We start from the raw sequence: 113794 nt of genomic DNA, 5'->3' as shown, positions 1-113794 counted from the left end.
CCAGCCGAAGATGCCGCCCAAGGGCTCCTCGGCGGGCTGCACCCAGGTCGCGGGCATCGACCTGAGCACCGGCCGCAAGCTGTGGACGCAGCAGATCAAGTCCGGTGACATTCCGGTCAACTTCAACAACGTGACGGTCTCCGACAACACCGTCGCGGTCGGCGGCACCAGCGGCGGCGCGGCCTTCGACCTCGCCTCCGGCAAGGTCCGCTGGCAGCCGAAGTCCGGTGACAGCTGCTACGACGCCGGTTACGGCGGCGGCAGCAAGCTGGTCGCGGTCCGCAAGTGCGGCAGCGGCGACTCCGGTCAGCTGCACATCCAGACCCTCGACCCGGTCTCCGGGAAGGTCGAGTCCGACTACACGATGACCACGGGCATCGACTACGCCAGCGTCGTCTCGACCGACCCGCTGGTGGTGGCCGCCGACGTCAACGACAGCGCGGGCGACGGCAGCGGCTTCTCGGACGTCTTCTCGGTCGACGGCTCGACCGGCAAGCTGCGCACGCGCATCAGCACGCCGGGCGCCTCGTACGCGGCCCGCTGCGACAACATCTACGAGCTGGAGAACTGCAAGGGGGTCACGGTCGGCAACGGCCGGATGTACCTGGCCACCGAGGAGCACGACGGCAGCGGGGAGTACTCCCGGACCAACGAGATCGTCGCCTTCGACCTGGCCACCGGCAAGCAGACCGGCCAGCGCGCCGACGCCGGGAACGACTACACGATCACCCCGCTGCGCATGGACGGTCCCGACGTGATCGCGTACAAGAGGGGTCCGTACAACAAGGGCGGCCAGGTCGTCAGCATCGACGGCGGTTCGTTCAAGGAGACCAAGCTGCTGGAGAACCCGGCGACCACGGCGGTCAAGGCGGTGGAGACGAGCATGTCGCCCGACTACTCGGAGTTCCTCTACTCCCAGGGCCGCCTGTACATGTCGGCCGTGTACGCCCGCACCGCGAGCACGTCGACCGGCAAGGAGTACCTGGTCGCGGCGTTCGGCGCGCAGGGCTGACGTCCGCGAGCACCCGGTCCCGTCCGGTCCCGTCCCTGCTCAGGGGCGGGGCCGGACGCGTACCGCACCACACCCGCTCTTCACCCTCGAATGAGAGAAAAGCAAGAGATTCGTCCGATCCGGGGCAGTTCTCATGAGTAGGGGCAGCGCGACGTCGAACAAGCGTGTAGCTTCCGGGGGCATGAAGGACGAGGTGCCGGGGGGCCCTCTGTCCATGTGGACCAGTGGGCATCCATAGTGGGGCATCCATTGGGGGGACTGGGGGGTTGCTCTATGGGAGTGCGGCTCATGGTGGTCGACGACCACCGGCTGCTCGCCGAGGCGCTGGCCTCGGCGCTGAAACTGCGGGGCCACCGGGTGCTCGCGGCGGCGGCACCGGCGGCGGGCGCGGCCGAGCTGGTCATCACACGGGCGCCCGAGGTGTGCCTGCTCGGTACGGCGGCACCGGCCGAGCCGGGGATCTTCGACCCGGTGGTGCGGATCAAGAAGGAGCGGCCCCAGGTCGCGGTGCTGGTGCTCGGCCCGGTGCCGTCCCCGCGGGGCATCGCGGCGGCCTTCGCCGCGGGCGCGTCCGGGTACGTACGGCACGACGAGCGGATCGAGGGCGTGGAGCGGGCGATCATGAAGGCGCGGGCCGGGGAGGCCGCCGTGGCGCCCGCCCTCCTCCAGGGCGCCTTCAGCGAACTCCTCAACCCGGCCGCCCAGCCCGACGACGAGGGCCAGCGCCTCCTGCAGATGCTCACCCCGAGGGAGGTCGAGGTCCTGGTGCGGGTCGCCGACGGCGAGGACACGAGACTCATCGCCGCCGGCATGGGCATCGCCCCGAGCACGGCCCGCACCCATGTGCAGAGGGTCCTGATGAAGCTGGGCGTGGGGTCGCGGCTGGAGGCGGCGGCACTGGCCGCGCGTACCGGGCTGCTGGACCGGGCGGGGCCCCTCAACGGCGGTACCGAGACGCCCCGCTAGGGACGCGGGGCCGCGCCGGTGTCCGGCCGCTCCTCCGTCCCGGACGCCGGGGGCGGCGGGGGCGGTGTCGGCCGCAGCTTCAGCCACACCAGGAAGAACACCCCGAGCAGCAGCATCCCGATGCCCGTCCACAGGTTGATGTTGATCCCCTGCGCCTTGTCGATCTCGGCCTGCGAGTCGGTGATCCCGGCGATCGTGACGATGACGCCGTACACGACGAACAGGCCGCCGATGATCCGCCGCAGGTCGAAGATCCGCGCGGCGGTCGCGGACCTGCTCTCCAGCTCGGTGACCTCGCGCTGGACGTCCTGCTCGGAGTAGTGGAATCCGGGGTGCCCGGAGTCGTCGGTCATGGTTCCTCCATCCTCCCGCGGCCGGGACTAGAACGAGAACGGGATGTAGCAGAGGGCGGCCAGGATCACCGCGCCCCAGCCCAGCAGCGCCGGCCTGCGGTACCAGGCCTCGTCGCCGGGCGCGGGCGGCTCGGCCATGCCGGGGGACCGGGTGCCGTAGACCAGGCCCTCCAGCTCGGCGGCCGGCCTGGGCGCGGTGAACAGGGACACGATGACCATCACCACCGCGCCGGCGACGAAGCCGGCGATCGCGGAGACGAAGTTGGCGCCCTGGTCGGAGGGGATGGCGATGATGTCCCTCTTGTAGAGGACGAAGTAGTTGACCATCGCGGTCACCGTTCCCGCGAGCAGCCCCCAGAAGCCGGACTTCGCCGAGGCGCGCTTCCAGAACATGCCGACGATGAAGACGACGAACATCGGCACGTTGAAGAAGGAGAACAGCGTCTGGAGGTAGCTCATGATGTTCGAGAACGACGAGGCGAGGAACGCCGTGCCGACCGAGGCGCAGACGCCGATCACCGTGATCAGGCGTCCGAAGCGCACGTAGTACGCGTCCTCCCGGCCCCTGACCACGTACTTCGCCCAGATGTCCGTGGTGAAGACGGTGTTGAAGGACGACACGTTGGCGGCCATGCCGGCCATGAAGGCCGCCAGCAGGCCGGTCACCGCGATGCCGAGCACGCCGTTGGGCAGCAGCTGGGACATCAGGTACGGGATCGCGTCGTTGTACTGGAGGTCGGAGCCGGCGGTGCCGATGCCGGGCACGACGGCGGCGGCGACCAGGCCCGGGATCATCACCAGGAAGACGATGAAGATCTTCGGGTACGCGGCGATCAGCGGGGTGCGCTGGGCGGCGGAGAGGTTCCTCGCCGACAGGGCGCGCTGGACCTCGGCGAAGTTCGTCGTCCAGTAGCCGAAGGAGAGCACGAAGCCGAGGCCGAGGACGATGGTCAGCCAGTTCGCGCCGAGCGGGTTGGGGGAGCCGATGCCGGTGCCGCCCCAGGCGGTGGTGAAGTGGTGGCCGTGGGTGACGGTGAGCTTGTCGACCAGGCCGTTCCAGCCGCCGACCTTCTTCAGACCGAGCACGGACAGCGGGATGAGGGCGGCCAGGATCACGAAGAACTGGAGCACCTCGTTGTAGATGGCCGAGGAGAGACCGCCCAGGGTGATGTACGCGAGCACGAACGCGCCGGCGACGACGATCGCCACCCACTGCGGCCAGCCCAGCAGCGCCTCGACGACGATCGCGAGGGCGTACAGGTTGACGCCCGCGATCAGGATGGCCGCGAAGGCGAACAGGATCGAACTCAGCAGGTGTGCGGCTCTGTCGAAGCGGAGCAGCAGCATCTCGGGGACCGAGCGGACCTTGCTGCCGTAGTAGAAGGGCATCATCACCAGGCCCAGGAAGACCATGGCCGGGATGGCGCCGATCCAGTACCAGTGCACGGTGTACGCGCCGTACTGCGCGCTGTTGGCGGCCATGCCGAGGATCTCGGTGGCGGCCAGGTTCGCCGAGATGAACGCGAGGCCGGTGATCCAGGCGGGCAGCGAACGCCCGGAGAGGAAGAAGTCGAGGGTGGTCTTCACCGAGCGGCGGGCCGCGAAGCCGATGCCCAGGACGACGACGAAGTAGATCGCGAGGATGACGTAGTCGAGGCCGTTGGTGGGGAGCCGCAGCTCCGCCGCGAGCGTTGTGGGGGTTACGGGGGCATTCATGGGGTTCTGCACCCGGTAATTCAACACTTTCGTTGTCTCACCTTGATTGATTGCAATGTTGACTGGCGTGGTGAGTTGTGTTTTGGTGTGTTCGGTTCTGTTTGATGGTTGGCTGACTCGAACAACGCTCGAAATTCGGGAGTCCGCAGTGAAGAAGACCTCGACCCGGCTGGCCGACGGTCGCGAGCTCATCTACTACGACCTGCGGGACGACACCGTGCGGGACGCGGTGGACCACCGGCCGCTGGAGCGGACGCACACCACCTCCGAGGTCCGCCGCGACCCGCTGCTCGGCGACCGGGTCGCGATCGCCTCGCACCGGCAGGGCCGCACCTACCACCCGCCGGCCGACCAGTGCCCGCTGTGCCCGACCCGGGGCGAGCGGCTGAGCGAGATCCCGGACTCGTCGTACGACGTCGTGGTCTTCGAGAACCGTTTCCCCTCGCTGGCCGGCGACTCCGGGCGCTGCGAGGTCGTCTGCTTCACCTCGGACCACGACGCGTCCTTCGCCTCCCTCTCCGAGGAGCAGGCGCGGCTCGTGCTGGAGGCCTGGACGGACCGGACGTCGGAGCTGTCGCATCTCCCCTCCGTCGAGCAGGTGTTCTGCTTCGAGAACCGCGGCGAGGAGATCGGCGTGACGCTCGGTCACCCGCACGGCCAGATCTACGCCTACCCCTTCACCACCCCGCGCACCGCCCTGATGCTGCGTTCGCTCGCGGCCCACAAGGAGGCCACCGGCGGCGAGAACCTCTTCGACGCCGTCCTGGAGCGTGAACTCGCCGGCGAGCGGGTCGTCCTTGAGGGTGAACACTGGGTCGCCTTCGTGCCCTACGCGGCGCACTGGCCCTACGAGGTCCACCTGTACCCCAGGCGCCGGGTCCCGGACCTGCTCGGGCTGGACGAGGCGGCGCGCTCAGAGTTTCCCCAGGTTTATCTGGAACTCTTGAGGCGCTTCGACCGTATCTTCGGTGAGGGTGAGCCCCCCACGCCCTACATCGCCGCCTGGCACCAGGCGCCGTTCGGGACGCTGGAGGAGTTCGAGGGTGTCACGCGCGACGACTTCGCACTTCACCTCGAGCTTTTCACCATTCGCCGAACGACCGGCAAGCTGAAGTTTCTCGCGGGTTCCGAATCCGGCATGAGCGTGTTCATCAACGACGTGCCGCCGGAGCGCGCGGCCGAGCGACTGCGAGAGGTAGCGAGTTGATGAAGTACCTGGTGACGGGCGGGGCGGGGTACGTCGGCAGCGTGGTCGCCCAGCACCTGCTGGAGGCGGGCCACGAGGTCACCGTCCTCGACAACCTCTCCACCGGCTTCCGGGCGGGCGTCCCGGCGGGCGCCGCCTTCGTCGAGGGCGACATCCGCGACGCCGCCAAGTGGCTCGACTCCTCCTACGAGGCGGTGCTGCACTTCGCCGCGTTCTCCCAGGTCGGCGAGTCGGTCGTGAAGCCCGAGAAGTACTGGGACAACAACGTCGGCGGCACCATGGCGCTGCTCGCCGCGATGCGCGAGGCCGGCGTGCGCAAGCTCGTCTTCTCCTCCACCGCGGCCACCTACGGCGAGCCGGAGCAGGTCCCGATCGTCGAGACCGCCCCGACCTCCCCGACCAACCCCTACGGCGCCACCAAGCTCGCCGTCGACCACATGATCACCGGCGAGGCCGCCGCCCACGGCCTGGGCGCGGTGTCGCTCCGCTACTTCAACGTGGCCGGCGCCTACGGCGCGCAGGGCGAGCGCCACGACCCCGAGTCGCACCTGATCCCCCTGGTCCTCCAGGTCGCGCAGGGCCGCCGGGACGCCATCTCCGTCTTCGGCGACGACTACCCGACGCCGGACGGCACCTGCGTCCGCGACTACATCCACGTCGCCGACCTGGCCGACGCCCACCTGCTGGCCGTCGCGGCCGCGCGGCCCGGCGAGCACCTGATCTGCAACCTCGGCAACGGCGAGGGCTTCTCGGTCCGCCAGGTCATCGAGACGGTCCGGCAGGTCACCGGCCACCCGATCCCCGAGGTCGTGGCCCCCCGCCGGGGCGGCGACCCGGCCGTCCTGGTCGCCTCGGCGGCCGCCGCCCGCGAACAGCTGGGCTGGAACCCGACCCGCGCGGACCTCGCGGGGATCGTCGCGGACGCCTGGGAGTTCGCGCAGCACATCGCAAGGGAGCAGTAAGTGGGGGCAGTTTTGGGCGCCGCACAGCAGGTCGCAGACGCCTTCGAGGAGCTGTACGGCACGGCTCCCGACGGTGTGTGGGCGGCCCCGGGCCGGGTCAACCTGATCGGCGAGCACACCGACTACAACGACGGCTTCGTGATGCCGTTCGCGCTGCCGCACGTGACGACGGCCGCGGTCGCGCGCCGCGCCGACGGCGTGCTGCGGCTGCACTCCTCGGACATCGAGGGCGGCGTCGCCGAACTCTCCCTGGACGCGCTCGAACCCGGCACCGACCACGACTGGACGGCCTACCCGGCGGGTGTGTTCTGGGTGCTGCGCGAGGCCGGCCACCCGGTCACCGGAGCCGACGTCCACCTGTCCTCCACGGTGCCGACCGGTGCGGGCCTGTCCTCCTCCGCGGCCCTGGAGGTGGTGATCGCCCTCGCCCTCAACGACCTCTACGGACTGGGCCTGCAGCGCTGGCAGCTGGCCCGCCTGTGTCAGCGCGCGGAGAACGTCTACGTGGGCGCCCCGACCGGCATCATGGACCAGACGGCGTCGGCGTGCTGCGAGCAGGGCCACGCCCTGTTCCTGGACACCCGCGACCTCTCGCAGAAGCAGATCCCCTTCGACCTCGCGGCCGAGGGCATGCGCCTGCTGGTCGTCGACACCCAGGTCAAGCACGCCCACAGCGGCGGCGAGTACGGCAAGCGCCGCGCGGGCTGCGAGAAGGGCGCCGCCCTGCTGGGCGTGGACGCCCTGCGGGACATTCCCTACGGCGAACTGGACGCGGCGCTGGACCGCCTGGGCGACGAGGAGGAGGTACGGCGCCTGGTCCGCCACGTCGTCACCGAGGACCAGCGCGTCGAACGCGTCGTGGCGCTCCTGGAGGCCGGCGACACCCGCGCCATCGGGCCGCTCCTCACCGCGGGCCACGCCTCCCTGCGCGACGACTTCCGGGTCTCCTGCCCGGAGCTGGACCTGGTCGTCGAGACCGCCCTCTCCTCCGGCGCCCTGGGCGCCCGGATGACCGGCGGCGGCTTCGGCGGCTCGGCGATCGTCCTCGCCGAGGCGGCCGACGTCGACACCGTCACCAAGGCGGTCGAGGAGGCCTTCGCGGCGGCCGGCTTCACGCCCCCGCGGGTCTTCGAGGCGGTGCCCTCGGCGGGGGCGCTCAGGGCGGTCTGAGCCTCAGCCCAACCGTTTCACCAGCGTGTACTCGGTGATCCCCGGCGGGTAGTCGGGGATCACGCACACCACGTCGTAGCCCTGCTTGCGGTAGAAGTCCGGGGCCTGGAAGTCCCAGGTCTCCAGCCGGGCGCCGGTGCAGCCGCGGTCGTTCCCGGCGATGCGCTCCGCCTCGGCCAGCAGCCGCCCGCCCAGGCCGGCGCCGCGGTGCCGGCCGTCCACCCACAGATAGGTGACGTGCAGCCAGGACGCCCAGGTGTGGCCGACCAGTCCGCCCGCCAGCCGGTCCGAACTCCCGTCCGTCGCCCACAGGTGCAACGGCACTTCGCGTTCGGCCGGGGTGCCGCGCAGGGCCGCGAGCACGGGGGACGCCGCGGTGTTCGTCTCCAGCAGCCGCGCGCGGAGCAGATCTCGCCGTTCCTTGTCGACTTCCGCCTCAATACGAAACATGCGGCACACCATAAACGCGTCGGCCGGGCAGTTCTGCAAATCGGCTTCCGCTCCGGGCCCCCTTCCGTACCCTGAAGAGCAGTACCGGTGGGGGCCGGTGCAGATCAGGGGGCGAGACAAGTCGGGTACGACGCCCGCGGTGGGGGTAGCTGTTCAGGCACGGCGGCGGTCGTGCGGATCCGTCCTCCCGCGGGTGTCGTGTCCGCGCTGTTCGTCGTTCTGAGGACCTTGGGGTATCCCCTGCTCGTGAAGAGCCTGGGGAAGGGGGTTTCGTGGTTCGCATCCGAGTTCTGGTCGTCGACGACCACCGTATCTTCGCCGAGTCGCTCGCCGCGGCACTGGCCGCAGAGCCCGACGTCGACGTGTCCGCGGCCGGCAGCGGTCCGGCGGCGCTGCGCTGCCTGGAGCGCGCGGTCGCCGAGGGCCGCCGCTACGACGTGCTGCTGGTCGACGCCGACCTGGGCGGTCAACTGCCCGGCGGCCGGCCGGCCGTGCCGGTCCAGGCGGGCAACGAGGACGGCCTGGTCGACGGGATATCACTGGTCGCGGGCGTGCGCTCGGCCCAGCCCGCCGTCCGTGTCGTCGTCCTCGCCGAGAAGGACGACCCCCGGCGCGCGGCGCTGGCCCTGCAGGCCGGCGCCTCCGGCTGGGTCGCCAAGGACTGCTCGCTGTCCCGGCTGCTGAGCGTCATCCGGGGCGTGCTGCGCGACGAGACGCATCTGCCGCCCGCCCTGCTCACGGGCGTCCTGCGGGAGTTGACGGCCGCCCGCAAGCACCGCACCGAGAGCGAGCGGCTCGTGGAGTCCCTCACGCCGAGGGAGCGGGAAGTGCTCCGGTGCATGGTGGCGGGGCTGGGGCGCAAGGCCGTCGCCGAGCGCCTGTTCCTGTCCCCGCACACCGTCCGCACCCATATGCAGAACGTCCTGGGCAAGCTGGGCGTCCACTCCACCCTCGCCGCCGTGGCCCTCGCCCGCCGCGCGGGCGTCGGGCCCGTGGACCTAACCGGGGATGTTGTCGAACGGGGCGGTCAGCTGGCGTAGCAGGCCGGCGAGTTCGGCTCGTTGGGTGCGGGAGAGTTCGGCCAGGATCGCCCGTTCCTGAGCGAGGAGTCCGGCCAGGGCCTGGTCCGCCCGGTCCTGGCCCTCCTCGGTCAGCCGCACCAGCACGCCCCGCCGGTCGCTCGGGTCCGGCAGCCGTTCCACCAGGCCCTTCTTGGTCAGCCGGTCGATGCGGTTGGTCATCGTGCCCGAGGTGACCAGGGTCTGGGTCAGCAGCTGCCCGGGGGAGAGCTGGTAGGGCGTGCCCGCGCGCCGCAGCGCGGTCAGCACGTCGAACTCCCAGGGCTCCAGGCTGTGCTCCGCGAAGGCCAGCCGACGTGCCCGGTCCAGGTGCCGGGCCAGTCGGCTCACCCGGCTGAGCACCTCAAGCGGTTCCACGTCGAGGTCCGGGCGCTCCCGGCGCCACGCAGCCACCAGCCGATCGACCTCGTCCTCCATGGCGATCAGTGTAGTGGTTGTGTCGACATGAAGTCTCTTGATGTCGAGTCTCTTGACATCAAGAGATGTGAGGCGGGAACGTGGTCCGTATGACCTCTCCCACCTGGGACCCCGCCCAGTACCTCCGCCACGCCGGCCACCGCGCCCGCCCCTTCGCCGACCTCCTCGCCCGCGTCCCCGACCTGCCCGCCCCGTTCGCTGCGGGCCGTCCCCGCATCGCCGACCTCGGCTGCGGCCCCGGCAACATGACCGCCCTGCTCGCCGAGCGCTGGCCCACCGCGCACATCGTCGGCTACGACAACTCGCCCGAGATGCTCGACAAGGCGACGGCGGAGCACGAGGGGCCCACGGCGGGCGGCGGCCGCCTCGACTTCTCCTACGCCGACGTCGGCGCCTGGGCGCCCGAGGGGCCGTACGACCTGATCATCAGCAATGCCACGCTCCAGTGGGTCCCCGGGCACGCCGAGCGCCTCGCCGACTGGACCGCCGCCCTCGCCCCCGGCGGCACCCTCGCCTTCCAGGTCCCCGGCAACTTCACCGCCCCCAGCCACCGGCTGATGCGCGCCCTCGCGGACTCCGCGCGCTGGCGGGACCGCCTCGCGGGGGTCCTCCGCCACGACGAGGCCGTGCTCGCGCCCGAGGCCTACCTGGAGCGGCTGGCCGGCCCCGGCCGCACCGCCGACGTCTGGGAGACCACCTACATCCACCTGCTCACCGGCCAGGACCCCGTCCTCGACTGGGTCAGGGGCACCGGACTGCGGCCCGTCCTCACCGCCCTCGCCGACGACCCCGCGGCCCGGGACGCGTTCGTCGCCGAGTACCGCGCGGCCCTGCGCGAGGCCTACCCGGCCGGACCGCACGGGACCCCGTTCCCGTTCCGCCGCGTCTTCGCCGTCGTCCACCTGCGGGAGGTCTGATGCTCGTCGCCGTCGACCACGTCCAGCTCGCCGTGCCACCGGGCTGCGAGGACCTGCTGCGCGCCTACTACGCCGGCCTGCTGGGGATGACCGAGATCCCCAGGCCGCCCGCGCTCGCGGCCCGCGGCGGCTGCTGGTTCCGGGCCGGGGCGGTGCAGCTGCACCTCGGCGTCGAGGCCGCCTTCCGGCCGGCGCTGAAGGCCCGTCCCGGACTGCGGGTCGCGGACCTCGACGCCTGCGCCGGACGGCTGGAGGCCGGCGGCGCCGCCGTCTGGAACGACGGCCTCCCCGGCCGCCGCCGTTTCCACTCCCACGACCCCGTCGGCAACCGCCTGGAGTTCCTGGAGCCCACGGCCGCCGGCTAGGCCTTGCGGTGTCCTATCAGGCGGGGCTTCTGCTCCAGACCGTCCAGGCCGTGCCAGGACAGGTTGACCAGGTGGGCGGCGACCTCCGACTTCTTCGGGCGGCGCACGTCCAGCCACCACTGGCCGGTCAGCGCGACCATCCCCACCAGCGCCTGCGCGTACAGCGGGGCCAGCTTGGGGTCGAAGCCGCGGGACTTGAACTCGCGGCCCAGGATGTCCTCCACCTGGGTGGCGATGTCCGAGATGAGGGACGCGAAGGAGCCCGTCGACTGCGGGATGGGGGAGTCCCGGACCAGGATCCGGAAGCCGTCCGTGTACTCCTCGATGTAGTCGAGGAGCGCGAACGCGGCCTGCTCAAGGAGCTCCCGCGGATGGCCGGCCGTGAGGGAGCCGGTCACCATGTCCAGCAGCCGCCGCATCTCACGGTCGACCACCACCGCGTACAGCCCCTCCTTGCCGCCGAAGTGCTCGTACACCACCGGCTTGGAGACCCCGGCCTTCGCCGCGATCTCCTCCACCGACGTGCCCTCGAAGCCCTTCGCGGCGAAGAGGGTGCGACCGATCTCCAGCAGCTGCTGGCGGCGCTCCGCCCCGGTCATACGGGTGCGTCGAACCCGCCGCTGCTTGTCGGGACTGGGGGTGCTGGAGTCGGTGGCCACGCTGTCAATCATGCCGCCTTGACGGCGTCCGTCCCCCGCCGGGAGTCCTCTTCCCCGGTGTTCCGGCGTGAATCGATACGTGAGCGTGACGGCCAGCGCACGTCGTAGGCCCATCCCAGCCGCTCGCACCAGCGGATGATCCGCGCGGAGGAGTCCAGCTGGCCCCGCTCCACACCGTGCCGCGCGGAGGTCGGGTCGGCATGGTGCAGGTTGTGCCAGGACTCGCCGCACGACAGCACGGCCAGCCACCACACGTTCCCCGAACGGTCGCGCGACCTGAACGGCCGCTTGCCCACCGCGTGGCAGATCGAGTTGATCGACCACGTCACATGGTGCAGCAGCGCCACCCGCACGAGTGAACCCCAGAAGAACGCGGTGAACGCGCCCCACCAGGACATCGTCACCAGACCGCCGACCAGCGGCGGCAGCGCCAGCGACAGCATCGTCCAGTAGACGAACTGGCGGGAGATCGTCCGGATCGCCGGGTCCTTGACCAGGTCCGGCGCGTACTTCTCCTGCGGGGTCTGCTCCTCGTCGAACATCCAGGCGATGTGTGCCCACCACAGGCCCTTGAGCAGCGCCGGCACGGTCTCCCCGTACCGCCACGGCGAATGCGGGTCGCCCTCGGCGTCGGAGAACTTGTGGTGCTTGCGGTGGTCGGCGACCCACCGCACCAGCGGGCCCTCCACCGCCATCGAGCCCGCGACCGCCAGCGCGATCCTGAGCGGCCGCTTCGCCTTGAACGAGCCGTGCGTGAAATAGCGGTGGTAGCCGATCGTCACACCGTGACAACCCAGGTAGTAGAAGAACACCAGCAGGCCCAGGTCGAGCCAGCTCACGCCCCAGCCCCACGCCAGCGGCACCGTCGCCAGCAGCGCGAGGAACGGCACGACGATGAACAGCAGCAGGGTGATCTGCTCGATCGAGCCCTTCCGCTCGCCGCCCAGGGTGGCGGACGAGAGCGGGGTGTCGGCCGGATTCCGGGCGTCTTCGATCACATCGGAACTAGACGAGGTCATGCGCGTCCCCTGTGGGGTCGAGGGTTGAGACAGGTGCCGATCCGCGGCGACCGGAGAGGACGATAGACGTACTTCCCTACGGTTCCGTAACCTACGGCAACGTAAGTATGGCAGTGAGGCGTCTCGCAGCAAGAGCCCCAGAACCTGCGCGTCCTCATGGACACCTATCCTTGGAATCGGTCGGACAGCGCGGTCCGCTCTGTTTTCTTCCCGGATGTCCGGCCGCTATGCGGACAGGCCCCGCCTGCCGCCCGGCCGACGGACGGGTCCCCTCCAGACGAGCTTCAACACTGCAAGGAGCCGCACCTGTGAGCAGTGCCGACGACCTGACTACCACCGCCACGACGACCGGCAGCGAGCTGCGCGCCGACATCCGGCGGCTGGGCGACCTCCTCGGCGAGACCCTCGTCCGGCAGGAGGGCCCCGAGCTGCTGGACCTCGTGGAGAAGGTCCGCCGCCTCACCCGCGAGGACGGCGAGGCCGCCGCCGAGCTGCTGCGCGGTACGGAACTGGAGACCGCCGCCAAGCTGGTCCGCGCCTTCTCCACCTACTTCCACCTCGCCAACGTCACCGAGCAGGTGCACCGCGGCCGCGAGCTGCGCGCCCGCCGCGCCGCCGAGGGCGGCCTGCTGGCCCGCACCGCCGACCGCCTCAAGGACGCCGACCCCGAGCACCTGCGGCAGACCGTCCAGAACCTCAACGTCCGCCCGGTGTTCACGGCGCACCCCACCGAGGCCGCGCGCCGCTCGGTCCTCAACAAGCTCCGGCGCATCGCCGCGCTCCTGGACGCGCCGGTCATCGAGTCCGACCGCCGCCGCACCGACATCCGCCTCGCCGAGAACATCGACCTGGTCTGGCAGACCGACGAGCTGCGCGTCGTACGCCCGGAGCCGGCGGACGAGGCCCGCAACGCCATCTACTACCTGGACGAGCTGCACGCCGACGCGGTCGGCGACGTCCTGGAGGACCTGACGGCGGAACTGGAGCGGGTCGGCGTCAAGCTCCCCGACGACACCCGCCCGCTGACCTTCGGCACCTGGATCGGCGGCGACCGCGACGGCAACCCCAACGTCACCCCCCAGGTGACCTGGGACGTCCTGATCCTCCAGCACGAGCACGGCATCAACGACGCCCTGGAGATGATCGACGAGCTCCGCGGCTTCCTCTCCAACTCCATCCGCTACGCCGGCGCGACCGAGGAACTCCTCGAATCGCTCCGGACGGACCTGGACCTGCTCCCGGAGATCAGCCCCCGCTACAAGCGGCTCAACGCCGAGGAGCCGTACCGCCTCAAGGCCACCTGCATCCGGCAGAAGCTGGAGAACACCAAGCGGCGCCTGGCCACCGGCACCCCGCACGAGTCCGGCCGCGACTACCTCGGCACCGCCGAGCTCCTCGGCGACCTGCGGCTGATCCAGACCTCGCTGCGCGCCCACCGCGGCGGCCTGTTCGCCGACGGCCGCCTGGCCCGGACGATCCGCACCCTCGCCGCGTTCGGCCTCCAGCTCGCCACCATGGACGTCCGCGAGCACGCCGACGCCCACCACCACGCCCTCGGCCAGCTCTTCGACCGCCTCGGCGAGGAGTCCTGGCGCTACACCGACATGCCCCGCGAGTACCGCTCCCGGCTCCTCGCCAAGGAGCTGCGGTCGCGCCGGCCGCTGGCCCCCACCCCGGCGCCCGTCGACGCGGCCGGCGAGAAGACCCTCGGCGTCTTCCAGACCGTGAAGCGGGCCCTGGCGGTCTTCGGGCCCGAGGTCGTCGAGTCGTACATCATCTCCATGTGCCAGGGCGCCGACGACGTCTTCGCCGCCGCCGTCCTCGCCCGCGAGGCCGGCCTGATCGACCTGCACGGCGGCTGGGCGAAGATCGGCATCGTGCCGCTCCTGGAGACCACCGACGAGCTCAAGGCGGCCGACACCATCCTGGAGGACATGCTCTCCGACCCGTCGTACCGCCGTCTGGTGGCGCTGCGCGGGGACGTCCAGGAGGTCATGCTCGGCTACTCCGACTCCTCGAAGTTCGGCGGCATCACCACCTCGCAGTGGGAGATCCACCGCGCCCAGCGCCGGCTGCGCGACGTCGCCCACCGCTACGGCGTCCGGCTGCGCCTCTTCCACGGCCGCGGCGGCACCGTCGGCCGCGGCGGCGGCCCCTCCCACGACGCGATCCTCGCCCAGCCCTGGGGCACCCTGGAGGGCGAGATCAAGGTCACCGAGCAGGGCGAGGTCATCTCCGACAAGTACCTCATCCCGTCCCTGGCTAGGGAGAACCTGGAACTGACGGTCGCGGCCACCCTCCAGGCCTCCGCCCTGCACACGGCCCCGCGCCAGTCGGTGGAGGCGCTGGCCCGCTGGGACGCGGCGATGGACGTGGTCAGCGACGCCGCCCACGCGGCCTACCGCCGTCTGGTCGAGGACCCGCACCTGCCGACGTACTTCCTCGCGTCGACCCCGGTGGACCAGCTCGCCGACCTGCACCTGGGCTCCCGGCCCTCCCGCCGCCCCGGCTCCGGCGTCTCGCTCGACGGACTGCGGGCCATCCCCTGGGTGTTCGGCTGGACCCAGTCCCGGCAGATCGTCCCCGGCTGGTTCGGCGTCGGCTCCGGCCTGAAGGCGCTGCGCGAGGCCGGCCTGGACACCGTCCTGGACGAGATGCACGAGCAGTGGCACTTCTTCCGCAACTTCGTCTCCAACGTCGAGATGACCCTCGCCAAGACGGACCTGCGGATCGCCCAGCACTACGTCGACACCCTCGTCCCCGACGAGCTCAAGCACGTCTTCGACACCATCCGGGCCGAGCACGAGCTGACCGTCGCCGAGGTCCTGAAGATCACCGGCGAGACCGAACTGCTCGACGCCACCCCGGTGCTCAAGCAGACCGTCGCCATCCGGGACGCCTACCTGGACCCGATCTCCTACCTCCAGGTGACGCTGCTCAAGCGGCAGCGCGACGAGGCCGCGGCGGGCGCCGAGCCCGACCCGCTGCTCGCCCGCGCCCTGCTGCTCACCGTCAACGGCGTCGCGGCCGGCCTGCGCAACACCGGCTGACCCTCCCGTGACACGGCGGTGCCCCCGGGGATCCGGCCCCGGGGGCACCGCCGTGTGTGCTCACTGGAGCGCGAGGAAGGCCACCGTGAGCAGCGCGAACCCCGAACCGCCCAGGATCCACGCCACCCGCCGCAGCCGCAGCCCCCCGGCGACCACCACCGACGCCAGCAGCAGCGCGCCGCCCAGCGGCACCCACGCGTACAGGATTCCGGCCGGCCCCGAACGGACCACGTCGTCGGTGCCGGGCTTCACGATCACGTCGTAGGTCTGCCCCTTGCGCACCGCGACGGACTTCCCGATGACGACGCTCCCGCGCGCGGACGCTCCGGAGGAGCCGGGGGTGAAGGGTCCCGTGCAGGTGTCCGCGCCGCACGCGGTCACCTCGACCGTGCCCCGCTCCTTGCCCTTGGTCAGCATCACGTCCTGGGCCGTCCCCCAGGACCCCCACACCCCGGCGACCAGGATCAGCACGGCGACCGCGCCCATCGCGGCGATCCGGCCGAAGCGCAGGGCGGCGACCGGGGCCGTGCGCGAGGAGGTGGCTGAGGCAGCAGGCATGGCCGGGATCATTGGCCATATTCCTACGGTCGGTCAACTGCCGTGGGGGACAAGTCAGGAGTTGTACGAGCTTTGCGCCCGCTCCAGCCCCTCGGTCACCAGCGCCTCCACGGCGTCCGCCGCCCGGTCCACGAAGTAGTCCAGTTCCTTGCGTTCCGTGGCCGCGAAGTCCTTCAGCACGAAGTCGGCGACCTGCATACGGCCCGGCGGGCGCCCGATCCCGAACCGCACCCGGTGGTAGTCCGGGCCCATCGCCTTGGTCATCGACTTCAGCCCGTTGTGGCCGTTGTCTCCGCCGCCGAGCTTGAGGCGCAGGACGCCGTAGTCGATGTCCAGTTCGTCATGGACCGCGACGACGTTGGCGAGCGGCACCTTGTAGAAGTCGCGCAGCGCGTTCACCGGCCCGCCGGACAGGTTCATGTACGACATCGGCTTGGCCAGGACCACCCGCCGCCCCGTCGGTCCCGGCGCCCCGATCCGTCCCTCCACGACCTGCGCCTGTGCCTTGCCGGCCCGCTTGAACTTCCCCCCGATCCGCCCGGCGATCAGGTCCGCGACCATGAAGCCGACGTTGTGCCGGTTCATCGCGTACTCGGGACCGGGGTTGCCGAGGCCGACGATCAGCCAGGGGGCGTTGGCGGAGGAGCCGCCTGCGGGGGTGGTCACGTCCATGTCTCCTTACACATGCCGCAGCCGCCGCCCCGGACGGGGACGGCGGCTGCGAGCCTAGCCTCTGCGGGCGGCCGTCCCGCGGGGCGGAACGGATGGCGGGACGGGCGCCGGGCCCGTCCCGCCGGCTCCGGTCGCCCGTGCGGCGGCCGGCGCTCCGGCTCAGGCCTCGGCGGCCTCTTCGCCCTCGGCGCCCTCGGTGGCCTCCTCGGCCTGCGCGGCCAGGACCTGGAGGACGACCGCGTCCTCCTCGACGGCCAGGGTCACGCCGGAGGGCAGGACGATGTCCTTGGCGAGGACGGAGGCGCCGGCCTCCAGGCCCTCGACGGAGACCGTGACGGCCTCGGGGATGTGGGTGGCCTCGGCCTCGACGGGCAGCGCGTTCAGGACGTGCTCCAGCAGGTTGCCGCCGGGGGCCAGCTCGCCCTCGGTCTGCACCGGGACCTCGACCGTGACCTTCTCGCCGCGCTTGACCAGCAGCAGGTCGACGTGCTCCAGGTAGCCCTTCAGCGGGTCGCGCTGCACGGCCTTCGGGATCGCCAGCTCGTTGGCCTTGCCGTCGATGTCCAGGGAGATCAGGACGTTCGGCGTGCGCAGCGCGAGCAGCAGCTCGTGGCCCGGGAGGGTCAGGTGCAGCGGGTCCGAACCGTGGCCGTACAGGACGACGGGGACCTTGGAGTCGCGGCGGATACGACGCGCGGCACCCTTGCCGAACTCGGTGCGCGTCTCGGCGGCGAGCTTCACCTCGGACATGTAGATCACTCCTCGTAGAGATAGAGACGGACGTGGTCACCCGGCCACGAACGGCCTGCTACGAAGAGCGCGTCGATAACGGAGGCGTGGCCTCCCTCGCCGAGCAACTGGGGAAGTCTACTCGGCGTGGGAGGCCACAGGAAAGTCGATCATCAGCGCCCTCCGGGCGCGGGCGATCACGCAGAAGCGTTCTTACGGCTCACTGCTCGTCGAACAGGCTGGTCACCGAGCCGTCCACGAACACCTCGCGCACCGCGCTGGCGATCGTCGGGGCGATCGACAGCACCGTGATCTTGTCCAGGTCGCGGCTCAGCTCGCCCGGCGTCGGCAGCGTGTTCGTGAACACGAACTCGCTCACCCGGGAGTTCTTCAGCCGGTCCGCCGCCGGACCCGACAGCACACCGTGCGTCGCGGTCACGATGACGTCCTCCGCGCCGTGCGCGAACAGCGCGTCCGCCGCGGCGCAGATGGTGCCGCCGGTGTCGATCATGTCGTCGACCAGGACGCACACCCGGCCCTTGACCTCACCCACGACCTCGTGGACGGTCACCTGGTTCGCCACGTCCTTGTCGCGCCGCTTGTGCACGATGGCCAGCGGCGCGCCGAGCCGGTCGCACCAGCGGTCGGCGACCCGGACCCGGCCGGCGTCCGGGGACACGACCGTCAGCTTGTTCCGGTCCATCTTCCCGCCCACGTAGTCCGCGAGCAGCGGCAGCGCGAACAGGTGGTCCACCGGACCGTCGAAGAAGCCCTGGATCTGGTCCGTGTGCAGGTCCACGGTCAGGATCCGGTCCGCGCCGGCCGTCTTCATCAGATCGGCGACCAGGCGCGCCGAGATCGGCTCGCGGCCCCGGTGCTTCTTGTCCTGGCGGGCGTAGCCGTAGAACGGCACGATCACCGTGATGGAGCGGGCCGACGCGCGCTTCAGCGCGTCGATCATGATCAGCTGCTCCATGATCCACTGGTTGATCGGGGCCGTGTGGCTCTGGATCACGAAGCAGTCCGCGCCGCGCGCGGACTCCTGATACCGGACGTAGATCTCGCCGTTCGCGAAGTCGAAGGCCTTCGTCGGGACGACCCCGACACCCAACTGCTGGGCGACCTCCTCGGCAAGCTCGGGGTGGGCGCGGCCGGAGAAGAACATCAGTTTCTTCTCACGGGTCGACTTGATCCCGGTCACAGCACTGTCTCCTCAGAGGTGTCTCAGCCGTACAGCTGGATGTCGAGCGACCTCTGCGCTGGGCGCGGGAGGCCGAATCAGCTGGTTAGGTGCGGGTGTGCACTTATCACGGTACGACGTCTTTGGCGCACCTGTTTCCGGTCAGTCTTCGCTCGTGCCCTGCCCGGAGGCCGTCTCGGCGGCCTTCGCGGCCGCGCTCCCGGGGCGCTTGCGGGCCACCCAACCCTCGATATTCCGCTGCTGACCGCGGGCCACGGCCAGCGAACCGGGCGGCACATCCTTCGTGATCACGGACCCGGCGGCGGTGTACGCGCCGTCCCCGATGGTGACAGGAGCCACAAACATGTTGTCCGAACCCGTCTTGCAGTGCGAGCCGACGGTCGTGTGGTGCTTGTTCTCCCCGTCGTAGTTCACGAACACACTCGCCGCGCCGATGTTCGTGAACGCGCCGATCGTCGCGTCACCCACGTAGGAGAGGTGCGGAACCTTCGTGCCCTCGCCGATGGAGGCGTTCTTCGTCTCCACGTAGGTGCCGATCTTGCCCTTGGCCCCGAGCCGGGTCCCCGGCCGCAGATAGGCGTACGGTCCCACGGTCGCGCCGGCCCCGACGTGCGCGGAGTCGGCCACCGTGGTGTCCACCCGCGCGCCCTCGTCGACCCGGGTGTCCCTGAGCCGGCTGTTCGGCCCGACCTCGGCGCCCTCGCCCAGGTGCGTCGAACCGTGCAGCTGCGTCCCGGGGTGCACGACGACGTCCTGCCCGAAGGTCACCGCCACGTCGATCCAGGTCGTCGCCGGGTCCACCACCGTCACACCGGCGAGCATCGCCCGCTCCAGCAGCCGGTCGTTCAGGGTCCGCCGCGCCTCGGCCAGCTGCACCCGGTTGTTGATGCCCGCGATCTCCCGGTGGTCCTCCGCCACCGAGGCGCCGACCCGGTGCCCGGCCTCGCGCAGGATGCCCAGCACGTCCGTCAGGTACTCCTCGCCCTGGCTGTTGTCCGTGCGCACCTTGCCGAGCGCGTCGGCGAGCAACTGCCCGTCGAAGGCGAACACCCCGGAGTTGATCTCCCGGATCGCCCGCTGGGCCTCGGAGGCGTCCTTGTGCTCGACGATCGCCGTCACGGTCCCGGACGCCTCGTCGCGCACGATGCGGCCGTACCCGGTCGCGTCCGGCACCTCCGCCGTCAGCACGGTCACCGCGTTGCCGTCGGCGTGATGGGTCCCGGCGAGCCGCTGCAGGGTCCGGCCGGTCAGCAGCGGGGTGTCCCCGCAGACCACGACCACGGTCCCGTCGACGCTCCCGCCCAGCTCCTCCAGCGCCATCCGTACGGCGTGCCCGGTGCCGTTCTGCTGCTCCTGCACGGCGGTGCGGACGGTGCTGTCGACCCCGCCGAGGTGCGCCGCGACCTGCTCGCGCGCGTGCCCGACGACGACGACCAGGTTCTCGGGGTCCAACTCACGGGAGGCGGCGAGCACATGACCCACCAGGGAACGGCCACAGATCTCATGCAGGACCTTGGGTGTGGCCGACTTCATACGGGTGCCCTCACCCGCTGCGAGAACGACGACGGCTGCCGGGCGAATGGCGCTCACGGAGTTGCCCTTCGGCTTTTTGGATGAGTGGGGGTGACATCCGCAGGATACCGGGGCGTTTCGTGGGGGACATGAGAGTGGGCCCTGACGGAGCTGTCAGGGCCTGAACGGTACGGCTCCCCCGCCAGGACTCGAACCCGGACAAATGGCACCAAAAGCCACGGTGCTGCCAATTACACCACGGGGGAAAATCTCGACCTGGCCGGACATGTGGCCAGTCCGTCGAGTGGCGCTCCCTACTATGCCGTACCGAGTGCCCTCGACGCGACGGAACAGAATCGCGCTCCGCGGGACACCGCTTCCGGGGCAATCCCGGTGCCCTCCTCAGGTGTTCCGGCGTACCCCCGGGCCCGGGCGGAATGTGATGTTCCGGGTTTGAACGGGAGTGGTTCGGAAGTTCGAGGGATACCAGTGGGTTTCGGTGCTGTTCGGTTACGGAGTGTGGTGTAGGGCAGTAGACGAAACTCACCGGAAAAGCCCAGCCTCGCGCCCGTAGGCTGGGAGCCATGACCACGACGGGGGCAGACCACGCGACGGCCTTGACCGGGCCGTGGTGGTGGTCGAGGTGGCGCGGCGCCGTACTGGACGTGGGCCTCGCGCTGGTCTCGGCGCTGGAGTGCGGGGCGGAGGGCGTCCCGTTCGCGCGGGACGCGGGGATCCCCACTTCGGCGGGGATCGTGTTCGGCCTGCTGGCCGGTTCCGTGCTGCTGCTCCGCCGCAAGTGGCCGATGGCCGTCGTCCTCGTCTCGATCGCGATCACACCCGCCCAGATGGGCTTCCTGATGGGCATCGTCGGCCTCTACACCCTCGCCGCCGCTGAGCTGCCGCGCCGGATCATCGTGGCGCTGGCGGGGATGTCCCTGGTGGGCACGATGATCGTGACGTTCGTACGGGTCAGACAGGACATGGCGCGGGGCGACCTGACGCTGGGGGACTGGTTCGTCCCGTTCGCCGCGGTCACCACCTCGCTGGGCCTGACCGCACCGCCGTTGCTGCTCGGCCTCTACGTGGGCGCGCGCCGGCGGCTGATGGAGAGCCTGCGGGAACGGGCGGACAGCCTGGAGCGGGAGCTGCAACTACTCGCCGAACGGGCGGAGGAACGCGCGGAGTGGGCCCGGGGCGAGGAGCGGACGCGCATCGCGCGCGACATGCACGACGTGGTCGCCCACCGGGTGAGCCTGATGGTGGTGCACGCGGCGGCCATCCAGGCGGTGGCCCGCAAGGACCCGGAGAAGGCCGTGCGGAACGCGGCGCTGGTGGGGGACATGGGGCGCCAGGCGCTGACCGAGCTGCGGGAGATGCTGGGGGTGCTGCGCTCGGGCGACACCACGCAGCGCCGTACGGCGTCGCCGGGGTTGTCCGGTCCCGCCGGTTCCTTCGGTTCTGTTGATTCTGCGGGTTCTGCGGGTTCTTCCGGGCCGGCCGGGGCTTCCGGGGTGTCGGGGGCCGTCGGGGTGCCGGGGGCGGCAGGGCCTTCCGTGCCCTCGGGGTCCGCCTCGTCCTTCGTGCCGTCCGGGCCGGTGTCCTCCGCGGCCGCGGCGGTGCCGTTGGCCGCGGTGGGGGCGGCGGCCGCGGCGGCGGCTTCGCGGGCGGCGGAGGAGGAGGGGCCGCACCTGTCGGAGCTGGAGGAGCTGATCGGCCAGTCGGCCGCGGCGGGCATGGTGGTGGACCTGTCGGTCGAGGGGGACATCCGGTCCTACGCCGCGCGGATCGAGCAGACGGCGTACCGGGTGGTGCAGGAGGCCCTGACCAACGTCCACAAGCACGCGGCCGGCGCGAAGACCCATGTGCGGCTCGCGCACCGGGTGGCCGAGATCGCGATGCAGGTGGAGAACGAGCCGCCGCCGGAGCCCGGGGCGGCCTCGGCCGGTCTGCCGTCGGGCGGCAACGGCCTGGTCGGGATGCGGGAGCGGGTGCTGGGCCTGGGCGGGGTGTTCGTGTCGGGACCGACGGACGCCGGGGGCTTCCGGGTGTCGGCGGTGATCCCGGCGGCGGTCCCGGCGGCCTGAGAGCCGGTCACGCGGGACCGGCGACGGCCTGGAGGCCGGTTGCGGCGGGCGCGGCGACGGTCTGGAGGCCGGTTGTTGCGGGAGCGGGGCAGGACTTCAGGCGCCGGTTGCGCGGGAGCCGCGTCGGCCTGGAGGCTGGCTGCTGCGGGAGCGGGGCCGGGTGGTGCCGGGTGGTGCCGCCGCGTACCGCGCCGCGTGTGCGTGTGGGCCTGCTCGTGCCGGCTGCCGCGCCCGCTGTCACGCGTGGGTGGTGAGCCGCCGGGGTTCGACGCCCGCGATCAGCGTGGCGAGGGCGCGGTCGATGTCCGGGCCGACGTACCAGTCACCGGTGTGGTCGAGCGTGTAGACGCGGCCCTCGGAGTCGATGGCGAGCAGGGAGCGGGTGTCGGTCTCCTCGCCGAGCGGGCAGATCTCGGTGTCGAGGGCCCGGCCCAGGTCGCCGAGGGTGCGGGCGAGGTGGAGACCGTGCAGGGGGTCGAGATGGAGCGCGGCCGGGGCGACCTGACGGCCGTTCCCGGTGGGGCTGACGCGCAGGCCGCCGAACTCGGCCCAGGCCTCCACGGCGGCGGGGAAGACGGCGTGCTGGTGTCCCGCGGGCGAGACGTGGTCGCGCAGGGTGTCGGCCCAGATCTCGGCCTGCTTTATGTCCCATCGCCCGGGCTGCCAGCCGGCGGCGCGCAGGGCGGCGTCGACGGGTACGGCGAAGCGGGTGGTGGAGGTGCGGTCGGGGTGCATCTGCCCTTCGATCGTGCTGTTGCTGTTGCTGTTGCTGTTGCTGTTGCTGTTGCTGTTGCTGTTGCTGTTGCTGTTGCTGTTGCGGGTGCGGGTGCGGGTGCGGGTGCGGGTGCGGGTGCGGGTGCGGGTGTGGTGCGCTCTGTGCCTGCGGCGCCTTCGGCGTCGTCCTCTGTACGTCCCGTGGCGGGCGACGACTCAGTCGTCGTCGCCCGTGGGGTCGACGACGCGGACGCCGAAGTGGGCGGTCAGAGCGGTGCAGGCCCGGCAGGGGGCGGCGAAGCTGCCGTGCAGGGGGTCGCCGTCCTCGCGTATGCGGCGGGCGGTGAGCTTGGCCTGCTTGAGGGCTCTGCGGGCTTCGCCGTTGGTCATGGGTTTGCGCAGCGCGCGTTTGCTGCGGGCCGCGTCGGCGGCGCTGATGTGCCGTGAGATGAGGATCGCCTCGGCGCAGCGGCCGGTGGAACGGTCGCGCTGTCCGCTGGGCAGTGTGTCGAGGAACTCCTGGACCAACGCGTGCAGCGCGGGCGGCTGGTCGCCCCGGGCGGCGGTGCCGGTGAGGGTCGCGCCGCGGACGGAGAGGGCCGCGGCGACCGTCGGCAGGATGCCGTCACGGCGGTGCTGGAGCGTGGGCGCGGGGGGTGCTTCGGTGCTGCTCCAGCCGACGCGGGGGTCGCCGCCCGCGCCGCTCCGGGCGGCGCCGGGCACGGCCGTGTGCGGTCCCGTCTGCGTGGCGTTCATGATCGTCTTCCCCTCCCGGGCATCCCCCCGAAAGTCACAGACTGCCAAATCCCGTGGCGGGTGCGGAAGCTGGGGCCGTGCGACACGCCCGGGTTTGGGCAGGCTGTCACGGCGGGGTGACGGCTGGTCACCGAAGCGGAGGGCCGGTGACCGGGGTCCCTCTACCGCATAGGCTGTCGGCACCGCGATGGGAGCGGTCGACGCGTCTGGGACGTGGGAGAGACAGCCGGATACGGGCCGTGGCGCGCATTGGGGCGCGGTTTCGGTTCGTACAGAGTGCCGCAGGGGGCAACCGTCATGACGACAGGTCGGCTCGGGCAGGCCGCGCCGCCGAACGTGGCCTACGCCGGGCAGGTCGTGCATTTCCCGGATCCGGTCCGGGCGGCACGTCACCCGAGAGGGGTACGCATGGACGAGCACGGCTACCCCGACTTCTCGCCCTACGCGCGCGCGGCGGCGGAGATCGCCGACCCGCCGGAGGGTTTCGGCGTCGACGAACTGCGGCTGACGGACTTCGTCTCCGCGAACGCGGTGCTGTCCGCCTCCGGCCACGAACTGTGGGACACGGTGCCCGCGGTGGCGACCCCGCACGGCTGGGCATGGCACCACGTGGTCGGTTCGCGGCGGCTGGAGCTGGTCCCGGTCGAGGTGAAGGCGCTGCTGCGGCACCACGGCGGTGTGGCGACGGCGCGGGTCGACCAGGCCAAGCGCGGCACCCGCCCGCTCCAGGAGACCCGGCCCGCGCACTTCGGGCTGCCGAAGTCGGGCGTGGCGGTCTCGGAGCAGCAGGTGCAGGGCGTCGAGGAGGACCTGGGGTACCGGCTGCCGGGCGCCTACCGCTCCTTCCTGAAGGCGGCGGGCGGCTGCGCCCCGGTCGGCACGGCCCTGGACGCGGAGCTCGGACTCCTGCTCGACCAGCCGTTCTTCACGGTCCGCGACGAGGCCGCGGTCAACGACCTCGTGTACGTCAACAAGTGCCTGCGCGACCATCTCACCAAGGACTACCTGGGCGTGACGTTCGTGCAGGGCGGTCTGCTCGCGGTGAAGGTGAGGGGCGACCGGCTGGGCTCGGTGTGGTTCTGCGCGTACGACGACGTACGCGACGTCGACCCCTCCCTGCCCCCGGCCGAGCGCGTCGAACGGCTGTTGCTGCCGTGCGGTGATGACTTTGACGTGTTCCTGTCGCGGCTGGCGGGCTCCCCGCCCGAGCTGGAGACGGTGGCGAACCTCATGGTGGACGGCGGCTTCGCCCGCGCCGCCTCTGTTGGCTCGGGGGAGTGAGCTCAGGCATGGTGACGTTCGCGCAGGCGCAGGAGCGCGCGGAAGAGTGGATCAACGGGGACGTGCCCGCCTACCAGCACCGCGAGGTGCGGGTGCGGGAGTTCGGCCTCGGGTTCGTGGTGTGGGGCGAGGACCGCGCGGAGGGCCCGCGTTCGGACGCGGGCGGACAGCGGCTCGTCATCGCCCGCGACAGCGGCGAGGCCACACTCTGGCCCGCCCTGCCGGTCGGCGAGGTGATCCGCCGCTACGAGGAGGAGTACGGCCGTGAGCCGGAGGTCGCCGACGAGGTGCCGGCGCCCGCGGCCCGCGTCGACCTCAACCAGACGTCCTTCCTGTTGAGCCCGCCCGAGTGGCTCCAGGAGGCGGCGGACAGAATGGGCATCCCGGATCGGCGCTCGGAGTCGGGTTCCGGTTCGGGGGCGGCGGACGGGGAGACCGCGGCCGGGAGGCCCGGTGCGGGCGTCGGTGCGGGTCCGGGTCCGGGTGCGGGTGTCGGCGGAGGCGTCGGCGGACGTGCCGCTGAGCTTGCCGAGACGCAGGCCGGGGTTCCGGCGGGGGGCAGCGGGGCTTCCTGGCCGGCGGCCGGTGGTGGTCCGGGAACGGGCGCGGGCGTGGGAGCGGGAGCCGGGGCAGGGGCGCCGGGTGTGACCAACGCGCCCGCCGGTGCCACCCCCTGGGCCGGTACCGACACGAACGCCGATGCCGGCGAGGACCGTTCCGTTCCCCTCCCCGCGACGGTGTTCGCGCCGCCGCTGAACGAATCCGGCGACGGTTCCCTGGGCGACGCCAGGACGGAGCTGATGGCGGGCGGCAGCCAACTGCCGCCGACGACGGTCTCCCCGGCGCTCGGCGACACGGGTGCGCCGGGGGCGCCTGGTGTGCCCGGCGCGCGGGCCGCGCAGGGTGGTGCGCCGAGTGGACCCGGGGCGCCTGGGACGGCCGGTGCGCCGGTGGTGCCGGGTGCACCCGGGGCGCACGGTCCGGCCGGCGCGCCCAGCGTGCCTGGCGTGCCGCAGGGCAGCACGCCCCCGCCGCCCCCTCCGGGCGCCCAGTCGTACGGCTACCCGCCGCCGTCTCCGGGCACGGCGGTTCCCGGCACGCCCCCGCCGGGCGTACCCACCCCTCCGCAGGGACCCGCGACCCCGCCTTCCTACGGCTACCCGCAGGGCCCGCCCGCCCCGCAGAGCTACGGCTACCCGCAGCCACCGGCCGGCGCACCCGACGCGCCGCGCCCCCCGGCGGGTCCGGCCGCTCCGGGGCGCCCTCTCGCGCCGAACGCGAGCGACATAGCGGACGTCGCGACGAGCAAGGCCGCTCCGCCGCCGCGCAGGTCGCGCGGTGGGGCCGGTGCGCCGCCTCCGCCGCCGGGCGCCCCGGGAACGCCGGGCGCGCGCCCCGGGAACGCACCACAGCCGCCCGCCCCGCCCGCCCCCGGCGTACCGGCGGGCGGGTACGTGCCGACCCAGATGGTCTCGGCGCTGGGCCCCGACGGACCGGAAGGCCCGGGCCGCCCCGGCGCCGGCGCGGCGCAGGCGCCGGGCGCGCAGACTCCGCCGGGCGCCCCCAACCCGCCCGGTGCGCCGGGCACCCCTGGCGGCACGCCCCCGGGTGACGTTCATCGCGCGGCCACGATGCTGGCCGACCCGAACGGGACGGGAGGGGGCGCACCACATGCCCCGGGCGCCCCGGGCGTACCCCCCGCGCCGGGCGCACCGCAGCCTCCGGGCGCCCCGGGCGCACCCTTCGCCCCCGGAGCACCGCCTGCTCCTGGCGCCCCCGGCGCCCCGCAGCCGCCAGGCGCCCCGGGCATGCCGCCCGCGCCGGGCGCGCAGGGCTCTGCGGGTGGTGCGCACGGTGCTGTCCACCACGCGGAGACCGTGCTGGCCGCGCCTCCGGTGGTCGGCCCGGGCGCACCCGGCATGCCGCCGGGCGCTCCGCAGATGCCGCCTCCGGCGCCGGTCGGCGCGATGCCGCCGCCCGGGCAGCCCGTGCCGGGGCAGCCCCCGGCGTACGGCTACCCGCAGCAGGGGCAGCCGACGGTGGGCCCCGGCTACCAGGCCGTGCTGCGCTACCGCGCGCAGGACGGTTCGGAGCAGCAGCTGATCCGGCGTTCGGCTCCGGGTACACCGCACCCGGAGTGGCAGATCTTCCACGAGCTGCGCGCGATGAACGTGCCGCCGGACCAGGTGCTGGAGCTGCACACGGAGCTGGAGTCGTGCGAGCTGCCGGGCGCCTACTGCGCGCGGATGATCCGGGAGCAGTGGCCGCAGGCGCGGCTCGCGAGCATCGCGCCGTACGGGACGGACCACGCGAGCCGTCAGCAGGGCATGCGGCAGCTGCTGGCGCACCAGGGCGAGCTGCACCAGGTGGCGGCCGGTCCCGCGCGGCCCGCGCCGGTGCGGGCGCCGTTGCCGCAGGTGCAGGTGGCGCCGCCGATCCCGCCGGAGGCGATCGCGCAGGAACTGGCGGCGGCGTTCGGGCCTGGCGTGTTCCGGTTCGAGCAGGCGGCGGTGTCGCGGCAGGGTGTGCCGCCGATCGTGGCGCACATGCTGGTGGCGGCGGGGCTGCCGCTGGACATGGGGCCGTTCTTCTGGGCGCAGGCCCAGCCGGGCCGTCCGGTGCCGACGCTGGCGGAGCTGGCGCAGGAGCGCGGTGTGCAGCCGGCGCCGGACGCGGGCTCGTACCTCGTCATGGGCACCGACTTCGGCAAGGCGGTCTGTGTCCAGTACGGCACCGCGAACATCGTGGCCGTGCCGGTGGAGGCGGGGCCGGGCGGTGCGTCCGTGCCGCCGCAGTTCGTCAACACCGGGCTGCCCGAGTTCGCGCGCTGCCTGGCGCTGCTCGGCCGGATGTGGCGGCTCAGGTTCGGCCTGAACCAGGAGCAGGCGGGCCGCTGGACCGTCGACTTCCAGGCCCAGCTGGCCTCCCTTGACCCGGCGGCGCTCGGTTCGCCGGAGAGCTGGTGGTCGGTGCTGCTGGAGCAGATGTGGGACGGGCTGCTGTAGGGCGGCGCTGAGGAACGGCCCGTGGGGGGCCGGTCCGGTCGAGTGACCGGACCGGCCCCCCACGCGCGCGTGCGCGTCACTCGGCTCGACCACCGGCCCCGGTTCGGGGTGGGCGGCCCCCACGCGCGCGTGCGCGTCACCGCCCCGTACTGCTCGGGCGGTCCGCCGGGGAGGCGTTCTCCCGCCTCCGAACGGGCCGTGACGCTCCGTTCGCCGCGGGTCTGAACGCGGCACCGAAACCGGTGGTCTCCCGCACCCTGTCCGACGAGTACCGGCTGCTCACCTTCCCCACCGTGCCCGGCACCGGCCTGCCGCTCCTCCCCACCGACGGGCGTGCGGCTGAGTGCTTCACGCCCTTCCGTGCGCCCTCACCCCGGAGTGCGGGCATCCGGCGCCCCCACCGTGACGTTCCTGCGGAGTGTCGCGTTATGGACACTTAGGCCCGATCCATCAAGATATGCGCTAAATCATTATTTCGTGTGTGTCCGGCGGAGAGGGGTTCCCGGGGTGAGCAGCGCATCGATCCCGACGTACGGCTTCGCGACCGTCCGGGGGCGTGGCTACCGCCCCGAGCAGGTCGACACGTTCACGGCGGCGCTCTCCGACGACCGGGACGCGGCGTGGGAGCGCGCCGCGCGGCTCACCGTCCTCGCCAAGGACATGGGCGCGGAGGCCGAGCGGCTGCGCGCCGTCGTCGCGCAACTCGCGCCGCAGACGTACGAGGCGCTCGGGGAGGGCGCGCAGCGGTTGTTCCGGCTCGCGCTGGAGGAGGCTGCGGCCGTGCGCGAGACCGCCCGGCGTGCGCTGACCGACGGGGTGGTGAATGCAGAGGCGCGCGCCGAGAGCGCGTGCCGAGTGGCGCGGGAAGAGGCCGACGCGCTCCGCGCGGACGTCGAGGAGCGCGCCCGGCAACGGCTCCTCGTCGCGCGTGCCGAGGCGGACGAACTGCGCATCGGCGCCCGGCTGGAGGTGAAGGAACGGCGCGGTGAGGCCCTCGCGGCCCTGCGCGAGGTGCGGCAGCGCACCACCGCGATGCTCGCCGAACAGGCCAGGGGGCACGCCGCCCGCTGGGCCGAGGCGGAGCGCGAGGAGGCCGCGCGCGCCGCCTCGGCCGACGTGCGCGACGCCGAGCGCGTCGCCCGCGCCGAGGCCGCCCTGTCCGAGGCGAAGCGTGCCCTCGGCGAGGCGGAGGAGTCCGCGCGACGGTCCCAGGAGGAGGCACGCGCGCGTGCCGCCGAGATGCTCGCCGAGGCGCGGATCCGTGCGGACCGCGTCGCCCGGGAGACCGAGCGGGTGCTGCGCGAGCACGGGGAGACCTGGGACGACGTACAGGCGCACATGGACCACATGCGCAACAGCCTGATGTCCCTCACCGGGCGCGCGACGGCCGAGTAGCGCCCCCGCGCGCACGCCCCCCGCACGCTCCGCGTTCTCAACTCCCCCTGCGCACCGCCCCCGCCAGGATCCGTCCCTCCACCGCACATGGCGGGGCTCCGGCGGCTCCGGCGGCAACGGCCGCCAGGGGTAGGTGAGATGCGGGGGCTCGTGCGGGGAAGGGGCGTGGGACATCCCGGTGCTCCTTGCCGGATCGGGCCCGTGGCGGCGGACCGCGGGGAGAGGGGGAGCGGTGCCCGCACGTTACTCGCTGGTATCCGGAGCGCGCGGTGTTCTCCCCGAACTGGGCGGTCGGTATGCGCTTGCTGTACGAGGGCGCGGCTGACCTCGGGTGTTGCCCGTGTTGACGCTGCGGCGTGAGTCAGTCCCTGAGGACCGGGAAGCGTCGTGGGGCGATGAACAGCAGCACCAGGAACGCCAGTGCGGCCGCGCCCGCCGCTCCCAGGTACACCGCGTGCACCGCGTCGGCGATGGCGTGGCGGGTGGCCTCGGGGGCCGTTCCGTCGTCCAGCGCGCGCGTGACCGAGTCGAGGTCGCCCGAGCCGCCCAGGCGGGCGGCGAGCACCCCGTTGGCGACCGCCCCGAACACCGAGGCGCCGATCGTCTGCCCGGTCTGCCGGCAGAAGAGCACCGACGCGGTCGTCGTGCCCCGCTCCTCCCAGCCCACCGTCGACTGCACGCCCACGATCAGCGGCAGCTGGAACAGGCCCAGCGCGCCGCCCAGCAGCAGCATCAGCAGCGCCGGCTGCCAGGCCGAACCCGGGTAGGGCAGGAAGGGGAAGGCGAAGAGGATCAGCGCGCCCGTGCCGACGCCGATCATCGCGGTGTCGCGGAAACCGATGCGCCGGTAGACGTGCTGGCTGAAGGCCGCCGAGATCGGCCAGCTCAGCGTCCACACCGACAGCACGAACCCGGCGGTCACCGGCCCGAGCCCGAGCACCGACTGCGCGTACGTCGGCAGGAACACCGTCGGCGCCACCATCAGCAGCCCCAGCGCGCCGAGCGCCAGGTTGACGGCCGCGATCGTACGGCGGCGCCACACCCACCCCGGGATGATCGGCTCGCGAGCCCGGCGCTCGATCCACACCACGAGCCCCACCAGTACGAGCCCGGTGGTGAACAGCGCGCACGACGGCGCGGACCACCACGCCCACGCCACCCCGCCCTGTACGAGCGCCGTCAGCAGCACACCTCCGCACGCGAAGACCGCCAGCGCGCCCGCCCAGTCCACTCGCGGGGGCGTGCGCGGCGCGCGCTCCGGCTCGTGCAGATGACGCACTATCAGCCAGAGCGCCGCCGCGCCGATCGGCAGGTTGACGAGGAAGATCCACCGCCAGTCCGCGTACGCGGCCAGCACCCCGCCCAGCCCCGGCCCGGCGACCGCCGACACCGCCCACACCGTGGACAGCTTGGACTGGATCTTCGGCCGCTCCTCCAGCGGGTACAGGTCGGCCGCGAGGGTCTGCACGGTGCCCTGGAGCGCGCCGCCGCCGAGGCCCTGCACGATCCGGAACGCGATCAGCGCGCCCATGTTCCACGCCAGCCCGCACAGCAGCGACCCGAGCAGGAACACCGCGGCGCCCGCCACCAGCACCGGCTTGCGCCCGAAGGTGTCGGAGAGCTTGCCGTACACCGGCAGCGTCACCGTCACGGCCAGCAGATAGCCGGAGAACAGCCAGGAGAAGACGGAGAACCCGCCGAGGTCGCCGACGATCTGCGGGACGGCGGTGGAGACGATGGTGGAGTCGAGCGCCGTCAGCGCCATGGCGAGCATCAGGGCGGCCACCACGGCCCGCCGCCGGCCCGTCCCGGCCGCGCGCCCCGCCGCATGTATCGCGGGTGTCGTGCTCCCCACCCCGGATCCCCTCCCCATGGTTTCCCCATGCATCTATGTCGTGCACGACAGCTTCCCATCCGCCCCCGGCCCGGCGGGAGTACGCCTCCGCCCGCGTCTCACACGACGGGAGGGTGGACGCCGGCTGGACCGGCGGGTGGAGCCCGACCCCGGGAACGGCTCCACCCGCCGGTGGACATCCCCTAGGGGGTCCTCCGTACTACGGCTCGGGGAGGGTTCGTACCGCCGGAGGAGGAGACGGCGCCCCGGTCGTCCTTAACCTGGTCTTACGCCGCCGGGGGGCGGCTGACCGAACCGACAGGGGTGGGGTTTTCCCCCGGGAAAGACGGGGCTTCGCACCAGCGCGGGAACCTCCCGCCGGCCGCGAGACTCGTCGTCGTACCGAGGACCCACCGCACCGCGTCGACAGACGCGCACACCGCATCGCCTCAGCACGCGTGGCACAGCGCCGCCCGTTCGCTGACCGACTTAGGAGACATACCGTGACATCGGCTGTGACCATTCCCAGGCACGGGGGTACTGGAGGGCGTACGGCCGTTGCCGCGCGGGCGCGGCAGGTCGTCAAGGCGTACGGGGCCGGGGAGACGCGTGTCGTCGCTCTCGACCACGTCGACGTGGACATCGCGCGGGGACAGTTCACCGCGATCATGGGGCCCTCGGGCTCCGGGAAGTCCACCCTGATGCACTGCCTGGCCGGACTCGACACCGTGACGAGCGGTCAGATCCACCTGGACGAGACCGAGATAACCGGTCTGAAGGACAAGAAGCTCACCAAGCTGCGCCGGGACCGGATCGGGTTCATCTTCCAGGCGTTCAACCTGCTGCCGACGCTGAACGCGCTGGAGAACATCACGCTGCCCATGGACATCGCCGGGCGCAGGCCCGACAAGGAGTGGCTGCGGCGCGTGGTCGAGACCGTGGGGCTCGCGGACCGGCTCAAGCACCGTCCCACCCAGCTCTCGGGCGGTCAGCAGCAGCGCGTGGCCGTGGCGCGCGCCCTCGCCGCGCGCCCCGAGATCATCTTCGGTGACGAGCCGACCGGGAACCTCGACTCCCGCGCGGGCGCGGAGGTCCTGGGCTTCCTGCGCCAGTCCGTGGACGAGCTGGGGCAGACGATCGTGATGGTCACGCACGACCCGGTGGCCGCCTCGTACGCGGACCGGGTGCTGTACCTCGCGGACGGCCGGATCGTCGACGAGATGTTCAAGCCGACCGCGGACGCCGTCCTGGACCGCATGAAGGACTTCGACGCGCGGGGGCGTACGTCATGACCGTCGTGAAGACCTCCCTGCGCAACTTCTTCGCGCACAAGGGGCGCATGGCCCTGTCGGCCGTCGCCGTGCTGCTGTCGGTGGCGTTCGTGTGCGGCACTCTCGTGTTCACCGACACGATGAACACCACGTTCGACAAACTGTTCGCCGCGACCTCGTCCGACGTGACGGTCAGCGCCAAGAGCGCCTCCGACACCGGTGAGACCACCTCGGACAACGGCAGGCCGCCGGTCATGCCGGCCTCCGTGGTCGGCAGGGTCCGCGCCGCGGACGGCGTCCGGTCGGCGGAGGGGACGGTCTTCTCGACGTCCGTGACCGTCGTCGACGCCGAGAAGGAGAGCCTGTCGCCGTCCAGCGGCGCGCCGACCATCGTCGGCAGCTGGAACTCCAACGACGCCCGCACCATGAGGATCTCCTCCGGGACGGCGCCGGAGAACTCCGGCCAGATCATGGTGGACGCCGACACCGCCGACAAGCACCACCTGAAGCTCGGCGACGAGATCGGCGTGATCAGCGCGGTCGGCACGCACACCGCGAAGATCTCCGGCATCGCCGACTTCACCGTCACCAACCCCGGCGCCGCGATCTTCTACCTGGACACGAGGACGGCCCAGCGGACGCTCGTCGGCGAGACCGGTGTCTTCACCAACGTCAACGTGACCGCCGCGGCCGGCGTGAGCGACGCGCGGCTGAAGAAGAACGTGGTCGGCGAACTCGGCACCGGCTACCAGGTGCAGACCGCCAAGGAGACCGCCGACGCCAACCAGAAGGACGTCGAGAGCTTCATGGACGTCATGCGGTACGCGATGCTCGGCTTCGCCGGGATCGCCTTCCTGGTCGGCATCTTCCTGATCATCAACACCTTCTCGATGCTGGTCGCCCAGCGCACCCGTGAGATCGGCCTGATGCGGGCCATCGGCGCCGGCCGCCGCCAGGTCAACCGGTCCGTGCTGGTCGAGGCGCTGCTGCTCGGCGTGGTCGGCTCGGTCCTCGGCGTCGGCGCGGGCGTCGGCATCGCGGTCGGGCTGATGAAGCTCATGGGCTCGATGGGCATGCACCTGTCGACCAGTGACCTGACGGTCGCCTGGACGACCCCCGTGGTCGGCCTCGTCCTCGGTGTCGTCGTCACCGTCCTGGCCGCCTACCTGCCCGCGCGGCGCGCCGGCAAGGTCTCCCCGATGGCCGCGCTGCGCGACGCGGGCGCCCCCGCCGACGCCCGGGCGGGACTCGTACGGGCCCTGGTGGGCCTCGTGCTGACCCTCGGCGGCGGCTACAGCCTCTACCTGGCCTCGGCCGCGGACAAGGCCAAGGAGGGCTCGCTCTGGCTCGGCCTGGGCATCGTGCTCTCACTGATCGGGTTCGTCGTCGTCGGCCCGCTGCTCGCGGGCGGGGTCGTCCGGGTCCTGGGCGCCGTCCTGCTGCGGATGTTCGGCCCGGTCGGGCGCATGGCCGAACGCAACGCCCTGCGCAACCCGCGCCGTACCGGGGCCACGGGCGCCGCCCTGATGATCGGGCTCGCGCTGGTCGCCTGCCTCTCCGTGGTCGGCTCCTCCATGGTCGCCTCGGCCTCCGACCAGCTCGACAAGACCGTCGGCACGGACTTCATCATCCAGTCCGACAGCGGCCAGCTGGTCACCCCGCAGGCGGTCAGGGCCGTCAAGGACACGCCGGGCCTCGCGCGGGTCACCGAGTACCGGAGCACCACCGCCGACTACACCACCCCCGACGGCAGGACGCTCAAGGACACCGGCATCACCGCGGCCGACCCGACCTACGCGACCGACCTGCGCACCAAGACCGTCGCCGGGAACCTCGCGGACGCCTACCTGCCCGACTCGATGTCCGTGCACGAGAAGTTCGCCAAGGCGCACGGCATCCACCTCGGCTCGAAGATCACCGTCAGGTTCAGGGACGGCGGCACGGCCCGGCTCACCGTCCGCGCGATCACCAGCAGCGACGTCGTCATCGACCAGGGCGCCCAGTACACGTCCATCGCCACGCTCGCCAAGTACGTGCCGGCCGACCGGATGCCCCTCGACCAGCTGGTCTTCGCCACCGCCCGGGACGGGCGGCAGGACGCCGCGTACAAGTCGCTGAAGTCCGCGCTGCACGACTACCCGCAGTACACCGTGCGCGACCAGACCGACTACAAGCAGGCGCTGAAGGACCAGATCGGACAGCTGCTGAACCTGATCTACGGTCTGCTCGCGCTGGCGATCATCGTGGCGGTCCTCGGCGTCGTGAACACGCTGGCCCTGTCGGTCGTCGAGCGCACGCGCGAGATCGGCCTCATGCGGGCCATCGGTCTCTCCCGCCGCCAGCTGCGCCGCATGATCCGCATGGAGTCCGTGGTCATCGCCCTCTTCGGCGCCCTGCTGGGCCTCGGCCTCGGCATGGGCTGGGGCGCCACCGCCCAGAAGCTGCTCGCCCTCCAGGGACTGAAGGTCCTGGAGATCCCCTGGCCGACGATCATCGGCGTCTTCGCCGGCTCGGCCTTCGTGGGCCTGTTCGCCGCCCTGGTCCCGGCGTTCCGCGCGGGCCGCATGAACGTCCTGAACGCCATCGCGACGGACTGACCGGCCCGCCCGCAGGGCCACCGCACACGGGGGTTGCGGGGGAACGCCCGGCGCCGAGGAGTCCAGCGGGACTCCTCGGCGCCGGGCATTGCCGCGTCCCGCGGAGCCTTCCCGCGCCCAGGAGCCGACCTGCCGGTGGCCCGCGACGGCGGGTCACGTACGGTGCACCGTAGGTTATCCACAGCCCCCGGCGTCGGCGCACGCTCCGTCGTACGCTGGAGACCCCCCGGCCGCAGCCCGCGCCGGGCCCTTCGCGTTGCCCGCCCCCGGACGAAAGCCGCCCTGAATGAGCCTGCACGGTCTGCTCGACGCCGTCGTCAAGGACGCCGCACTCGCGGAAGCGATCAAGGCGGCCGCGGACGGCAACCGCATGCACGTCGACCTGGTCGGCCCCCCGGCGGCCCGCCCCTTCGCGGTCGCCGCCCTGGCCCGCGAGACCGGCCGCCCCGTGCTGGCGGTCACCGCCACCGGCCGCGAGGCCGAGGACCTGGCAGCCGCCCTGCGCACGCTCCTGCCCTCCGCGGGCGTCGTGGACTACCCCTCCTGGGAGACGCTCCCGCACGAGCGGCTCAGCCCGCGCAGCGACACCGTCGGCCGTCGCCTCGCGGTCCTGCGCCGCCTGGCCCACCCGCGCCCCGACGACCCCGAGACCGGCCCGGTCTCCGTCGTCGTCGCGCCCGTACGGTCCGTGCTCCAGCCTCAGGTCAAGGGCCTCGGCGACCTGGAGCCGGTGGCGCTGCGCACCGGTCAGAACGCCGACCTGAACGAGGTGGTCGAGGCCCTCGCGGCCGCCGCCTACGCGCGCGTGGAGCTCGTCGAGAAGCGCGGCGAGTTCGCCGTCCGCGGCGGCATCCTGGACGTCTTCCCGCCCACCGAGGAACACCCGCTGCGCGTCGAGTTCTGGGGCGACGACGTCGAGGAGATCCGCTACTTCAAGGTCGCCGACCAGCGCTCCCTGGAGGTCGCCGAGCACGGCCTGTGGGCGCCGCCCTGCCGCGAGCTGCTGCTGACCGAGGACGTCCGCGCCCGCGCGCGTGCCCTCGCCGAGCAGCACCCCGAGCTGGGCGAGCTGCTGAACAAGATCGCCGAGGGGATCGCGGTCGAGGGCATGGAGTCCCTCGCCCCGGTCCTCGTCGACGACATGGAACTGCTGCTCGACGTGCTGCCCAAGGGCGCGATGGCCGTCGTGTGCGATCCGGAGCGGGTCCGCACGCGCGCCGCCGACCTGGTGGCGACCAGCCAGGAGTTCCTGCAGGCCTCCTGGGCGGCCACCGCGGGCGGCGGCGAGGCGCCCATCGACGTCGGCGCGGCCTCCCTGTGGTCGATCGCGGACGTCCGTGACCGCGCGCGCGAGCTGGACATGATGTGGTGGTCGGTCTCGCCGTTCGCCGCCGACGAGGAGCTGTCCGCCGACACCCTCAAGCTGGGCATGCACGCCACGGAGACCTACCGGGGCGACACCGCCAAGGCCCTCGCCGACACCAAGGGCTGGCTGGCCGACGGCTGGCGCACGGTCTACGTCACCGAGGGCCACGGCCCCGCCTCCCGCACCGTCGAGGTGCTCGGCGGCGAGGGCATCGCGGCCCGCCTGGACGTCGACCTGGACGAGCTGAGCCCCTCGGTCGTGCACGTGTCCTGCGGCTCGATCGACTACGGCTTCGTCGACCCGGCGCTCAGGCTCGCCGTGCTCACCGAGACCGACCTGTCCGGCCAGAAGGCGGCCGGCAAGGACGGCGCCCGGATGCCGGCCCGCCGCCGCAAGACCATCGACCCGCTCACCCTGGAGCCGGGCGACTACATCGTCCACGAACAGCACGGCGTCGGCCGCTACATCGAGATGGTGCAGCGCACCGTCCAGGGCGCCACCCGCGAGTACCTGGTCGTCGAGTACGCCCCCGCCAAGCGCGGCCAGCCCGGCGACCGGCTGTACATCCCCACCGACCAGCTGGAGCAGATCACCAAGTACGTCGGCGGCGAGGCGCCCACCCTGCACCGCCTCGGCGGCGCGGACTGGACGAAGACCAAGGCGCGCGCCAAGAAGGCCGTCAAGGAGATCGCCGCCGACCTGATCAAGCTCTACAGCGCGCGCATGGCCGCCCCCGGACACGCGTTCGGCGGGGACACCCCGTGGCAGCGCGAGCTGGAGGACGCGTTCCCGTACGCCGAGACCCCCGACCAGCTGACCACCATCGCCGAGGTCAAGGAGGACATGGAGAAGTCGGTCCCCATGGACCGCCTGATCTGCGGCGACGTCGGCTACGGCAAGACGGAGATCGCCGTCCGCGCGGCCTTCAAGGCGGTCCAGGACGGCAAGCAGGTGGCCGTCCTCGTGCCCACGACCCTGCTGGTCCAGCAGCACTTCGGCACGTTCTCCGAGCGGTACTCGCAGTTCCCGGTGAGCGTGAAGGCGCTCTCCCGGTTCCAGACCGACACCGAGGCGAAGGGGACCCTGGAGGGCCTCAGGGACGGCGCGGTCGACGTCGTCATCGGCACCCACCGGCTGTTCGCCTCGGAGACCAGGTTCAAGGACCTCGGCCTGGTCATCGTCGACGAGGAGCAGCGCTTCGGCGTCGAGCACAAGGAGCAGCTGAAGAAGCTGCGCGCCAACGTCGACGTGCTGACCATGTCCGCGACCCCGATCCCGCGCACCCTGGAGATGGCGGTCACCGGCATCCGCGAGATGTCCACGATCACCACGCCCCCGGAGGAGCGCCACCCGGTGCTCACCTTCGTCGGGCCGTACGAGGAGAAGCAGATCGGCGCCGCCATCCGCCGCGAACTGCTGCGCGAGGGCCAGGTCTTCTACATCCACAACCGGGTGGAGTCCATCGACCGCGCGGCGGCCAGACTCCGCGAGATCGTCCCCGAGGCGCGCATCGCGACCGCGCACGGCCAGATGTCGGAGTCGGCCCTGGAGCAGGTCGTCGTCGACTTCTGGGAGAAGAAGTTCGACGTCCTCGTCTCGACCACGATCGTCGAGTCCGGCATCGACATCTCCAACGCCAACACCCTGATCGTGGAGCGCGGCGACACCTTCGGCCTGTCCCAGCTGCACCAGCTGCGCGGCCGGGTCGGCCGGGGGCGCGAGCGCGGGTACGCGTACTTCCTGTACCCGCCGGAGAAGCCGCTGACCGAGACCGCGCACGAACGGCTCGCCACCATCGCCCAGCACACCGAGATGGGCGCCGGCATGTACGTGGCGATGAAGGACCTGGAGATCCGCGGCGCCGGAAACCTGCTCGGCGGCGAGCAGTCCGGTCACATCGCGGGCGTCGGCTTCGACCTGTACGTCCGCATGGTCGGCGAGGCCGTCGCGGACTACCGGCGGCAGCTGGAGACCGGCGAGATCGAGGAGGAGCCGCCCCTCGAGGTCAAGATCGAGCTGCCCGTCGACGCGCACGTCCCGCACGACTACGCGCCCGGCGAGCGGCTGCGCCTCCAGGCGTACCGCGCGATCGCCTCCGCCAACTCGGAGGACGACATCAGGGCGGTCCGCGAGGAGCTCACCGACCGCTACGGCAAGCTGCCCGAGCCGGTGGAGAACCTGCTGCTGGTCGCCGGTCTGCGGATGCTCGCGCGCGCGTGCGGGGTGGGCGAGATCGTGCTCCAGGGCGCCAACATCCGGTTCGCGCCGGTGGAGTTGCGCGAGTCGCAGGAGCTGCGGCTCAAGCGCCTCTACCCCGGGACCGTCATCAAGCCGGCGGTCCACCAGGTGCTGGTGCCCCGCCCGAAGACCGCGAAGGTGGGCGGGAAGCCGCTGGTCGGGCGCGACCTGCTGGCCTGGGTGGGCGAGTTCCTGGCGTCGGTCCTCGGGTCGTAGACGGCCCGCGGCGGCCACGAGGCGGAGCGCACGCGCCCGCCTGGCCGCACGCGGCCTGGTCGACACGGACGGTACGGCCACGGAGGCGGGCTGCCTCCCGCGCCGCGACGTCGAGGCAACGCACCGACGAACTCGCCGTGGCCCCCTGGCGGGCCCTCGGCCGCACCTCGGCCGCCCGCCTCGCGGAACTCCTCGGCGACTCCTGGGCCGCGGTCCTGTCCTCCGGGCTGCTGCCGGCGGAGTCGACCCTGGGGACCGGCGAGGTGTGAGGGGGAGTCACGGGGGAAGACGCCTGGTCGGGGCGGTCCACGGCGGGGCGTGAGCGGGCGCGGGGGAACCCCGCCCGGGCTTCTCCGAGGATCCCAATGTGGCAACGGTAAGACCGAGTTGACGCGTTCGCCCCCTTTAGGTCCCATCTGGCCGTAGCCGTACGGCGGTTACCGTGGGACCTGCGGATATCCCGCGAATCCGCCCGTGCGGCGGCGGACCAGGGCAAGCAGGAGGGGGCGCACGTGACGCGTCTGAGGGGCGGGGCGGTCACCGCCGTCGTCATGATCTTCGCCGTGACCGGATGCAAGGATCTTCAGGACAAGGGGAGTTCCGGCGCCGAGGGCACCGGCAGCGGGGGAGCGGCCGTGGCCGCCGCCGACTCGCTGACCGTCAAGGGCCGGTCCCCGAAGACCGGTTACTCCCGGGAGAAGTTCGGCTCCGCCTGGGCCGACACCGACTCCAACTCCTGCGACACCCGGGACGACATACTCAAGCGCGACCTGAAGGACGTGAAGTTCACGGACGGCGACTGCAAGGTCTCCTACGGCGTCCTGGAGTCGGACCCCTACTCCGGCAAGGAGGTCGTCTACCGGCGCGGCCGCAGCCTGGTCGACATAGACCACCTGGTCGCCCTCTCGGACGCCTGGCAGAAGGGCGCCAAGTACTGGGACGCCAGCAAGCGCATAGCCCTGGCCAACGACCCGCTGAACCTCCTGGCCGTCAACGCCAGCGCCAACCGCGGCAAGGGCGACGGCGACGCGGCCACCTGGCTCCCGGCCAACACCTCCTACCGCTGCACCTATGTCGCCGCGCAGGTCGCGGTGAAGAAGAAGTACGGCCTGTGGGCCACCGCCGCCGAGAAGGCCGCGATGAAGAAGGTCCTCGCCGACTGCCCGAACCAGAAGATCCCCACGGGCGGCAACCCGACCAAGGCCCCGTCCCGGTTCAAGGCCCGCTGAGGCGTCGGCACCACAACGGTTCGATACAACCCGGACCGCTCGTCGGTGTCGGGCCATATGCTCGAAGCGACCATCGCACGACCGGTGTTGTCCGCGAACGGAGCGCCGGACGGGCACGTACGCCCCTTTTCAGGAAATAACAGGAGCGACCATGCAAGGCCAGGGCCATGCGCAGCCGGTGCAGCGGCCGCCGCACGAGGGTGTAGTGGTCCTGTTGCGTTTGGTGTTCGTGGCGATGGGATTGTTCAGCTGCGGCTTCATGGCGTGGCTGATGCTGCTGCGGCTGGCCGTCCTGACCCGAAGATCGGTGGACTACGGCCTGCTGGTCACGGTGGGGGCGGCCGACGTCCTCAGCCTCGTGCTGCTGGCCACCGAGCCCGGCGACGAGGTGCACACCGTCGGCGGCTACCTGGGGATCGTGCTGCTGTTCGGCGCGCTCCTGGCGGCGACGCTGTACTACGTCATCGCCGAGGTGCGCCACTTCCAGCGGCAGCGCGCGGCGTACGCGGCGCAGACGTACGGCTACGCGCCCCCCGCCTCCCCGTTCACCACGGCGTCGACGCCGCTCGGCCCGCACACCCCGCCGCCGCACGTGCCGCCCGCGCACACTCCGCCCCCGCACACCGTGCCCCCGATTCCGCAGCCGCCGCTCGCGCAGCCCTCGGTCCCGCCGCCGCCCCAGCGCCCGGCGCCCGAGCGGATCGAGCAGGTGCGCGCCGAACTCGACGAGCTCAGTGACTACCTGCGCAACCATGACGGCCGCCACGAGGGCGGAAGGTGACCGTGGCGGCAGGACGAGTCGTCGCCGATCGCTACGAGCTGTCCACGCTCATCGGGCAGGGCGGCATGGGCCAGGTCTGGACGGGATACGACCAGCGGCTCGACCGGCGCGTGGCGGTGAAGCTGCTGCGCCCCGACCGGGTGGCGGGCGCGGAGGCCGACGAACTGCGCCGGCGGTTCCTGCGCGAGTGCCGGGTGACCGCGCAGGTCGACCACCCCGGCCTGGTCACCGTGCACGACGCGGGCACCGAGGGCGACGAGCTGTACCTCGTCATGCAGCACGTGGATGGCACCGACCTGGCCGGCCACCTGGCCGAGCACACCCCCTACCCCTGGCAGTGGGCGGTCGCGGTGGCCGCGCAGCTGTGCGCCGTGCTGAGCGCCGTGCACGCCGTGCCGATCGTCCACCGCGACCTCAAGCCCCGCAACCTGATGGTCAGGCAGGACGGCACGATCGTCGTCCTGGACCTCGGCGTCGCCTCCGTGATGGACACCGACACCACCCGCCTCACCCACACCGGCGTACCCATCGGCTCGCCCGCCTACATGGCGCCCGAGCAGGCGATGGGCGGCTCCGTAGGCCCCTACACGGACCTGTACGCGCTCGGGGTGCTGCTGCACGAACTGCTCAGCGGGGAGGTGCCGTTCGCCGGTTCCACCTCGCTCGGCGTGCTGCACCGGCACCTGTACGAGCAGCCGGTGCCCGTGCGCCGGCTCCGGTCCGAGGTGCCCGAGGCCCTGGAGGCGCTGGTGCTGCGGCTGCTCGCGAAGGACCCGCAGCACCGCCCCGCCGCCGCGCAGGAGGTGTATGAGGACCTCGTCCCGCTGCTGCCCGCGCGCGGCACCCACAGCGGGGCGCACCTGGATCCCACGCGCCCCTTCCTGCGCCCGCACGCCCCCTGGCCGGACCGCGCCCGGACGCCCGCCCCGCAGCCCGCCGCCCCCGTGGCCGCCGTACCCGGCAAGCCCGATGTCGCCCAGGCCGTCGACGAGGTCAAGCGGCTGCTCGGGGAAGGGCGCATCACCCAGGCCGTCGACATCCTGGGCGCGATCCTGCCGGTCGCCGCGGACCAGCACGGGGAGCGTTCCACGGTCGTACGCACCCTGCGCAAGCAGTACGCGGCCACGCTGATGGACGACGGGCAGTACCGGCGCGCGCTGCCCGAACTGCGCCGTCTCGCCGACGAACGCGCCGCCGAGGCCGGCCAGGCCGACACCCAGTCGCTGCGCTTCCGCTACGAGGCCGCCCAGTGCCTGGAACAGCTCGGCGAACCGGCGGCGGCGCTCGCCGAGTACCGCGCGCTGCTGCCGTACTACGAGAACCAGTACGTGGCCGGCGACCCGCGGCTCGCGCACGACGTGCGCCGCCGGATCGGGCACCTGCTGCTCGCGCTCGGCGACCGGCCGGCCGCGCACGACACCCTGGCGCGGCTGCTGTTCGACGTGGAGCGGCTGCACGGGCCCGGCCACCCCCTGGCGGGCGAGGTCCGGCGGACGCTGCTGTGGCTGGGACAGGTGCGCGGCTAGCGGTACCGCCCCTGACCTGTGGCCCGTCGGACCGCCCCTGATAGGTTGCGCTCCGTTTTCCGCGAACTTTCGCGCACAGTGCACACACAGGGGTGGGGTCCGTCATGTCCAGCCATCGGCAGTCCAAGAAGCGCAGATACGTCACCTGGGGTGTCGCGGGTGCCGCCGTCGTCGCCGGAGCCGGGATCGCCGCGCAGACCTCCATGGCCGCCACCACCTGGCCCGCCCAGAAGACGTACACCGGCCGCGCCTTCGACACCTGCGCCGCGCCCTCCCTCGCCGCGATGAAGGCCTGGAACACCGGCTTCTACGGCGCCGCCGCCGTCTACGTGGGCGGCAAGAACCGCGGCTGCGCCCAGCCCAACCTCACCGCCTCCTGGGTCAAGTCCGTCTCCGCGGCCGGCTGGAAGCTCATCCCGCTCTACGTCGGTGCCCAGCCGTCCTGCCAGACCGGCTCCAGCCCGGAGAAGATGACCGCCTCCACGGCCGCCTCCCTGGGCACCGCCGACGCCAACGACGCGGTCGCCAAGGCCGCCGCCCTCGGCATGAAGGCCGGCAGCCCCGTCTACCTCGACATGGAGGCGTACGACACGACGGACACGACGTGCAACAACGCCGTGCTCACCTATGTGCGCGCCTTCGACAAGCAGCTGCGCGCCAAGACGTACCGCGCGGGCTACTACGGCTTCACCAGTTCCAGCGCCAAGGCGATCGCCGCCGCGACCGACCGGACCGACCTGCCGGGCAACCTCTGGTACGCGCTGTGGGACAAGAAGAACACCACCACGACGGACTGGCCGTTCGGCGCGTCCCAGTACACCGGGCACAGCCGGGCCCACCAGTACATGGTGAACAGCAAGGAGACGCGCGGCGGGTACACGATCACCGTGGACCGCGACGCCTGGGACGCCCCGGTGGCGATCACGGGCTGAGCGCGGGCCGCCCGCGGGCCGGGCGCGGTCCGATCCGCAAACCCTTCCGGGGGGTGGCGCGGCGGTGCCGGATACGCGTGTGAATCGTTGGTCGAATGGGTTGGCCAGAGCCGGACCACTGCCTACCATCGATCACCGCAAGACTTTGTGCACCGTCGCACAATCTCCTCGGGAGGCATCCTTGCACCGCCGCCGTCGCAACGCGCTCGTCCTCTCCGCCGCGATCGCCGCCGCGGCCCCCTTCCTCACCGCCTGCGGAAGCGGCGCGCACCCGGGTGCGGCGGCCGTCGTCGGCGGCCGGCGGATCACCGTCGCGCAGCTGGAGAACCGCGTGAACGAGGTGCGCAGGGCCCAGCGGGCGGCGGTCTCGGACGACACGCAGTACCAGCAGGTGCTCGCGTCCACCAGCAGCCTCACCCGGGACACCCTGTACAACATGGTCCTCGACCAGGTGCTGCACCGGGCCGCGCAGAACGCGGGCGTCAGCGTCACCCGCAAGGACGTCGAGACGATGCGCACCAGCCTCGAACAGCAGGCCGGCGGCGCCAAGGGGCTGCAGACCGCCTGGCTCCAGAAGTACGGCATCGCCCCCAGCCGCCTGGACGACAACCTCCGCTTCCAGGTGGAGGCCCAGAAGCTCGCCCAGCTGCTCGGCACCGACACCTCGCAGCCCGCCTTCTGGAAGGCCCTGGCCAGTGCCTCCGGGGAGCTCCACGTCGACCTCAACCCGCGCTACGGCGCCTGGGACGTCCAGAAGAGCAGCCGCGTGGACGCCAAGACGCCGTGGGTACGCGAGGTCACCTCGGCCGGAACCCAGGTCTCGGCGTAGCGCGCCGGAGGGCGCCGGAGGTCGACAGAGGGCGCCGGAGGGTAGGGGCGACGGGAAGGCCGGCGGGAAGGGCCGGGCAGGGGCTAGCGGTCGTACGATCGCTTGATCGTTCCGGCCCTGTGGACAAACCGCGAGGTCGGCGGCGGCGGTGCGTTACGTTCGGAGCGTGAACACCACCAGGCCCGAACCCACCACCGCCGACGTCGGCCGTGCCGTCCTGCTCACCACCAGCCACCGTGTCGCCCCCGGCCTGCTGTCCTGGCCCGCCTGGCAGGCGCTGCGCGCCGCGGACCGTGTGCTGTGCGCGGACGGCGCCCACCCGCAGCTGCCGTACCTGCGGGAGGCCGGCATCATCGTGGACCAGGCCGCGCCCACCGCTCAGGAACTGGTCGACTCCTGCGCCGGCGGCCGGACGGTGGTGGTCGTGGCGACGGGGGAGGGCGAGCCCGCGCTCACCGACGGCCTGGCCCGCCTCGCCGGCTCCGGCCGGGTCCGGATGCCCGAGCTGGAGCTCCTGCCCGCCTCCTACGACCTGCCCGGCGCCCGCCTCCTCGACCTCGTCCAGGTCATGGACCGCATCCGGCTGGAGTGCCCCTGGTCGTCCCGGCAGACCCACAAGGGACTGGCGAAGTACGGCATCGAGGAGGCGTACGAACTCGTCGAGGCGATCGAGGAGGGCGACCGCGACGAACTGCGCGAGGAACTGGGCGACGTCCTGCTCCAGGTCGTCTTCCACTCCAGGATCGCCGAGGAGGACGCGGAGGCGCCGTTCTCCGTGGACGACGTGGCCGGCGGCATAGTCGCCAAGCTGATCCACCGCCACCCGCACGTCTTCGGCGACGAGACCGCTTCCACGCCCGAGGAGGTCAAGGAGCACTGGCTGCGCACCAAGGCCCAGGAGAAGCGCCGCACCTCGGTGACCGACGGCGTCCCGCTCGGCCAGCCCGGCCTCGCCCTCGCCGCCAAGCTCACCTCCCGCGTCCGCACGGCCGGCCTGGACGTCCCGCTGCCGGCGGGCGAGGGCATCGGCTACGAGCTGCTCGCGCTGGCGGCCCGCGCCGAGGCGGACGGGGTGGACCCGGAGGCGGCACTCCGCGCGGCGGCCCGCACCTACCGCGACGCGATCAGGCAGACCGAGAAGGGAGAAGAAGAGACCGAGGAAGAAGGAGAAGAAGGAGAAGAGGGAGAAGAGGGCTAGAGGGGAGGCGAAGGAAAGACGCGACGAGGAACCCGCGCAAGGCAGCCAAGGGGGCGGAGCCGGGGAAGGCAGCCGCGGGAGCCGAGGCGCGAAAGGCAGTCGCGGTAGCGGGACCGCGTGCCGCCGTACGTGGCCGGTGTGCTCGCGGCGGCTGTGCCTGCGGCCGCTCGGACGTTGGGCTTCGCAGGGTGGTCCGGGTGCGGAGGGTGGGCCCGGGGGAGGAGCCCGGTACCGTCTGGGAGTGACCGACCAGCTCAGCCCCGACGACAGCGCCGCCCCCGAACTCTTCAGCTGGGAGTTCGCGACGGATCCGTACCCCGCCTACGCCTGGCTCCGCCGGAACGCACCCGTCCACCGCACCACGCTCCCCAGCGGCGTGGAAGCCTGGCTGGTCACCCGGTACCAGGACGCCAAGCTGGCCCTCGCCGACCCCCGGCTGTCCAAGAACCCCGCGCATCACGACGAGCCCGCGCACGCGAAGGGGAAGACCGGGATTCCCGGAGAGCGCAAGGCCGAGCTGATGACGCATCTGCTGAACATCGACCCGCCGGACCACACGCGGCTGCGGCGCCTGGTGAGCAAGGCGTTCACCCCGCGCCGGGTGGCCGAGTTCGCGCCGCGGGTGCAGGAGCTGACCGACCGGCTGATCGACGGGTTCGCGGCGACCGGATCCGCCGACCTCATCCACGAGTTCGCGTTCCCGCTCCCCATCTACGCCATCTGCGACCTGCTCGGCGTCCCGCCCGAGGACCAGGACGACTTCCGGGACTGGGCGGGGATGATGATCCGGCACGGCGGCGGGCCCCGGGGCGGGGTCGCGCGGTCCGTGAAGAAGATGCGGGGGTACCTGGCCGAGCTGATCCACCGCAAGCGCGAGGCGCTGCCCGCCGAGGCGGGCCCGGGCGAGGACCTCATCTCCGGGCTCATCCGGGCCTCGGACCACGGCGAGCAGCTCACCGAGAACGAGGCCGCCGCCATGGCCTTCATCCTGCTGTTCGCCGGGTTCGAGACGACCGTCAACCTGATCGGGAACGGGATGTACGCCCTGCTCACCCACCCCGAGCAGCGCGCCCGTCTGCAGGACTCGCTCGCCGCCGGTGAGCAGGGGCTGCTGGAGACCGGTGTCGAGGAACTCCTCCGCTACGACGGTCCGGTGGAGCTGGCCACCTGGCGGTTCGCCACGGAGCCGCTCGGCATCGGCGGACGGCACATCGCGGCCGGCGACCCCGTGCTCGTCGTGCTCGCGGCGGCGGACCGGGACCCGGAGCGGTTCGCCGAGCCGGACACCCTCGACCTCTCCCGGCGCGACAACCAGCACCTCGGATACGGCCACGGCATTCACTACTGCCTGGGTGCCCCGCTCGCCCGGCTGGAGGGCCGGACCGCGCTCGCCGGCCTGCTCACCCGGCTCCCTGACCTGCGGCTCGCGGGGGACACGAGCGAGTTGAGGTGGCGCGGCGGACTCATCATGCGCGGACTGCGCACGCTGCCCGTGGAGTTCACTCCGCGGGCCGCCGAGCCGCCCACCAGCGAAGGTGACCAGCACTCAACTCTGTGATCTTCACGTGATCTGTGCGGCATTAACTTGTGACAAGTGATCGTCTGCCTATACGTTCACCCATCAGTGCGGCGCCCCTGCGGGACCCGCCGCACCGGTCATCGCTGTCGCTCGAAAGGTTTCCGCATGCTCTCCGGGAACGGCCGTCACCGGCGCCCCCGTCAGGCTCCGGCCCTCCTTGTCGCGGCCGGGGTGACCGGCTCCGCCATCGCCATCCCGCTGCTCGGCGCGGCGAGCGCCAACGCGGCCGACGGCACCACATGGGACAAGGTGGCCGAGTGCGAGAGCGGCGGCTCCTGGAGCGCCGACACCGGCAACGGCTACTACGGCGGCCTGCAGATGTCGCAGGACGACTGGGACCAGTACGGCGGCCAGGAGTACGCCGTCACGCCGGACCAGGCGAGCCGTTCGCAGCAGATAGCCGTCGCCGAGAAGATCCTCGCCGACCAGGGCACCAAGCCCTGGCGGACCTGCGCCCTGCTCTCCGGGCTCTCCTCCGACGACGCCTCCGTGGACGTGGACACGGGCGTCGACGGGAGCGGGGACGACACGTCCTCGGACACCTCCTCCGGGCTGTCGGACTCGTCGGACGCGACCGGTTCCTCGGACTCCGGCTCGTCCGCCTCCTCGGACACCTCGGACAGCGGCGACTCGGCCACCCCGTCGCCGAGCGCGAGCGCGAGCACCGACTCCAAGGGTGACAAGTCCACCGAATCACCCAAGAAGGACAAGTCGGCGTCTTCCGGTTCGAGCACCTCGAAGGCGAGCGAGAATCCCGTCCTCCCCGAAAGCGCAGACTCGGACAATTCCGAGCAGACCGGTGGGTCTTGGGATCTGGTCGACACCGGGGCCGTCAGCAGCGGCGGCAAGCACCGCGGCGGCTCGGCGGACGAAGGCGTGACGGGCGGTCAGAAGGCCGCGTCGTCCGGCCGTCATGCCTCGCGTGATGCCGGCACCTATGTCGTCCGTGACGGCGACACCCTCGCCTCCATCGCCGACTCCCTTGGTCTCGACGGCGGGTGGCGCGCGCTCTACGCCGCGAACAAGGCCGACATCGGTACCGACCCGAACCACATCGCCCCCGGTCAGACCCTGAAACTCAGCAGCGAAACGGACGAAAAGTAGACGGAGTTGACGCCCCGCTTCGGCGTTAAATGTCCGGTTTGGTGAAAGTGTGGGATGAGTCTCAAAGGCCCTGATCATCTTTGAAATTCACCTGATCGCCTGTTTACGGTCAAGGCCGCTCGTCACCGCGAGCCCCGGCCGTCGCAACGCCGAGTCCTGCCAGCGGCCGCCCGGGAACAGTCGTCGCGTCAAGCGCCGTGGGCAGGAGCGGGGGACCCAAGGTAGGTGCCGGGCCCAGCGGTTGACGCTGGAACCGGCTAGGGGTGGAGCCGCGCGACCCGTGAGAGCGGGCGTGCGGCCGGGCAACTCAACCGGCCCGAACCCGACAGCTCACCTCGCAGGCGTCGGTGAGGGGATCCATCCATGCTGTTCTCCAGCAAGGGCAAGCATCGCCGCCCGTCCAAGGCCGTCCGCGCCATCGCCGTCGCCGGTGTCACCGGTGTCGCCGTCGCCGCCCCGCTGATGGCGGCCGGCAGCGCCTCCGCCGCCACCGCCTCCGAGTGGGACGCCGTCGCCCAGTGCGAGTCGGGCGGCAACTGGGCCATCAACACCGGCAACGGCTACTACGGCGGCCTGCAGTTCTCGGCCTCCACCTGGGCCGCGTACGGCGGCACCGCGTACGCCTCCACGGCCAACCTGGCCACCAAGACGCAGCAGATCCAGATCGCCGAGAAGGTCCTCGCCGCGCAGGGCAAGGGTGCCTGGCCGGTCTGCGGCACGGGCCTGTCCAGCGCCGCCTACACGGGCAGCAGCACCGCCTCCTCCGGCACCGGGTCCTCCAGCTCGTCGAGCAGCGGCACCGGCGCCGGCACCGCCACCCGCTCGACCGACACCCAGGCCGCCTCCCGCTCCGCCGAGCGTCCGGCCGCCGCGACCGTGACCACGCCGGCCGGCAAGACGGTCAAGAAGGGCGACGGCGAGTACAAGGTCGTCAAGGGCGACACCCTCAGCTCGATCGCCCTGAAGCACAAGGTCAAGGGCGGCTGGCAGGCCCTGTTCAAGCTGAACAAGGACATCGTCGAGGACGCCGACTTCATCTACCCGGGCCAGCAGCTGCACCTGAAGTAGGCCGTACGACGGGGTGCCGGCCGAAGTATTAAGCGGCACCCAGCTGAACCACAGCGCTCTCACAACCGTGGTCCTCATAGTAGGGACCACGTGAGGGCCACCCCCGTCCCCCACGGACCCCCGCCCCGGTGCGTTTTCCCCCGTACGCACCGGGGCGGGGTTTCTTCCGCCCGGCCCCGCCGCGCCTCTCCCGGACCCGCCACGACCCGCCCGGCGCCCCGCCACGCCCCGTCCGGCGCCCCTTCGTGGCCCGCCCGGCGCCTCTCCCGGCCCCGCTCACCTCCCGTCGTGGCCCGCTCTTCTCCCGTTCTTCATCGGGGCCCCCTTTGTTCCGTGCGTGAACAATGAGTACCGTCAGTGTGTCCACGGGCCGGTCGGTCGGCTGGCCGACGGCCCCGGGACGGTTAGGCTCTAGTCGCAAGGCACACCGCCGCGCACCACCAGCGTCACATCGCGCCACATCCCACGAAGGAGATGCTCGTGCCGTCCATCGACGTCGTCGTAGCCCGGGAAATCCTGGACTCCCGAGGCAACCCCACGGTCGAGGTCGAGGTCGGCCTCGACGACGGCAGCACGGGTCGTGCCGCCGTTCCGTCCGGTGCCTCCACGGGTGCCTTCGAGGCCATCGAGCTTCGTGACGGCGACCCCAACCGCTACCTCGGCAAGGGTGTCGAGAAGGCCGTCCTCGCCGTGATCGAGCAGATCGGCCCGGAGCTGGTCGGCTACGACGCCACCGAGCAGCGCCTGATCGACCAGGCCATGTTCGACCTGGACGCCACCGACAACAAGGGCTCGCTCGGCGCCAACGCCATCCTCGGCGTCTCCCTCGCCGTCGCGCACGCCGCCTCCGAGGCGTCCGACCTGCCGCTCTTCCGCTACCTGGGCGGCCCGAACGCGCACCTGCTGCCGGTGCCGATGATGAACATCCTCAACGGCGGTTCGCACGCGGACTCCAACGTGGACATCCAGGAGTTCATGATCGCCCCGATCGGCGCGGAGTCCTTCTCCGAGGCGCTGCGCTGGGGTGCCGAGGTCTACCACACCCTCAAGAAGGTCCTGAAGGCCAAGGGCCTGTCGACCGGTCTCGGCGACGAGGGCGGCTTCGCCCCGAACCTGGAGTCCAACCGCGCCGCGCTCGACCTCATCCTGGAGGCCGTCAAGCAGGCCGGTTACGTCCCCGGTGAGCAGATCGCGCTCGCGCTCGACGTCGCCGCGTCCGAGTTCTACAAGGACGGCAAGTACGAGTTCGAGGGCAAGTCCCGCTCGGCCGCCGAGATGACCGAGTACTACGAGGAGCTCGTGGCGGCCTACCCGCTCGTCTCCATCGAGGACCCGCTGTTCGAGGACGACTGGGCCGGCTGGAAGGTCATCACCGACAAGCTCGGTGACAAGGTCCAGCTCGTCGGCGACGACCTGTTCGTCACCAACCCGGAGCGCCTGGCCCGCGGCATCGAGGAGGGCACCGCCAACGCCCTGCTGGTCAAGGTGAACCAGATCGGTTCGCTGACCGAGACCCTGGACGCCGTCGAGCTGGCCCAGCGCAACGGCTTCAAGTGCATGATGTCCCACCGCTCCGGTGAGACCGAGGACGTCACCATCGCCGACCTTGCCGTCGCCACCAACTGCGGCCAGATCAAGACCGGCGCCCCGGCCCGCTCCGAGCGCGTCGCCAAGTACAACCAGCTGCTGCGCATCGAGGAGATCCTCGACGACGCGGCGGTGTACGCCGGCCGCTCCGCCTTCCCGCGCTTCAAGGGCTGAGCACACCCGCCGCGCCGAGCCCGTAGAAGGTAAGGCTCAGCCAGTCGTACGTACGTCCCCGTACCCGGTCCCGTACCGTGTGCGGGGACGTACGCACGTATCAGGGAGGCGGGGACATGGCCGTGAAGGACCGGGACCGGTTCTCCACCGCGACCAGGCTCAAGCTGCTCGGCGAGCAGACGGCGGCCCGGGTCTACCGCTCCCAGACCAAGCGGCAGGCCCGCCGCTCCCGGCTCACCGGCCGCGCGGCCCTGCTCGCGCTCGTGCTGTGCACGATGATCGTCGCTCTCGCCTATCCGATGCGGCAGTACGTCTCGCAGCGCGCCGAGATCGCCGACCTCGAACGCCAGCAGCAGCAGGCGCGGCAGCGGGTCGAGCAGCTGCGCGACCTCAAGGCGCGGTGGCAGGACGACGCCTACGCCGAGCAGCAGATCCGGGCGCGGCTGCACTACGTGATGCCGGGTGAGACCGGGTACGTCGTGATCGACCCCGGTACGGCCAAGCAGGCGCGCGCCTACCTCGGGGCGGCCGACCGGCCCTGGTACGCGAACGTCTGGGACGGCGTCGACAAGTCCGACGCGTCCGACCAGTGAACCGACAGAAAGCCACGCAGAACACAGCCATGCAAACGCCTCCGCCCTCCACTCCGCGTACCGAGCCCACCGACGCCGACGTCGAGGCCTTCAAGGAGCAGCTCGGGCGTCCGCCGCGCGGGCTGCGGGCGATCGCGCACCGGTGCCCGTGCGGCCGGCCTGACGTCGTGGAGACCGCTCCGCGGCTGCCGGACGGGACGCCCTTCCCGACGCTGTACTACCTGACGTGCCCGAAGGCGGCCTCCGCCATCGGCACGCTGGAGGCGAACGGCGTGATGAAGGAGATGACGGCCCGGCTGGAGAGCGATCCCGAGCTGGCGGCGGCCTACCGGGCCGCGCACGAGGACTACATCCGGCGCCGGGACGAGATCGAGGAGCTGACCGGCTTCCCGAGCGCGGGCGGCATGCCGGACCGGGTGAAGTGCCTGCACGTGCTCGTCGCGCACGCGCTGGCGGCGGGGCCCGGGGTGAACCCCCTGGGCGACGAGGCCCTGGCGATGCTGCCCCAGTGGTGGCTCAAGGGCTCCTGCGTCGTCACCGGCGCGTGACGCCCCCGCCGGGGGCGCCGCCCCCGGCCATCCCGTCCCCTTCCCGGCCGGCCGGTCCCGGCCGGCCGGGAAACCACCGCCGACAGCGAAGGAACACCGTCCATGACCCGCGTCGCCGCCATCGATTGCGGTACCAACTCCATCCGGCTGCTCGTCGCCGACGCCGACCCGGAGACCGGTGAACTCGTCGATCTGGACCGGCGGATGGTGATCGTGCGGCTCGGACAGGGGGTCGACCGGACCGGGCGGCTCGCGCCCGAGGCGCTGGAGCGGACCTTCGCGGCCTGCCGGGAGTACGCGGGGATCATCAAGGAGTACGGGGCGGAGCGGCTGCGGTTCGTGGCCACCTCCGCGTCCCGGGACGCGGAGAACCGGGACGACTTCGTCCGTGGGGTGCTGGACATCCTCGGTGTCGAGCCCGAGGTCATCAGCGGCGACCAGGAGGCCGAGTTCTCCTTCACCGGCGCCACGCGGGAGCTGGCCGGCCGGGATGACCTCGCCAGGCCGTTCCTGGTCGTGGACATCGGCGGCGGCTCGACCGAGTTCGTCGTCGGGGAGCGGCACGTGCGGTCCGCGCGGTCCGTGGACGTCGGCTGCGTACGGATGACCGAGCGGCACCTCGTGCACGGGGGACAGATCAGCGACCCGCCCACCGAGGCGGAGGTGGCCGCCATGCGGGCCGACATCGAGCGCGCCCTCGACCTCGCCGAGGAGACCGTGCCGCTGCGCGAGGCGCGCACCCTGGTGGGCCTCGCCGGGTCCGTGACCACGCTCTCCGCCATCCACCAGGACCTGCCGGAGTACGACTCCGCCGCCATCCACCACTCCCGCATCCCCTACGCCCGCGTCCGCGAGATCACCGAGTGGCTGCTGCGCTCGACGCACGCCGAGCGGGCGGGGGTGCCCTCCATGCACCCGGGACGCGTCGACGTCATCGGCGCGGGCGCCCTCGTCCTCCGGTCGATCATGGAGCGGATCGGCGCGGACGAGGTCGTGGTGAGCGAGCACGACATCCTGGACGGCATCGCCTGGTCGGTCGCCTAGACCGGGCCCGCCGGCGCCTCCCCTGAGCAGGTCAGGTGTCGTATGAGCGGCTTTTCGGGCCGCGACACGCCGTGCCACGACACCTCGCCGGAAAACTTCGTGAAGTTCTTCACAAGGAATTCCCCGCAGGTGAGGGGTCCAGGGGGTCCCATTGGCCCGTTCAGGGGCTCAACGGGCCCTTGCGCGCGCTCAGGAGAGCGTGCCGGGGGTGTCCCGCGGGGTGCTGACGAGGGTGACATCGGGTGCCCTCACGGTGCCTTCGGGAGCCCGGAGAGGCAGCTCACGCGGCATTGACAACGGGTCGTATCGGAAGTGGGTTCCCGGTGCCGTTCATGACCTGTGTCACGTGGGTCGCGGAGTGTAGCACGACCCCTGTCGGACCTTGTGAAGGGGCGCACGAGCGGGCCCCCCGGGGCGGGTGGATACTCGATGCCATGAGCACCACGGAGCGTCCCAGGATCCTCGTAGTAGGCGGTGGGTACGTAGGCCTGTACGCAGCTCGGCGCATCCTCAAGAAGATGCGCTACGGCGAGGCGACCGTCACGGTCGTCGACCCCCGGTCGTACATGACCTACCAGCCCTTCCTCCCCGAAGCCGCCGCCGGCAGCATCTCCCCCCGGCACGTCGTCGTCCCGCTGCGACGCGTGCTGCCGAAGGCGGAGGTCCTCACCGGCCGGGTCACCACCATCGACCAGGACCGCAAGGTCGCCACGATCGCCCCGCTGGTCGGCGAGGCGTACGAGCTGCCCTTCGACTACCTGGTCATCGCGCTCGGCGCGGTCTCCCGCACCTTCCCGATCCCCGGCCTCGCCGAGCAGGGCATCGGTATGAAGGGCATCGAGGAGTCCATCGGCCTGCGCAACCACGTCCTCGAGCAGCTGGACAAGGCCGACTCGACGACCGACGAGGAGATCCGCCGCAAGGCGCTCACCTTCGTCTTCATCGGCGGTGGCTTCGCGGGCGCGGAGACCATCGGCGAGGTCGAGGACATGGCCCGCGACGCGGCGAAGTACTACAAGAACGTGTCCCGCGAGGACATGCGCTTCATCCTGGTCGACGCTGCCGACAAGATCCTTCCCGAGGTCGGGCCGAAGCTCGGCCAGTACGGCAAGGAGCACCTGGAGAGCCGCGGTGTGGAGATCTACCTCTCCACCTCGATGGACTCCTGCGTCGGCGGTCACGTCGTGCTGAAGAACGGCCTGGAGGTCGACTCCAACACGATCGTCTGGACGGCCGGCGTCAAGCCGAACCCGGCGCTCGCCCGTTACGGTCTGCCGCTGGGCCCGCGCGGCCACGTGGACACCGCCCCGACCCTCCAGGTGCAGGGCACGGACTACATCTGGGCCGCGGGCGACAACGCCCAGGTGCCGGACGTCGCCGCCCGCAAGGCCGGTGTCGAGAACGCCTGGTGCCCGCCGAACGCGCAGCACGCGCTGCGCCAGGCCAAGGTCCTCGGCGACAACGTGGTCTCCGGCATGCGGGGCTTCCCGCAGAAGGAGTACAGCCACGCCAACAAGGGCGCGGTCGCCGGTCTGGGTCTGCACAAGGGCGTCGCGATGATCGTCCTGGGCAAGACCAAGATCAAGCTCAAGGGCCGTCTCGCCTGGTACATGCACCGCGGCTACCACGGTCTGGCGATGCCGACCTGGAACCGCAAGATCCGCATCTTCGCGGACTGGACCCTCGGCATGTTCCTCAAGCGCGAGGTCGTGTCCCTGGGTGCCATGGAGAACCCCCGCGAGGAGTTCTACGAGGCCGCCAAGCCCGCGCCGGTCGCCGCCCCGAAGGCCGACAAGACCGGGGCCAAGGCTTCCTGACCCGGTGTCCGGCCGGCACTGAACGAACCGAAGGACCTCCCGCCATCCGTGGTGCGGGAGGTCCTTCGGCGTTTCCGGACGACGGGGACAAGGCAAGACAAGGCGACAGGACACGGCACGCGTTCCGATATGCATGGCCCGTACAGCTATTTTGCCCAGTCGTAACTCCTTTGCGGGACTGTGCCGCTGCCCCCACGGTGTTTACGTGGTAACCGGCATCCGGGATCGATGTCTTGGAGGTGTGCGCCATGGCCGACGCCGCGTCGCGGCTGAGGAACGTTGCCGAGCAGGTGCTGGGAGTCCCGCTCCCGGTACGGCTGCGGGCCTGGGACGGATCGGAGACCGGGCCGCCGGACGCGCCGACGTTCGTCCTGCGCAACCGCCGTGCCCTGCGCCGTCTGCTGTTCAAACCGGGAGAGCTGGGCCTGGCCCGGGCCTGGGTCTCCGGCGACCTGGACCTCGAAGGCGACCTGTACACCGCGCTGGACGCGATCGCGGGACTGGTCTGGGAGCGCGGCGAGGACGGCCGTACCCTCGTCCAGGCGCTGCGCGAGCCCCGGGTGCGGGCCGCCGTCCGCGAGCTGTTCAGACTCGCCGGGCCGCCGGTCCCGCCCGCCCCGCCCCGCGAGGAGATGCGCAGACACCGCCATCTGCACACCCGCCGCACCGACAGACAGGCCATCAGCCACCACTACGACGTGGGGAACGACTTCTACGAGATCGTCCTCGGGCCGTCGATGGTGTACTCCTGCGCCTACTGGGGGGCCGGCGACGAGGCGGAGACGCTGGAGACCGCCCAGCGCGACAAACTCGAACTCGTCTGCGCGAAGCTCGGCCTGGCCCCCGGCCAGCGGCTGCTCGACGTCGGCTGCGGCTGGGGCTCGATGGCGATCCAGGCCGCCCGGGAGCACGGCGTGAGCGTGGTCGGGGTCACCCTCTCCCAGGAGCAGGCCGCCTACGCCCGTAAACGGGTCGCCGACGAGGGCCTGACGGACCGGGTGGAGATCAGGGTCCAGGACTACCGGGACGTCACGGACGGGCCGTACGACGCGATCTCGTCGATCGGGATGGCCGAGCACGTGGGGGCCGAACGGTACCTGGAGTACGCGCGGGACCTGTACGCGCTGCTGAAGCCCGGCGGGCGGCTGCTGAACCACCAGATCGCGCGCCGCCCGCAGCAGGACGAGTCGGCCTACAGCGTGGACGAGTTCATCGACGCGTACGTCTTCCCCGACGGCGAGCTCGCCCCGGTCGGCACCACCGTCACCCTGCTGGAGCGGGCCGGGTTCGAGGTACGGGACGTGGAGCCGATCCGCGAGCACTACGCCCGCACCCTGCGCCGGTGGGTGGCCAACCTGGAGGCCGACTGGCCGCGCGCGGTCCGGCTGACCAGCCCCGGCCGGGCCCGCGTCTGGCGGCTGTACATGGCCGCCTCCGCCCTCGCCTTCGAGCGCAACCGCATCGGCGTCAACCAGGTGCTGGCCGTCCGGACCCCCGCGTCCGGCGCGTCCGGGCTGCCGCTGCGCACCCGCACCTGGCACCGGGCGGCGCAGGAGCGCAGGCCGTAGACCGGCAGGACGGCGGGACCGGACGACGAGAAGGGGCCCGCGCGGGCGCGGGCCCCCTTCGCCGTACCGTCCGCGGCTACTCGGACTTGATCGCCGCCAGCATGTTCAGCTTCGCCGCGCGGCGGGCCGGCCACAGGGCGGCCAGCACACCGACCGTGCCGGCCAGCAGCAGGAACACCGCCATCCGGGCCCAGGGCAGCACCAGTTCGTACGTCGGCATCTTCGCGCCGACCAGCTGGCCGGCCGCCCAGCCGAAGAACACGCCCAGGCCGATGCCCAGCACCCCGCCGAAGAGCGAGATGACCAGGGACTCCAGGCGGACCATCCGCTTGACCGCCTTGCGGTCCAGGCCGATCGCGCGCAGCATCCCGATCTCCTGGGACCGCTCGAACACCGACATGGCCAGGGTGTTGATGACACCGAGGACCGCGACGACCACCGCCATCGCGAGCAGGCCGTAGACCATGTTCAGGATCAGCGTGAAGGCCTGCGCGATGGAGTCGGACAGGTCCTGCTTGTCCTGCACCTTGATCGCCGGGTTGGAGCCGAGCGCCTTCTCCAGCCCGTCCTTGGTGGCGTCGGACGCCCCCTTCGCGGTCTTGAGCATGACCTGCATGTCGGCGGGGTCGGCCACGTGCGGGGTGAGCACGGAGTTGTCGAGCATGATCCCGCTGATCAGCTGGTTGCCCTCGTAGACCCCGGCGACCGTCAGCTTCTGCGTCTTGCCGTCCTCGTAGTGGACGGTGAAGGACGAGCCGGCCTTCCAGCCGTGCGACTTCGCGGTGCTGTCGTCCACGACGACGTCCGAGCCGCCCACCTCGAAGGAGCCGCTGTCCACCGTGAGGTCGGTCAGCTTGCCGATCGCCGAGCCGTCGACGCCGGTCAGGTACTCGGTGTCGCCGTCGATCCGGGAGGCCGCGTTGCGCAGCGGGCTGCTCGCGGTGACGCCGTCGGCGGCCGCGACCTTCTTCGCGACGTCGGGGGAGAGCGGGTTGCCGTTGGCCATCGACACGACGTAGTCCGCGCTGATCGCCGCGCTCGCCATCTCGTCGATCGACTTCTGCAGGCTGCCCGCCATCACCGTCATGCCGGTGATCAGGGTGAGACCGATCATCAGCGCGGAGGCGGTGGCCGCGGTACGGCGCGGGTTGCGCACCGAGTTCTGCCGCGCGAGCTTCCCGGCGACCCCGAACCCGCGCAGCAGCGGGGCCGCGGCCGCGATCAGCGGGCGGGACAGCAGCGGGGTCAGCACGAAGACACCGATGATGAGCAGGACCGCGCCCAGCCCCATCGGGGCCTGGCCGTCGCTGCCGCTCATCGTGGTGGCCGCCAGGATCACCGCCACGCCCGCCGCCGAGAACAGGGCGCCGATCGTGTTGCGCAGCACCAGGGACTTGGCGGTCGGGGCCGCGTGCAGGGCGCTCATCGCGGCGACCGGCGGGATCTTCGCGGCACGGCGGCCGGGCAGCCAGGCGGCCACCATGGTGATGCCGACGCCGACGGCGAGCGCGGCCACCACCGTGCTCGGCGTGATCACCAGCGGGCCGTCCGGGACGCTCGCCCCGAACGCGCCCAGCAGCGAGCGCAGTCCGGCGCCGATGCCGATGCCCGCGACCAGACCGGTGACACCGGCCACCGTGCCGACCACGAAGGCCTCGATCAGCACCGAGCGGGTGACCTGGCGGCGGGAGGCGCCGACCGCGCGCAGCAGGGCCAGCTCCTTGGTGCGCTGGGCGACCAGCATGGTGAAGGTGTTGGCGATGATGAACGTGCCGACGAACAGCGCGATGCCGGCGAAGACCAGCAGGCCCTGGCGCAGACCGCTCATGCCATCGGCGATGGCCTGCGCCTGGTCGTCGGCGAGCTTGTCGCCGGTGGTGGTCTCGACGAGCTTCTCCGGCAGCGCCGCGTCCAGCTGGGACTTGAGGGCGGTCTGGCTGGTGCCGGACTTCGCGGTCACGTCGATCTCGTCGTACGCGCCCTTCTTGCCGAACAGCTGCTGGGCGGTCGCCGTGTCGAACAGGGCGAGGCTGCCGCCGGCCGCGACGTTGCCGTCGTCGGTGGTGAAGATGCCGGCGATCTTCGGGGTGAGGACCGGGCCGTTCACCGAGATGCGCACGGTGTCGCCGACCTTGTAGCCGGCCCGCTCGGCGGTGCTGGAGTCGATCAGCACCTCGTCCGCGCCGCTGGGCGCGTGGCCGCCGACCAGCGGGTAGCGGGCGTCCTCGGTGCCCCAGTAGTTGCCGCCCGCGGACTGCCAGCCGCCGCCGATCAGCTTGCCGTCCTTGTCGGCGATCGCGGTGAAGCCGGAGACGACGCCGGTGGCGGAGGCGGCCCCGGGGACCTTCTCGGCCTTGTCGAGCACCGCCTGGGTCAGGTCGGGCGTGGTGCCGACCCGGTCCCCCCGGGAGTCCTGGTGCTTGGCCTGTACGGCGACGTCGACGCCCTCGAAGCCCTTGGCGGAGCTGTTCTGGTAGGCGTCGGAGATGGTGTTGGTGAAGACCAGGGTGCCGGAGACGAACGCGACGCCGAGCATCACGGCGAGCACGGTCATCATCAGCCTGGCCTTGTGCGCGAGTACGTTGCGCAGGGCGGTGCGGAACATCAGCTGGTGCGGCCCTTCGCGTCGAACTGCTTCATGAAGTCGAGGACCGTCTCGGCGGTGGGCCGGTACATCTCGTCGACGATCCGGCCGTCGGCGAGGAAGACGACCCGGTCCGAGTAGGAGGCCGCGACCGGGTCGTGGGTGACCATGACGACCGTCTGGCCCAGCTCGCGCACCGAGTTGCGCAGGAAGCCCAGGACCTCGGCGCCGGAGCGGGAGTCGAGGTTCCCGGTCGGCTCGTCGCCGAAGATGATCTCCGGCCGGGAGGCGAGCGCGCGGGCCACGGCGACGCGCTGCTGCTGGCCGCCGGAGAGCTGCGAGGGACGGTGGCCGAGCCGGTCCTTGAGACCGATCATCCGGATCACGCTGTCCAGCCACTCCTGGTCGGGCTTGCGGCCCGCTATGTCCATCGGGAGCGTGATGTTCTCCAGGGCGGTCAGGGTCGGCAGCAGGTTGAACGCCTGGAAGATGAACCCGATCTTGTCCCGGCGCAGCCTGGTGAGCTGCTTGTCCTTCAGGGAGCCCAGCTCGGTGTCGCCGATCCGCACGGAACCGGAGGAGAAGGTGTCGAGGCCGGCCACGCAGTGCATCAGCGTGGACTTGCCGGAACCGGACGGTCCCATGATCGCGGTGAACTCGGCCTGCCGGAACTCGACGGTGACCCGGTCCAGGGCGACCACCTGGGTCTCACCCTGGCCGTAGATCTTCGAGAGGTCCGTGGCGCGGGCGGCCACGGTGGTGGTCCGCCGGTCGGCGATGGGTGTGGTGGACACGGAAGGGCGCTCCTGTCGGGACGACGGCTGCATGGATCCCCACCATCGTCGCCGCCGTACGGGCCCGTGGAGTCACCCGCAGTTCCCGTTCCGGGGGCCGACTGGGGTTGGACCGGGAGGGCTCGGGGTCATACCTGGGGATGAGGCGCGCCCCTCGGAGAACAGGTGGAGCCCCCTTGTTCGGACGGTGAAATTCCGTCATTCCGCGTACGCGCGCACCCACCCCGCGTAACGCTATTGGCAAGTGCGGATGGCTCGTTCCAGGGGCTGATGCACCCTCAGACGTCAATAAAATAAGACAACATCGGGTTGCCCGCCCGGTGCTCGGGAGACGCCTCCCGATAGGCTCGTGGACTCGTAGCGGAGCCCATGGCCTGCCCGGATGGTGGAATGCAGACACGGCGAGCTTAAACCTCGCTGCCCCTCGCGGGCGTACCGGTTCAAGTCCGGTTCCGGGCACTTCCCGCCCTATCCGGCCCACCGGGCCAAAAGTCCGGTTGGTGCCGGCGTGAGTCGGCCACCCTTCCCGGGCCCCGCGCACCCTCTTCAGGCGGAGTCCCGGGGTGTTCGCGGCCCCGCTGTTCCGGCGTACCGGCCGGACCGGGATCCGCGCACCCGGCATCCGCACGCCTTCTTCGCGCCCCACGGGCCACCGCCCGGATCGGCCGCACCTCCTGTCCGCACCGCCCGGCCCCGCCGGGGGTGCGCGCGTCCGGTCGGGCCCAGACGTGATATGCGAGATAGAACACGATACATCCAATTCTTCACATCCTTTACGGGAAGAATTCGCCCTGCATGCAGATTTCGTGATGCGCCTAGTTAAATCCCCATCGTGTTCTTTACTTAAAATGCTTTGGTGGCGATTGCATGCCGGGGATGCGGATGATCTAATTCCTGTGTACTGCGATAGCTGAGTGAAGAACGGGGTTGCCTGCCTTGGCGTTAAAGGAAAACGGTGCCCGAATGACTGCGCTGCTGGAACGGCGTCTGGTCGTGAGACTTCCCATCAGCTCCCTTCTGCCTGGGGATTCGCCCCGGCTGGAGGGTGAGCGATCCGACCACATACGTCTTCTCGCCGAATCCGACGCGCATTTCCCACCCGTAATCGTGCACCGACCCAGCATGCGTGTCGTCGACGGCATGCACCGGCTGCGGGCCGCCGCGTTACGTGGCGACAAGACCATTGATGTATGTTATTTCGACGGGGTCGCGGAAGATGCTTTCATCGTCGCGGTCGAGATGAATGTGCGGCACGGACTTCCCCTGTCGCTTCCGGATCGGAAAGCTGCGGCGGCGCGTATCGTCGCCGAGCGTCCCGAGTTGTCGGACCGGGCCATATCCGCCGTCACCGGCCTCTCGGCGCGGGCCGTGCGGGCCGTGCGGGACCAGCTCACCGACCGGGCACGGACCGACGGCCAGGGCGGCCAGGACGGCCGGGGCCTCGCCCGGGTCGGGCGGGACGGACGGGTCCGTCCCGTCAGCAGTGCCACCGGACGGCAGCTCGCCGCGGCGCTGCTGCTGGAGAACCCCAGCGCGTCCCTGCGGGAGGTGGCCAGAGCCGCCGGGCTGGCGCCGTCCACCGTGATGGACGTCCGCGACCGGCTCCGCTACGGCCAGGATCCGGTGCCCTCCGGCCAGCGGCGGGCGAAGAACAGAGGGGCGGCACGGCAGGAGGGCGGCCACCGGCCCGCCCCGGCGCCGGGCACCGCGGCCCCCGAGCCGGACGGGACCGTCGCGCTGCAGAAGCTCCGCAAGGATCCGTCCCTGCGGTTCAGCGAGACCGGACGCGTCCTGCTGAACTGGCTGAGCAGCCAGCCCGAGCGGCAGCACTGGCAGGCGCTGCTGGACCACATCCCGCCCCACAGCGTGCAGAGCGTGCTCCAGGTGGCGCAGGCGAACGCCAGGGCCTGGCAGGAGTTCAGCGAGCAGCTCCAGGGAGCCTCCGGCGAGAGCCGCGCGGCGATCGGGTAGCGCGCGGGAGGCGGCCGCCGAACGCCGAACGCCGAACGCCGTGAGCCGCCCCCGGTGGTGGTGTTCCGGTGGCGGCGTTCGGTGGTGGCGACGGTGGTGGTGTTCCGGCGACGGTGGTGGTGGCGGTGGTGGTGGCGGTGGTGGTGTTCCGGTGGTGGCGGTGCGGCCGGTCAGGAGCCGGTGCGGGACCGTACGGCCTCGATGAAACCGGCGGCCTCCGCGGTGGGGAAGGACGCGGCCAGCCGGTGCGCCCGGTCCAGGACGGCGTCCTTCTCCGCCCGCACCCCCGGCGCCACCGCCCACAGCGGCCGCACCCGGGCGCCCCTGCGGCACTTCGCCCGGTACGACTCCGTGCCCAGGTGCAGTCGGCGCAGGCCGCGTTCGTAGCAGTACCGGAGCGGGGCGTGCAGCATGACCTGGGCGTACGTCGCCGAGTCCTGGGCCGCCGCGTAGTCGAACCCGACCAGGCGCAGGCTCAGTTCGGGGCCCCGGACGTAGCAGAGCGAGAAGCCGACCAGACGGCCCCGACCGTCCCTGGCCTCGAAGACGACGGAGAGCCCGTCCAGGTGGTCGGCCTGCCGGCCCAGGGTCGAGCGCTGCTCCTCGACGGTCTCCTCGTGGCCGTACTTCCACTGCACCTGGGCGAGGAGGGGGGCGCCTTCCTCGCAGACCTCGGAGAGCCGGGTGCGGCGGATCCTCAGGCCGCTCTCCTCGAACCGCCTGACCTCCCGCTGCCAGTTGGTCCGGCGCTGCTTGCCGTTCAGCGAGCGGCGCAGGTCCTCCGGGCTCTCGCCGACCAGGTCGACCACGCAGTCCGCGCCCACCAGATGGATCTCCCGCGCGGTGAGCGGCCCCAGCAGCCGGGCGGCGGCGACGACGGTGTCCGTGGCCTCGGGGGTGAGATAGGGCCACCACCAGCGGCCTTCGGATTGCGGCAGCTCCCGCAGGGCGCCGGTCAGCAGGGCCGCGGTGCGTGCCGCAGCCGTCGACGGTGCGGCGCCGGGCGGGGCCGGGACCGCGGAGCAGTAGCCCCGCCGGCCGCCGACGGTCAGGGCGGGCGGGGCGGCCGGGACGTCCAGGGCGGTCGCGGGCCGGTAGCTCCGGTGCGGGTCGCGGGGGTTCCAGTGGGCGGCCAGGACCGCGACGGGGTCCGGGTGCGGGGCCGAGCCCGCGTCCGGCCGCTCCCGCAGGGCGAAGTAGTGGGGCTCGCCGGTGGGGCTCGTGTCGACGAAGCGGAGCCAGGGCGAGGAGAGGTAGAAGCCGGCGTCCGACGCCAGGGCGTCCCACGCGGGGAGGCCGTCCACCGCTCGGACGTGCTGTACGGGATGTGCGCTGTCGGCGTTCGTCATCATGCGGCGAGTGCTCCGGGGCCCGAAGGGGAGAGGGATCGCGGCGCGGGCGGGGACCGCGGCGCGGAAGTGGCGCGGAAAGGGGTGCGGTGGCGCGGCGGGCGGTCACGGTACCGGCGCCGCGCGGGGTGTTCGAGAGTTCGACCGCGGGCCGTCCGCAGTCGAACACACCCCGCCGTTCGCGAAGTCGGCGAACATGGACAGCCCTGGACCCCTGCGTCATATTGAGGCGCATGACAGAGCGCGGTGCCGAGTTGTCCGACGGGTGGTCGATCGCTTCTGGCGTGGACGAAGTGCACGAACTCCTCTGCGCTTCCGACGTGTTTATCTCGGAGGCCTACGGAACTCCCGTTCCGCGCCGCAACAGAGAGAGCACCGAGGGTCTGGTGACATCCGGATCCGTGCACGTCATCCGGGAAAACGGCGTGGCCGTGGGCATGTTCACCCTGACGTGGGCGCCCTCGTTCAAGTCCGGTACCGATGTTTTTCCGCACACCGAGAAGCCCATGTACATGCAGCGGCTCGCGGTGCTTCCCGACCGGGTGGCCGGCGGGGAATTGACGGGGCTGATGTGTGTGCGTCGGGCGATGGAAGTCGCGCTCGAACACGGGGCGACCGCCCTTCGCGCCGAGACCAATCCCGATCTCACCAACACGCTCGGACTCATCAAGAAATTCGGATTCCGGTCCTACGGTCCCGTCCTCTCCGAAGGCGGCGTCCGCCGTGTTCGCCTCCAGAACGACCTGGAGGCATCGCCGCGGTGACGGACCGACCTCGTCCGACGGTGCTTCGGGACGCCACGTCCAGACTGCGTGACCTCTGGCGGCTGACCGGACTGCTCCGCGCGGCCGGGGCGCCGGTCTTCGTCGGGCTGGCCGTCGTCGACCTCTGCCTCGCACTGCTGCCCACCGCCACCGGCCTGATGACCGGCGCCCTGGTCTCCCGTCTGGTGTCCCGTCCGGACGACGAGCACGCGCTCACCCTGCTGACGGTCGCCCTCGGCGTGCTGATCTTCGCCTCGCAGGCGTTCGAGTTCCTGCACTCCGCCCTGCGGGTCGTCGCGGCCCAGCGGGTCAACGCCCATCAGCGGCTGCGGCTGGGCGAGCTGGCGACCCGTGCCGACGGCATCGCGCTGCTGGAGGACCCGGCCGTCCAGGACGACCTCGTGCTGGCCGCGATGAAGGGGCTGCCCAGCTGGGTGTTCTACACGGTGGGCACCGGAGCGGCCGGGCAGCTCACGATCACGACCCGGACGGTCGGCGCCTGTGCCGCGGCGGGCGTGCTGGCCTTCTTCTCCTGGCCGCTCGCCCTGTGCATGCTGGCGGTCGCGCTGTTCGTGCGTTCCTCCACCCGGCGGCAGTGGATGCGGCAGCACGCCGTGGTGCGCGGCTGGGCGCCGGGGATGCGCCGCGAGGACTACTACACGCAGGTCGCCGCCGCCCCCTGGGCCGCGAAGGAACTGCGCGTGTTCGGGCTCGCCGACTGGGCGACGCGCCGCTACCGCGAGGTGACCGGCGACCGGGTGCGCGGGACGGCGTCGGTGCGCCGGGCCCTGCTGGTGCGGCTGCGGTGGCACTTCGTGCTGCTCGCCGTCGCCACCACGGCCGGGCTCGCCGACCTCGCCGTGTCGGCGGCGTCCGGCCGGATATCCGCCGGCCAACTCGCCGTCCACCTCGGGGCGTTCTGGGGAGTGCTGGCGGTGAGCCGCTGGGACACGGAGGCCTACGACGTGGAGTTCGCGGGTCTGCCGGCCCTCCACGCGGCCGACCGGCTGACCGAACGCCTCACGGTACGCGACCCCGGGACCGAGACACCGACTCCGGCGGGGACACCGGGGCTCGCGGAGGCGGCGTCCGCGTCGGCCGGCCCACCTCCTCTCGTCCGCTTCGAAGCCGTGGACTTCCGTTACGACGGTGCCGCCCGCCCCACCCTGCGCGGTCTCGACCTGGAGATCCGGCCCGGTGAACTGCTCGCCCTCGTCGGCGTCAACGGCGCCGGCAAGACCACGCTGACCAAGCTGCTGGCCGGGCTGTACGAGCCCACGGCCGGCGCGGTCACCGTCGACGGGGTACCGCTGACGAAGCTCGACCCGGAGGCCTGGCGGCGCCGGATCACCATCGTCTTCCAGGAGTTCAACCGCTACGAGATGCCGCTGCGGGACAACGTCGTCCAGGGCGCCCCCGGCCACCCCGCGCCCGAGCGGCTGCTGGCCGACATCGCGGACCGGGCCGGCATCACCGACCTGGTGGAACGGGCCGCGGCCGGCTGGGACACCCCGCTGGCGCGCGGCTACACCGGCGGCATCGACCTCTCCGGCGGGCAGTGGCAGCGCGTCGCCCTGGCCAGGGCGCTGTACGCGGTCGCGTGCGGGGCCCGGCTGCTCGTCCTCGACGAGCCGACCGCGCATCTCGACGTCCGCGCCGAACTCGACGTCTTCTCCCGGGTGATGCGGCACGCCGACGGCGCGAGCGTGCTGCTGATCTCCCACCGGCTGTCGACCGTCCGCAGGGCGGACCGGATCGCCGTGCTCGACGGCGGCCGGGTGGTCGAGACGGGCACGCACGACGAACTCCTGGCCCTGGACGGCCCGTACGCCGAGATGTTCCGTCTCCAGGCGGCCCGCTTCGTCGAGGACGAGTCCCCCGACCCCCTCGACGATGCCCGGCCCGCCCCCGTCGACCGCGACGAGGTGACCTCCTCATGACCCGTGGCGCAAGCCGTGGACCGGGTGCCACGGCCGGTGGCGGACCGGCCCGCGGACAGGTGCTGCTGCGGCTGTTCGCGCTCTCCTGGCAGCGCCACCGCGGCTGGGTCCTGGCCTTCGGCGTCCTCGCCGTGGCCGACGTCCTCGCCACCGGCGCCTTCGCCCTCACCCTGCGCGCGCTCATCCAGAGCGCCCTGCACGAACGCGTCCAGGACGCGCTGCTCGCCACGGTCGGTGCCGCCGTCAGCTACGCGGTGACCGTCATCGGGGCCTCCGCGCGGCTGAACGTGGTCAACCTGCTCGACGAGGCGGGCGGGGTCGACCTGGACGAGCGGATCCTCGGCCTCGTCGCCGGACTGGACGGCATCGAGCACCTCGAACGCCCGGAGTACGCGGACCGCATCGCCATGGTGCGCGGCAGCGGGGACGTCATCGCCCGCTGCGGATGGGTGCTCCTCGACGGGCTGACCATGCTGGTCAGGCTGGCCGTGGTGCTCGCCATCCTGGCGCTGACGGCTCCGGTGCTGCTCGTCCTCGCGCTGCTTCTGGTCCCGGCGCTGTGGCTGCCGCGCCGGGGGCAGCGCGGGATCCGGAGGGCGGCTGTCGCCGTCGCGCAGGACGTCCGGCAGGCCGAGCACGTGCAGACCCTGCTGACCGAGGCGACGTCGAACATGGAGGTGCGGATCGCCGGGGCGGGACCGCGGCTGCGCGCCCACGGCCGGGAGGTGTGGGACCGGATCATCCGCGTCCAGGCACGGGCCCAGTGGGCGAACGCCGGGCTCGGCATCGCCGGGTGGGCGGTCTTCGTCCTGGGATACGTGGCCGCCCTGCTGCTCATCGTGCACGACGTGGCCTCCGGCCGGACCCAGCCCGCCGACGTCCTGCTGCTGGTCACGCTCACCAACACCCTGCGCGGCCAGGCCGAGGGCGTCGTACGGTCGCTCCAGCGCACCACCGACGGCATGAGCGCGCTGGACGCCTTCCTGTGGCTGGAGAACCACGCGGCGGCCCACCGCACCGGTGCCGGTGCCGACGCTGGTGCCGAGGCCGCGGTCCGGGTGCCGGACCGGCTGACCGACGGCATCACGCTGGCCGGGGTGTCGTTCAAGTACCCGGGCACCGACCGGTGGGTGCTCAGGAACGTGGACCTGCGGCTGCCGGCCGGGACGACCGTCGCCGTCGTCGGGGAGCACGGGGCGGGCAAGACCAGCATCGTCAAGCTGCTGTCCCGGTTCTACGAGCCGACCGAGGGCGCCGTCCTGGTCGACGGCGTGCCGCTGGCGGACATCCCCGCGGCCCGCTGGTGGTCCCGGACGACCGCCAACTTCCAGGACTTCGCCCGGTTCCGGTTCCTGCTGCGGGAGTCGGTCGGCGTGGGGGACCTCGCCGCGGCCGACCGGCCCGAGCGGCTGGCCCGCGCCGTGCGGGACGGGGACGCGACGGAGATCGTCGCCGCGCTGCCGGACGGTCTGGACACCCAGCTCGGCCGGATGTTCGACGGTCAGGAGCTGTCGACCGGCCAGTGGCAGCGGGTCGCGCTGAGCCGCGCCCACATGCGCACCGCGCCGCTGCTGTGCGTCATCGACGAGCCGACCGCGTCCCTGGACCCGCGCAGCGAGTACGCCGTCTACCGCCGGCAGGCCGCGCTCGCGAAGTCCCTCGGCGCCCGCCACGGAACGGTCACCCTCGTGGTCTCGCACCGCTTCTCCACCGTGCGGATGGCGGACCTGATCGTGGTCGTCGCGGACGGCTCGGTCGCCGAACTCGGCGACCACGACGAGCTGATGGCGCTGGGCGGGGTCTACGCGGACCTGTACCGCATGCAGGCGGCGGCCTTCGAGACCGCGGGAACGGCCGACGGACCCGCGCGTTGACGGACCGGCCGTCCGAGCGGCCCGCGGGCCGGCCCACCCGACAGACCGACCGAGCCGCAGCAGGCCAGAGTTAGGAGATTCATGTCGTCCCCTCCCCATGACGTGGTGGTCATCGGCGCCGGAGCCGCGGGGCTCACCGCATCGGTCATGCTCGCCCGCGCCAAGTTGCGCGTGCTCGTGGTCTCGACGGAGAACCGGCGCAACTCCTGCGTCGAGTCGGTGCACAACGTCCCCTTCGCGGAAGGGGTTTCGCCCGTCACCCTGTACGGCACGATGGAGGAGACGGCCCGCCGGTACGGCGTCACCCTCGTGTGGGACGAGGTGCTGGAGGCCGAGGCCGACGAGGCCGGGGTGGCCGTACGCACCCGCGGCGGCGACCGGTACCCGGCCGACCGGCTGCTGCTCGCCACCGGGCCGGTCGACGAACTGCCCGCCTGGCTCCCGGACGGGGTCTGGGGCCGGACCGTCTTCGAGTGCCCCTTCTGCCACACCCACGAGCACGACGGGAAGCCCTTCGCGGCGGTCGGCCGGGGCCTGGAGGCGATCGGCATGGCGCTGATGTCGGTCCAGTACGCCACGGCCATGACCGCCGTCGTCTCCGACCCGGACGCCGCCCGCACGCCCATGGCCGACCGGCTGCGCGAGCGCGGCGGAACCGTCCTCGTAGACGAGGTCACCGCCGCCGACCGGCTGCCGGACGGTTCGCTGACCCTGCACACGAAGGAGGGCGCCCGGGTCGCCGCCGGAGCCCTGCTGATCCCCGGGGTGAAGAAGCACAACCTCCGCTTCGTCCCCCGGCTCGGCCTGGAACTCAACGAGAACGGCGGCATCAGCACGACCGTCCTCGGCCAGACCTCCCACCCCCGCGTGTGGTGCGCGGGCAACGGCTCCGGCAGCGGCCCGTACTTCATGTGGACCGGCGCCGCCGCCAGCGGCATCAACGCGGCCCGCTCCATCTGCGAGGACATCGCGTTCGGGCCGCTGCTCGACTCGTACTGGACCCAGTTGAAGAAGACCCCCGGCGGACAGGGACCCAAGGCATGACGACGAACGTTCTGTTGGTGCGGTACAGCCCCTACTGGGCGGCCCCGATGCTCGACCGCGACGACGTCGCCCTCCACGTCGTGCACGAACGCACCCCGCAGGGCCTGGCCCCCGAGGTCCTCGCGCGCTTCGAGAAGGTCTACTACGTCTCGTCCTTCGACGCGCTGGAGGAACTCAGCGCCGTCGCCGCGGACCTCCTCGGCGAGGGCGTCGCCATCGACAAGGTGATGTCCTCCAACGAGTTCAGCCAGTACGCCGCCGCCCATCTGGCCCACCTGCTCTCCGCCGACCAGCCCGCGGCCTCCGTCGTGCTGGCCACCCGCGACAAGCGGCTGATGAAGCAGCGGGCCCGGGAGGCCGGGGTGGCCACCGCCCGCACCGTCTCCGTGCCGGACCCGGCGGCGCTCGCCGACGGCGGTGACGAGGCCCTCGCCGGGCTGGAGAGCGCCGTCGGCTATCCGGCCGTGGTCAAGCCCGCCAACGGCTGGGGCACCGTCTCCACCACCGTCGTCCGGGACCGCGGGGAACTGGCCGCCGCCCTCAAGGACTTCCGGTACGCGCCCGAACTCCGGTCCCAGCAGCTGCTGGTGGAGGAGTTCATCGACGGCGAGGAGTTCCACGTCGACGCCGTCTGGCGGGACGGCGAACCCTGGATCTTCTGTGTCAGCCGCTATGTCACACCGCCGCTGCGGCTGCGCGAGGGGGCCGGGCCGGGGCTCTCGGTGCTGCTCCCCGAGGACGACCACGCCGACCTGTACGCCGGGGTGCGGGAGCTGCACCGGCGGCTCAACCGGCAGCTCGGCCTGACCCGGGGACCGACGCACCTGGAGTTCTTCCGCGAACACGGCACGGGCCGGCTGGTGTTCTCCGAGATCGCCAGCCGCCTCGGCGGGCTCACCGTGTCCCAGCTCGTCGGGGCCGCCGTCGGCGTGGACGAACGGGAGATCGCCGCGCACGAGCTGCTCGACGGCGACCTCTGCGAACTCCCGCTGCGCAAGAGCCCGTTCCGGTACACCGGCATGCTGAACATCACCCCGCCCCGGTCCGGCCGGGTGACCCGGATACCCACCCGGGACGAACTCCTCGCCCACGAGCACGTGCTGGACGTCTCCATCGGGCCCGCCGTCGGCAGCGAGGTCACCCTGGGGCAGTCCTCCGCCAACGTGTGCGTCATGGTCGTCTACGGGGCGGACAGCGAGGAGGCGCTGCTGCGGACCGGCGAGGAGCTGGCACGCACCCATCCGGTCGAGGTCGGGTAGCCGGGCGGTGGGGGTGCGGGCCGAATCCGGCCCGCACCCCCACCGCCTCATCCCGTGGAGAACGGCAGGCGCCCGGCCGCGTCCGCGAGCCCCGCTCCCAGCAGTCCCGCGAAGACGTGGTCGACCAGCGGGCTCCACTCCTCGCGCAGCGTGCCGTGCGTCGGCAGCACCCGGTGCGCCGCGCGCACCGCCGGGTCGTCGTGCCGGGCCACGGCCACCACGCGGCGTCCGATCTCCGTGCCGCGCTCCACCAGCCCGACCGCGCGCGCGTGGCTGCGGCCCGGCGGGGCCAGGACGACCAGCGGGCCGTCGGCGGGGAGCGCGAAGCGCTCCACGTGCCACCACTCCTCCAGGTCCTGGGCGAAGGCCGGCCGCCCGGACGCCTCCACCACCTTCGCCGCCGCGTACTTGGCGGTGCCCGCCTGGGGACCGGTGCCCGTCACCACCAGCGGGGCCGCGGACCGGGCCACCTCCTCCGCCAGCTCACGGCAGGGCTTCTCCAGCGCCTCCGCGGTGGCCGCGACCGAGTCGGCCGCGGCACGCAGTTCGTCCAGCAGCGGCCCCGCGGGCCGCCGCCCGGCGCCCAGGCGCACGGCCAGGACGAGCAGCGCCGTCAGACAGGCCTGGTAGGTGAGGATGCCGGGGGCGGCCTGCCGGGGGCCGGTCGGGGCGGTCAGGGCGAGGTCCGCCGCCCGGGTCACCGGGCTGTCCGGCACCACGGTCACCGCCACGGTCCGCGAACCCCGGCGCGCGGCCCCCTCCAGCGCCCGCACCACCGCCGGGCTCGCCCCCGACGCGGAGACCCCGACGACCAGGGTGTCCCGCCCGTCGGCGTGCGGCCCGACCGCGCCGTAGTCCAGGAGCCGCTGGGCGTTCAGCGGTTCGCAGGGCAGGCCGGCGAGGCTCTCGAAGGCCAGCTCCGCCGCCCGTGCCGCGTGGTAGGAGTCGCCGTTGCCGGTGAGGACCACCCGGCTCAGGCCGGGGCCCGCGGCCGGCGGCCCGTCGGCGGTGGTCCGGGCCAGGTGGTCCACCGCCGCCGCCAACTCCGGTGCCAGGCAACGGACCTGGCGCCGCATCTCGTCGGTCGTGTAGACCCGGCGGGCGCTCACGCGGCGTCCTCCAGCGAGCGCAGGACGTCCATGTAGGCGGCGACCTTCTCCACCTGGATGCGGCCCTGCCAGCCGTTGAGGCAGGTGCTCACGAACGCGCCGTCGGCGTGGGCCAGCAGCCGGGCCGCGTTCTCGTGGTCGGTGTGGCCCGCCAGGAAGACCGGCACGCCGGGGACCGTGCGCCGGACCGCCGCCACCGTCTCCAGCGTCCGCCGCTCGTCCTTGCCGCCCAGACACACCGCGTCCGCGCCGACGAACGCGGCCTGCCGGGCTATCGACTCGGTGGGGACGCCGCCGCCCAGCCACCGGAAGTGCATGGAGTCCACGTCGGCGATCACCTGGACGCCGAAGGCGTCGATCCGGCGCCGGTACTCCATCACGTCCAGCGGGTCCGCCTCGACCACGCCGTGGGTGCTGACGGTGGCGCCCACGATCGCGGTCGCCCGCACGAAGTCGCCCCCGCAGACCCTGGCCACCGCCAGCGACGCCTTGGTGGCGTGCCGCATCAGCTGCACCCCGATCCGGAAGCCGTCGCCGGTGGCCTCCCGGGCGGCCCGGGTGATCAGGCTCATCGCCGCCGTCCGGGCCGGGTCGGACTCGTCGCGCGTGGAGTAGACACGGTCGACGGTCTGCAGCAGGGCGCCGTGCGCGCCCCCCTCGTACAGCGCCCGCACGGACGCCAGGGCGTCGTCCAGGATGCGCTCGAAGGACCCCGCCTCGTAGAAGGGGGTGCCGGGCAGCGGATCCAGGTGGACGACCCCCAGACACACCTTGCCCGGCCGGGCCCTGTCCGGCCGGTCCGCCCGGCCGTCCTCTTCGTCCCGCGGGCGGTTTTCGGCCGCCCGATCGCTTTCGATCTGACTCAACGGATCACCTCGTATACTGCACGTTATGCGTCTTTATCTTTCTTCTTTTCGCATCGGAAATCGGCCCGACGAGTTGCGGCGCCTGCTCGACGGGCGCACGCGAACAGCCCTTGTGATGAATGCCTACGACTTCCAGGACGCGGACACCCGGGCCGCCTCCACGGAGCGTGAGATCACGGAACTGAAATCCGTGGGCCTGAATCCGGAGGAACTCGACCTCCGGGACCATTTCCAAGGCGGACCTTCCCTGCGTGAAGCTCTGGAGAACGTCGATCTGGTCTATGTGCGGGGCGGCAACACCTTCGTCCTGCGCCGCGCCCTGCGGCACAGCGGCGCGGACGGCCTGCTCCGGGAGTTCCTGGCCGCCGACCGCCTGGTGCTCGGCGGGTACAGCGCCGCCGCGGCCGTCGCCGGCACCACCCTGCGCGGCATCGCCGGGCACGTGGACGACCCCGACCACCTGCCCCCGGGCTACCCCGCGGGCCCCCCGCTCTGGGACGGGCTGGGCCTGCTGCCGTTCGCGGTCGCGCCGCACTACCGCTCCGACCACCCCGAGACCGAGGAGATCGAGCTCACCGTCCAGCACTACATCGACCATCACGAGCCCTTCGTGGCGCTGCGCGACGGCGAGGTCATCGTGGCCGACGGCGACGGCGTGCGGGTCGTCGGCTGACCGCCGCTACGGCGTGACCGAGAAGCGGTAGAGCGTGCTCTCGGTGCGCCGTTCGCCCGGGTCCAGGCGGACCGACGGGAAGTCGGGCCGGTTGGGCGCGTCCGGGAAACAGCCCGGTTCCAGGGCCAGCCCGGCCCGCGGCGTGAGCATCTTGTCGCCGGAGTACACCCCCATCCCCGGCCCCTCGGTCCGCACCTCCAGCGACCGGCCGCTGCCGGGGTCGTGCAGCTGGGCGGCCCACAGCCAGGGGTCGTCCAGCACGAAGAAGTCGTCCAGCTCCGCGTCCCCGACCGGCCGGGCGCCCTGGTAGTCCAGCCGGGTCCCGCGGATGTCGGCGGGCGGCCCGCCGCGCGGCATCCGCTCGTCGTCGAAGAACACCCCGCTGCTGGAGTTGACGGCCAGCAGGTGTCCGTCGATCGTGCCGTGCCCGGCCAGGTTCCAGAAGGCGTGGTTGGTCAGGCCGAAGACCGTCGGCGCCGTCGTCGTCCCGCCGAACTCGACGGTCAGCCCCGCCTCGCGGTCGACGCGGTACACCGTCTCCGCCGTGACCGCGCCCGGGTAGCCCTGGTCGCCGTCGGGGCTCTCCAGGCGCAGCCGCAGCACCAGGCCGTCGCCGTCCCGGTCCGCCTCGGCCGCCCACACCCGGCGGTCGAAGCCCTCGTGGCCGCCGTGCACATGGTGCGGCCCCTCGTTCCGGGAGAGCTGGTGCCCGACGCCGTCCAGGACCAGCCGGCCGTCCCGGACACAGCGGCAGTAGCGGCCCACCGTGGACCCGACGTACGCGTTGCGCCCGCGGTCCTCGTAGTCGGCGAGCCCGGGCAGCCGTACGACGACGTTGTCCCGGCGGCCGTCCCGGCCGGGGGTGCGGACCTCGACCAGGGTGGCCCCGTAGGTCCACACGGTGACGGCCAGATCGCCGCCGTTGTCGAGGGTGTACGACTCCACCGGCAGGCCGGTTCCCTGCGGGGTGTTCGTGCGTCCGACGAGCTGTCTCTGGATTTTCACGGTTCCCTCCACGGAAAATGCTGCGCACACGATCTTCGGAAAAACCCTCGGAAAAACCTTCAATAAAACCTTCGACAAAACCTTCGGGAGTGGTCGGCGCATGCGGTTGTACGGAGACGCGGTCCGGTTCGGAGTTCATTCGGGGCAGCAGTACACGTCCTTTTCTGAAATGGTCGGACTGTGGCAGCGGGTGGAGGAACTGGGCTACGACTGGATTTCCTGCTTCGATCATTTCCGCCCGCCCATCGGCGGACCCGCCGGCCCCTGTTTCGAGGGCACCACCCTGTTGTCCGCGCTGGCCGCGCACACCAGCCGTATCCGGTGCGCCCTGCTCGTCTCGGCGGTCACCTGGCGGCATCCGGCGGTGGCCGCCGCCGCGGCGGCCACCATCGACCATGTCTCGGGCGGACGGCTGGAGTTCGGGATCGGCGCCGCCGGTGACGATCTCGGCTACGAGCAGTACGGCATTCCCTTTCCGCCCGCCGGGCAGCGGCTGGACATGCTGGACGAGGCGTGCCGGGTGCTGCGCGGGCTGTGGGACGAGGAGCGGACGGACTTCGACGGCAGGCACTACCGGCTCTCCGCCGCGCACCTGGAGCCCAAGCCGGTGCAGCGGCGGCTGCCTCTCGTGATCGGCGGCGAGGGCGAGCGGCGGATGCTGCGGATCGTCGCCGAGCACGCCGACATCTGGAACACGCTCGTGGCCGAGCCGGAGGTCTACCGGCGCCGGCTCGACGCGCTGGCCGGGCACGCCGCGGATCTCGGCCGCGACCCGGGCACGATCCGGCAGTCGATGACCTTCCGTGCCGTCCTCGGCGAGGACCGGCGCGAGATCGAGGAGCGCAGGGCGGCCGTGGCGCGGATCCTGCCGCCCGACTCGCCGCTGTGGTCGGAGTACCTGGTGTTCGGCACGCCCGAGGAGTGCGTGGAGCGCCTGAAGCCCTATCGTGAGCTGGGCGTGCGGGACTTCCTGCTGGGATCCCGCCCGCCGCTGGACTGGCGGACGGTGGAGCTGTTCGCGACGGAGGTGATCCCGGCACTGCGCCCCGCCGGCTAGGAGACCAGGGGGCCGGGCGCAGGCGCGGCGCCGTCCGTCCCGTCCCCCTCCTCCACCTGTCCCCCCGGCGCCGGCCGCCACCCCTTGCTCCGCAGGTCCGCCACCCGCTTGCGCAGGAACGACGCGGCCGTGTACCGGTCGTTGAGCCGGGTGTCGCCGGCCGGGTGCATGAACATCGGCATGGAGAAGCGGGACTGTCCGCCGGCCGCGCCCTCCGGGAAGCGCACCCGGTGCTCGGTGGCCCGGTAGCGGCCGGCGGTCAGCTGTTCCAGCATCTCCCCGGCGTTGATCACGAAGGCGCCCGGATCGCAGGGCACGTCGTGCCACGCGCCCGCGCTGTCGCGCACCTGAAGCCCCGGCAGCCGGGGTGCGGGCAGCACGGTGATCAGGTTCAGGTCGGTGTGGGCCAGCCCCCGCATGGAGCCGGCGGTCTCCTCGCCGGTCGCCGGCAGGTAGCGCTGGATGCGCAGGGTCGTGGCGGACGGGCCGTCCAGCAGCCGCGGCAGCGGCCGGGGGAACCGGTGTGCCACGTCCTTCGGCACCGCGTCGCCGAGCCAGCCCAGCAGCGCGGCCGCGAGGTCCTTCGCCGCGTCGAAGTACCGCAGCGCGGAATCCGGCACCTCCGCCGGATAACTGCCGCCCCGGATGATCTGAAAGAACTCCTTGCGGTCGAGCCCGGGGGATTCGTTCCCCCCGCTCGCCGGGGGCGGGAAGAATCCGTCCTGGCCGCCCGAGTTTCGATATTTCCACTTCGCTTCGGTGGCGAAGAATCCCGCCCATTCCCGGTGGATCTCTTCGGTCAGTCCTGCCCCGGCCAGCGGGTGATTGACGATGATGCCGAAACCGGTCTCCCGCATGGATCTGGCGAACTCGGTCGGCGCGTGCGGGCTGGTGTGGTCGACAATCCCTATCTGCATGGCCCCTGACGCTCCCTCGTGGGTCCGGCCTGCGGATCTCGGTGGACGACCGTAGGCCACGGGCCGCGTCCGAGTCCACGCGTTTGAGTCCGCGTCCGGCGATTTCGCATGTTCGGGCGAACGCCTGGCCAACGTTGTCATCCCGGAAATCGGTCCTTACGCTTTCCGGGCGATCAAGTCAGAGACACGTACGTTTTCCGGGCTGCGGAGGCTTTCTTGTGTTTCGTTCGAACTCGCTCAACGGCAGAGAATTCTCCGATTACGCGTGCCGCGTGTGCGGCGGGAAACCGGAGTGACGGTGCGGGGCACCTTCGCCGAACGGGACTCCGACCCCCATGTCCCCCTGCGCGCGGCCCTGCTGGACGGCGGCCGGCGGCTGCCGGCCCCGCGCGAGCCGCTGACCGAGGTCTCCGACGGCGAGCTGGCCGCCCGGACCCTGCGCGGGCTGGACGCTGACGGTCTCTTCCTCGGCGCCCTCGGCGGCCTCCCCGGGGACGACGACTTCATCGTCCTGGGCGAGCGCCTGGGGGAGCCGATACCGGAGACGGACCCGGCGGTGCGGGCCCATGTCTTCCGGGAGGTGCTGCTCAACCTGGTCAGCGTCCACCCCGAGACTGACGACGTGGCGCTCCAGCCCTTCGCGACCGGATCGCTGACCCTGCACTCGGAGGGCAGCGGCCGGCCCGTGACGGGTCAGCCCCGGTACATCGTGCTGATGTGCTGCGACCCGGGGAGACCCGCCGTCACCGCCGAGGGCCGGGAACTCCTCCCGGCGCAGACCGTGCTGGTGCCGATGGCCGGCGTCCACGAGGCGCTGACCCCGGCGCAGCGGGACATCCTGCGCGCCACCCGCTACCGCACCGGCCAGGGCGTCCCCCCGGTGCTGCGCGAGGTCGACGGCAGACCCGTCTTCTCCTTCCGCGACTTCGGGTCCGCGGCGCTGCACTGGGTCAGCGAGGCCCCCGGGGCCACCGAGGCCGACGTCGACGACGCGTTCCGCGCGCTGCTCGCCGCCATGTACGCGCCGGCGTCCGCCGCGGCCGTGCACTGGACGCGCGGCACGCTCGCCGCCATCGACAACACCCGCTTCTTCCACGGCCGCACCTCCGGCGCGGCGCATCTGCCCGGCTCCCGCCGCCATCTCAAGCGGCTGCGGATCAGGCCGTCACAGCACACGGGGGCACGATGAGCACAGGATCTGGGCTGTTCTCCGGCACGGGCGGCTTCAGGAGCGGCAGGCCCCTCGCGGTGCCCGAGGAGGTCGTCCGCAGGGCGGGCGCCGCCGCCCCGGCCGCCGGGGTGCTCATGGACCCCGCACCGGACGAACGGCTGATCGACATCTTCCGGCGGGCCGTCGATCCGACGGACCCCATGGAACTGCGCGACCTGTATCTGGGCCGGGTGGAGAGCGAACTCGGCCCGCACAGCACCCGGCCCCAACTCGCCGCCCGCTGGCGGGAGTCAGCGGTGCGCCGGACGTTCAGCGGCGAGGAGGTGTTGTCCTCGCGGGCCACGGTCCGCTTCGTGAAGGAGATGTTCAACTTCTACTTCCGCGACGACCTCTACGGCGACCTGCGCCCCAGCGCCGACGTGATCCTCTCCGGCGGAGCCGTGGACGAGGAGGCCTGGGGGCTGCCCGGCGCCCTCAAGGCATGCGTCGGCCACGCGCTGGACCGCGACTGGTACGGCTACTCCGACTCCCGCGGCCGGGACGCCTCCCGGGAGGCGGTCGCCGGGTACGAGTCGGCCCGGATGGGCTTTTCCGCCTACGACGCCGAGAACGTCGCCCTGACGATGGGCGCCACCTTCGCCATCAGCAGCCTCGCCGACTTCCTGCTGCTGGGCGCCACCCCCACCGCGCCCGCCCTGTGCGCCGTGCCCAACTACCCGCCGCTGGTGGAGTCCGTGGCCCGGCGCTGTGACGTACGGCTGGTGCCCCTGCCCGCCGAGGACGGCACGACGTCGCTGCGCCCGCTGATCGAGCAACTGCGCCCGGACACGCCCCTGGTGCTGCTCCAGACCGCGGCGAACCCGACCGGCGCCCTGGTCACCGAGGAGGAACTGGGCGAACTGATCCAGGCGGCCTCGCCGAACACGGCCATCGTGCTGGACGAGTGCCACGAGTGGCTCGGCCGCCCGGTCACCCCGTCCAAGCTGCGCGCGGCACCGCACGTCATCCGGGTGAACAGCCTCTCGAAGAACTGGTCGGCCCCCGGCCTCAAGGTGGGCTGGATCATCGCCGACCGCGTCTTCGTGGACGCGTACTACGAGTACGCGTCCACCACCTTCGGCGGACCGCCCTCGTTCTTCTACACCCTGGTGGAGGTGCTGGCGCGGATGGAGCGCTGGCTCGTCACCGGCGTCGAGGAGCCGGGCCCGCGCGAGTGCGCGGAGTTCGAGCCGGGGTACGGGCTGGAGCCGCGCGCCCTGGCCGCCGCCTACCGGACCTACCGCGCCGACCGGCTGGCCCGGCAGGAGTCCCTGCTGGCGCTGCGCGAGGCCACCGCGGGCGGCCTGGACCTGCCCGGCGTCTCGGTGATGCCGGCGGCGTACTCCATCAACCTGGCCCTCGACTTCGACGGCTACACCGACTCCTACCTCTGCTTCCGGGACCTGCTGCGGGAGACGGGCGTGTCCGTCTTCCCCGGCCTGCTGACCTTCGGTCTGTCCGGCGGCACGGTGCGGATCACCAGCGCCCGCCGCTGGGAGGAGCTGTCGGTGGCCCTGGACCGGCTGGCGGACCGGCAGCGGGCCGTCCGGGGCACCCCGCGTTCGACCGTGCCGTATCCGCAGTCGAACAGAGTGCGCACCTGACCGGAGCGCGCGGGGCGGGCGGGGTGCACGGACCGGCGCCGCACCGCGCGCCCGCGGCCCCCAGCCACCCCGGCAGAGCCCGGGACCCGAGAGAGGAAGAGAGAACGCGCGCATGAACGACGTGACGCGGACGGTCGAGGAACTGGTCGTCCGACAGCTCAAGGCGGGAGCCGCGGACGACAGCGCGGACCCGGACACCCCGCTCAGGGAGCGCGGCGTGGACTCGCTGTCCATCGCCGCCCTGATCGTGGACATCGAGCGGACCTTCGGCGTCCGCTTCCCCTCCGGCCTCATCACCCAGGACACGTTCGTGTCCGTGCGCACGGTCGCCGACGCCGTCGGCGGCCTCACCGGCGGCTCCCCGGGCGACGCCCCCGGACCCGCCGGCGACGCCCGCCACGGGGAGGCCGTATGACCGCGACCGACCGGGACCACGCGGCCGTCCACACCTACCTGGGCACACCCTCGTCCCGCTACGCCGGACCGCACCCCGGCGTGCCGGCGGCGATCGCGGCCCGCGCCCGCGACATGCCCGACGCGCCGTATCTGACCGCCGTCGCCGCCGACGGCACCGAGACCGTCCTGACCTTCGGGCTGCTGGACGTGTGGAGCGGGCGGATCGCCCGCTGGCTGCGCCGGGAACTCGCCGTGCGCGAGGGCGACGTGGTGGGGCTGCTGCCGCTCAACGAGCCGGTCTCCATCGCCACGCTCTTCGGCGTCCTGCGCTCCGGCGCCGCCTGTCTGCTGCTCGGCCCGGGCGACCCGGCGCAGCGGGTGCTCCAGCAGAGCGACGCCCGTTCGGCGGTGGCGGTGCTGTGCCCGCCGGCGGTGCTGGACGAGCGGGAGCCGCTGCCCGGCGGGGTGACGGTGCCGGACCCGGCGCTGCTGCCCGACGGTCCGGACGGCCTGCCCGAGGTGGCGGCGGACGCCGATGCGCTGCTCTTCGGCACCTCCGGGTCCACGGCGGCGTCCAAGACGGTCGCCCAGACCCACCGCAACGCCGTCGCCAACGCCGAGGCGTTCGTCCGCCACCACCGGGTCCGCCGGGGCGAGCGGATCCTGGGCTTCCTGCCGATCCACCACGCCAACGGCGTGCACACCACCCTGATATCGCCCCTGTTCTCCGGCTCGCACACGGTCATGGCCCGCGCGTTCGGCCCGTTCCAGTACCCGGGGCTCATCGACCGGTACCGCCCGCGGTTCGCCAGCGCGGTGCCCAGCGTCCTGGACTCCCTGCTGCAGACCTGGCGCGAGCCGCGGCTGCCCGCCGGCTTCGCCTACTTCCTGACCGCCGCCGCGCCGCTGTCCGCCCGCACCTGCGCCGAGGTGCGGCGCGCCTTCGGGGTCCGGGTGGTGCAGGGGTACGGGCTGACGGAGACGACCAACTTCTCCAGCACGGTGCCGGTCGACCTCTCCGAGCACGAGTACCGGCGGCTCATGCTCGACACGGACATCCCCTCCATCGGCACCGCCGTGCACGGCAACGAGGTCGCGGTGTTCACGGACTCCGGGGAGCGCGCCCGGCCCGGCGAGACCGGCGAGATCCGGATGCGCGGGCACAACGTGATGTCCCGGTACGCGGGCAACCCCGAGGCCACCGAGGAGGCCTTCCGGGGCGGCTGGTTCCACTCCGGCGACCTCGGCTACGAGGTGGAGTCCGCGGAGACCGCGGGCCCGCTCGTGGTCATCACCGGACGGACCAAGAACATGGCCAAGGTGCGGGGCGAGGCGGTCTCCCTGGAGGAGATGGAGCGCGTCCTGCTGCGGCTGGACGGGGTGCGGGACGCCGCCTGCGTCGCCGTCGCCGACGTCACGGACGGGGAGGCCGTCACCGCGGTCGTGGTCTCGCCCGACCACGGCCGCGGCGAGGTCTTCCGGCATCTGAAGGGGGCCTTCTCCGCGAACGCGCTGCCCCGGCGGATCGTCTTCGCCGACCGGATCCCCCGGACCGCCACCGGGAAGATCATCCGGCGGGAGCTGGCCGCGACGGTGGACCTGGGGGAGGAGCCCGGCGCGGGGCCTGCCGTGGGGCCCGGCGGGGACTTTGGCGCCGTCCGCGCGGACGCCGGTGCGGAGGGACGCCTGTGAACTCGGGTGCGCGGCTCCGTCTGTACAACTCGCTCAGCCGCCGGCCGGAGGTGTTCGAGCCGTCCGGCCCGCCGGGCGAACCGGTGCGCGTGTACAGCTGCGGGCCCATCGCGTTCAGCCCGCCCCACCTGGGCATCCTGCGCGGCTACGTGTGTGTGGACATGCTGCGGCGGGCGCTGCGCTGGAAGGGCCTGCCGGTCCGCCACGTCATGATGATCACCGACATCGTCCAGGCCGAGGTGGCCCGGGGCGCCGACCCCGACCTGAACACCAAGGAGTTCCTCGGCGACCTGGCCGACCTGAACGTCCTGCCCGCCGCGCACTACACCCGGGCCTCGGACCACCTGGACGCGATGATCGGCATGGCGGCCGGGCTGGAGCGCGACGGCTTCGGCTACGACCTCGACTCGGGCCTGTACTTCGACACCTCCCGTTCCCCGGGCTACGGGGAACTCGCCGGGATGGACCTGGACGGCCAGCGCGACGGCGTCCGGGTGGAGAGCATCCCGGGCCGCCGCAACAAGAACGACTTCGCCCTGTGGCGGCGCGTCGGTCCGGCGGCGAGCCCGGCGACGACCTGGGACTCCCCGTGGGGCCGCGGGCTGCCGGGCGGCCATCTGCCGTGCAGCGCGGCGAGCATGAGCCTGCTGGGCCCGCACCTCGACTTCCACACCGGGGGCCGCCACCACCGCTCGATGCACCACGTCAACGAGATCGCGCAGTGCGAGGCCCACCTCGGCGACGGCCGCCCCTGGGTGCGGCACTGGATGCACCACGGCGCGCTGACCGCGGACAACCAGCCGCTGGCCCGGGAACGGGCGCCCCGCCTGGGCGAGTTGTCGGACGAGGGCCTGCACCCGCTGGCCTTCCGGCTGTTCCTGCTGCGCGGCCACTACCACCGCGACCTCAACTACACCCACGAGGACGTGGTCGCCGCCCAGGGCACCCTGCGCCGCCTGCTGGCCCGCCGCCGGCCCGCCGGCACCCCCTTCCCGCACGTGGAGACCTATGCCGGCGCCCGGCGCCTGCTGCCCCCCGACGACCCGGCCGCCCACCGCTTCCTGGACGCCCTCGACGGGGCCGTCTGCGCCGACCTGAACACCGCGCAGGCCCTGGCCGAAGTCCAGCAGGCCGTGCGCGACGCGGAGATCACCGACCGCGGCCTGCACGTCGTCCTCGCCGCCGCCGACGCCCTGCTCGGCCTGGGCCTGACCACCCTCGACCCCTCGGAGCTCGTCCGCGGTCCCCGCCCCGCCGAACTGCCCCGTGAGCGACGGCTCCTGGTGGACCGGCTGGTCGCCGACCGCGCCGCCGCCCGCGCCCGCCGCGACTGGGCGCGCGCCGACGACCTGCGCGCCGAGCTGGCCCGGATGGGCGTCGAGGTCACCGACTCCGGCGACCGCTCGACCTGGTCGCTGCGCCAGGACGCCCCCGTCCCGGCGGACACGGAAGGAGAACCCCGGACATGACCGCACCGGAGACGCCCCGGAACCCGCCCGGCCCGGACCCGTCCCCGCCCGGGGGCAGGCCGCGGCTGTTGATGGTGGCCAGCACCGGGCGCCCCTTCCGGGAGTACACCCTGGCCGCCATGGGCGAGGTCGTGGACCTGATCCTCGTCGACGACCGGGAGCTGTCCTGGCAGCGGCCGTACGTCAGCCGCTTCCACCGTGCCGACCCGCGCGACGCGGCCGCCGTGGCCCGCATCGCCCGCGAGGAGGCGCCCGACGGCCTGCTCACCTACGACGACGCCCTGGTGGAGCCGGTCGCGGAGCTGGCCGCCGCGCTGGGCCTGCCGCACGCCGCCCCCGAGGCCGTACGGCGCTGCAAGGACAAGGCGGCGCTGCGGGCCTGTCTCGACGCGGCCGGGCTCGGGCCGGTGCGGTTCGCCGTCGCCCGGGACGAGCGGGAGGCGCTCGACGCGGCCGAGGACATCGGCTACCCGGTGGTGCTCAAGCCGCGCGACCTCGGCGGGAGCATCGGCGTCGTCCGGGCCGACGACAAGGACCGGCTGCTCGCCGGGTACGCGATGACGGCCGGCACCAGGGCCCGGTACAGCGAGATCGACGGACCGGGCGGAGTCCTGGTCGAGGAGTACCTGGACGGGCCCGAGTACAGCGTGGACGCCCTGACCTGGCGGGGCGTCACCCGGCCGCTGTTCGTGGCGGAGAAGGTCCTGGGACCGGCGCCGTACTTCGAGGAGGTCGGGCACGTCGTGCCGACCGCCCCGCACCCGGACCTGCCCGAGGCGCTGCGGCTGGTGGCCGCGGCGCACCGGGCGGCGGGCCTGGACGACCTGGCCACCCACACCGAGTTCCGGCTGACCGCCCGCGGCCCGCGGATCATCGAGATCAACGTCCGGCTCGGCGGCGATCTCATCCCGCACCTGGGCACGCTCGCGACCGGCGTCGACCTGTCGGCGGCGACCGCCGACGTCGCCGTGGGCCGGGAACCGCGGCTTGCCGCGGACCGCTCCCGGACGGCGGCCGTCCACATGATCTACCCGCCGCACGACATGACGTTCCGGCGGCTGCGGCTGGAGCGCGACCCCGGCCGGTTCCCCGGCCTGGAGCGGTTCGAGGCCATCGTGCCGGAGGGGCGGCAGGTCCGGCTGCCCCCGAACGGCTTCCGCTCCCGGGTCGGTTACGCGGTCGTCACCGGCGCGGACCGGACGGAGTGCCTGGCCCGCCTGGCCGCGGTCGAGGCCGCCGTGGTGGTGGAGGGCGAGGCCCTGTGACCGGGGGCGGCACCCCGCCGCAGACGAGACGGCCGCGGACCTCTCCGCGTGCCGCAAGCCAATCAGCAGAAATGGGGAATGCGCCGTGTCCACGACCCTGAAGAACAACCCCGACGACGAGAACGAGGTGCACGACCTCGACCGGTTCCAGGACGCGGGATCCTGCGTGGTCACGCCGGTCGCCTCGCTCCCGCCGGCCGCGGCGAACGCGCTGGTGCACGCGCTGGCCCAGGTCGTCCGCAACGGCCACGCCGCGGAGACGGCGCTGACCCCGGACGACGACGGCGTGGTCCGCGCCCAGTACTTCGAGGAGGGCCATGTGTACATGCTGGCCAAGCCCATGGACGGCTACTCCGCCAGCCGTTACTGTATGGACCTTTTCAACGTCGGTGAGCGGGGCGCCTGTTCACGCATGCATTACCACACCGGCGCCCGGATGGTCCGGCTGATCACCGGCGGGGACACCACCATCCACGTGTCCGCGCTCTCGCCGTTCCGCTACACCTTCGTCAACGGGGTGACCCCGTTCAAGCTGGAGGTGGAGAGCGACCCGATGCCCGGCAGCGACCGCACCCGGTACAGCTTCCGGGTGCCCGAGGCGTCGATCGTGGACATGCAGATCCCGCGCGGCACCTCGCACCAGTTCAACTCCTTCGGCGACAACGCCGTGATCGACACCATCCACCCGGAGGAGACGATCGAGGCCTTCCGGGAGAAGATGTCCGGCCTGCGCATGATGGCGCAGACGGTGTTCCTGTCGGACGCCTTCCCCGCGGTGGAGGAATGCGGCGGGAGCCCGCGCGGATGAGGGCGGTCGACTGGTACGGGCTGGGCGTCTTCGGCCTGCCGATGGCCTGCCGCGCCCTGGACGCCGGCTACCCGGTGCGCGCGGCCGCCGGGCGCGGCCGGACCGAGGAGTTCCTCCGGGCCGGCGGATCGGCGCCCGCGACGGCGGCGGGGGAGGCCCCGATCGTGGCGCTGTGCCTGCCGTCGGGCACCGAGGTCCTGGACGTCGTCGGGGAGGTGCGGGCCGCGTCCTGGGTGGTGGACCTCACCTCGCACGACCCGGTGTCGGCCAGGGAGGCGGCGCGGGTCCTCGGCGAGCGCGGGATCGGGTACGTCGACTGCCCGGTGTCGGGGAGCGTGGAACTGGCCCGGAACGGGGGGCTGACCTGTTACGCCGGCGCCCGGGAGGGGGAACTCCCGGCGGAGGTGGAGGAGTTCGTCCGCACCCTGTGCGGCAGCGTGTTCCTCACCGGCGGCCTCGGCCAGGGCCAGGCGATGAAGCTGGTCAACCAGGTCGTCCACATCGGCAACGTGCTGGTCCTCGGGGAGGGCTTCGGCCTGGCGGACCGGCTGGGCCTGGATCCCGGGACCGTGCTGGCGGCGCTCGGGGCGTCGTCCGGGTCGAGCCGGATGCTGGAACGATTCGGCAAGCAGATGCTGGAGGACCGGTACCCCCGGCAGTTCAGCGCCCGGCTGGCCCGCAAGGACATCACCAACGCGCTGCGGATGGCGCCCGGCCTGCCTGTCGCGGCCATGGTCGAGGAACGTCTGCGGGAGGTCGTCGACTCCGGGCACGGCGAGGAGAACTTCACCCGGCTGGCGAAACGGTCCTCGCCCTAGGCCGGCGGCCCGCCGCGCCGCACGTCGGGGCGCCCGATCCGGTCTCGGGCGCCCCGTGCCCGGCGGGCGTTCACCCCTTCGGGGCGTTTCGGGTCGATCGTTGACCGGTTTCCCGCCTGTGTCGGCACTCTGTCCTGCGAGAGGCTGTCTTCAAGTGCCAGACGCATAGTCGGGGGAGTCATGACCGGGAGAAGAACGACCGCGTGCTCCACCGGGCCAACGGCACACATCCGGGCCCGATGTGATGGGGCGTCATGTTGACGCAGTAGTGTTGTCCTTGTCTGGACAGGTCTTCAACTAACCCTTATTAAGGGGCAGTTGAGGCCGCAGCGATCTTCGCGGCAAGGCCGTCCAGTCTCTGCCCGGATGGCGCAACTGGTAGACGCAACCGCCTTAAACGCGGGCCAGTGTGGGTTCGAATCCCACTCCGGGTACCGAGCCCGCCTCCCCGAGGCGGGCTGTGCCGTCAGCCCTCGTACACCGTCAGGACCGCGCCGTCGATCTCGATGCGGCGGCCTGCTCTCATGCCGTTGCGGCGGAGGGCGTCCAGGCACTCCTCGAACAGGACCAGCTCGCCGGGGTCCAGGATGGCCGCGGCCAGATCCAGGAGCTCGCCGACCGAGGCGTCGGTCAGCACCTCGGGCAGTTCCCCGGACAGCAGGACGACAGACTCGCCGTCGGGGCCCCGGACCACGGCCGTCGCCGGTCCGCCGTGCACGAACAACACATCTCCCCCTGAGAGCCCGTGGTCGTGCGGCTCTCGCGGCCCGGGCAGGACGAGACACTAGCCGGGGATCTTGACTCTTTCGTGCGGAGTTGGATTCTTTTTCCGACTTGACGGAAGTACGTCCGAGAGTGGTTCGAACGCCGGTCACTTCTCCTTGGCGGAACGGTCCAGCAGTGACTCGACCAGTGCCGTGACATGGCGGCGGTCGTCCGCCGACAGCTTCTGGACGCTCGCGATGAGCAGCGCGACCTCGGGGTCGGCGGAACCGGCGGCGCTGTTCGCGGCCGCGCCCGGCGAGGCGTCGTACACATGGATCCCGCAGGCCTCGGCGGCGGCGCGGCGCACCGTCTCCAGCGGGATGTCCAGCCCCTTGGCCAGCCCTTCCAGGGTCGCCGCCTGGGGCATGCGGACCACGCGCTCGGTGGTGGCCAGGTGGTGGACGGTGGACCGGGGGACGCCACCGCGGCGCGCCACGTCACCGTAGGACCAGCCCTTGCGGTCGAGGTGCTCACGGATCAACTGCTGCAGTGCGTTGGACACTGACCGTCACTTCCTGCTCGCCGCCGGCGGAATCCTCCATGCCGGGGCCGATTCTACGGTCGGGTCCGCAATCGGCCGAGAGGGTGATTCCACGAAGGGGTTGCGCGGCGCCCCTCCGGGCCCGTAGTGTCCAATCTCGTTGGACAGCTCGTCCGACCAGATTGGACAGAGTCCGGGGGGAACCTGACTCGGTCCGATCGGAAATGTCTATCCCTGAGGGGGAAACATCATGATGGACGCCCACGAGCTCGAGGCCGAGTCCGCGGAGCTGCTGCCGGGTCGCGAGGCCCTGGGCCGGCTGAAGTTCGGCTTCGGCAAGACGGTCAACGTCACCAAGCACGTCGCGAACATCGACGCCGCCAACCAGTCCGCCGCCCTGAACGACCACTCCGTGTGGTCGGTGGCCGACTCCGGCGCCGCCCAGAGCATCAACGTCGCCCAGTAGCACCGCCCTCGCACCCGATCTCTTCGCACACCACACGAAAGGACATCCGTCATGAGCATGGACATGAACGAGCTGGAGAACGAGTCCGCCGAGCTGCTGCCGGGCCGTGAGGCCCTCGGCCGCCTGAAGTTCAGCTTCGGCAAGACCGTCAACGTCACCAAGCACGTCGCGAACATCGACGCGTCGAACCAGTCGGCCGCGATCAACGACCACTCCGCCTGGTCGTCCGCCCAGTCGTCGGCCGCGCAGACGATCAGCGTCACCCAGTAGTTCCCTGGAGCGCCACCGCCGTCGCCCCGGCGGTGGCGCTCCCGGCTACCGGGGGGGGGAACACCATGGGGACTCTGGGGGGAGACCACATATGACGGTGCTCGGTGACGGGGCCGCCGCACTGTACGACACGGGCCCGGTGCCCGGACCCGGCGGCTGGCCGGTGACCTACGAGCAGGTGGCGACGGGCACCCTGCCGGTGGTCGACCCGCCGCCGCCGGTGCCGAGGCTGAGCGCCGGGCTGCGGCTGCACGGTGAGTACCAGGGGTCGGGTTTCACCGAGCCCAAGTACATCGCCCGTCGGGGGGACGGGCAGGTCGTGCAGCTGTCCAGGCTGCTGTACCTGGTGGCGTCGTCGGTCGACGGCGTCCGCGACACCGAGGCCATCGCCCACCGGGTCAGCGCCCGCTTCGGCCGTGAGGTCAGCGGGGAGAACATCCGCTTCCTCGTCGAGAAGAAGCTGGAACCGCTCGGGGTGACGGTCCCGGAGGGCCAGGAGGACGACGAGGTCGACGCGCCGCGCTCCGACCTGCTGCTCGCCCTCAAGGGCCACCGGGTCATCTTCGACGAGCGGCGCACGGCGAAGATCGCGCGCTCGCTGGCCTGGCTGCACCGGCCGCTGGTGGTCGCGCTGGTGCTGGCCTCGGTCGTGGCCATGGACGTCTGGCTGTTCGGGTTCTTCGGGGCGATCGAGCCCGTCCTGGAGGTGCTCGACCAGCCGGTCCTGATCCTCGTCGTGTTCGTGCTCACCGTGGCCTCCCTCGTCTTCCACGAGTTCGGCCACGCCTCGGCGTGCAGATACGGCGGAGCCCGCCCCGGCTGCATCGGGTGCGGGCTCTTCCTCATCTGGCCCTCGATGTACACCGACGTCACCGACGTCTACCGGATCGGGCGGGGCGGCCGGCTCCGCACCGACCTGGGCGGCGTCTACTTCAACATCGTCTTCATGCTGGCCATGGCCGGCGCCTACTTCGCGACCGGCGCGCAGTTCTTCCTGGCCACGGTCTACCTCGGGCACTTCGAGATCCTGGAGCAGCTGATGCCGGCCGTCCGGCTGGACGGCTACTACATCCTCGGCGACCTGGCCGGGGTCCCGGACCTCTACGGCAAGATCAAGCCGATCCTGCTGGGCCTGGTGCCGGGACCGAGGGGGGACAAGGCCCGCGAGGAGGTCGCCGGGCTGAAGAAGTCGGCCCGCACGATCGTCGCCACCTGGGTGCTGACGATGGTCCCGCTGATCATCGGCGAACTCGGGTACGCGCTGTGGAACCTGCCGCGGATCCTGACCACGATGACGCGCTCGCTGACCGAGCAGCTCATGGGCACCGGTTCGGCGTTCGTGGACGGGAAGATCGTCGAGGGGCTGGTCGGCTCCATCGGCAGCGTGATGCTGCTCTGCCCGATGGCCGGCGTCGTCTATCTGTCCGTGAAGATCGGCGGACGGATCTTCCGGGCCGCGAAGCGCTCCACCGACGGCCGGCCCGCGCTCCGGCTGGCGGTCTGCGCCCTGGCCCTGGCCGCGCTCACCGGGCTCAGCTACGCCTGGGTGTCCGGGGTGACGCCGAAGCCGCTGCCCAAGCAGCCGCCGATCGCCCCGATCCTGCAGCCGGGGGTGCCGACCGAGGAACCGCCGTCGCGGCAGGCCTCGACCCCGGACGCGCCGGCCGGATCCGGGGCTCCCGCGGACACCGTGCCGGGTGCGACGGGCACCCCGGCGGGCCCCGGCGCGGCGCCCTCGGCCGAGCAGACGTCGCGGGGCGCGTCCGCCTCGGCGTCGCCGTCCGCCTCGGTGTCGGGCGAACCCGCGCGGGGTGCCACGAAGACACCGGTGCCGACCGGCGGGGGATCCGCGACCGAGCCGGCGCCCTCGGCGTCCGCCGGGACGGGCGCGCCGGAACCCGAGCCGTCGCCCTCGCCGACCCCGAGCACCCAGGACTCCCCGTCCCCCAGCCCGTCCGTGCCGCCGACCAGTGAGCCGCCGAGTCCGGCCGCGTCCTGACGGGCGCCGCGGGTCGGGCCGCACCGAACCATCCATCGCAGCAGTACGGAAGCACAGGAGCAGTCCATGAGCAGTCACCGAAAACCACGCCCGGCCACGGGCCCGCTCACCCGGCGGGCCGTCCGCATCGGCCTGTTCGCGGCCGGGGTCGCCGGCGCGGCCACCGCCGTGCCCGCCCAGGCCGCGACCGCCGCCCCGGCGCACGCCGCGGTCGCCTCCGACTACGTCTTCAGCCACGCCGACCGCGGCCACCACACCCAGGCCCGGGACTCGTTCACGATCCGTCAGTTCGGCAAGGTCAACGCCGCCGGCGTACGCAACCAGGCCAACGCCGTCTCGGCCGGCTGTTCGGCGGACGACCACTGCCGTTCGGTCGCCCTCTCCTTCCAGATCGTCACGATCGCGGGCGAGCACACCCGGCTGAACGCCGTGAACCTCAGCGACGCCGCCAACAAGGAGTGCACCGGCTGCCAGACCCTGGCCGGCGCCTACCAGTTCGTCGTCTCCACGCCGAACGCGCTGCTCCTCGACGGCACCGCGCGCGGCAAGCTCGCCGACATCCACCGCCGGCTGGACGACCTGACCCGTTCCACGCTGCCCGCCACCGAACTGCGCTCGAAGGCCGACGGGCTCGCCGCCGAGGTCACCGCCGTGCTGCACGACGCGGTCGCCAGCGCCCCGAAGGGCGACCCGCAGTCCGACGTCACCATGCACCGCCACCTGGACGGCTGGCCGGGTCGCTGACCCCCGAACCGCCGTCCCGCGCACCGGCCGCCGGGCCCACGACCGCCTCCGGCGGGCCCGGCGGCCGGCCGCGCGCACACCGTTGACATCGGGTACCCGTGAGCGGAGACTCTGGGGCAACTGGTGAAATAAATTTCACTGGGCGAACAAGCTCGCCGGACAGATCGCGATCGCCGGACGATCAGAGCGACCACCCACGGAAGGGAACGACCGATGCGCACCACCGTCGGCATCATCGGAGCCGGGCCCGCCGGGCTCCTCCTCGCGCGGCTCCTGCACAACGCCGGCATCGACTCCGTCGTCCTGGAGAGCCGCGACCGCTCCTACGTCGAGCACCGCCAGCGCGCCGGAATCCTGGAGCAGGGCACCGTGGACGTGCTCCGCGCGGCCGGCGCCGGGGAGCGCATGGACCGCGAGGGGCTGCGCCACGACGGCATCGAGCTGCGCTTCGGGAAACAGCGCCACCGCGTCGACTTCCCCGGCCTCACCGGCGGCCGGTCCGTGATGGTCTACGCCCAGACCGAGGTCTGCAAGGACCTCATCGCCCTCCAGCTCAAGGAGGGCGGCCCGCTGCTCTTCGAGGCGGAGGCGCTGGAGGTCCTGGACGCGCAGAGCGCGCGGCCGCGGGTCCGGTTCCGGCACGAGGGCCGGGAGGAGGTCCTGGAGTGCGACTACGTCGTCGGCTGCGACGGCTTCTGGGGCGTCGCCCGCAAGGCGTTCCCCGAGTCCGTCTCCCGGGTCTTCGAGCGCACCTACCCCTACTCCTGGCTGGGCGTCCTCGCCGATGTCGCCCCCTCCCACGACGAGCTGGTCTACGCCCGCCACGACCGGGGCTTCGCCCTGCTGTCCATGCGCTCCCCGTCCGTCTCCCGCCTCTACCTCCAGGTGCCCGCGGGCACCGACGCCGAGGACTGGAGCGACGAGGCGATCTGGGACGAGCTGGACCGCCGCTTCGAGACCGACGACGACTGGCGCCTGGAGCGCGGCCCGATCACCCAGAAGTCGGTCACGCCCATGCGCTCCTACGTCCACGAGCCCATGCGGCACGGCCGGGTGTTCCTCGCCGGGGACGCCGCCCACATCGTCCCGCCGACCGGCGCCAAGGGGCTGAACCTCGCCGTCGGCGACGTCGTCACCCTCGCCCGCGCCCTCGCGCACGAGAAGGAGACGGGCTCCTCCGGGCTGCTGGAGAGCTACTCGGCGACCTGCCTGCGCCGGATCTGGCAGGCCGAGCGGTTCTCGTACGACATGACGACCCTGCTCCACACCGGGCCCGAGGACACCCCCTTCGACGCCCGCCTCCAGCTCGCCCGGCTCGGCCGGATCGCCTCCTCCCGGGCGGCCGAGACCGACCTGGCGGAGGCGTACACCGGGTTCCCGATGGAATGAAGCCCTCCCTGGCCGGGAATCAGGGCTCCGCGTAGCGTGTTGCGCAGCATTGCGAGGGAAAGATCCTCCCCAGGTACTAGGGTCAATCCTTTGCCAACCTATTACTCTTGACGCCAAGGCCGCGCACGGCGGCCATGGAGGAGTGAAATGAGGAGCAGCAACCCGGTCTTCTCGCGACGGGGGTTCAGCCGCGACAACGGCTACGCGGGCTTCAACACCGCGCCGCAGGCCGGGTACGCACAGGGCGGCAACCCCTACGCGCAGAACCCGTACGCGGACAACCCCTACGCCCAGCAGGACCTCCAGCAGGGTGCCCCGCCGCAGGCCCCGGCCACCACCGGCCGGATGACGATGGACGACGTCGTCCTGCGCTCGGCCATGACGCTGGGCACGGTCGCCGTCGGCGCGGCCCTCGCCTGGGCGCTGCTGCCGGTCTCGGCCACCAGCTACGGCCTGGCCTTCGGCGCCGCGATCATCGCGATGGTCCTCGCCCTGATCCAGAGCTTCAAGCGCACCCCGGTGCCCGCGCTGATCCTGGGATACGCCGCGTTCGAAGGCGTCTTCCTCGGCGTCATCAGCGAGATGTACAACAGCCAGTGGAGCGGCGCCCCGTTCCAGGCGGTGCTCGGCACCATGGCGGTCTCGGGCGCGACCCTGCTGGTCTACCGGGCCGGCTGGATCCGCGTCACCGCCCGCTACGCCCGCATCGGCATGGCCATCGCCATCGCCTTCGTGGTGGTCATGGCGGTCAACCTGCTGCTGGTCGCGTTCGGCGTCGCCGAGGACGGCGGCCTGCGCAGCTTCGGCCCGCTCGGCGCGATCGTCGGCATCATCGCGATCCTGCTCGGCGCGTTCTTCCTGACCCTCGACTTCAAGCAGATCGAGGACGGCATCGCCTACGGTGCCCCGAAGAACGAGGCCTGGCTGGCCGCGTTCGGCCTCACCATGACGCTGGTGTGGATCTACGTCGAGATGCTGCGCCTGGTGGCGATCTTCAGCAGCAGCGACTAGCTCCGCCGCGGGCTTCGGCGGACGGAGCCGGTACGAGCACCGAAGGGCCCCGGGGCACCGCCCGGGGCCCTTCGCCGTCTGCTGTGCGCGCCTAGAGAAGTTTGCGCGCGGCCCTCCTCAGGTCGTACTCGTGGATCAGCGCCTTCGCGTGGCCGTACGCGAGGTTGTGTTCGTGGCGGAGCCAGCTGACCTTTTCCTCGAAGCGGAAGAGGGACGGGCCTTCGTCTACGGTGCGCAACCAGTCGGCCACTTCACGACCGGTGCAGTGGGGGATGCGGGCGAGCATGTTGCGATGGGTCTCCTCGGAGAAGACTTGGGACATCGGCGCCTCCGGTGCGCAAAGGGGGTTGTAGCCGGTCCTTCACGTCACCGTGCCTGAGTGTTGGCGTGTTGGCAACAGTCGTGACAGGACGGCCGGTGGCACGCGTTACGCTCGCGGCGTGGTTGATACGACGCCTCTTACCCGTGCCGTGGAGCACTTCGCCGACAAGCTGAGGGCGGCACCGCAGAGCCGGCTGCAACGAGGGGCCGCCGCGGAGGCGCTGGCTCTGGCCAGGCAGCTGGCGAACTGGGCGCAGACGGTCGAGGAACCGGACGCCGACGCCCGCGAGATGCCGGACGCGGGGATGTTCGCGGTCGCCGACCAGATCACCGTCGCCGGGAACGACCTGGCGGTGGTGCTGGACAGCGACGCGCAGGTCGGCGACGCGGTGCGCCTGGTGGAGGAGGCGCAGAAGAGGGCGGGGGTGTGAGCCCCGGCGCCCCCGGGGTCACAGCGAGGCTATGACCCGGTCCGCCAGGATGTACACGTTCTCCTCGCCGCACGCGAACGTCAGCGTGTAGGCGCCCGAGACACCCGACCCGCCCAGCAGGTACGGCGTCTCACCGGCGCCCAGCGCGGCGGCGAGCCGCTCGGCGGTCTCCCGGTGCCCCGGCGTCATGCACAGGGTGGTGCCGTCGGCGAAGACGTAGACGTCCAGCGTGCCGAGCGGTCCCGGACGCACGTCGGAGAGCTCGACCTGCGACTCGGCCAGCTGCTCCAGCGTGGACACCGTGCGCTCGTGGTCGTTGACGACCGGGGACTGCACCGGCACGAAGTCCGGGTGCGAGGGGTGCCGGCGACGGGCCGCGGCCAGCTCCGGCGACTCGGCCGCACCGCCGGTGAACTCGTCGGTCTCCGCGGTCGCCTCGGCGACCGGCTCCAGACCCGCGAAGTCGCCCTGCCGGGGCAGGAACAGCTCACCGTCCGCCAGGCCCAGCAGCGAGGGCGTGTCGGAGACGTCACGCGACTCCTGCGCGGCCCAGAAGGCGCGCGCCTCGGCCAGCTCCCGCTCCCGCTCCTCGGCCAGCGCCTCGGCCACGGCGGCGCGTATCTCCTCCGCGTGGGCCGTGCGGGCGGCCGGCAGCAGCGCGCGCATGGTGGCGGCCTGGTTCTGGGCAAGCTGGGTGTGCAGCTCGGCGACCTGACGGCGCAGCTTCAGAACGGTGCGCAGGACAGCGACGCCCACGGCGCCGGTGGCGGCCGTGGTGAGCAGCAAGGCGATCGGCATGGCGCTCACTGACGTACTCCCGGTTCAAGGTCGACCCCCGACTTCCTACATCAGCTTGAAGGGTGGACTATCAAGCTGTCAGTGCGTAACGTCACGAACCGGACAGGACTTTGGCCCTTGGGTTTACTGGGACAGCTGCGCTGACCTGCGGTGATATGCCCACAGAGGGAGATAGGTCACATCCTGGGGGAGATTGGATCACAAATCGGCCCGGTGTTCGGAGTTTCCCCGAACACCGGGCCGTGGCGTCACGGTGGGTCCCGTGACGGTCACTCAGGGGTCAGCTCAGGCGCTCGATGACCATCGCCATGCCCTGGCCGCCGCCCACGCACATCGTCTCCAGGCCGAACTGCTTGTCGTGGAACTGGAGGGAGTTGATGAGCGTGCCGGTGATGCGGGCGCCGGTCATGCCGAAGGGGTGGCCGACGGCGATGGCGCCGCCGTTGACGTTCAGCTTCTCCAGCGGGATGCCGAGGTCGCGGTAGGAGGGGATCACCTGGGCGGCGAACGCCTCGTTGATCTCGACCAGGTCGATGTCGCCGACGGTCAGGCCGGCGCGGCCGAGGGCCTGCTTGCTCGCCTCCACCGGGCCGAGGCCCATGATCTCGGGGGAGAGGCCGGAGACGCCGGTCGACACGATCCGGGCGAGCGGGGTGAGGCCCAGCTCGCGGGCCTTGGTGTCGCTCATGACGACGACCGCGGCGGCGCCGTCGTTCAGCGGGCAGCAGTTGCCGGCGGTGACCAGGCCGTCGGGGCGGAAGACCGGCTTCAGGCCCGCGACGCCCTCCAGGGTGACGCCGGCGCGGGGGCCGTCGTCCTTGCTGACGACCGTGCCGTCGGGGAGGGTGACCGGGGTGATCTCGCGCTCCCAGAAGCCGTTCTTGACGGCTTCCTCGGCGAGGTTCTGGGAGCGGACGCCGAACTCGTCCATGTCCTGGCGGGTGACGCCCTTGACGCGGGCCAGGTTCTCGGCGGTCTGGCCCATCGCGATGTAGGGGTCGGGGAGCAGGCCGTCCTCGCGTGGGTCGTGCCAGATGGAGCCGGTCGACGCGGCGGTGGCGGCGGTCCGGGCCTGGGCCTCGGCGAAGAGCGGGTTGGTGGTGTCCGGGAGGCCGTCCGAGCTGCCCTTGGCGTAGCGGGAGACCATCTCGACACCGGCCGAGATGAAGACGTCGCCCTCGCCGGCCTTGATGGCGTGCAGGGCCATGCGGCTGGTCTGGAGCGAGGAGGAACAGTAGCGGGTGATCGTGCAGCCGGGCAGGTGGTCCATGCCCATCTGCACGGCGACGATCCGGCCGAGGTTGTAGCCCTGCTCGCCGCCGGGCAGGCCGCAGCCGAGCATCAGGTCGTCGATGTCCCGCGGGTCCAGCTCGGGGACCTTGGCGAGGGCGGCCTGGATGATCGTCGCGGTGAGGTCGTCGGGGCGCAGGTCCTTCAGAGAGCCCTTGACGGCGCGGCCGATCGGGGAACGGGCGGTCGAGACGATGACTGCTTCGGGCATCTCACGGCTCCATTGACGTCTGTACGGACTGGCAGGGGTGCTTGGGAAGTTACCCGTACGTATGTCATCGGTCACCCGGCTCGGGGTGTGACACTGACCGCACTTTCTAAGCGCTTGCTTGGCCGCCGAGGGGCGGATGGGCGGATGCCGGCTCGTCGTGGCCGGTCGCGCGGTTCCCCGCGGCCCTGCGGGAGGCGTCCGGCCCGGCCTCCTCGGCGGCGGGCGCCTCGACGCGGTGGCGCCGGCGGCGCTTGAGCAGGGCCCAGGGGCCGCGGGGGCCCGTGGGCATGGCCGCCGTGACCTCCGTGCCGGCCTCGGCCGCCGCCTCCGCCGCGGCCCGGGCCACCGGCAGGAAGCCCTCGCGGCGGGTGACGTCGGGGCGCTCCTCCTCCGTCGGCCAGAGGCCGAGGGCGGCGCAGACCGTCGGCAGTATGGCCATCGCCGCGGTCGCGTAGCCCTCCGCCGAGGGGTGGTAGTTGTCGGGGCCGAACAGCTCGCGCGGGTTCGCCTCGAACTCGGGGCCCAGCAGGTCGCCCAGCGACACCGTGCGGCCGCCCTGCTCCACCGTGCCGATCGTCTGGGCCGCCGCCAGCTGGCGGGACGCCCGCCGGGCCAGCCAGCGCAGGGGCTGGCGCACCGGCTCGATCGTGCCCAGGTCGGGACAGGTGCCGACCACGACCTCCGCGCCCGCCGTGCGCAGCCGCCGTACCGCCGCCGACAGATGGCGCACCGAGCGCGTCGGCGGCATGCGCCGGGTCACGTCGTTGGCGCCGATCATGATCACGCAGACGTCGGGGACGGGCGCGGCGGCGCCCAGGACCAGCGCCACCTGGCGGTCCAGGTCGTCGGACTGGGCGCCGGGCAGGGCCACGCTGCGCAGTTCGACCGGGCGCTCGGCGACCGCCGCGAGCCCGGACGCCAGCAGGGCGCCCGGCGTCTGGGCGGCCCGGTGCACCCCCTGTCCCGCGGCCGTGGAGTCGCCGAGCATCGCCAGCCGCACCGGCGGTTCACCAGGAGTGCCGTACCCCTCGCCGTAGCTGCCCTCGGCCGCCGGCACCCGGCCACCGCCGCCGTTGCCCACCCGCGTCCTGGCCATCCGCACCTCGGCCAGCACCAGTCCCACCGCGGCCGCGCCGACCAGTCCGATCCCGCCGCCGCCGTACGCCGCACCGGCCGCGATGCGCCGGGCCACCCGTGCCCTCGACATGCTCGTCATACGTCGCCGCCACCTCCTCGTTGCCGTACATCCACTCCTTGCCCCGTACAGACCGTCCGCCAATCTCAACGGGGAGTGAACCTCCGAGGTGCCCCGTAGGCTGGCGGGACCACCATGACCACTTCTTTTGCAAGCAAACCGGAGACAACGGTGCGATTCCACGACTCGATGATCAGTCTCGTCGGCAACACCCCGCTGGTGAGACTCAACAGCGTCACCCAGGGCATCTCGGCCACCGTCCTTGCCAAGGTCGAGTACTTCAACCCGGGCGGGTCCGTGAAGGACCGCATCGCGCTGCGGATGATCGAGGCCGCCGAGAAGAGCGGGGAACTGCTGCCGGGCGGCACCATCGTCGAGCCGACCAGCGGGAACACCGGCGTGGGACTGGCGATCGTGGCCCAGCAGAAGGGGTACAAGTGCATCTTCGTGTGCCCCGACAAGGTGAGCACCGACAAGATCAACGTGCTGCGGGCGTACGGCGCCGAGGTGGTCGTCTGTCCGACCGCCGTCGACCCGGAGCACCCGGACTCGTACTACAACGTCTCCGACCGGCTGGTCCGGGAGACCCCCGGGGCCTGGAAGCCGGACCAGTACTCCAACCCCAACAACCCCCTTTCGCACTATCACTCGACCGGCCCCGAGCTGTGGGAGCAGACCGAGGGGCGGATCACCCACTTCGTGGCCGGCGTGGGCACCGGCGGGACCATCTCCGGCACCGGCCGCTACCTGAAGGACGCCAGTGACGGGCGCGTCCAGGTGGTCGGCGCCGACCCGGAGGGCTCCGTGTACTCCGGCGGCTCCGGCCGGCCGTACCTCGTCGAGGGCGTCGGCGAGGACTTCTGGCCCACCGCCTACGACCGCACGGTCGCCGACGAGATCGTCGCCGTGTCGGACAAGGACTCCTTCCAGATGACCCGGCGCCTGGCCAAGGAGGAGGGGCTGCTGGTGGGCGGCTCCTGCGGGATGGCGGTCGTGGCCGCGCTGCGCGTCGCCGAGCGGCTCGGCCCGGACGACGTCGTGGTCGTGCTGCTGCCGGACAGCGGCCGCGGGTACCTGAGCAAGATCTTCAACGACGAGTGGATGGCCGACTACGGCTTCCTGGAGGACGAGGGCCCGAGCGCCCGCGTCGGCGACGTGCTCAGCGACAAGGCGGGCGGCTCCATCCCCTCCCTCGTCCACATGCACCCGGAGGAGACCGTCGGACAGGCCATCGAGGTGCTGCGCGAGTACGGCGTCTCGCAGATGCCCGTCGTCAAGCCGGGCGCCGGCCACCCGGACGTGATGGCCGCGGAGGTCGTCGGCTCGGTCGTCGAGCGGGAGCTGCTGGACGCGCTGTTCAGCAAGCGGGCCTCGCTGGAGGACCCGCTGGAGAAGCACATGTCCGCGCCGCTGCCGCAGGTCGGTTCCGGCGAGCCGGTCGGGGACCTGATGTCGGTGCTGGGCACGGCCGACGCGGCGATCGTCCTCGTCGAGGGCAAGCCGACGGGCGTGGTCAGCCGGCAGGACCTGCTGGCGTTTCTCGCCAAGGGCGGCAGGCAGTAGCGAACGTCCGGTGAACCGCCCGTGACGCCGGGGAACTTGCTGTTCCCCGGTCCGAGCGGTGGACTTCGCGGAAGTGGTACGAGCGCGTCACGTCCGCGCAGCACACGCTTAACACGGGTCCGGCAGATTAGTGGGTGTCGGCAGGGCGGGAGCGGCTCCCCGCCTCGGCCGGCACCGAACGTCCAAGGACCTCCGGAGCGGCTCCCGGACCTCCAAGGACGCCCGGACGTGAGACCTGGCCCTGACCCGGTTCATGTCCCTCGCGGGGACCGCCGTCGTCCCGCCCCCCGGTAACGGGGGTGCGGCGGTCCCCGCGCATTACTCCGTCCGGCCTCAGCCGGTCTTCGCCCAACTGCCCAGCAGGGCGAGGCGCTCCGCCGTCTCCGAGCCCGGTTCCGGGGTGTACGCCACGATCGTCTGGTCCGGGTCGGCCGGGACCGTCAGCGTCTCGTAGGGCAGCGTGAGCAGCCCCGCCACCGGGTGCCGGACGCGCTTGACGCCGTACGCGCACTGCGCGACCTCGTGGTCGGCCCACAGCCGCCGGAAGTCCGCGCTCCTGACGGAGAGTTCGCCGACCAGTGCGCTCAGCGCCGGGTCGTCGGGGTGGCGGCCGGCGCTGATCCGCAGGTTGGCGACGGCCTGGGCGGCGACGGCGGCCCAGTCGGGGTAGAAGTCCCCGGCCGCGGGGTCGAGGAAGACCATGCGCGGGATGTTGCGCCGCTCCGGGGTGAGCGCGCCGAAGCCGTTCACCGCGTCGGCGAGCGCGTTCCAGGCCAGCACGTCCATCCGGCGGCCCAGCACGAACGCCGCGGTCCGGTCCATGCCGTCCAGCAGCAGCTGCACACCGGGCCGGACCCGTGGGCCGGCCGGCCGCCGCGCGGACCTGCGCGGGCGGGCCACGGACCGCAGATGGGCGTGTTCGGTCTCGTCCAGGCGCAGCACGCGCGCGATGGCGTCGAGGACGGCGTCGGAGACACCCCCGGACTTCGTCCGGGAGGGGTCGCCGGGTCCCCGGCCCTGTTCCAGGCGGATGTAGTAGTCGACGCTCACCCCCGCCAGCTGTGCCACCTCCTCGCGGCGCAGCCCGGGCACCCGGCGCCGGCCGTACGAGGGCAGCCCCACCTCCTCGGGCCGGATGCGGGCACGGCGCGAACGCAGGAAGTCTCCGAGATCACCGTCCATGCGTTCGATCGTAGGTGAGCGGGCTGCCGCGAGCCTGGTACTGGCGGACCCAGGAAAAGCGCATCCCTGGGTAGGGCGCGCGAACCCGGCGACGGTGGTGACACGCCACCGGGACAGCCCCGGGGCACTGACCAGGGAGTACCTCATGTCGTACGACAACCTGTCCGGCCGTACCGCCGTCGTCACCGGAGCCGCCAGCGGGATCGGGGAGGCCGTGGCCGTGCGGCTCGCCGGGGAGGGCGCCCGGGTGGCGCTGCTCGCCCGGCGCGCGGACCGGCTGGAGTCGGTCGTGGCGAAGATCCGGGCGGACGGCGGCCAGGCCCTCGCCGTCGCCGCGGACGTCACCGACGAGGCGTCCGTGCGGGCCGCGGCGGACGCCGTGCACGCGGCCTACGGCACGGTCGACCTCGTCGTCAACAACGCCGGGGTGATGCTGCCCCACCCGGTCGAGGCGGGCCGCACCGACGAGTGGGAGCGGATGATCGACACCAATGTGACCGGTGTGCTGCGGGTGCTGCGGGCCTTCACCGGGGACCTGGTGGCGGCGGCCGGGCGCGGCGGCACCGCCGACCTCGTCAACGTGTCGTCCATCGGCGCGCACGTCGTCTTCCCCGGCTACGCGGTCTACGGCGCCACCAAGGCCGCCGTCACCCAGCTCTCGCAGGGGCTGCGCAGCGAGTTCGGGCCGCGGGACGTACGCGTCACCAACATCGAGCCGGGACTGACGCGGACCGAACTGGCCGACCACATCGGCTCGGAGGAGCTGCGGGGGCAGCTGGGCGGCATGCTGGAGGCGGTGGGCTCGCTGGCCGCCGCGGACATCGCCGACCTGGCGGCCTACGTGACCAGCCGGCCCCGGCACGTCAACCTCGGCCAGATCGTCGTGCTGCCGACCCGGCAGGCCTGAGCGGGGTCAGTCGGCGTCGCGGCCGGGGTGGCGGAACAGACCGGGGTTGAGCCGGACCGCCTGGGCCACGTTGACGCCGACGATGCCCACCCAGGTGACCAGCAGCCCCGGCAGGTGGGCGATGCCCCCGCCGATCGCCGACAGCGGGATCGCCAGCACCAGCGAGACGATCCCGAAGCCGAAGCGCTCGCCCCAGGAGTCGGTCCCCTTCGGCCCGCGGACCCCGCGGGCCGCCTGCATCCGCTGCTCCGCCAGCCCGCGGCGCAGCCGGCGTTCGACCGCGCCGTCGATGCGCTGGTCGATCCTCTCCAGGAAGGAGTCGACGAGTGCCGACTCGTACTCCGGCCCCAGCTCCGTGCGGGCGTGCAGGGTGGCGGCGAGGTCCTTCTTCAGATCGGTGTCACGCGCGTCCGTCATGGCGTTCACGCTAGGGACCCGGGCCGCCCGCCGCACTGGGGCAATCCCCCGCATCCGTACGGGGGTCCGCCCTCAGGGCAGCAGCGAGACCAGCCCGCTGCCGGGGTCGAACCGCGCCGCCACCACCGACGCCCCCGCGAACGCGCCGTCCGCCCGGAGCACGTCCCGCACCCACAGGGTCTGCGCCCGCATGGTGTGCCCGGCCCAGTCGCCGGGCAGCGCCCGGGTGCGGCGGGCGGCCGGGGTGATCTCCTCGACGAGGAGTTCCAGGTGGCCCGGGACCGGGGCGCCGGTGGTCAGCCGGGCGAGCGCGGCGGCGACGGCACCGCAGCCCTCGTGGCCGAGCACCACGACCAGCGGCACCCGCAGCTCCTGCACGCCGTACTGGACGGCCCCGAGCACCGCCTCGTCCAGCACCAGCCCGGCCGTTCTCGTGCAGAGCAGGTCGCCGAAGCCCTGGTCGAGGACGAGTTCGGGGACGGCGGAGTCGACACAGCCGAGGACGACGGCGACCGGGCGCCGTCCGGCGGGCCGGGCGCGGCGCGGACGGCCGCCCGCGTACCGCCGGTTGCCCTGGAGCAGTTCGTCGAGGGCGGCGCTCGCCGAGGCCGGGGCGACGGCCGCCGAGGAGAAGGCGACGGCCGGCGCGCCGACGGCGGTGGCGGCCGGAAAGGCCCGGGGGGTGGAGGCCATGACGCTTCCTCAGATGCTGGTGCGTGCAGAATCCCATCACTCTAAGCGGCGGCACCGTCACGTTCCGTATCGGTTTAACCGCCCTTGGCCGGATCATCGCCCTCGCGATACCCGGCGGGGTCCGCCGAACCGGATCGCGAGACGCGCCTTGCCCGGCTGCATAACGTCATGCAGAGTTCTCGGTGGGTGAATAGTTCGTCCCGGGTCGAGGGGAGTGCGTGCGTGAGGTCGTCCCGTGTCCTGGACGCCGCCGGGGCGGCGCGTCGCGGCCCGGTGGTCCTCGACGGCGCCGGTATGGGCGTCGAGGACGTCGTGCGCCTCGCCGACGGCACCGCGCGGCCGGTCCCCGGGGCGCAGGGGATGCGGCGCGCGGAGGAGTCCTGGAACGCCGCCCGGCAGATCGCCGCGACCGGCCGCGTCTACGGCCGCTCCACCGGCGTCGGCGCCAACCGGAACGAGGACGTGCCCACCGAGGCCGCCGCCGGACACGGACTGCGGCTGCTGCGCAGCCACGCCGGCGCGATCGGCGACGAACTGCCCGCCCGGCAGGTCCGCGCGCTGCTCGCGGTGCGGGCCAACCAGCTGCTGGCGGGCGGCGCCGGGCTCAGGCCGAGCATCGTGACGGCCCTGTGCGAGGCGCTGGAGTCCGGCGCCCACCCGGTCGTCAACGAGTTCGGCTCGGTCGGCACCGGGGACATCGCGGCACTGGCCCAGGTCGGGCTCGCGCTGGCCGGCGAACACCCCTGGCGCGGCGCCGCCGCCCCCGCGGCACAGCCCCTCGACAACAACGACGCGCTCGCCCTGATCAGCAGCAACGCCCTCACCCTCGGCCAGTCGGCGCTCGCCCTGCACGAACTGCGCGGCCTGATCGAGGCCACCCAGGTGGTCGCGGCCCTGTCCCTGCTGGCCGTCGACGGCTCCCACGAGGCCTACGCGGCCCCCGTGCACGCGGCCCGCCCGCACCGGGGCAGCGTCGAGGTCGCCCGCCGGATGCGGCGGCTGACCGGCGCCGCCGACCGGCCCACCCCGCCGCTCGGCCGCATCCAGGACCCGTACGGCTTCCGCTGCCTGCCCCAGATCCACGGCCCGGCCCAGGACGCGGCCGACGCCCTGGAGGGGGTGCTGGCGATCGAGCTCAACGCGGCCGCCGAGAACCCCCTCATCTCCCCCGAGGACCTCGCCGCCTACCACCACGGCGGCTTCTACCAGGCGCAGCTCGCCCTCGCCCTGGACCACTTCAGGCTCGCCGTCACCCAGGTCGCACGGCTGTCCACGTCCCGTCTGTCCACCCTCAACGAGCCCGCCTACACCCGGCTGCGCCCCTTCCTCGCCGACCAGGAGCCCGCCTCCTCCGGCGTGATGATCCTGGAGTACGCCGCCGGCGCCGCCCTCGGTGATCTGCGCGCCTTCTCCGCGCCGGCCTCCCTCGGGCACGCTGTACTCTCCCGAGGCGTCGAGGAGCAGGCCAGTTTCGCCTCGCTCGCCGCCCGTCAAACGCTGCGCGCCTGCCGTGCGTACCGTCTGGTGGTCGGCTGCGAACTCGTCGCCGCCGTACGGGCGCTGCGCCAGCGCGACCTGCGTCCCGACCCCGGGCTCGGGGCGGGCCGGGCGCTGGAGCTCGCCGAGGCGGCGCTGGAGGCGGACCCGGCCGACCGGCCGCTCACGGACGACGTGACGACGGCGGCCGGGCTGCTCGACCGGTTCACGGACATCTGGAGGGGGAGCACGTCATGAACGTGACCGACAGCCCTGCGACTCGCTTGCAGGCGCTCTTCGAGGGGCACCGGCTCACGCCGACCCAGCGGCGCATCGCGCACAGCATGGTGCGGCGCGCCGCCGACGTGCCCTTCCTGTCCAGCGTGGAGCTGGCCGAACTGGCCGGCGTCAGCCAGCCCTCCGTGACCCGCTTCGCGGTCGCCCTCGGCTTCGACGGCTACCCGGCACTGCGCAAGCACCTGCGCGAGGTCGTGCCGCCCGAGCCGGCGGCCGGCTCCGGCACGTACAACGAGTACCAGCAGGCCGTCGAGGCCGAGATCGAGAACCTCCGCCATCTCGCCGAGGTGCTCGCCGACCCGCGTCCGGTTGCGCAGGCGGGGCGGCTGCTGGCCGCCTCCCGGCCGCTGCCGGTGCTCGGGCTGCGCGCCGCCGCCGCGCAGGCCTACGGCTTCGCCTACTTCGCCGCCAAGGTGCACCCGGACGTCCGGCTGCTCGACGAGGGCGGCACGATGATCCACGACCGGATCGACGCGGCGGTCCTCGCCGGCGCCTCCGCGCTGCTGTGCTTCGCGCTGCCCCGGCACCCGCGCGAGGTCGTGGACACCCTGGGCTACGCCAAGGAGGCCGGGCTGACCGTGGTGACCGTCGCCGACTCCGCGTTCGCGCCCGTGGCCAAGGTCTCCGACCTGCTGCTGCCCGCCGCCGTCGGCACCGGCCTCGCCTTCGACACCGCGTGCGCGCCGATGCTGCTCGGCCGGGTGCTGCTGGAGGCGATGTGCGACGACCTGCCGGACGCGCAGGCCCGCCTGGAGGAGTTCGACACCCGGGCGGCGGCCCGGGGTCTTTTCGTGGAGTGAGCCCCTCGCCGGCCCGGCTTTAAGACTCGTCTCACGTTCGCTCGTTAGCGTCCCCGCACACGGACCGGGACAAGAGCGGCGAGGAGGCTGCCGACATGGCGGGTGCGGTACGGCAGGGGCGCGGTGGACAGGGGCTGGCCCGGGTGGCCGTCGTCGTACGGGCCGGGGCCGCGCCCCTGTGGTGGGCCGGGGTGTTCGCGGCCGGGGTCGGCGTGCTGCCCCCGGGGATCACCGGCCGCCGGATCGGTGTGCTGGCCGGGGCCGCGCTGTTCCTCGTGGGCGCCGCCGTCGTGGCGCTCACCCGGCGCAAGCGGTACACCGCGCTGCTGCACGGCGCCTCCCGGGCCGGCAAGCACGACGTCCTCCAGGACCGGGCCGTGACCGTGCGCAACTGGCGCCGGGGACACCGCTGGTGGCTGCTGCTGGCCTTCGTCGTCGCGCTCGGCAGCTCCTTCGCGCTGCCCGCGGCCGGCGGCATGCTGCTCGCCGGCACCGGTACCGGGCTGCGTCTGAAGGCGGCCTGGCTGGGCCGCCGGGAGAAGGCCGCCGAGCAGCTGGTGTGGCTGCGCGTCGACTGGCTCGACGGGCGCGGCGGCGGACCTTCGGCCAAGACCGTCAGGGCGTACCGCGGCACCGGCATCGCGGCGGGCGACGCGGCCCCGGGCGGGTCCCGCCGCCGCACCGCGGCGCTGGTCTGACGGGTTCCTCAGACCTCCAGCTCCTCCTCGATCCGCTTCAGCTGGTGGCGGGCCATCGCCAGGTTGGCGCGGGCCTGGTCGAGCACCAGGTAGAGGAAGAGGCCGTTGCCGCCCCGGCCCTTGAGCAGCCGGATCAGGTGGTATTGGTTGGAGAGCGTGATCAGGATGTCCTCGATGTCGCCCTTGAGGCCGAGGTGCTCCATGGTGCGCATCTTGGCGCGGATCACGTCGGTGTTGCCGGCGGCGGCCACGTTCAGGTCGAACGACTTGCTGCCGCCCATCGTGCCCAGGGCCATCCCGCTGGTGTAGTCGACGAGCGCCACGCCGGTGGCGCCCTCGATCGAGGTCAGGCACTCTTTCAACGCGGTTTCGGTGTTGGCCATGACTTTCCGGTTCCTCTCAACTGTCGGTTGCGGTGCGCGCGTCGGGGGTGGTGCTGGTGCTGGTGCTGGTGCTGGTGCTGGTGCTGGTGCTGGTGCGTGGCGTGCGCGTGGTTCTGGTCCGTGCGGTGGTGGCGCGGGCGGGCCGCAGGGCCTTGGCGGCGGCCTCGGCGGCGTCGACCAGCTCCCCGATCCGGGCGGCGGCCCGGCGGCCCTCCAGGTGGAGCCGGCCGACGTTCACCCGGTCCTCGGCGAGCAGGGTGAGAACGGCGCTGCGGCCGGCTGCGTAGGTGGCGACGTAGCCGTCCTCGCCGCGCACCAGCAGCTCCTTCAGGTCGCCCTTGCCGGTGGCGTCGGAGAGCCGGACGGCGACGCCGAGTTCGGCGGCGGTGAGGGCGGCGAGTCCCTCCGGGTCGACGCCCGGTGTGTCGTGGGCGACGACCAGGCCGTCGACCCCGGCCGCGAGGGCGCCGGTGAGCTGGGGCATCCGGGAGCGCAGCCGGCGCAGTTCGTCGAGGACGGCCTCTCTGTCGGAGCTGCCTGGTTCTGAGGCCATCAGCTGTCTCCTCTCGGCGGGTCGATGCCGTTCAAAGGGCCTCCAGCGCATCCCTGAGCCTCTTCAGCAGCGCGATGTCGGGGTCGGTGACGGGGGGAAGTCGGGGTGGTGCGGCCGGTGTGCGCGCCGGGACGAGGAGGCCGGCCGCCGCCAGCCGCCGTACGTCCACCAGCGTGTGGAAGGCCTGGCGGCCCAGTTCGCGGGCGATCTCGGGGGCGGTGCGGACGCCGTCCACCCGGTCCAGGAGGGCCCGCTGACGGGCGGTGACGGGAGGCGGGTCGAGCGGGTCGGCGCGGATCAGCGGCGCGCCGTCGGACGACGGGTCGGGCCAGAGGCGGTGCAGCAGTTCGCGGCGGCGCAGCGTCTCGCGCTCCAGGGCGGCGACGGGGACGGAGTGCAGGGGAGCGGGGACGGCCGGGGTGTCGTAGCGGAAGCGGCCCGGGGTGCCGCTGGGGGCGAGCGCGAAGTACCCGGCGTCGTACAGCGCGCTCAGCCCGCACAGCTCCAGGGCGCCCTCCGGCAGCAGGCCGGCGGCGAGCAGCCGGTGGGCCGCGGCGGGTATGTCGTCGGTCCAGGGCCAGGCCGCGGCGTCCAGCGTGCCGTGGGTCGTGAGGAGCACGTCGAGGCCGGGGGCGAGCGGGCTCTCGGCGTGCACCACGCGCCCCTCGACCAGGTGCAGGCTGCCGTGCTCGCGGATCAGGACACCGGTGGCCCGCTCCTCGGCGAGGCGGATCAGCATCGGCGAGAGCGCGCCGGCCGCCCGGTCGGGTGCCGTGGCGCGGTCCCGGACCGGCAGCGGCGGAGGCATTCTGACCACGGTCATCCCAGTACCAGCCGCTCGGCCATCTCGCCGAGCCGGATCCGGGCGAGGGCGAGATTGCCGTCCTCGCGGGTCAGCCACAGGTGCAGGAACACGGTGGCGTCGAAGGACGTGACCACGAACCGCAGCAGGTGGTAGCTGTCCCGGTTGCTGACGATCAGGTCCTCCACCGGAGGGCTCAGATCGGTCTCGTCCTCGGTGCTGAACGCCCCGTGCTCGGCGGCCAGCCGGGCCAGTTCGGCGGCCTCCGCGGCGGTGGTCTCGTGGTCGCCGCCGGGCGCCTCCCCGACCGTGCCGAGGGCCAGCCCGCTCGTCCAGTCGACCAGCGCGGCGCCCCTTGCGCCGGGCAGTCGCATCGCTTCCAGTAGGCACTCATCGATTCCGGGCACCGTGGCTCCCCTCCCGCCGCCTGGGACTCCGGTTGAGTGACGCAGACACTACGCAACGTGTGCGGGAGGGGTGAGTCGTTTGGCATTTTCCAGTGGAACGTGCGCCCGGCAGGCTAGTGTTGGTCAACTGGGCTGCTTTTGGAACCAGTTGATCCTTGTGTCCGAGGTGTCTCAACGGCTCCCGGTTGCACGCGGGGTGGTGAGCGCGTCGGCGTGCGCCCCTCCGGATTCGGCCACGATCTCCGCGACGGTCTGCGGCTCGCGTACGACGGCGAACGCCACGCCTCCCGCGCCGTCCGGCATGAAGCCGTAAACCCCGGGCCGGGCAAGGGAGTTGTACGAGTAGTGGCTGCCGAAGTAGTAAGCGCCGGTGTCCAGCGCGGCCACCAGGTCGCCCTGCTCCAGCGGTGCCAGCGCGCGCCCCTCGGCGAGCAGGTCGCCGGAGAAGCAGGCCGGCCCCGCCACGTCCTGCACCACCGGGGCCCCCTCCTTCGGCCGCCCCTTGGTGTCGTACGCGGCGATCCGCACCGGCCACGCCTCGGGCACGTACACCGTCCGCGGCGCCACCTGGACGCCCGCGTGCGTCACCGCGATCCGCCGCCCGCCGGCGCTCTTGGCGTACTCCACCCGGGCCACCACCGTGCCGTGCCGGGCCAGCAGCGACCGCCCGAACTCCGTCACCAGCGCGTACCGCCCGTCGAACAGCCCCGGCACCGCCTCCGCGAGCAGCCGCGCGTACTGCGCGTACGTCGGCTCCGTCACCTCGGAGGCGAAGTTGACCGAGAGCCCGCCGCCGATGTCGAGGGTGTCGACCTGCCGCCGCCCCAGCCGCGCGTTCACCTCCTCGGCCAGCGCGTACGTCTCCGCCACGCCCCGTGCCAGCAGGGAGAGCGGGATGCCCTGCGACCCGATGTGCGTGTGCAGCCGGGTCAGCCACGGCCGCCGGGCGAACGCCTCGACGACCCACTCCCGCGCCCCCTCGTCCCGCAGTCCCACCCCGAACTTCGAGGTCGCGGTCGCGGTCGAGGTGGCCCCGATCGTGCCGCCCCCGATCTGCGGGTTCACCCGCAGGCCGAGCGGCGCGCGGACGGTGCCCGCCGCCTGCACGAGGGCGTCGATCCGGCCGAGTTCCTGCGGGTTGTCCGCGTTCACGGCGACACCCAGCGCCAGCGCCTCGCGCAGCTCCGCCGCCGTCTTGGCGGGCGCGTCGAACACCGTCCGCGCCGCCGGCACCCCGGCCGCCCGCGCCAGCGCCAGCTCGCCGGCGCTCGCCACCTCGGCGCCGATCCCCTCCCCGGCCAGCAGCCGCACCACCGGCACCAGCGGGTTCGCCTTCACCGCGAAGGCGTGCAGTATCTCCGCGCCCGGCGCCGCGACCGCCGCGAACGCCCGGCGCAGCGCCGCCGCCGAACCGCGGATGCCGGTCACGTCCAGCAGGCCCACGATCGGCGCGTCCGGCCCCAGCAGTCCCTGCTCCACCGCCGCCCGCACGGCGTCGTCCCGCCGCACGACCCGCTCGCCGTCGTCCCCGCACCCGTCCCTGGTCGCTTCGCTCTCGTCCACGACGTCCCCCGACATGTCGTCGCCCGCACCCTTAAGGCCCATAAGTCCAGCCAAACACCCGGAGCGCGGCCACGCTGGCGGACCGATGTATTGACTAGCTCTATTCAGAAGTCCAGGATGTGAATATCCGCAAGAACATCCGAGGAGGCAGACCATGTCAGGACCCCGCCCCGTACGAGCCCCGCGCGGTACGGAACTGAGTGCCCTGGGATGGCAGCAGGAGGCCGCTCTGCGGATGCTCCAGAACAACCTCGATCCGGAGGTCGCCGAGCATCCCGACAAGCTCGTCGTCTACGGCGGCACGGGCAAGGCCGCGCGTGACTGGCGTTCCTTCGACGCCATGGTCCGCACCCTGCGCACCCTCAGGCAGGACGAGACGATGCTGGTCCAGTCGGGCCGGCCGGTCGGTGTGATGCAGACCCACGAGTGGGCTCCGCGTGTGCTGATCGCCAACTCCAATCTCGTCGGTGACTGGGCCAACTGGGAGGAGTTCCGCCGTCTGGAGGCGCTCGGGCTGACCATGTACGGGCAGATGACCGCCGGTTCCTGGATCTACATCGGTACCCAGGGCATCCTCCAGGGCACCTACGAGACGTTCGCCGCCGTCGCCGCGAAGAAGTTCGGCGGCACGCTGGCCGGCACGATCACCCTCACCGCGGGCCTCGGCGGCATGGGCGGTGCCCAGCCGCTGGCGGTGACGATGAACGACGGCGTCGCGATCTGTGTCGACGTCGACCCGCGCGCCATCGAGCGCCGTATCGAGCACCGCTACCTCGACGTGAAGGCCGACAGCCTGGAGCACGCACTCCAGCTCGCCGTCGAGGCCCGCGACGCCCGCCGCCCGCTCTCCATCGGCCTGCTGGGCAACGCGGCGGAGCTGCTGCCCCGGATGCTCACCGAGGGCGCGCCCGTCGACATCGTGACGGACCAGACCTCGGCCCACGACCCGCTCGCCTATCTGCCGGTGGGCGTGCACTTCGACGACATGGCCGATGCCGCGGCCAAGGACCCGGCGGGTTTCACCGCCCGCGCCCGTGAGTCCATGGCGAAGCATGTCGAGGCGATGGTCGGCTTCATGGACGCCGGCGCGGAGGTCTTCGACTACGGCAACTCCATCCGCGGCGAGGCACAGCTCGCGGGCTACGAGCGGGCGTTCGCGTTCCCCGGTTTCGTTCCCGCCTACATCCGGCCGCTGTTCTGCGAGGGCAAGGGCCCGTTCCGCTGGGCCGCGCTGTCCGGTGAGGCCTCCGACATCCACAAGACGGACAAGGCGATCCTGGACCTCTTCCCGGAGAACGAGTCCCTGCACCGCTGGATCAGGATGGCCGGGGAGCGGGTCCACTTCCAGGGTCTGCCCGCGCGGATCTGCTGGCTCGGCTACGGCGAGCGGGACAAGGCCGGCGAGCGGTTCAACGACATGGTCGCGAGCGGTGAGCTGGCCGCCCCGCTGGCGATCGGCCGTGACCATCTGGACTGCGGCTCGGTGGCCTCCCCGTACCGGGAGACCGAGGCCATGCTCGACGGCTCCGACGCGATCGCCGACTGGCCGCTGCTCAACGCCATGGTCAACGTGGCCTCCGGCGCCTCCTGGGTCTCCGTCCACCACGGCGGCGGGGTCGGCATGGGCCGCTCCATCCACGCCGGGCAGGTGACGGTCGCCGACGGCACGAAGCTGGCCGGTGAGAAGATCCGCCGGGTCCTCACCAACGACCCCGGGACGGGCGTCATCCGGCACGTGGACGCCGGGTACGACATCGCGGAGTCGGTCGCGGACGAGCGGGGCGTGCGGGTACCGATGCGCGAGGGTGACGACGCGTGACCCCGCACGAAGGCGCACGCGGCGGCGACGCCCCGGCGGGGGCCGAGCCCTCGCCGCCGTCTGCCGCGTCCGCCGCGCCCGCCCGCCCCCGCTCCCGGCCTCGGCCGGGCGGGGGGACCCCCACCGCCCCGCGGGACGGCCGCCCGCAGCCCGCCGGCGGTTCCTCCTTCCAGGAGATGTGGCGCGAACTGGCGCCCATCGGCCGCCACTCCGGCTCCCACGGCTACCGGCGGTTCGCCTGGACCGGGGCCGACACCGAGTGCCGTACCTGGTTCAGGGAGCAGGCCGAGGCGCGCGGGCTGGCCTACGAGGTCGACCGGAACGGCAACCAGTGGGCCTGGCTGGGCGACCCCGCCGCCGGGGACGCCGTCGTCACCGGGTCGCACCTGGACTCCGTGCCGGACGGCGGGGCCTTCGACGGCCCCCTCGGCGTGGTGTCCTCCTTCGCCGCGCTCGACGAACTCCGCGGCCGGGGAACCGCGTTCGCGAGGCCGTTGGCCATCGTCAACTTCGGGGACGAGGAGGGCGCCCGGTTCGGGCTCGCCTGCGTCGGCTCGCGGCTCGCCGCCGGGCAGCTCACCGTCGAGCAGGCGCACCGGCTCACCGACGCGGACGGCATCACGCTCCCGCGGGCCATGGAGGCCGCCGGCCACGACCCCGACGCCCTCGGCGCCGACCCCGAGCGGCTCGCCCGCATCGGCGCCTTCGTCGAACTCCACGTCGAGCAGGGCCGGGCGCTGGACCTGTCCGGCGACCCGGTCGGCATCGCCAGCGCCATCTGGCCGCACGGACGCTGGCGGTTCGACTTCCGCGGCGAGGCCAACCACGCCGGCACCACCCGGCTGGCCGACCGGCGCGACCCCATGCTGTCGTACGCCGAGACCGTGCTCGCCGCCCGCCGCGAGGCCGGACTCGCCGGCGCCGTCGCCACCTTCGGCAAGATCGCCGTCGAGCCGAACGGCGTCAACGCCATCCCCTCCCTGGTCCGCGGCTGGCTCGACTCCCGCGCCGCCGACCAGGCCACCCTGGACACCGTCGTCGACGGCATCGAGAAGGCGGCCCGGGAGTACGCCGGGGCGCACGGCATCGACCTCGACGTGGTCCGCGAGTCCTTCACGCCGGTCGTCGAGTTCGACCACGCCCTGCGCGACGAACTCGGCCGCATCCTCGGCAGGGACACCGGCCTGACCGTGCCCGTCCTGGGCACCGGCGCCGGACACGACGCCGGGATCCTCTCCGCGAGCGTCCCGACCGCCATGCTGTTCGTGCGCAACCCCACCGGCGTCTCGCACTCCCCGGCCGAGTCCGCGGCCGAGGACGACTGCGTGGCCGGGGTGGAGGCGCTCGCCGACGTACTGGAAGGGCTGGTCCGCGGGTGACGACAGGGACGACGTACTGGCTGGAGCACGCCTGGCTGGACACGCATGTCGAGCCGGGCGTCGCCGTGGAGACGGCCGACGGGCGGATCACGGCGGTGCGCACCGAGGTGCCCGCGCCGCCGCCCGGCGCCGAGATCCTGCGCGGCCTGACCCTCCCCGGGCTCGCGAACGCCCACTCGCACGCCTTCCACCGCGCGCTGCGCGGCACCGCCCAGGTCGGCTCCGGCACCTTCTGGACCTGGCGCGAGCTGATGTACTCCTTCGCCGACCGGCTGACCCCGGACACCTACCACGCACTCGCCCGCGCGGTGTACGCCGAGATGGCGCTCGCCGGCATCAGCTGCGTGGGCGAGTTCCACTACGTGCACCACGCCCCCGGCGGCACCCCCTACGCCGACCCCAACGCCATGGGCGAGGCCCTGATCGCGGCCGCCGCCGACGCCGGGATCCGCATCACCCTCCTCGACACCGCCTATCTCTCCTCGGGCTTCGGCGCGCCGCCCGACACGCACCAGCTGCGCTTCTCCGACGGCACCGCGCAGGCCTGGGCCGAACGCTGTTCAGTTCTCAAGGAACGGGACCACGCGCGGATCGGCGCGGCCGTCCACTCCGTACGGGCCGTGCCCGCGGACCAGCTGGCGACCGTGGCCGGCTGGGCCGAGGAGCGGCGGGCCCCGCTGCACGTCCACCTGTCCGAGCAGACCGCGGAGAACGACGCCTGCCTCGCCGCCCACGGCCGCACCCCCACCCGTCTGCTCGCCGACCACGGCGTCCTCGGCCCGCGCACCACCGGCGTCCACAGCACCCATCTCACCGACGGGGACATCGAGCTGATCGGCCGCAGCGGGACCGGCACCTGCATGTGTCCGACGACCGAGCGCGACCTGGCCGACGGCATCGGACCGGCCGTCGCCCTCCAGCGCGCGGGCTCCCCGCTCTCCCTCGGCTCCGACAGCCACGCCGTCGTCGACCTGTTCGAAGAGGCCCGCGCGATGGAGCTGAACGAGCGGCTGCGCACCCGCACCCGGGGCCACTGGACGGCCGCCGCCCTGCTACGCGCCGCCTGCGCCGACGGCCACGCCGCCCTCGGCTGGGACGACGCCGGCACCATCGGGACCGGCGCCTTCGCGGACCTGACGACGATCGCGCTCGACTCGGTCAGAACGGCCGGGCCGGTGCCCCGCCTGGGCGCCGAGACAGCCGTATTCGCCGCGACGGCGGCCGACGTACGGCACACGGTCGTCGCGGGCCGTCACGTCGTACGCGACGGCGCGCACACCCTCGTGCCCGACGCGGCGCACGACCTCGCGCGGGCCGTCGAAGCCCTGCGCGCCTGACGACCAGCCCCCACCAGCACCCCGACGAGGCCACCATGAGCAGCAGTACCGTCATCACCGACATCGCCACGCTGGTCACCAACGATCCCTCCCTCGGTGACGGGTCTCCCCTCGGTCTGGTCCGGGACGCGGCGGTCGTCATCGACGGTGACCGGGTCGTGTGGACCGGTGAGTCCAGGAAAGCACCCGCCACTGACAACCGGGTCGACGCGGGCGGCCGGGCGGTGCTGCCGGGCTTCGTGGACTCCCACTCCCACCTGCTCTTCGCGGGTGACCGCACCCAGGAGTTCAACGCCCGTATGTCCGGCCGCTCCTACACGGCCGGCGGCATCCGCACGACGGTCGCGGCGACCCGGGCGGCCACCGACGGGGAACTGGAGCACAACCTCACCCGTTACCTCACCGAGGCGCTCCGCCAGGGCACGACCACCTTCGAGACCAAGTCGGGCTACGGCCTGACGGTCGCCGACGAGGCCCGCGCCCTGCGCATCGCCGCCGCCCACACCGACGAGGTCACCTACCTCGGCGCCCACGTCGTCGCCCCGGAGTACGCCGGTGACCCGGCCGCCTACGTCAGCCTGGTCACCGGCGAGATGCTCGACGCCTGCGCGCCGTACGCCCGCTGGGTCGACGTGTTCTGCGAGCAGGGCGCCTTCGACGGCGACCAGGCCCGCGCGATCCTCACGGCGGGCAGGGCCCGGGGCCTCGTCCCGCGCGTCCACGCCAACCAGCTCTCCCACGGCCCCGGCGTCCGGCTGGCCGTCGAACTCGACGCGGCCAGCGCCGACCACTGCACGCACCTGACCGACGCGGACGTCGACGCGCTGGCGAGCGGGAACACGGTCGCCACGCTCCTGCCGGGCGCCGAGTTCTCCACCCGCGCCGCCTGGCCCGACGCCCGCCGGCTCCTGGACGCCGGGGTCACCGTCGCCCTCTCCACCGACTGCAACCCGGGCTCCTCCTTCACGTCCTCGGTGCCGTTCTGCGTCGCCCTGGCCGTCCGGGACATGGGCATGACCCCGGACGAGGCGCTCTGGTCGGCCACGGCGGGCGGCGCGGCGGCCCTGCGGCGCGACGACATCGGCCGTCTCACCCCGGGCGCCCGGGCCGACCTGCTCCTCCTGGACGCCCCCAGCCATGTCCACCTGGCCTACCGCCCGGGAGTCCCCCTGGTCGCCGGGGTGTGGCGACACGGCGAACGCATCGTCTGACGGCGGACCCGGCCGCGCGCTACTCCTCCAGGGTCAGCGCCCTGCGCAGGTGCACCAGGGTCCGGGACAGCAGACGGGACACGTGCATCTGGGAGATCCCCAGTTCGTCGCCGATCT

The 113794-nt window shown here is 72.4% G+C and carries 99 protein-coding genes, 3 tRNA genes, 1 pseudogene and 1 riboswitch (2 of these 104 only partly in view); of the genes and pseudogenes, 66 read left to right on the top strand and 37 right to left on the bottom strand.

Annotated elements, in window-relative coordinates; all coding sequences use genetic code 11:
* Window positions 1-1012 carry the 3' portion of an outer membrane protein assembly factor BamB family protein gene (locus ACZ619_RS19985; RefSeq protein WP_469600388.1) on the top strand. It extends 845 nt beyond the left edge of the window, so only the last 1012 of its 1857 coding nucleotides appear in the window; the start codon falls outside the window, past its left edge; its stop codon occupies window positions 1010-1012.
* Window positions 1013-1285: 273 nt separating this feature from the next.
* Window positions 1286-1978: a helix-turn-helix transcriptional regulator gene (locus ACZ619_RS19980; protein ID WP_469600387.1), complete on the top strand. Its 693-nt coding sequence runs from the start codon at window positions 1286-1288 to the stop codon at window positions 1976-1978.
* On the opposite strand, the gene ACZ619_RS19975 is transcribed toward ACZ619_RS19980, so the two are convergent.
* Both ACZ619_RS19975 and ACZ619_RS19970 read right to left on the bottom strand, forming a co-directional pair.
* Window positions 1975-2331, bottom strand: a complete 357-nt coding sequence (locus ACZ619_RS19975) for a hypothetical protein (RefSeq protein WP_469600384.1) — start codon at window positions 2329-2331, stop codon at window positions 1975-1977. The genes ACZ619_RS19980 and ACZ619_RS19975 overlap by 4 nt on opposite strands.
* 27 nt (window positions 2332-2358) lie before the next feature.
* Window positions 2359-4047: a sodium:solute symporter family protein gene (locus tag ACZ619_RS19970; protein WP_469600382.1), complete on the bottom strand. Its 1689-nt coding sequence runs from the start codon at window positions 4045-4047 to the stop codon at window positions 2359-2361.
* A gap of 148 nt (window positions 4048-4195) precedes the next feature.
* Between ACZ619_RS19970 and galT the strand changes: the two genes are divergently transcribed.
* From galT to galK, 3 genes are read left to right on the top strand one after another with little or no spacing between them, the layout of a single operon-like run.
* Window positions 4196-5254, top strand: a complete 1059-nt coding sequence (galT, locus tag ACZ619_RS19965) for a galactose-1-phosphate uridylyltransferase (RefSeq protein WP_469600379.1) — start codon at window positions 4196-4198, stop codon at window positions 5252-5254.
* Window positions 5254-6216 (top strand): UDP-glucose 4-epimerase GalE, encoded by a 963-nt coding sequence (galE, locus tag ACZ619_RS19960; RefSeq protein ID WP_469600377.1) that lies wholly within the window; start codon window positions 5254-5256, stop codon window positions 6214-6216. The genes galT and galE overlap by 1 nt, the downstream gene beginning before the upstream one ends.
* Window positions 6217-7386 carry a galactokinase gene (galK, locus tag ACZ619_RS19955; protein WP_469600374.1) on the top strand — a complete coding sequence of 390 codons (1170 nt, stop codon included), beginning with the start codon at window positions 6217-6219 and terminating at the stop codon, window positions 7384-7386.
* Between the two features lie 3 nt (window positions 7387-7389).
* Here galK and ACZ619_RS19950 read toward each other — a convergent pair whose 3' ends face one another.
* The gene (locus ACZ619_RS19950) at window positions 7390-7848 is read right to left on the bottom strand and encodes a GNAT family N-acetyltransferase (protein ID WP_469600371.1); all 459 of its coding nucleotides are present in this window, start codon (window positions 7846-7848) and stop codon (window positions 7390-7392) included.
* Window positions 7849-8108: 260 nt separating this feature from the next.
* Between ACZ619_RS19950 and ACZ619_RS19945 the strand changes: the two genes are divergently transcribed.
* The gene (locus ACZ619_RS19945; RefSeq protein WP_469600368.1) at window positions 8109-8876 is read left to right on the top strand and encodes a LuxR C-terminal-related transcriptional regulator; all 768 of its coding nucleotides are present in this window, start codon (window positions 8109-8111) and stop codon (window positions 8874-8876) included.
* On the opposite strand, the gene ACZ619_RS19940 is transcribed toward ACZ619_RS19945, so the two are convergent.
* A complete protein-coding gene (locus ACZ619_RS19940) occupies window positions 8835-9332 on the bottom strand; it encodes a MarR family winged helix-turn-helix transcriptional regulator (RefSeq protein ID WP_362320803.1) in 498 nt (165 codons plus the stop codon). The two genes, ACZ619_RS19945 and ACZ619_RS19940, sit on opposite strands and share 42 nt — an antisense overlap.
* Window positions 9333-9421: 89 nt before the next feature.
* Between ACZ619_RS19940 and ACZ619_RS19935 the strand changes: the two genes are divergently transcribed.
* Together ACZ619_RS19935 and ACZ619_RS19930 are read left to right on the top strand one after the other, a co-directional pair.
* Window positions 9422-10249 carry a trans-aconitate 2-methyltransferase gene (locus ACZ619_RS19935; protein WP_469600366.1) on the top strand — a complete coding sequence of 276 codons (828 nt, stop codon included), beginning with the start codon at window positions 9422-9424 and terminating at the stop codon, window positions 10247-10249.
* Window positions 10249-10614 (top strand): VOC family protein, encoded by a 366-nt coding sequence (locus tag ACZ619_RS19930; RefSeq protein ID WP_469600363.1) that lies wholly within the window; start codon window positions 10249-10251, stop codon window positions 10612-10614. Before ACZ619_RS19935 ends, ACZ619_RS19930 begins: the two co-directional genes overlap by 1 nt.
* On the opposite strand, the gene ACZ619_RS19925 is transcribed toward ACZ619_RS19930, so the two are convergent.
* The gene (locus ACZ619_RS19925; RefSeq protein WP_469600359.1) at window positions 10611-11285 is read right to left on the bottom strand and encodes a TetR/AcrR family transcriptional regulator; all 675 of its coding nucleotides are present in this window, start codon (window positions 11283-11285) and stop codon (window positions 10611-10613) included. The two genes, ACZ619_RS19930 and ACZ619_RS19925, sit on opposite strands and share 4 nt — an antisense overlap.
* Complete coding sequence (locus ACZ619_RS19920; RefSeq protein ID WP_469600356.1) at window positions 11282-12292, bottom strand: acyl-CoA desaturase; 1011 nt, start codon at window positions 12290-12292, stop codon at window positions 11282-11284. The genes ACZ619_RS19925 and ACZ619_RS19920 overlap by 4 nt, the downstream gene beginning before the upstream one ends.
* A gap of 308 nt (window positions 12293-12600) precedes the next feature.
* On the opposite strand from ACZ619_RS19920, the gene ppc reads away from it, so the two are divergent.
* Window positions 12601-15342, top strand: coding sequence for a phosphoenolpyruvate carboxylase (gene ppc, locus ACZ619_RS19915; RefSeq protein WP_469600354.1), 2742 nt, complete (start codon window positions 12601-12603; stop codon window positions 15340-15342).
* 60 nt (window positions 15343-15402) lie between these two features.
* Here ppc and ACZ619_RS19910 read toward each other — a convergent pair whose 3' ends face one another.
* The 6 genes from ACZ619_RS19910 to ACZ619_RS19885 form a co-directional block, all read right to left on the bottom strand.
* Window positions 15403-15912: a hypothetical protein gene (locus ACZ619_RS19910; protein WP_469600352.1), complete on the bottom strand. Its 510-nt coding sequence runs from the start codon at window positions 15910-15912 to the stop codon at window positions 15403-15405.
* A 42-nt stretch (window positions 15913-15954) separates the two neighbouring features.
* On the bottom strand, window positions 15955-16572 hold the full coding sequence (pth, locus tag ACZ619_RS19905; RefSeq protein WP_469600350.1) for an aminoacyl-tRNA hydrolase: 618 nt from the start codon (window positions 16570-16572) through the stop codon (window positions 15955-15957).
* A 159-nt stretch (window positions 16573-16731) separates the two neighbouring features.
* Window positions 16732-17322, bottom strand: a complete 591-nt coding sequence (locus ACZ619_RS19900; RefSeq protein WP_469600348.1) for a 50S ribosomal protein L25/general stress protein Ctc — start codon at window positions 17320-17322, stop codon at window positions 16732-16734.
* A gap of 199 nt (window positions 17323-17521) precedes the next feature.
* Complete coding sequence (locus ACZ619_RS19895; RefSeq protein ID WP_469600345.1) at window positions 17522-18502, bottom strand: ribose-phosphate diphosphokinase; 981 nt, start codon at window positions 18500-18502, stop codon at window positions 17522-17524.
* A 141-nt stretch (window positions 18503-18643) separates the two neighbouring features.
* A complete protein-coding gene (gene glmU, locus ACZ619_RS19890) occupies window positions 18644-20092 on the bottom strand; it encodes a bifunctional UDP-N-acetylglucosamine diphosphorylase/glucosamine-1-phosphate N-acetyltransferase GlmU (protein ID WP_469600342.1) in 1449 nt (482 codons plus the stop codon).
* 116 nt (window positions 20093-20208) lie between these two features.
* A tRNA-Gln gene (locus tag ACZ619_RS19885) sits at window positions 20209-20280 on the bottom strand.
* 318 nt (window positions 20281-20598) lie between these two features.
* Here ACZ619_RS19885 and ACZ619_RS19880 point away from each other — a divergent pair.
* Window positions 20599-22101 (top strand): histidine kinase, encoded by a 1503-nt coding sequence (locus tag ACZ619_RS19880; protein ID WP_469600339.1) that lies wholly within the window; start codon window positions 20599-20601, stop codon window positions 22099-22101.
* Window positions 22102-22338: 237 nt separating this feature from the next.
* On the opposite strand, the gene ACZ619_RS19875 is transcribed toward ACZ619_RS19880, so the two are convergent.
* Both ACZ619_RS19875 and ACZ619_RS19870 read right to left on the bottom strand, forming a co-directional pair.
* The gene (locus ACZ619_RS19875; RefSeq protein ID WP_469600336.1) at window positions 22339-22836 is read right to left on the bottom strand and encodes an SUKH-3 domain-containing protein; all 498 of its coding nucleotides are present in this window, start codon (window positions 22834-22836) and stop codon (window positions 22339-22341) included.
* A gap of 195 nt (window positions 22837-23031) precedes the next feature.
* Complete coding sequence (locus ACZ619_RS19870; protein ID WP_469600334.1) at window positions 23032-23571, bottom strand: YwqJ-related putative deaminase; 540 nt, start codon at window positions 23569-23571, stop codon at window positions 23032-23034.
* A 297-nt stretch (window positions 23572-23868) separates the two neighbouring features.
* On the opposite strand from ACZ619_RS19870, the gene ACZ619_RS19865 reads away from it, so the two are divergent.
* From ACZ619_RS19865 to ACZ619_RS19855, 3 genes are all read left to right on the top strand, one after another.
* Complete coding sequence (locus ACZ619_RS19865; protein ID WP_469600332.1) at window positions 23869-24852, top strand: SMI1/KNR4 family protein; 984 nt, start codon at window positions 23869-23871, stop codon at window positions 24850-24852.
* 8 nt (window positions 24853-24860) lie between these two features.
* The gene (locus ACZ619_RS19860) at window positions 24861-27857 is read left to right on the top strand and encodes an SUKH-4 family immunity protein (protein WP_469600330.1); all 2997 of its coding nucleotides are present in this window, start codon (window positions 24861-24863) and stop codon (window positions 27855-27857) included.
* 507 nt (window positions 27858-28364) lie between these two features.
* Window positions 28365-29252, top strand: coding sequence for a cellulose-binding protein (locus ACZ619_RS19855; protein ID WP_469600327.1), 888 nt, complete (start codon window positions 28365-28367; stop codon window positions 29250-29252).
* Window positions 29253-29613: 361 nt separating this feature from the next.
* On the opposite strand, the gene ACZ619_RS19850 is transcribed toward ACZ619_RS19855, so the two are convergent.
* A complete protein-coding gene (locus tag ACZ619_RS19850) occupies window positions 29614-31107 on the bottom strand; it encodes an MFS transporter (RefSeq protein WP_469600325.1) in 1494 nt (497 codons plus the stop codon).
* 482 nt (window positions 31108-31589) lie between these two features.
* Between ACZ619_RS19850 and ACZ619_RS19845 the strand changes: the two genes are divergently transcribed.
* From ACZ619_RS19845 to ACZ619_RS19755, 19 genes and pseudogenes are all read left to right on the top strand, one after another.
* Window positions 31590-32378 (top strand): ABC transporter ATP-binding protein, encoded by a 789-nt coding sequence (locus tag ACZ619_RS19845; protein WP_469600323.1) that lies wholly within the window; start codon window positions 31590-31592, stop codon window positions 32376-32378.
* Window positions 32375-34954, top strand: a complete 2580-nt coding sequence (locus ACZ619_RS19840) for an ABC transporter permease (RefSeq protein WP_469600320.1) — start codon at window positions 32375-32377, stop codon at window positions 34952-34954. Before ACZ619_RS19845 ends, ACZ619_RS19840 begins: the two co-directional genes overlap by 4 nt.
* Before the next feature lie 286 nt (window positions 34955-35240).
* Window positions 35241-38774, top strand: coding sequence for a transcription-repair coupling factor (gene mfd / locus ACZ619_RS19835; RefSeq protein WP_469600318.1), 3534 nt, complete (start codon window positions 35241-35243; stop codon window positions 38772-38774).
* Window positions 38775-38799: 25 nt separating this feature from the next.
* Window positions 38800-39043: pseudogene (locus ACZ619_RS19830) on the top strand (helix-turn-helix domain-containing protein); the annotation flags it as partial.
* 243 nt (window positions 39044-39286) lie between these two features.
* On the top strand, window positions 39287-40003 hold the full coding sequence (locus ACZ619_RS19825) for an HNH endonuclease family protein (protein WP_469600315.1): 717 nt from the start codon (window positions 39287-39289) through the stop codon (window positions 40001-40003).
* A gap of 235 nt (window positions 40004-40238) precedes the next feature.
* Window positions 40239-40784, top strand: coding sequence for a hypothetical protein (locus ACZ619_RS19820; RefSeq protein WP_469600313.1), 546 nt, complete (start codon window positions 40239-40241; stop codon window positions 40782-40784).
* A gap of 38 nt (window positions 40785-40822) precedes the next feature.
* Window positions 40823-42310: a protein kinase domain-containing protein gene (locus ACZ619_RS19815; protein WP_469600621.1), complete on the top strand. Its 1488-nt coding sequence runs from the start codon at window positions 40823-40825 to the stop codon at window positions 42308-42310.
* Window positions 42311-42414: 104 nt separating this feature from the next.
* Window positions 42415-43242 carry a glycoside hydrolase domain-containing protein gene (locus ACZ619_RS19810; RefSeq protein ID WP_469600310.1) on the top strand — a complete coding sequence of 276 codons (828 nt, stop codon included), beginning with the start codon at window positions 42415-42417 and terminating at the stop codon, window positions 43240-43242.
* 181 nt (window positions 43243-43423) lie between these two features.
* Window positions 43424-44071: a SurA N-terminal domain-containing protein gene (locus ACZ619_RS19805; protein ID WP_469600308.1), complete on the top strand. Its 648-nt coding sequence runs from the start codon at window positions 43424-43426 to the stop codon at window positions 44069-44071.
* Between the two features lie 166 nt (window positions 44072-44237).
* Window positions 44238-45269 (top strand): nucleoside triphosphate pyrophosphohydrolase, encoded by a 1032-nt coding sequence (locus tag ACZ619_RS19800; RefSeq protein WP_469600305.1) that lies wholly within the window; start codon window positions 44238-44240, stop codon window positions 45267-45269.
* A gap of 241 nt (window positions 45270-45510) precedes the next feature.
* Window positions 45511-46827, top strand: a complete 1317-nt coding sequence (locus ACZ619_RS19795; RefSeq protein ID WP_469600303.1) for a cytochrome P450 family protein — start codon at window positions 45511-45513, stop codon at window positions 46825-46827.
* Window positions 46828-46953: 126 nt separating this feature from the next.
* Entirely contained in the window at window positions 46954-47952 is a 999-nt protein-coding gene (locus tag ACZ619_RS19790; RefSeq protein ID WP_469600301.1) for a transglycosylase family protein, read from the top strand.
* Window positions 47953-48135: 183 nt separating this feature from the next.
* Window positions 48136-48311, top strand: a riboswitch (cyclic di-AMP (ydaO/yuaA leader).
* Between the two features lie 4 nt (window positions 48312-48315).
* Window positions 48316-49020 (top strand): transglycosylase family protein, encoded by a 705-nt coding sequence (locus ACZ619_RS19785; RefSeq protein ID WP_469600299.1) that lies wholly within the window; start codon window positions 48316-48318, stop codon window positions 49018-49020.
* Between the two features lie 474 nt (window positions 49021-49494).
* Window positions 49495-50781 (top strand): phosphopyruvate hydratase, encoded by a 1287-nt coding sequence (gene eno / locus ACZ619_RS19780; protein ID WP_362320976.1) that lies wholly within the window; start codon window positions 49495-49497, stop codon window positions 50779-50781.
* Window positions 50782-50897: 116 nt separating this feature from the next.
* Complete coding sequence (locus ACZ619_RS19775; RefSeq protein WP_469600297.1) at window positions 50898-51374, top strand: FtsB family cell division protein; 477 nt, start codon at window positions 50898-50900, stop codon at window positions 51372-51374.
* Between the two features lie 29 nt (window positions 51375-51403).
* The gene (locus ACZ619_RS19770) at window positions 51404-51922 is read left to right on the top strand and encodes a DUF501 domain-containing protein (protein WP_469600295.1); all 519 of its coding nucleotides are present in this window, start codon (window positions 51404-51406) and stop codon (window positions 51920-51922) included.
* 102 nt (window positions 51923-52024) lie between these two features.
* Window positions 52025-52966, top strand: a complete 942-nt coding sequence (locus ACZ619_RS19765; protein WP_469600293.1) for a Ppx/GppA phosphatase family protein — start codon at window positions 52025-52027, stop codon at window positions 52964-52966.
* 434 nt (window positions 52967-53400) lie between these two features.
* Window positions 53401-54783: an NAD(P)/FAD-dependent oxidoreductase gene (locus ACZ619_RS19760; RefSeq protein ID WP_469600291.1), complete on the top strand. Its 1383-nt coding sequence runs from the start codon at window positions 53401-53403 to the stop codon at window positions 54781-54783.
* A gap of 248 nt (window positions 54784-55031) precedes the next feature.
* Complete coding sequence (locus ACZ619_RS19755; RefSeq protein WP_469600289.1) at window positions 55032-56351, top strand: class I SAM-dependent methyltransferase; 1320 nt, start codon at window positions 55032-55034, stop codon at window positions 56349-56351.
* A 76-nt stretch (window positions 56352-56427) separates the two neighbouring features.
* Here ACZ619_RS19755 and ACZ619_RS19750 read toward each other — a convergent pair whose 3' ends face one another.
* Window positions 56428-58956 (bottom strand): ABC transporter permease, encoded by a 2529-nt coding sequence (locus ACZ619_RS19750; protein ID WP_469600287.1) that lies wholly within the window; start codon window positions 58954-58956, stop codon window positions 56428-56430.
* Entirely contained in the window at window positions 58956-59729 is a 774-nt protein-coding gene (locus tag ACZ619_RS19745; RefSeq protein WP_469600285.1) for an ABC transporter ATP-binding protein, read from the bottom strand. The genes ACZ619_RS19750 and ACZ619_RS19745 overlap by 1 nt, the downstream gene beginning before the upstream one ends.
* Window positions 59730-60105: 376 nt before the next feature.
* Here ACZ619_RS19745 and ACZ619_RS19740 point away from each other — a divergent pair.
* Both ACZ619_RS19740 and ACZ619_RS19735 read left to right on the top strand, forming a co-directional pair.
* Window positions 60106-60188 (top strand) — tRNA-Leu (locus ACZ619_RS19740).
* A gap of 663 nt (window positions 60189-60851) precedes the next feature.
* Window positions 60852-61700, top strand: coding sequence for a streptomycin biosynthesis protein (locus tag ACZ619_RS19735; RefSeq protein ID WP_469600283.1), 849 nt, complete (start codon window positions 60852-60854; stop codon window positions 61698-61700).
* Window positions 61701-61870: 170 nt separating this feature from the next.
* Here the strand turns inward: ACZ619_RS19735 and ACZ619_RS19730 are convergent, their stop codons facing one another.
* Window positions 61871-63052: a GNAT family N-acetyltransferase gene (locus ACZ619_RS19730; RefSeq protein ID WP_469600281.1), complete on the bottom strand. Its 1182-nt coding sequence runs from the start codon at window positions 63050-63052 to the stop codon at window positions 61871-61873.
* A gap of 230 nt (window positions 63053-63282) precedes the next feature.
* Between ACZ619_RS19730 and ACZ619_RS19725 the strand changes: the two genes are divergently transcribed.
* The 5 genes from ACZ619_RS19725 to ACZ619_RS19705 all read left to right on the top strand — a co-directional run bounded on the left by ACZ619_RS19725 (window position 63283) and on the right by ACZ619_RS19705 (window position 69930).
* Complete coding sequence (locus tag ACZ619_RS19725) at window positions 63283-63813, top strand: N-acetyltransferase (protein ID WP_469600279.1); 531 nt, start codon at window positions 63283-63285, stop codon at window positions 63811-63813.
* Window positions 63810-65753, top strand: a complete 1944-nt coding sequence (locus ACZ619_RS19720) for an ABC transporter ATP-binding protein (RefSeq protein WP_469600277.1) — start codon at window positions 63810-63812, stop codon at window positions 65751-65753. The genes ACZ619_RS19725 and ACZ619_RS19720 overlap by 4 nt, the downstream gene beginning before the upstream one ends.
* Window positions 65750-67627, top strand: a complete 1878-nt coding sequence (locus ACZ619_RS19715; RefSeq protein ID WP_469600275.1) for an ABC transporter ATP-binding protein — start codon at window positions 65750-65752, stop codon at window positions 67625-67627. The genes ACZ619_RS19720 and ACZ619_RS19715 overlap by 4 nt, the downstream gene beginning before the upstream one ends.
* A gap of 81 nt (window positions 67628-67708) precedes the next feature.
* Window positions 67709-68671, top strand: a complete 963-nt coding sequence (locus tag ACZ619_RS19710; protein WP_469600273.1) for an NAD(P)/FAD-dependent oxidoreductase — start codon at window positions 67709-67711, stop codon at window positions 68669-68671.
* On the top strand, window positions 68668-69930 hold the full coding sequence (locus ACZ619_RS19705; protein ID WP_469600271.1) for an ATP-grasp domain-containing protein: 1263 nt from the start codon (window positions 68668-68670) through the stop codon (window positions 69928-69930). The genes ACZ619_RS19710 and ACZ619_RS19705 overlap by 4 nt, the downstream gene beginning before the upstream one ends.
* 47 nt (window positions 69931-69977) lie before the next feature.
* Here ACZ619_RS19705 and ACZ619_RS19700 read toward each other — a convergent pair whose 3' ends face one another.
* On the bottom strand, window positions 69978-71039 hold the full coding sequence (locus ACZ619_RS19700; protein WP_469600269.1) for an SIS domain-containing protein: 1062 nt from the start codon (window positions 71037-71039) through the stop codon (window positions 69978-69980).
* Entirely contained in the window at window positions 71036-71905 is an 870-nt protein-coding gene (locus ACZ619_RS19695; protein ID WP_469600267.1) for a BtpA/SgcQ family protein, read from the bottom strand. The genes ACZ619_RS19700 and ACZ619_RS19695 overlap by 4 nt, the downstream gene beginning before the upstream one ends.
* A gap of 115 nt (window positions 71906-72020) precedes the next feature.
* On the opposite strand from ACZ619_RS19695, the gene ACZ619_RS19690 reads away from it, so the two are divergent.
* Window positions 72021-72578: a Type 1 glutamine amidotransferase-like domain-containing protein gene (locus ACZ619_RS19690; RefSeq protein ID WP_469600265.1), complete on the top strand. Its 558-nt coding sequence runs from the start codon at window positions 72021-72023 to the stop codon at window positions 72576-72578.
* A 6-nt stretch (window positions 72579-72584) separates the two neighbouring features.
* Here the strand turns inward: ACZ619_RS19690 and ACZ619_RS19685 are convergent, their stop codons facing one another.
* A complete protein-coding gene (locus ACZ619_RS19685) occupies window positions 72585-73583 on the bottom strand; it encodes an aldose epimerase family protein (protein ID WP_469600263.1) in 999 nt (332 codons plus the stop codon).
* A 100-nt stretch (window positions 73584-73683) separates the two neighbouring features.
* Here ACZ619_RS19685 and ACZ619_RS19680 point away from each other — a divergent pair, with 100 nt between their 5' ends.
* Window positions 73684-74640, top strand: coding sequence for an LLM class flavin-dependent oxidoreductase (locus ACZ619_RS19680; protein WP_469600617.1), 957 nt, complete (start codon window positions 73684-73686; stop codon window positions 74638-74640).
* Here the strand turns inward: ACZ619_RS19680 and ACZ619_RS19675 are convergent.
* A complete protein-coding gene (locus ACZ619_RS19675; protein ID WP_469600261.1) occupies window positions 74637-75557 on the bottom strand; it encodes a 2OG-Fe(II) oxygenase family protein in 921 nt (306 codons plus the stop codon). The two genes, ACZ619_RS19680 and ACZ619_RS19675, sit on opposite strands and share 4 nt — an antisense overlap.
* Window positions 75558-75849: 292 nt before the next feature.
* Between ACZ619_RS19675 and ACZ619_RS19670 the strand changes: the two genes are divergently transcribed.
* The 9 genes from ACZ619_RS19670 to ACZ619_RS19630 all read left to right on the top strand — a co-directional run bounded on the left by ACZ619_RS19670 (window position 75850) and on the right by ACZ619_RS19630 (window position 85253).
* Window positions 75850-76746 (top strand): TauD/TfdA family dioxygenase, encoded by an 897-nt coding sequence (locus tag ACZ619_RS19670; protein ID WP_469600259.1) that lies wholly within the window; start codon window positions 75850-75852, stop codon window positions 76744-76746.
* A complete protein-coding gene (locus ACZ619_RS19665) occupies window positions 76743-78371 on the top strand; it encodes a pyridoxal phosphate-dependent aminotransferase (protein ID WP_469600257.1) in 1629 nt (542 codons plus the stop codon). The genes ACZ619_RS19670 and ACZ619_RS19665 overlap by 4 nt, the downstream gene beginning before the upstream one ends.
* A 112-nt stretch (window positions 78372-78483) precedes the next feature.
* Window positions 78484-78786: an acyl carrier protein gene (locus ACZ619_RS19660; RefSeq protein ID WP_469600255.1), complete on the top strand. Its 303-nt coding sequence runs from the start codon at window positions 78484-78486 to the stop codon at window positions 78784-78786.
* On the top strand, window positions 78783-80459 hold the full coding sequence (locus ACZ619_RS19655; protein WP_469600253.1) for a class I adenylate-forming enzyme family protein: 1677 nt from the start codon (window positions 78783-78785) through the stop codon (window positions 80457-80459). The genes ACZ619_RS19660 and ACZ619_RS19655 overlap by 4 nt, the downstream gene beginning before the upstream one ends.
* Window positions 80456-81928, top strand: coding sequence for a CysS/YqeB C-terminal domain-containing protein (locus ACZ619_RS19650; RefSeq protein ID WP_469600252.1), 1473 nt, complete (start codon window positions 80456-80458; stop codon window positions 81926-81928). Before ACZ619_RS19655 ends, ACZ619_RS19650 begins: the two co-directional genes overlap by 4 nt.
* A complete protein-coding gene (locus ACZ619_RS19645; RefSeq protein WP_469600250.1) occupies window positions 81925-83193 on the top strand; it encodes an ATP-grasp domain-containing protein in 1269 nt (422 codons plus the stop codon). The genes ACZ619_RS19650 and ACZ619_RS19645 overlap by 4 nt, the downstream gene beginning before the upstream one ends.
* Window positions 83194-83278: 85 nt before the next feature.
* A complete protein-coding gene (locus ACZ619_RS19640) occupies window positions 83279-84001 on the top strand; it encodes a hypothetical protein (RefSeq protein WP_469600248.1) in 723 nt (240 codons plus the stop codon).
* A complete protein-coding gene (locus ACZ619_RS19635; RefSeq protein WP_469600246.1) occupies window positions 83998-84819 on the top strand; it encodes an NAD(P)-dependent oxidoreductase in 822 nt (273 codons plus the stop codon). Before ACZ619_RS19640 ends, ACZ619_RS19635 begins: the two co-directional genes overlap by 4 nt.
* Before the next feature lie 360 nt (window positions 84820-85179).
* Window positions 85180-85253 (top strand) — tRNA-Leu (locus tag ACZ619_RS19630).
* 32 nt (window positions 85254-85285) lie between these two features.
* Here the strand turns inward: ACZ619_RS19630 and ACZ619_RS19625 are convergent.
* Window positions 85286-85546, bottom strand: a complete 261-nt coding sequence (locus ACZ619_RS19625; protein ID WP_469600244.1) for a hypothetical protein — start codon at window positions 85544-85546, stop codon at window positions 85286-85288.
* 144 nt (window positions 85547-85690) lie between these two features.
* A complete protein-coding gene (locus ACZ619_RS19620; protein WP_469600242.1) occupies window positions 85691-86086 on the bottom strand; it encodes a helix-turn-helix transcriptional regulator in 396 nt (131 codons plus the stop codon).
* 229 nt (window positions 86087-86315) lie between these two features.
* Between ACZ619_RS19620 and ACZ619_RS19615 the strand changes: the two genes are divergently transcribed.
* From ACZ619_RS19615 to ACZ619_RS19590, 6 genes are all read left to right on the top strand, one after another.
* On the top strand, window positions 86316-86531 hold the full coding sequence (locus ACZ619_RS19615; protein WP_469600241.1) for a hypothetical protein: 216 nt from the start codon (window positions 86316-86318) through the stop codon (window positions 86529-86531).
* Between the two features lie 51 nt (window positions 86532-86582).
* Window positions 86583-86801, top strand: a complete 219-nt coding sequence (locus ACZ619_RS19610; protein ID WP_469600239.1) for a hypothetical protein — start codon at window positions 86583-86585, stop codon at window positions 86799-86801.
* 91 nt (window positions 86802-86892) lie between these two features.
* Window positions 86893-88800, top strand: coding sequence for a zinc metalloprotease (locus tag ACZ619_RS19605; protein WP_469600237.1), 1908 nt, complete (start codon window positions 86893-86895; stop codon window positions 88798-88800).
* A gap of 66 nt (window positions 88801-88866) precedes the next feature.
* Window positions 88867-89544 (top strand): hypothetical protein, encoded by a 678-nt coding sequence (locus tag ACZ619_RS19600; RefSeq protein WP_469600235.1) that lies wholly within the window; start codon window positions 88867-88869, stop codon window positions 89542-89544.
* A 213-nt stretch (window positions 89545-89757) separates the two neighbouring features.
* A complete protein-coding gene (locus ACZ619_RS19595) occupies window positions 89758-90933 on the top strand; it encodes a 4-hydroxybenzoate 3-monooxygenase (protein ID WP_469600233.1) in 1176 nt (391 codons plus the stop codon).
* 147 nt (window positions 90934-91080) lie between these two features.
* Complete coding sequence (locus ACZ619_RS19590) at window positions 91081-91944, top strand: Bax inhibitor-1/YccA family protein (protein ID WP_469600231.1); 864 nt, start codon at window positions 91081-91083, stop codon at window positions 91942-91944.
* Between the two features lie 91 nt (window positions 91945-92035).
* Here ACZ619_RS19590 and ACZ619_RS19585 read toward each other — a convergent pair whose 3' ends face one another.
* Complete coding sequence (locus ACZ619_RS19585) at window positions 92036-92266, bottom strand: DUF4287 domain-containing protein (RefSeq protein ID WP_469600229.1); 231 nt, start codon at window positions 92264-92266, stop codon at window positions 92036-92038.
* A 118-nt stretch (window positions 92267-92384) separates the two neighbouring features.
* Here ACZ619_RS19585 and ACZ619_RS19580 point away from each other — a divergent pair, with 118 nt between their 5' ends.
* The gene (locus ACZ619_RS19580) at window positions 92385-92696 is read left to right on the top strand and encodes a hypothetical protein (RefSeq protein ID WP_469600227.1); all 312 of its coding nucleotides are present in this window, start codon (window positions 92385-92387) and stop codon (window positions 92694-92696) included.
* Window positions 92697-92714: 18 nt separating this feature from the next.
* On the opposite strand, the gene ACZ619_RS19575 is transcribed toward ACZ619_RS19580, so the two are convergent.
* The 3 genes from ACZ619_RS19575 to ACZ619_RS19565 all read right to left on the bottom strand — a co-directional run bounded on the left by ACZ619_RS19575 (window position 92715) and on the right by ACZ619_RS19565 (window position 96211).
* Entirely contained in the window at window positions 92715-93503 is a 789-nt protein-coding gene (locus ACZ619_RS19575) for a hypothetical protein (RefSeq protein ID WP_469600225.1), read from the bottom strand.
* A 271-nt stretch (window positions 93504-93774) separates the two neighbouring features.
* Complete coding sequence (locus ACZ619_RS19570; protein WP_469600223.1) at window positions 93775-94995, bottom strand: acetyl-CoA C-acetyltransferase; 1221 nt, start codon at window positions 94993-94995, stop codon at window positions 93775-93777.
* Window positions 94996-95101: 106 nt separating this feature from the next.
* Window positions 95102-96211: an SGNH/GDSL hydrolase family protein gene (locus ACZ619_RS19565; protein WP_469600221.1), complete on the bottom strand. Its 1110-nt coding sequence runs from the start codon at window positions 96209-96211 to the stop codon at window positions 95102-95104.
* Window positions 96212-96361: 150 nt separating this feature from the next.
* Here ACZ619_RS19565 and ACZ619_RS19560 point away from each other — a divergent pair, with 150 nt between their 5' ends.
* Window positions 96362-97753 (top strand): cystathionine beta-synthase, encoded by a 1392-nt coding sequence (locus ACZ619_RS19560; RefSeq protein WP_469600219.1) that lies wholly within the window; start codon window positions 96362-96364, stop codon window positions 97751-97753.
* Between the two features lie 333 nt (window positions 97754-98086).
* Here ACZ619_RS19560 and ACZ619_RS19555 read toward each other — a convergent pair whose 3' ends face one another.
* Window positions 98087-98935, bottom strand: coding sequence for a helix-turn-helix transcriptional regulator (locus tag ACZ619_RS19555; RefSeq protein ID WP_469600218.1), 849 nt, complete (start codon window positions 98933-98935; stop codon window positions 98087-98089).
* Window positions 98936-99080: 145 nt separating this feature from the next.
* On the opposite strand from ACZ619_RS19555, the gene ACZ619_RS19550 reads away from it, so the two are divergent.
* Entirely contained in the window at window positions 99081-99842 is a 762-nt protein-coding gene (locus tag ACZ619_RS19550; protein WP_469600216.1) for an SDR family oxidoreductase, read from the top strand.
* Between the two features lie 6 nt (window positions 99843-99848).
* On the opposite strand, the gene ACZ619_RS19545 is transcribed toward ACZ619_RS19550, so the two are convergent.
* On the bottom strand, window positions 99849-100259 hold the full coding sequence (locus tag ACZ619_RS19545) for a hypothetical protein (protein ID WP_469600214.1): 411 nt from the start codon (window positions 100257-100259) through the stop codon (window positions 99849-99851).
* 72 nt (window positions 100260-100331) lie between these two features.
* Window positions 100332-100952, bottom strand: coding sequence for a carbonic anhydrase (locus ACZ619_RS19540; RefSeq protein WP_469600212.1), 621 nt, complete (start codon window positions 100950-100952; stop codon window positions 100332-100334).
* A 294-nt stretch (window positions 100953-101246) separates the two neighbouring features.
* Here ACZ619_RS19540 and ACZ619_RS19535 point away from each other — a divergent pair, with 294 nt between their 5' ends.
* The 3 genes from ACZ619_RS19535 to ACZ619_RS19525 all read left to right on the top strand — a co-directional run bounded on the left by ACZ619_RS19535 (window position 101247) and on the right by ACZ619_RS19525 (window position 104223).
* Window positions 101247-102686: an aromatic amino acid ammonia-lyase gene (locus tag ACZ619_RS19535; protein WP_469600614.1), complete on the top strand. Its 1440-nt coding sequence runs from the start codon at window positions 101247-101249 to the stop codon at window positions 102684-102686.
* The gene (locus ACZ619_RS19530; RefSeq protein WP_469600210.1) at window positions 102683-103525 is read left to right on the top strand and encodes a MurR/RpiR family transcriptional regulator; all 843 of its coding nucleotides are present in this window, start codon (window positions 102683-102685) and stop codon (window positions 103523-103525) included. The genes ACZ619_RS19535 and ACZ619_RS19530 overlap by 4 nt, the downstream gene beginning before the upstream one ends.
* Window positions 103526-103620: 95 nt before the next feature.
* Window positions 103621-104223: a hypothetical protein gene (locus ACZ619_RS19525; RefSeq protein WP_469600208.1), complete on the top strand. Its 603-nt coding sequence runs from the start codon at window positions 103621-103623 to the stop codon at window positions 104221-104223.
* Between the two features lie 8 nt (window positions 104224-104231).
* Here ACZ619_RS19525 and ACZ619_RS19520 read toward each other — a convergent pair whose 3' ends face one another.
* The 5 genes from ACZ619_RS19520 to ACZ619_RS19500 form a co-directional block, all read right to left on the bottom strand.
* Entirely contained in the window at window positions 104232-104606 is a 375-nt protein-coding gene (locus ACZ619_RS19520; protein WP_469600206.1) for a roadblock/LC7 domain-containing protein, read from the bottom strand.
* A gap of 16 nt (window positions 104607-104622) precedes the next feature.
* Window positions 104623-105159, bottom strand: coding sequence for a roadblock/LC7 domain-containing protein (locus ACZ619_RS19515; RefSeq protein WP_469600204.1), 537 nt, complete (start codon window positions 105157-105159; stop codon window positions 104623-104625).
* A 31-nt stretch (window positions 105160-105190) separates the two neighbouring features.
* Entirely contained in the window at window positions 105191-105982 is a 792-nt protein-coding gene (locus ACZ619_RS19510) for a transcriptional regulator (RefSeq protein WP_469600202.1), read from the bottom strand.
* Window positions 105979-106368 (bottom strand): hypothetical protein, encoded by a 390-nt coding sequence (locus ACZ619_RS19505; RefSeq protein WP_469600201.1) that lies wholly within the window; start codon window positions 106366-106368, stop codon window positions 105979-105981. Before ACZ619_RS19505 ends, ACZ619_RS19510 begins: the two co-directional genes overlap by 4 nt.
* Before the next feature lie 171 nt (window positions 106369-106539).
* The gene (locus ACZ619_RS19500; RefSeq protein WP_469600199.1) at window positions 106540-107946 is read right to left on the bottom strand and encodes a type III PLP-dependent enzyme domain-containing protein; all 1407 of its coding nucleotides are present in this window, start codon (window positions 107944-107946) and stop codon (window positions 106540-106542) included.
* 139 nt (window positions 107947-108085) lie between these two features.
* Here ACZ619_RS19500 and hutU point away from each other — a divergent pair, with 139 nt between their 5' ends.
* From hutU to hutI, 4 genes are all read left to right on the top strand, one after another.
* On the top strand, window positions 108086-109750 hold the full coding sequence (hutU, locus tag ACZ619_RS19495) for a urocanate hydratase (protein ID WP_469600197.1): 1665 nt from the start codon (window positions 108086-108088) through the stop codon (window positions 109748-109750).
* A 176-nt stretch (window positions 109751-109926) separates the two neighbouring features.
* The gene (locus ACZ619_RS19490; RefSeq protein ID WP_469600611.1) at window positions 109927-111129 is read left to right on the top strand and encodes an allantoate amidohydrolase; all 1203 of its coding nucleotides are present in this window, start codon (window positions 109927-109929) and stop codon (window positions 111127-111129) included.
* Window positions 111126-112466 carry a formimidoylglutamate deiminase gene (locus tag ACZ619_RS19485; RefSeq protein WP_469600195.1) on the top strand — a complete coding sequence of 447 codons (1341 nt, stop codon included), beginning with the start codon at window positions 111126-111128 and terminating at the stop codon, window positions 112464-112466. The genes ACZ619_RS19490 and ACZ619_RS19485 overlap by 4 nt, the downstream gene beginning before the upstream one ends.
* 35 nt (window positions 112467-112501) lie before the next feature.
* Window positions 112502-113677: an imidazolonepropionase gene (hutI, locus tag ACZ619_RS19480; protein ID WP_469600193.1), complete on the top strand. Its 1176-nt coding sequence runs from the start codon at window positions 112502-112504 to the stop codon at window positions 113675-113677.
* Between the two features lie 19 nt (window positions 113678-113696).
* Here hutI and ACZ619_RS19475 read toward each other — a convergent pair whose 3' ends face one another.
* Window positions 113697-113794, bottom strand: partial view of an RNA polymerase sigma factor SigF gene (locus ACZ619_RS19475; RefSeq protein ID WP_469600191.1) — the 3' portion only. It continues 796 nt past the right edge of the window; 98 of the gene's 894 nt are visible here — the last part of the coding sequence; the start codon falls outside the window, past its right edge — the gene reads right to left on this strand; the stop codon is at window positions 113697-113699.

This window comes from Streptomyces sp. NPDC104367, from assembly GCF_055583825.1.
This window is presented reverse-complemented; position numbering and strand designations above follow the sequence as displayed.

Excerpts from the sequence above, each read along its gene's own strand:
- ACZ619_RS19725 (WP_469600279.1), top strand. The coding sequence starts at position 63,283 with ATGACAGAGCGCGGTGCCGAGTTGTCCGACGGGTGGTCGATCGCTTCT.
- ACZ619_RS19490 (WP_469600611.1), top strand. The coding sequence starts at position 109,927 with ATGTGGCGCGAACTGGCGCCCATCGGCCGCCACTCCGGCTCCCACGGC.
- ACZ619_RS19875 (WP_469600336.1), bottom strand. The coding sequence starts at position 22,836 with ATGCACCCCGACCGCACCTCCACCACCCGCTTCGCCGTACCCGTCGAC.
- ACZ619_RS19565 (WP_469600221.1), bottom strand. The coding sequence starts at position 96,211 with ATGACGAGCATGTCGAGGGCACGGGTGGCCCGGCGCATCGCGGCCGGT.
- ACZ619_RS19520 (WP_469600206.1), bottom strand. The coding sequence starts at position 104,606 with ATGGCCAACACCGAAACCGCGTTGAAAGAGTGCCTGACCTCGATCGAG.
- ACZ619_RS19615 (WP_469600241.1), top strand. The coding sequence starts at position 86,316 with ATGATGGACGCCCACGAGCTCGAGGCCGAGTCCGCGGAGCTGCTGCCG.
- ACZ619_RS19515 (WP_469600204.1), bottom strand. The coding sequence starts at position 105,159 with ATGGCCTCAGAACCAGGCAGCTCCGACAGAGAGGCCGTCCTCGACGAA.
- ACZ619_RS19530 (WP_469600210.1), top strand. The coding sequence starts at position 102,683 with ATGAACGTGACCGACAGCCCTGCGACTCGCTTGCAGGCGCTCTTCGAG.
- ACZ619_RS19840 (WP_469600320.1), top strand. The coding sequence starts at position 32,375 with ATGACCGTCGTGAAGACCTCCCTGCGCAACTTCTTCGCGCACAAGGGG.
- hutI (WP_469600193.1), top strand. The coding sequence starts at position 112,502 with ATGAGCAGCAGTACCGTCATCACCGACATCGCCACGCTGGTCACCAAC.
- ACZ619_RS19605 (WP_469600237.1), top strand. The coding sequence starts at position 86,893 with ATGACGGTGCTCGGTGACGGGGCCGCCGCACTGTACGACACGGGCCCG.
- ACZ619_RS19675 (WP_469600261.1), bottom strand. The coding sequence starts at position 75,557 with ATGCAGATAGGGATTGTCGACCACACCAGCCCGCACGCGCCGACCGAG.
- ACZ619_RS19770 (WP_469600295.1), top strand. The coding sequence starts at position 51,404 with ATGCAAACGCCTCCGCCCTCCACTCCGCGTACCGAGCCCACCGACGCC.
- ACZ619_RS19775 (WP_469600297.1), top strand. The coding sequence starts at position 50,898 with ATGGCCGTGAAGGACCGGGACCGGTTCTCCACCGCGACCAGGCTCAAG.
- ACZ619_RS19980 (WP_469600387.1), top strand. The coding sequence starts at position 1,286 with ATGGGAGTGCGGCTCATGGTGGTCGACGACCACCGGCTGCTCGCCGAG.
- ACZ619_RS19715 (WP_469600275.1), top strand. The coding sequence starts at position 65,750 with ATGACCCGTGGCGCAAGCCGTGGACCGGGTGCCACGGCCGGTGGCGGA.
- ACZ619_RS19900 (WP_469600348.1), bottom strand. The coding sequence starts at position 17,322 with ATGTCCGAGGTGAAGCTCGCCGCCGAGACGCGCACCGAGTTCGGCAAG.
- ACZ619_RS19935 (WP_469600366.1), top strand. The coding sequence starts at position 9,422 with ATGACCTCTCCCACCTGGGACCCCGCCCAGTACCTCCGCCACGCCGGC.
- galE (WP_469600377.1), top strand. The coding sequence starts at position 5,254 with ATGAAGTACCTGGTGACGGGCGGGGCGGGGTACGTCGGCAGCGTGGTC.
- hutU (WP_469600197.1), top strand. The coding sequence starts at position 108,086 with ATGTCAGGACCCCGCCCCGTACGAGCCCCGCGCGGTACGGAACTGAGT.
- ACZ619_RS19950 (WP_469600371.1), bottom strand. The coding sequence starts at position 7,848 with ATGGTGTGCCGCATGTTTCGTATTGAGGCGGAAGTCGACAAGGAACGG.
- ACZ619_RS19975 (WP_469600384.1), bottom strand. The coding sequence starts at position 2,331 with ATGACCGACGACTCCGGGCACCCCGGATTCCACTACTCCGAGCAGGAC.
- ACZ619_RS19570 (WP_469600223.1), bottom strand. The coding sequence starts at position 94,995 with ATGCCCGAAGCAGTCATCGTCTCGACCGCCCGTTCCCCGATCGGCCGC.
- ACZ619_RS19550 (WP_469600216.1), top strand. The coding sequence starts at position 99,081 with ATGTCGTACGACAACCTGTCCGGCCGTACCGCCGTCGTCACCGGAGCC.
- ACZ619_RS19910 (WP_469600352.1), bottom strand. The coding sequence starts at position 15,912 with ATGATCCCGGCCATGCCTGCTGCCTCAGCCACCTCCTCGCGCACGGCC.
- ACZ619_RS19860 (WP_469600330.1), top strand. The coding sequence starts at position 24,861 with ATGGTGACGTTCGCGCAGGCGCAGGAGCGCGCGGAAGAGTGGATCAAC.
- ACZ619_RS19555 (WP_469600218.1), bottom strand. The coding sequence starts at position 98,935 with ATGGACGGTGATCTCGGAGACTTCCTGCGTTCGCGCCGTGCCCGCATC.
- ACZ619_RS19970 (WP_469600382.1), bottom strand. The coding sequence starts at position 4,047 with ATGAATGCCCCCGTAACCCCCACAACGCTCGCGGCGGAGCTGCGGCTC.
- ACZ619_RS19790 (WP_469600301.1), top strand. The coding sequence starts at position 46,954 with ATGCTCTCCGGGAACGGCCGTCACCGGCGCCCCCGTCAGGCTCCGGCC.
- eno (WP_362320976.1), top strand. The coding sequence starts at position 49,495 with ATGCTCGTGCCGTCCATCGACGTCGTCGTAGCCCGGGAAATCCTGGAC.
- ACZ619_RS19635 (WP_469600246.1), top strand. The coding sequence starts at position 83,998 with ATGAGGGCGGTCGACTGGTACGGGCTGGGCGTCTTCGGCCTGCCGATG.
- ACZ619_RS19665 (WP_469600257.1), top strand. The coding sequence starts at position 76,743 with ATGAGCACAGGATCTGGGCTGTTCTCCGGCACGGGCGGCTTCAGGAGC.
- ACZ619_RS19865 (WP_469600332.1), top strand. The coding sequence starts at position 23,869 with ATGACGACAGGTCGGCTCGGGCAGGCCGCGCCGCCGAACGTGGCCTAC.
- ACZ619_RS19750 (WP_469600287.1), bottom strand. The coding sequence starts at position 58,956 with ATGTTCCGCACCGCCCTGCGCAACGTACTCGCGCACAAGGCCAGGCTG.
- ACZ619_RS19730 (WP_469600281.1), bottom strand. The coding sequence starts at position 63,052 with ATGATGACGAACGCCGACAGCGCACATCCCGTACAGCACGTCCGAGCG.
- ACZ619_RS19655 (WP_469600253.1), top strand. The coding sequence starts at position 78,783 with ATGACCGCGACCGACCGGGACCACGCGGCCGTCCACACCTACCTGGGC.
- ACZ619_RS19880 (WP_469600339.1), top strand. The coding sequence starts at position 20,599 with ATGACCACGACGGGGGCAGACCACGCGACGGCCTTGACCGGGCCGTGG.
- ACZ619_RS19925 (WP_469600359.1), bottom strand. The coding sequence starts at position 11,285 with ATGATTGACAGCGTGGCCACCGACTCCAGCACCCCCAGTCCCGACAAG.
- ACZ619_RS19545 (WP_469600214.1), bottom strand. The coding sequence starts at position 100,259 with ATGACGGACGCGCGTGACACCGATCTGAAGAAGGACCTCGCCGCCACC.
- ACZ619_RS19500 (WP_469600199.1), bottom strand. The coding sequence starts at position 107,946 with ATGTCGGGGGACGTCGTGGACGAGAGCGAAGCGACCAGGGACGGGTGC.
- ACZ619_RS19785 (WP_469600299.1), top strand. The coding sequence starts at position 48,316 with ATGCTGTTCTCCAGCAAGGGCAAGCATCGCCGCCCGTCCAAGGCCGTC.
- ACZ619_RS19535 (WP_469600614.1), top strand. The coding sequence starts at position 101,247 with ATGGGCGTCGAGGACGTCGTGCGCCTCGCCGACGGCACCGCGCGGCCG.
- ACZ619_RS19820 (WP_469600313.1), top strand. The coding sequence starts at position 40,239 with ATGGGATTGTTCAGCTGCGGCTTCATGGCGTGGCTGATGCTGCTGCGG.
- ACZ619_RS19595 (WP_469600233.1), top strand. The coding sequence starts at position 89,758 with ATGCGCACCACCGTCGGCATCATCGGAGCCGGGCCCGCCGGGCTCCTC.
- ACZ619_RS19510 (WP_469600202.1), bottom strand. The coding sequence starts at position 105,982 with ATGACCGTGGTCAGAATGCCTCCGCCGCTGCCGGTCCGGGACCGCGCC.
- ACZ619_RS19705 (WP_469600271.1), top strand. The coding sequence starts at position 68,668 with ATGACGACGAACGTTCTGTTGGTGCGGTACAGCCCCTACTGGGCGGCC.
- ACZ619_RS19755 (WP_469600289.1), top strand. The coding sequence starts at position 55,032 with ATGGCCGACGCCGCGTCGCGGCTGAGGAACGTTGCCGAGCAGGTGCTG.
- ACZ619_RS19810 (WP_469600310.1), top strand. The coding sequence starts at position 42,415 with ATGTCCAGCCATCGGCAGTCCAAGAAGCGCAGATACGTCACCTGGGGT.
- ACZ619_RS19870 (WP_469600334.1), bottom strand. The coding sequence starts at position 23,571 with ATGAACGCCACGCAGACGGGACCGCACACGGCCGTGCCCGGCGCCGCC.
- ACZ619_RS19590 (WP_469600231.1), top strand. The coding sequence starts at position 91,081 with ATGAGGAGCAGCAACCCGGTCTTCTCGCGACGGGGGTTCAGCCGCGAC.
- mfd (WP_469600318.1), top strand. The coding sequence starts at position 35,241 with ATGAGCCTGCACGGTCTGCTCGACGCCGTCGTCAAGGACGCCGCACTC.
- ACZ619_RS19525 (WP_469600208.1), top strand. The coding sequence starts at position 103,621 with ATGGCGGGTGCGGTACGGCAGGGGCGCGGTGGACAGGGGCTGGCCCGG.
- ACZ619_RS19710 (WP_469600273.1), top strand. The coding sequence starts at position 67,709 with ATGTCGTCCCCTCCCCATGACGTGGTGGTCATCGGCGCCGGAGCCGCG.
- ACZ619_RS19680 (WP_469600617.1), top strand. The coding sequence starts at position 73,684 with ATGCGGTTGTACGGAGACGCGGTCCGGTTCGGAGTTCATTCGGGGCAG.
- pth (WP_469600350.1), bottom strand. The coding sequence starts at position 16,572 with ATGGACGTGACCACCCCCGCAGGCGGCTCCTCCGCCAACGCCCCCTGG.
- ACZ619_RS19610 (WP_469600239.1), top strand. The coding sequence starts at position 86,583 with ATGAGCATGGACATGAACGAGCTGGAGAACGAGTCCGCCGAGCTGCTG.
- ACZ619_RS19660 (WP_469600255.1), top strand. The coding sequence starts at position 78,484 with ATGAACGACGTGACGCGGACGGTCGAGGAACTGGTCGTCCGACAGCTC.
- ACZ619_RS19735 (WP_469600283.1), top strand. The coding sequence starts at position 60,852 with ATGCGTGTCGTCGACGGCATGCACCGGCTGCGGGCCGCCGCGTTACGT.
- ACZ619_RS19920 (WP_469600356.1), bottom strand. The coding sequence starts at position 12,292 with ATGACCTCGTCTAGTTCCGATGTGATCGAAGACGCCCGGAATCCGGCC.
- ACZ619_RS19645 (WP_469600250.1), top strand. The coding sequence starts at position 81,925 with ATGACCGCACCGGAGACGCCCCGGAACCCGCCCGGCCCGGACCCGTCC.
- ACZ619_RS19940 (WP_362320803.1), bottom strand. The coding sequence starts at position 9,332 with ATGGAGGACGAGGTCGATCGGCTGGTGGCTGCGTGGCGCCGGGAGCGC.
- ACZ619_RS19600 (WP_469600235.1), top strand. The coding sequence starts at position 88,867 with ATGAGCAGTCACCGAAAACCACGCCCGGCCACGGGCCCGCTCACCCGG.
- ACZ619_RS19760 (WP_469600291.1), top strand. The coding sequence starts at position 53,401 with ATGAGCACCACGGAGCGTCCCAGGATCCTCGTAGTAGGCGGTGGGTAC.
- ACZ619_RS19690 (WP_469600265.1), top strand. The coding sequence starts at position 72,021 with ATGAATGCCTACGACTTCCAGGACGCGGACACCCGGGCCGCCTCCACG.
- ACZ619_RS19765 (WP_469600293.1), top strand. The coding sequence starts at position 52,025 with ATGACCCGCGTCGCCGCCATCGATTGCGGTACCAACTCCATCCGGCTG.
- ACZ619_RS19585 (WP_469600229.1), bottom strand. The coding sequence starts at position 92,266 with ATGTCCCAAGTCTTCTCCGAGGAGACCCATCGCAACATGCTCGCCCGC.
- ACZ619_RS19540 (WP_469600212.1), bottom strand. The coding sequence starts at position 100,952 with ATGGCCTCCACCCCCCGGGCCTTTCCGGCCGCCACCGCCGTCGGCGCG.
- ACZ619_RS19930 (WP_469600363.1), top strand. The coding sequence starts at position 10,249 with ATGCTCGTCGCCGTCGACCACGTCCAGCTCGCCGTGCCACCGGGCTGC.